Here is a 113,071-nt window from a genome sequence, read left to right on the forward strand (position 1 = left end):
TCGGTGAAGCCGTCCGTGGCGGAGTCGTCGATCGCGGCGACCACGCCCTCCGCCCGCGCGGTGCTGTAGAAGAACTGGACGCTCTTGCCCATGTCCTCGTAGTCCTCGCGCAGGGTGAGGTCCACGCGCTGCTCGCCGTCGTAGATCTTGGCCTGGGAGACCTGGTCATCTTCGAGGAGCTGGAGCCCGATGTTCGTGTCGACGCGCGAGCTGCCCGTCCCGAACAGGCTGGGCAGGACCAGCAGGAGCGCCACGACGGCCAGGACGATCCAGAAGATGGGCCCCTTGAAGATGTTCTTGAATTTCATTCGTCTCAGGGCGGCAAGCCCTGTCCCTCCTGCTGATGCAAGTAAAAATGTGCGGGCGCGCTGCCATGCAGGTGCCCCCTGAGCACCTCAACATATACACCGTCCGAGATTGACCACGCGCGGATCAGGCCAATAGTTCCCTCTTGGCGTATCGGCGGCACGCGGCGGGGCGGGGGTCCTACTCGTAGACGTGCGGCGCCAGGGTGCCGATGAAATCGAGGTTGCGGTACTTCTCCGCGAAGTCGAGGCCGTAGCCGACGACGAACTCGTTGGGGATGTCGTAGCCGACGTACTTGACGTCGATCTCGACCTTCGCGGCCTCGGGCTTCCGCAGGAGGGTGCAGATCTCGACCGAGGCGGGACCGCGGGACAGGAGGTTGGCCTTGAGCCAGGAGAGCGTCAGGCCGGAGTCGATGATGTCCTCCGCGATCAGGACGTGCTTGCCCATGAGGTCGGTCTCGAGGTCCTTGAGGATCCGCACGACGCCGGAGGACTGCGTGCCCGACCCGTAGGAGGACACGGCCATCCAGTCCATCGTGATGTGGGAGTTCAGGGCCCGCGCGAGGTCCGCCATCACCATCACCGCACCCTTGAGCACGCCCACGAGGAGGATGTCCCGGCCCTGGTAGTCGGCGTCGATCTGGGCCGCGAGCTCGTTGATCCGCTGCTGGATCTCCTCCCGGGTATAGAGGACGTGCTTGAGGTCTGCCTGGACGTCGTTCGAATCCACCGATTACTCCTGGATTGGCCGGCGGAACTGCTTCCCGCCGGGACCGTTGTTGCTGCCATTGTTCCGTAGAACAAGACTGCCATAGCTTGGTTCTCCCCGGAGAACCGATCGCCCCCGCACCTGGCGGTGCACGCTGACCTTCCCGCCCAGCTGCACCGGACCCGCGGAGCCCTTCCTGTCCAGCAGCGACTCGGCGGCGCGGAGGCGCTCGAAGCTCGGCTGGTACGCGCCGAGGTCGAGGGCCGCGAGCGCGAGGACGCGCTGCCGGAGCGCTGCGGGCAGCGCGCGCAGGCCCTCCTCCGGCAGGAGCACCGCACCGTCGTCGCCCCCGGTGCGCAGGGACGCGTACGCCTCGGCGCTCAGCTGCTCGAGGAGGTCGGCGTCCTGCCCGAGGATGCGCGCCGTCCGCGCCAGCGCCCGGGCGATACCCGGCCCCAGCTGGTCCTCGAGGAACGGCAGCACCTCGCCGCGGACGCGGGAGCGCGCGTAGGACGGGTCGAGGTTGGTGGGGTCGTGCCACGGGTCGAGGCCGTAGAAGTCGCAGATCACCTCGGTGTCGGCCCGGCGCAGCTCGAGGAACGGCCGGAGGTAGGATCCGCGGCGCTCCGGCATGCCGGCCAGGGACCGGGTGCCGGAACCGCGGGCGAGGCCCAGCAGCACCTGCTCCGCCTGGTCGTCGAGGGTGTGACCGAGCAGCACGGCGTCGGCCCCGAGCCGGGAGGCGGCGTCGTCGAGCGCGGCGTAGCGGGCACCGCGCGCGGCGGCCTCCGGGCCCATGCCGTCACGCTCCACGGTGACGCGACGCACCTCGACCGGGTCGAGTCCGAGGCCCCGGGCCGCGGCGGCGGCCTGCTCGGCCGTGCCGGCGCTCCCGGCCTGCAGTCCGTGGTCGACGACGACGGCGCCCACGCGGCACCGCCCGGTGTGCACGAAGTGCGCCGCGACGGCGGCGAGGGCCAGCGAGTCGGGGCCGCCGCTGCAGGCCACGAGGACGAGCGGCAGGTGCGCGGGCTCCGGCGGCGTCCCGTCCCCTGCCGGCCGGACGGGCTCCGCCAGGAGTCCCTGGAGGCTCGCGGCGAGCAGGTTGCGTGCGGTGCCGACCGCCGGGAGCAGGCGCGGGCGCCTAGCCATGACGGCGCAGGCTCATCCTGTCGATCCACTCGTCGGGCGCGTGGATCTCCCGCTCGGTGGGGAGGTGCGACGCCGCTTCCCATACCGCGTTGAAGCCGTCCATCCCGGTCTGGCTGACGACCCTCCGCACGAACTTCGAGCCGTCGCTGTACTGGCGCATCTTCGCGTCCAGCCCCATCAGCTGCCGGATGATCTTCTCGAGGGGGCCGCGGGACTTGCCGCGGGCGTTGAAGCGCCGGCGGATGGTCTTGACGGACGGGACGATGCTGCCGTCCACACCGTCCATGACGACGTTCGCGTGGCCCTCGAGCAGGCTCATGACGGCGGTGAGGTGGGACAGGAGCGCCTTGTCCTCCGGGGCCTGCAGGAGGGAGAGCACGCCCGCGGGCCGTGGCGGCACACCCTCGGTCGCTGCACCCCCATCGCTCGGCACGGCCTCGCCGCGGGAGCGCGCCTTGGCCGCGGCGATGTTCCTGACGGCGGCGCCGAGCCGTTCGGAGAGCGTGTCCGCCTGTTCCATCAGGCCCGAGGTCAGCTGCCCGATGTTGCCGGTCATGTGGTCCTTGAGCCAGGGCGCTGCCGCGAACTGCACCCGGTGCGTCTGCTCGTGGAGGCAGACCCAGAGCCGGAAGTCGGACGGGTCCACGTTCAGCTCCCGCTCCACCGAGATGATGTTCGGCGCCACGAGCATGAGCCGGCCGCCGAGCCCGGTGCGCGGGGGGACGAACGGATCGTACTGGCCGAGGACCTTGCTGGAGAGGAACGCGAGGATCGCTCCGAGCTGCGCCCCCGTGACGGTCCCGCCGAGGGTCAGCGATGCGGACTTCAGGACCTCGGGGCGGGTTGCGGCGAGGTGGTCCAGTGCGGGTTCCATGAGGGCGCGGAAGCTCTGGGAATTGGCCCGGGACCAGGAGGCGCGGTCCACGATCAGCAGTTCGGAGTCCCGCAGGTCGCGGGCGGCGTCGAGCCGCGAGATCGTGTGGACGTGGTTCACGGACGCGCCCGCGAGGTGGCGCATGTTCTCCACGGCACGGTTGATGTCGGCCGGGGTCATGGTGGGTCCGGCGGGGGTCAGGGACGCGGCCGTGGAGGCTGCGACATCCCAGTTGACCAGCTGCGGGCGGGGCGTGGCTGACTCGTTCCTGGACATGCGCCTATTCGATCACATCCCGCCGACCGCGGCTCCCAGGGACGGATCGGCGCCACGACCCGGCTCGGCCACCGCTAGCGGCAGCCACACCCGGCGAGGATCGCGGCCGCACGGTCGGCGGCCGTCCGTGCCTCGACCGTGGTGCCGTCGAGCCCGGCCGCGAGGAAGGAGAACACGAGGAGGCGCCCGTCGGCGGTGACCACGTGTCCCGTGAGCCCGGTGACCGCGTTCAGCGTCCCCGTCTTGGCGCGGACGGTGCCCGCTCCGGCGGCGGCCGGCCCGTCCTCCGCCGTGAACCGGGTGGAGAGGGTCCCGGTGAGGCCTGCGATGGGCAGTGATCCGGCGATGGCCGCGACGCCGGGCCGTTCCGACGTGGTGATCCCGCGCATCAGTGCGGCGAGCTGGCCGGGTGAGAGGGCGTTCCGGGTGGACAGGCCGGCTGCGTCCCCGACCAGCAGTCCCTCGCCGGGGACGCCGGTCCTCACGGCGGCGGCCGCGATGGCCTCCGTGGCCCCACCGGACGAGGCCGGGCGTCCGCTCTCGCGTGCGGCGATGCGGGCCAGGGCCTCCGCGAGGTAGTTGTCGGAGATCTCCAGCATGCGCCGGACCTGGTCCTGCAGGGGTGCCGAGTCGACGGCCGCGAGCGGTTCGGCGTCCTCGGGCGCCGCCCGGCGCTGCACGTCCGGGACCACGACGATCCCGCGGTCCGCGGCCGCCGCCACGAGGGCCGCGGAGAACACGCGGGCCGCGTCGAGGGCTGCGTCCTGCGAGCGCGGCCCTCCGCTGCGCCCCTCCTCGAGCCAGGCGGAATCGACGGCCAGGGAGTGGACCGGGGCGATCTCGCCGGCCGCCACGTCCCCCTCCGCCCAGGTGGGGTTGAGGGTCGCCCCGACGAACAGGGTGTCGTCGAGGTACACGGTGTAGGTCCCCGGACCGGGCAGGGCGGCGGCCGCCTCGGCGGCGAGGGTCCCGAGGCCGGCCCGCCCGACGACGGCGTCCGGATCCGACGTCCCGGAACCGAGGAGGACGTCACCGCCGCCGCGGAGATAGAGGGCCCCGGGCGTCGACTCCGCGGCGAGGACCGACGTCGTCAGGACCTGCCCCGGCTGCCCGAACGTCATGACGGCCACCGCGGTGAGGAGCTTGATGTTGGAGGCCGGCGCCTGGAGTCGCGCGGCGTCCCGGGCGTAGAGGACGCTCCCGTCCGTGGAGTCGAGGACGGTCCCGGCGAAGGTGCCCGTGCCCGGGATCCGGAGGGCCGCGTCGAGCTCCGGCCCCAGCACGGCCGGGTCGGGGGCCGGGGCCGACGGCGAGAGGGGGGTGACGACGTCGGGCACGGCCACGGCCGTCGGCGGGACCTGGGCCGCCGGCGTGACCGGCGGTGCCACCGGCGTCGGCGGGGCCACCGCGGCCAGCACGCCCGGCGTGAGGTGGGTGGCCACGGGCACTGCGATCGCTGCCATGGCCAGGACCAGGAGGAGGCCGGCCAGCAGGCGGAGCGGGCGCACGGGGTGTCCTTTCGCGCAGTGCCGGGAGGAGCACTGCAGGTACGGAGAATGCCCGGGTACCGGCGGACGACCGATATGTTAGGGCTGACGATCAAACAGTAGACCGCGGAGCCCCCTTTTCCCGAGGGCGCGGCCGCGGGCCGACACCACCGACCTACCCCAGGAGTTGCCATGAAGCTCGACGTCACCATCGAGATCCCGAAGGGCTCGCGCGTCAAGTACGAGATCGACCACGACACCCACCGGCTGCGCCTCGACCGCGTCCTGTTCACGGCCATGCAGTACCCCACGCACTACGGCTACTTCGAGAACACGCTCGGCGAGGACGGCGATCCGCTGGACGCGCTGGTCATGCTGCAGGACTTCGACCTCATCCCGGGCGTCCTCGTGGAATCGCGTCCCATCGGCGTCTTCAACATGGTCGACGACGGCGGCGGGGACGCCAAGGTGCTCTGCGTCCCCGTGGACCCGCGCTTCGACCACATCCAGGACCTGTCCGACGTCTCGGACTTCCTGCTCGACGAGATCAAGCACTTCTTCACGAAGTACAAGGACCTCGAGCCGGGCAAGTGGGTCGAGGCCGCGGACTGGGCCGGGCGCGAGGAGGCCGAGGCCGAGGTCGAAGCATCCCTGCAGCGCTTCAAGGATCTCGGCGACGTGAGCGCGGAGGACGAGCCGCAGGGCCGCTCGGTCGACGTCGAGGCGAAGAACGCCACGGAGACGCCCGAGGGACGCTAGCCGGGGAGCCGCACGGGAGCCCCTGCCGTCGTCCCATCGGGAGGACGGCCGGGGCTCCCGTATGTCCAGGGCCCGAACGCACGCGAAATCAACGCACTTGCGTTGATTCGCATCCTCGGGACTCCATACTGATGCAATGCACTACGTCCTGACGATCAACCAGCGAGACTCGCGTGAGGCCGGGGACCTCACCGCCGACCTGCTGAGGTCGCTGCGCCACGTGCCCGCCGCGGTGCCGTTCCAGCGGTCCGTCGGCGACGAGGTGCAGGGCGTGACGGACTCGGCGACGGCGGCCGTCGAGGCGGCGCTCCGCGCCCTCCGCCACCGGCGCTGGCACGTGGGCGTCGGCGTCGGCGGCCTCACGCCCCCCGTGCCCGAACGCCTCGTGGACGCGGAGGGCTACGGCCTCGTGTACGCCCGCCGCGCGGTGGACAGGGCCCGGAGGACCGGAGAACGGATTCCGCTCGCGGTCGAGGGGCCGGACGGCGACATCGCGGCCGAGGCGGAGGCCGTGCTGCGGCTGCTCGGCCAGATCGTCGCCACACGGACGGACGCCGAGTGGGCCGTCGTGGACCTCATGACGCCCGGGGCGCGGGGGCAGCAGAAGTACGTGGCGCAGGAACTCGGGATCACCACGCAGGCGGTCAGCCGGGCCGTCGTCCGGTCCCACTGGACGGAGGAGTGGGCCACGCGGCCCGCCGCGGCACGGCTGCTGGACCTCGCGCACGGTCCCGCGTCCCTCCCCGCCGCGGCCCTGGCCTACTGATCGGCGGGAGCGGCCGCTGGTCTCCGGGGGTCGGACGAGGGGGGTCAGACGAGGGAGCGGAGGACCTTCGCCGCGCCGTCGTCGTACACGCTGCCGGTGACCTCGGAGGCGACCGAGCGCACCTCGTCCGGCGCCTGCCCCATGGCGACGCCGCGCCCCGCCCACTGGAGCATCTCGATGTCGTTGCGGCCGTCGCCCACGGCGACCGTGTGCGCCCGGGAGGTGCCGAGGCGGTCCCTGAGGACCTCCAGGGCGCTGGCCTTCGTGACGCCCGCTGCGGCGATGTCGAGCCACGCGGTCCAGCCCACCGAGTAGGTGACGCCGTGCAGGCCGATGGCTGCGACGGCCTCGCCGAACTCCTCGGCCGAACTGTCGGTGCTGAAGACCACGACGCGCACGGCGCGGGACTCGAGCATCTCCTCGAATCCGACGCTCTCCGCTTCCGAGCCGAAGCTCGCATCCTGGAAGCTCTCGGTCGAGAGGAACCTGCCGCGGTCGTCCTCCAGGGCGTACTTGGCGGACGGCAGGCGGTCCCGCAGCGCACTGAGGGCCGGCCTGGGGTCGAAGGTCACGCGGTCGATGACCTCGAACCCCCCGGGGAGGGCCGCGTCGATCCTCAGCGTGACGCCCCCGTTGGAGCACACGGCATAGCCCCGCGTGATGCCGAGGAGCCCGATCACGGGCAGGGTGGCCCCGAGGGAGCGCCCCGTGGCGATGATGACGTCGTGCCCGGCTTCGATGATGGCCCGGGCGGCGTCGCGGACCTCGTCCGTCATGACACCCTCGTGGTCCACGAGGGTGCCGTCGACGTCGAGGGCGACCAGATGCTGTGTGCGGTTGTCCTGCCGGTCATCGATGCCGGCGTTGGTCAGAGTAGTCATACCCCTTAGTGAAGCAGACGCCCCCGAGACGCGGCTAGCGTGGCGCCAGTACGGGAAGGATCTCCAGTCCGTTCAGGTACGGACGCAGGGCGGCGGGAACCGTCACCGAGCCGTCCGGGTTCTGGTGGTGCTCGAGGATCGCGACGATCCAGCGCGTGGTGGCGAGGGTCCCGTTGAGGGTCGCGACGGCGCGCGTGCCCTTCTGCCCGTCCCCGTCCCGGCGTTCGCGGATGTTCAGCCGGCGGGACTGGAAGGTGGTGCAGTTCGACGTCGAGGTCAGCTCGCGGTAGTCGCCCTGCGTGGGGACCCACGCCTCGCAGTCGAACTTGCGGGCGGCGGACATGCCGAGGTCGCCGGCCGCGGTGTCGATGACGCGGTAGGGCAGCTCCACCTTCGCGAGCATCTCCTCTTCCCAGGCCAGCATGCGCTCGTGCTCCGCGGGGGCGTCCTCCACCGTGGTGTAGGTGAACATCTCCACCTTGTTGAACTGGTGCACGCGGATGATCCCGCGGGTGTCCTTGCCGTGCGAGCCCGCCTCACGGCGGTAGCAGGACGACCAGCCCGCATAGCGGAGGGGACCCGCGCCGAGGTCGAGGATCTCGTCGGAGTGGTATCCGGCGAGGGCGACCTCGGAGGTGCCCACCAGGTAGAGGTCGTCCGCCTCGAGCCGGTAGATCTCGGCGTCGTGGGCGATGTCGAAGCCGGTGCCCTGCATGGTCTCGGGGCGGACGAGGGTGGGGGTGATCATGGGCGTGAACCCGGCCTCCATCGCCTGGTCCAGCGCCATCCGCAGCAGGGCCAGCTCCAGGCGCGCCCCCACGCCCTTCAGGAAGTAGAAGCGCGATCCGGAGACCTTGGCGCCCCGCTCCATGTCGATCGCCCCGATCAGCTCGCCGATCTCGAGGTGGTCACGGGGCTCGAAACCCTCGGCCGTGAAGTCGCGGGGGGTCCCGACCTTCCTGACGACCGCGTAGTCGTCCTCGCCACCCTCCGGCACGCCCTCCTGCACGAGGTTGGGGAGCTTCCGCAGCAGGGTCTCCTGGTCCGCCTTGGCCTCCTCGGATGCCGCTGCAGCGGCCTTCACGGCACCGGCGAGCTCCTTGACCTCGACGAGCAGCGCCTGCTTCTCCTCGCCCCTGGCCTGGGCGACCCTCTTGCCGAAGGCGTTCTGCTCGGCGCGGAGCGTCTCGTAGGCCGTCACGGCCTCACGGCGGCGCGTGTCGGCGGCGAGGACGGCGTCGACCAGCGACTCGTCCGCCCGGCGGGCACGCTGTGATGCTCGGAACTGCTCGGGATTCAGGCGGAGGTCGTTGACGTCGATCACCCGCTAAGACTACCCAACCTCCGGTCCCCGCCCGGCCCGGCGGGACGGGCCGCTATTGTGGGTGATCATGCGCCGCAAACTGCTCGCCGGGACCGCTGCGGCGTCCGCCGCCGTCGCATCCATCCAGTCCTACTGGTCCGTGCGACGCCTCCAGCAGACCCGGACGCCCACGGCGTCCGTCCATGAACCCGTACCGGTGGGCAGCGGGCCACAGCGTGTGGCCCTCGTCCTGAATCCCACCAAGCTGCAGGCCCACGCCGCGCGGGCGCTCGTGGAACAGGCGTGCTCCGATGCCGGCTGGACCCCTCCGCTCATCCTCGAGACGACGATCGCGGACCCGGGCACGGGGCAGGCGGAGCAGGCCCTGGCGGCCGGGGCGGACCTCGTGATCGCCGCGGGCGGGGACGGGACGGTGCGCGCCGTCGCCCGGGCCCTCGCGCACCAGCCCGCGGCCCTCGGCCTGCTGCCGCTCGGGACCGGCAACCTGCTGGTGCGTAATCTCGGCCTGCCGTACAACGACGTCGCCGGGTGCCTCCGCCTCGCGCTGCACGGCTTCGAACGGCGGATCGACATGGGACGGATCACGCTCCGCAACGAGCACACGATGACGGTGTCGGAGTATCCCTTCCTCGTGATGGGCGGGATCGGCTTCGACGCGAGCGTCATGGCGGCCACCAAGGACGACCTCAAGGAGAAGTACGGCTGGCTCGCCTACAGCGAGGCCGGCATGCGGCACCTGCCCGGCAGACGGCGGCGCATCTCGATCAGCCTGGACGGCCAGCCCCCGCAGACCCGGAAGGTGCGCAGCCTCCTCGTGGCCAACTGCGGGAAGCTGCCGGCCGGCGTGGACTTCGTGCCCGACGCGCGGATCGACGACGGCTACCTCGACGTCGTGGTGCTCAGTCCGCGGAGCCTGCTCGGCTGGACCTTCATGGCCGCGAAGATCCTCCTCCGGCACCGCGGCGGCATCCCCGTCATCAGCTACTACCGCGCCCGTGAGGTCACCGTGTGGTCCGGGGAACCGATCGCCACGCAACTCGACGGCGACGCCTCGGGGACGGTCACGTCGATGACGGCCCGCGCGGATCCGGGTGCCCTGATGGTGCGGGTGCCGCCTCCGGTCCCCGGACCACCGGGGTCCGCTCCGGCCCTGTCGCTCCCGTCCTGGCGGCGACCGCCGCTCCCCGCAGGACAGGAGTCCCGCGGCCGCTCCTAGCGGTCGCGGTCGGTGTATCCGCCCTCGCCCTCGGGCGTATCGACGAGCGGCTTGTCCTTGTCGGTGTACTCGCCCTCCTCGGCCGGGTTCTCGGCGGAGGTGTACCCGCCCGACCCGCCTGCGGGTTCGGCACTGGTGTAGTGGCCCTCGTCCTCGACGGCGTCCCCGGCCGACCCGCCCTCGGCCTGCTCGTTGATCAGCGCCTGCTCCTCCGCGAAGCGGAGATCGTTGCCCTGGTCGCCGGCGTCGCCGTGCCAGTTGGGATCCGACGTCGAGCCGTCACCCTTGTTGGGGTTCACGATGTGTCCTTCGTGCGAGTTCTCGGTCATGATGCTGCCTTTCATCGGAGGATGCGCTCCTCGTTGGGCGCCCGCTGCCAGCGTACTGAGGAACGGGATGGTTGGAAATGCTCGGTGTCAGTCGCGCAGCAGTTCCTGCACGGCCTTCTCCGAGGCCGAGTAGGAGGTGATGGGGATGACCTCGCCGCTCATGAAACGATCGACGAGCCGCGGGTCCACGTAGGAGCTCCTGGCCACCGTGGGCGTGTTGCCGAGGTGGTCGGCGACGGCCCGCATGGTGGCACTGACCGCCTTCTGGCGGGCCGTGCGGGTCGTGGCAGCGAGATCCTCCCTGGCGAGGGCCATGGCGGCGACGACGGTGGCCTGCCACGTCCTGAAGTCCTTGGCGGTGAACGGCCCGCCCGTGACCTGCCGCAGGAACTCGTTGAGCTGGGAGCCGTCCACGTGGTGCCATACGCCGTCCTCGGTCCGGTGGGCGAGGACGGTGTCGGGGTCCTCGCGCTCCAGCATCGGACGCAGCGCCTCGGCGAGGTCCTCGTCCTCCAGGCGGGTGTCCCACTGCTGGCCGCTCTTGCCGGGGAAGTCGAACAGGATGACGTCCCCCTGGACGGTGCAGTGCTCCACCAGCAGCGTCGTGACGCCGAAGGACCCGTTGGCCTCCGCGTACTGGGCCGACCCGATCCTCAGGGCACCGGCGTCGACGATCCGGAGCGCGGCCGCGAAGGCGCGCTCCCTGGGCACCCCGTCGCTGCGCAGGTGCTGGGTGATGGCACGGCGGGCACTCGGCAGTTTCGCGCCGAAGTCCAGGGCGCGGTCGAACTTCTCGCGGTCCTTCTGCTCCCGCCACGCAGGGTGGTACATGTACTGCCGTCGGCCGGCGTCGTCCGTCCCGATGGCCTGGACGTGGCCGTTGGGGTAGGGCGCGATCCACACGTCCTTCCATGCCGGCGGGATCACCAGCTCCCTGATGCGCTGCACCTCGTCGGGGTCCCGGAGCGGCGCGCCGTCCGGCGCACTGTAGCTGAAGCCCTTGCCGTGCCGGCGGCGGGTGATACCGGGCCTGCGCGTATTGCTGCGCCGCAAACGAGCCATCGTGGAACCAGCCTTCGGTGGGAGGAGGACCTTCGATACTAAGCCTACTGTGTTTCAGCTCCTCCTCGCTCGGCGCCTTCCCGGCCCCGGACGATGTCCTCCAGCCAGGCGTCGGCAGCCCCGAAGGCGTCGTCGGAGGTGTGGCGCTCCACGGCCGGGGAGCGCCGGTCGGCGCGGGCATACGAGCCGAGGAACCGCAGGTCGGGGCTGATGCGGTGCAGGCCCTTGAGGGCGTCGGCCACCCGGGCGTCCTCGACGTGGCCGTCGGCGTCCACGCTGAAGAAGTAGTCGCCGAGGAACTGCCCCGTGGGCCGCGACTCGATACGGCTCAGATTCACGCCCCGGGCCGCGAACTGGTCGAGGATCTGCATGAGGGCGCCGGGATGGTCCTCCGGCAGCGGGATCACGAGGGTGGTCTTGTCGGCTCCCGTGCGCGGGGGCAGGGCGTCCGGCCTGCCCACCAGGATGAAGCGGGTGACGGCGTCGGTGACGTCCCCGATGTCCGTGGCGAGCACGGCGAGGCCGAGGCGTTCGGCGACGAGGGGCGAGCAGATCGCCGCGTCGTAGCCGTGATCGTCGCCGGCGAGCCCGAAGGCGGCCGCCGCGGTCGACGACGACGGGAAGTACTCGGCCTCCCGCACGTGCGCGTCGACCCAGTTCCTGCACTGCGCCCAGGCGTGCCCGTGCGTCGCGATGCGCCGGACCGCGTCCAGGGCGGTGCCCGGCCGGGCGGCGAGGACGAAGGTGATGGGCACGAGCTCCTCGCGCAGGATGCGCAGCGGCTCCCCCACCGCGATGGCGTCCAGGGTCGCGCTCACCCCGCCCTCGACCGAGTTCTCGATGGGCACCATCGCGGCGTCGACGGAACGCGCGCGGACGGCGTCGAGCGCCGCCCCCACCGTCACGGCAGGGACGCGTCGCGCGGCGTCGGCGCCCGGCACCTGGAGCAGGGCGGCCTCGGTGAAGGTCCCCTCGGGCCCCAGGTAGGCGTAGGAGGGACCGTCCGTCCGGGCGGGGCCGCTCACAGGACCGTGGGCTCGCCGCCCACCTCGGACACCATCGGCTTCCCGGCCTCGAGCCAGGCGCCCATGCCCCCACTCACGTTGACGGCCGTGTAGCCGTTCCCCTCCAGCCATTCGGCGGCGCGCTGCGACCTGCCCCCGCTGCGGCAGATCACGTGCAGGTCCTCGTCCGGATCCAGTTCCCCGAGCCGGGCGGGCAGCTCCCCGAGGGGGACGTGCAGCGCGCCGGCCACGTGCCCGGCCTCCCATTCGTACTGCTCGCGGACGTCGAGGATGCGCGCGTCGTCGGGTACTGCCGTCACCGGTACGTTCTGGATTTCGCTCATGCACCCACCTTTTCACGGGGCGGCGGGGCGTCGCCATTGCTACGGTCCGCCCCGCCCTGCGGCGGCTCCTATAGTGGTCCCTGATGAGCGAACTCCACGAACTCTCCGCACTCACCCTCCGGGATGCCCTGGCGCGTGGCGCCGCCGGCGCCCGGGAGGTCACCGAGCACTTCCTCCGCCGGATCGACGCCCTCGACCCCGAGCTCGGCTCGTTCGTCACGGTCACGCACGACGACGCCCTCCGCGCCGCCGACAACGCCGATCGCGTCCGCGCCTCGGGTGCGGCCCTCGGCCCCCTGCACGGCATGCCCCTCGCCCACAAGGACCTCACCGACGTCGCCGGCGTGCGGACCACGCTGGGTACGGCCGCCCTCGACCACGCCGTCGCCGGGCAGGACGCCCCGCTCGCCGCGGTGCTGCGCCGGGCCGGGGCCGTCAGCCTCGGCAAGACCCAGGTGCCCGAGTTCGGGCTGAGCTGCTACAGCGAGAACCGCATCGCCCCGCCGGCGCGCAACCCCCTCGACCGCCGGCTCAGCCCGGGCGGATCCTCCGGCGGCAGCGCAGCGGCGGTGGCGGCGCGGTTGATCCCGTTCGCGCCCGGGACCGACGGCGGCGGATCCATCCGCATCCCCGCGGCCGCCACCGGCCTGGTGGGCCTCAAGCCGAACCGGGGCCGGGTGCCGTCGGGATCCGGGCAGGCCGATCTCGGCCAGTTCGTCGTCGCCGGCCCCCTCGCCCACTCCGCGGTGGACGCCGGGCTGCTGCTCGACGCACTGGTGCAGGAACCGAACTACCGGCCCACGAGCGCGGCGTCCCGCTACCCGGGCTCCTTCACGGACGCGGCCCTGCGGGCCGAGGGGCGCTTCCGGATCGGCGTCAGCACGGCGTCGCCCTTCGCCGGGGCCATGGAGATCGGCCTCGACAGCGCCGCCACGGACGCGTTCACCGCCGGCATCGGGACGCTGCAGCGCGCCGGCCACGACCTCGTGGAGGCCGACCTCACCTACGACCCGCGCTACCACGACGCCTTCCAGCTCGTCTGGACGGCCGGACTGGCCACGGCCCCGATCCCCGACGACCGCGAGGACCGCCTGACGGACATCACGCGGGTGCTGCGGCGCCGGGCCCTCGGACGCAGCGCGGCCGACCTCGCGGGCGCCGTCGACGTGCTGCGGCTGTTCGAGCACGACACCATCGAGCAGTACTCCCGCTACGACATGATCCTCACACCGGCGCTCGCCATGACCCCGCGGCCGATCGGCTGGTACACCGACGCCGACGGCGACACCGACTACGTGCGGCAGTGCCAGTACTCGCCCTACACCTCGATGGTGAACGTCTGCGGCCTGCCCGCCGTCACCGTCCCGACCCTGCGCCTGCCCGACGGCCTGTCGATGAGCGTTCAGCTCATCGGCAGGCCCGGGGAGGAGGCGCAACTGCTCGCCGCGGCGGCACACATCGAGGCACATCGGCAGTAGTTCCGCGACTTTGCATCCCCCGGCGCCGCGCGGCACCATGGAAAGAATGAGTACCACGCTGCCCGCCGTCGACACCGGTGAGAAGACATTCCTCGGCCACCCCCGCATGCTGGCCAACCTCTTCAGCGTCGAACTGTGGGAGCGGTTCTCGTTCTACGGGATGCAGGCGCTGCTCCTCTACTACATGACGTACTCCCTGGCCGAGGGCGGCCTCGGGTTCGACCCGGGACTGGCGGCCGGACTCGTGGGTGCGTACGGCGGCGGTGTCTACCTCTCGACGATCCTCGGCGCGTGGCTCGCCGACCGCGTGTTCGGCTCGGAGCGGGTGCTGTTCTCCTCGGCGATCGTCATCATGTGCGGGCACGTCGCCCTCGCCCTGCTGCCCGGCGTGACGGGCCTCGCGGCCGGCCTCGTGCTGGTCGGTGTCGGCTCGGGCGGGCTCAAGGCGAATGCCTCCTCGCTCGTCGGCACGCTCTACCGGTCCGGTGACGATCGACGCGATGCCGGCTTCTCCATCTTCTACATGGGCATCAACATCGGCGCCCTCGTCGGCCCGCTGCTGACGAACCTGGCCTGGGACGCCTACGGCTTCCATGTGGGCTTCGGACTGGCCGCGGTCGGCATGGCCGCAGGGCTGATCCAGTACTCCCTCGCCCGCAGGAATCTCCCGGCGGCAGCGCACGAGGTCGAGAATCCCCTGCCCCGCACCGAGTACCGGCGCTGGATCGGCATCGCCGCCGCCGCCGTCGCGCTCCTCGTCGTGGTCCTGGCCACCGGGCTGCTCAACGCCGGCAATCTGGCCGACGTCATGGCGTACACGGCGATCGCCGCGACCATCGCCTACTTCGCGGTGATCCTCTCGAGCAGCAAGGTCTCCGGCGTCGAGCGGCGCCGGGTGTACTCCTTCATGCCGCTCTTCGTGGCCAGCGCCGCATTCTGGTCCCTGTTCCAGCAGCAGTTCACCGTGGTGGCGCTCTACTCCGAGAGCCGTCTGGACCGGAACCTGTTCGGGTGGGAGATGCCCCCCGGCATGGTGCAGTCCATCAACCCCGTGTTCATCATCATCTTCGCCGGGGTCTTCGCCACCCTGTGGACGCGGCTCGGCAGCCGCCAGCCGTCCTCGCCCGTGAAGTTCTCCCTCGGCCTCATCGTCATGGGTATCGCCTTCCTCGCCTTCATCCCCTTCGCCGGTGGCGGGCCCAACAGCACGCCGCTGATGGGCCTCGCCGCGATCCTGCTGCTGTTCACCTTCGCGGAGCTGTTCATCTCCCCCATCGGCCTGTCCGTGACCACCAAGCTGGCGCCCGAGGCGTTCCGCACCCAGATGCTCGCCCTGTTCTTCCTCTCCATCTCGCTCGGCACCACGGTGTCCGGCCTGCTCGCCGGCCTCTACTCCGAGGAGACGGAGGTGCCGTACTTCGCGTTCAGCGGTGTCACGGCGATCATCCTGGGCGCGGCACTGCTCGCGGGAGCCCCCGCGATCCGGAAGGCCATGAGCGGCGTCCGGTAGCTCCGGCCCCTACGGGACAGGACCCGCTCCGGCCGCCGGGGGGTCCTGTTGCGTGGATGCCCCCGATCCCACAGACTTCTACCCACCGGTAACATCCGTACCGGCAGGTGCAGGATCCCTGCAGGGAAGCGTTGAGAGATCAAAGGAGATCGCGTGTCGAACCTCGCCAACAACCTCGTGGCCACTGCGACGAGGAGCCCCGCGGCGGTGGCCATCAAGCTCGACGACGTCGAGGTCACCTTCGGCGCCCTCGAGGCGCTCAGCCAGAAGGTCGCCACGCTCCTCGCGGAGCACGGGGTGCAGCGCGGCGACCGCGTGGCCCTGATCATGCCGAATATTCCTCAGATGGCATTCGTCTACTACGGGGTCCTCCGGGCCGGCGCCGTCGTCGTCCCGCTGAACCCTCTCCTCAAGGGGCGCGAGGTCGCCTACCACCTCACCGACTCGGGCGCGAAGCTCGTGTTCGCCTGGGAGGGCATCATCGCCGAGGCGCAGGCCGGCGCCGAGGGCTCCGGTGCCGGGACGGGCGGGGACGTCTCCGTCGTGACGGTCGACGGCGGCGCCTTCATGCAGCGCATCTCCGCGGCCGAGCCGACCCCGGGCGTCGTCGAACTCGACGGCGAGGACACCGCCGTGGTGCTGTACACCTCCGGGACCACCGGGCGGCCCAAGGGCGCCACGCTCTCCCACGCCAACCTCTCCCGGAACACGGAGATCTCCCGCGACCTCATGGGCACGAAGGAGGGTGAGGTCCTCTTCGGGGGGCTCCCGTTCTTCCACATCTTCGGGCAGACCTGCGCGCTGAACGCCGCGGTGCTCACGGGCGCCACCGTGACCCTGCTCCCCCGCTTCGAGCCGGGCAAGGCGCTCGAGATCATCCAGCGGGACCGCGTGACGATCTTCGAGGGCGTCCCCACCATGTACGTCGCGATGCTGCGCCACCCGAGCGTCACCGGCACGGACCTCTCCTCCGTCCGCGTGGCCGTGTCCGGCGGGTCCGCGCTGCCGGTCGAGGTGCTGCACGAGTTCGAGCGTGTGTTCGAGGCGGACCTGCTGGAGGGCTACGGCCTGTCCGAGACCTCGCCGATCGTGAGCTTCAACCGCGTGGGACAACTCCGCAAGCCCGGTTCCATCGGCACCCCGGTGGACGGCGTCGAGGTGAGGATGCTCGACCCGCAGGGCACCGAGGTGCCCCAGGGCGAGGTGGGAGAACTCGCCGTGCGCGGCCACTGCGTGATGAAGGGCTACTGGGAGAACGCGGACGCCACCGAGGCCGCCATCCCCGACGGCTGGTTCCGCACGGGGGACCTCGCGCGCGTGGACGAGGACGGCCTCCTCTTCATCGTGGACCGCAAGAAGGACGTGATCCTCCGCGGGGGTTACAACGTGTACCCGCGGGAGGTCGAGGAAGTCCTGTACGAGCACCCCGCGGTGGCGGAAGCCGCGGTGATCGGCGTGCCGGACGACCTGCACGGGGAGGAGATCGTCGCGGTCGTCGGCGTCCGGGCCGAGCACGCACCCGCCGACGACGCCGCCCGTGAGGCCCTCGCGGCGGAGATCACCGCCTTCGCGAAGGAGCGCGTGGCCGCCTACAAGTACCCGCGCCGCGTAGTGCTCGTCGAGGCGCTGCCCAAGGGACCCACGGGCAAGATCCTCAAGCGCGAGATCACGGTCTAGACCCGGCCCGCGCTGAAGACGCCGTAGACCTGCGCGGCGGCATCCTCCATCAGGGCCCCGGCCCCCTCGATCAGTTCGTCGAGGGCCATCGGTCCGGTCGCGAGGGAGAATGCCGCCGCCAGCCCGGCGTCGTGCACCCGGGCGGCCGGGAGCTGGACGCGTCCGGCGATCACCACGACGGCGCACGCCGCGGGGGCGTTCGCCACGACGGCGTGGACCACCTTCCCGCCGAGCGACTGGGCGTCGAAGGAGCCCTCGCCGGTGAGCACGAGATCCGCGTCGGCGAGCGCGCCGGCGAGTCCGACGGCGTCGGCCACGAGGGCGGAGCCGGGCACGATCTCGGCGCCGAGGAACGGGACGAGGACGGCGGGGAGTCCACCGGCCGCGCCCGCCCCCGGCACCTCGAGCATGTCGACGCCCGTCGACCCGGCGACCACCCGCGCCAGGCGGGAGAGCCCTGCTTCGAGGACGACGACGTCGTCCGGCGAGGCGCCCTTCTGCGGCCCGAAGACCGTCGCAGCGCCGCGCGGTCCGCACAGGGGGTTGTCGACGTCGACGGCGATGCGCCAGCGGACGTCACGGGCCCGGGGGTGGAGCTGGGACACGTCGATGGTCGCGAGGGCGCCCAGCGCGCCGCCGCCCGGGGTGAGCGGGTCGCCGTCGGCATCGAGGAAGCGGGCCCCGAGGGCTGCCAGGAGGCCGGCACCGCCGTCGGTCGTCGCCGACCCGCCGATGCACAGCAGGATCTCGTCCGCGCCGTCGCCGAGGAGGCGGGCCGCGATCTCGCCCACGCCGTAGCTGGTGGCAGCGAGGGCGTCGAGGGGACGGTCGGCGACCAGGGGCAGGCCGTTGGCCTCCGCCGCCTCGAGGACCCCCCGGACCCGGGACCCGGGCGCGCCGTGGTCCTCGGAGATGCCGTAACGCGCGGTCCGCGCCCGGCCGGCGGCGTCGTGACAGGACGTGGTCCGCGCCTCGACGCGCCAGGCCGCGAGAAGGGCGTCCAGCGTCCCCTCACCACCGTCGGCAAGGGGTACCAGGACGACGTCGGGCGCGGGATGGCCCAGGCGGGCGGCGGCCGCCGTCACACCCGCGGACATGGCGAGGGCAGCCTCCGCTGCCGGAAGGCTCCCCTTGAGGGAGTCGGGTGCGAGGACGATCCTGAGCGGGCGGCGAGGCGCGGACGTGGTCACGCGTCCACCCTAACGGGCGCGCCCCGGACGGTCAGGCGCCGGTCAGGCGCCTGGTCTCGCCGCCGTTGTCCGCCTCGAAGCCGGGGGCCACCTCTTCCTCGATGCCGGGTCCGCCGTAGCCGCCGGCGTCCTGCTCCTCCGGTGTGCCGGCCTCGTCGGCGCCCTGCTCCTCGGGATCGGCGGTGGGGGTGTCGTCGGGATTCTCGCTCATGGTGCTGCCTTCCGTGATGCGTCTGCTCCCTGGCCGGGCGCTGATACTCAGCTTACTGATGATCGGTCCGCGGGCAACCCGCCATCGCGCCCGCGGAACTCCCGCGTAACCCGCGCTGCACTGGTGTAATCGGGGCCGTTCTTTGACATGCTGGGGCCATGGCTAACCGAGCGGGCACAGTGGCCCTCCCCAGCGACCTCATCGACGTGACCAAACTGCTCGACGCGTACTTCGACGTCGAGCCCGATCTCTCCGATCCCGCCCAGCGGGTGGCGTTCGGCACGTCCGGCCACCGTGGCTCGTCCCTGAAGTCCTCCTTCAACGAGGGGCACATCGCGGCGATCACGCAGGCGATCGTCGAGTACCGCGCCGGTCAGGGCATCACGGGCCCCCTGTTCATGGGCAAGGACACCCACGCCCTGTCCGAGCCGGCGCAGAACACCGCCCTGGAGGTCCTCGCGGCCAACCGGGTGACCGTCCTGGTCGACGCCCGCGGCGCCTACACCCCCACCCCGGCCGTGTCCCACGCGATCCTCGCCCACAACGCGTCGCGCACCGAGCAGGCCGACGGCATCGTCATCACGCCCTCGCACAACCCTCCGGGTGACGGCGGCTTCAAGTACAACCCTCCGCACGGCGGCCCCGCCGACTCCGATGCCACCAACTGGATCGCCGACCGCGCCAACGCCCTGCTCGAGGACGGCCTGCGCGGGGTGAAGCGCCTGCCGATCGCCCAGGCCCGCACGGCGGACGGGATCGGCAGCTACGACTTCCTGCAGCACTACGTGGACGACCTCCCGTCCGTGCTGAACCTCGACGCCATCCGCTCGGCCGACGTGCACATCGGTGCGGACCCCATGGGTGGCGCCTCCGTGGACTACTGGGGCGCGATCGGGGAGCGCCACAACCTGAACCTGACGGTCGTGAACCCGACCGTGGACCCGCAGTGGGCGTTCATGACGCTGGACTGGGACGAGAAGATCCGGATGGACTGCTCCTCCCCGTTCGCGATGGCCTCCCTGATCAAGCGGGCCACGGAGTTCGACATCGCCACCGGCAACGACGCCGACGCGGACCGCCACGGGATCGTCACACCCGACGGCGGCCTCATGAACCCGAACCACTACCTCGCCGTCGCCATCCAGTACCTGTACGCGAACCGGCCCGACTGGCGCGCGGACGCCGTGATCGGCAAGACCCTCGTCTCGTCGTCGATCATCGACCGCGTCGCGGCGGACCTCGGACGCGTGCTGCACGAGGTCCCCGTGGGCTTCAAGTGGTTCGTGCCCGGCCTGCTGAGCGGCGACCTGGCCTTCGGCGGTGAGGAGTCAGCCGGTGCGTCCTTCCTGCGCCTCGACGGCACGCCGTGGAGCACCGACAAGGACGGCCTCCTGCTGGCCCTGCTCGCCTCGGAGATCGCCGCGGTGACCGGCAGGACCCCGTCCCAGCACTATGCCGGGCTGACCGACCGCTTCGGCGCACCGGTCTACGCGCGGATCGACGCCGCGGCCACGCGCGAGCAGAAGGCGGCGCTCGGCAAGCTCTCGCCGTCGGACGTCACCGCGACGAGCCTCGCCGGCGAGGAGATCACGGCCCGCCTGACGGAGGCCCCCGGCAATGGCGCGTCCGTGGGCGGCCTGAAGGTGACCACCGAGAACGCGTGGTTCGCGGCACGGCCGTCGGGCACCGAGGACGTCTACAAGATCTACGCCGAGTCCTTCAGGGGCGAGGAGCACCTGAAGCAGGTGCAGGCCGAGGCGAAGGCCCTGGTGGACGGCGTGATCAGCTGACCCTGGTGCTACAGCAGCAGGCTCAGCAGTTTCCGCTTGATCGGCCCGAAGGGTGGGTACGCGAGCCGTAGCGTATCCACCCCGGTGGGCTTGGAGAAGACCGGCTGCAGATGGCTGAAGGTCCGGAAGGACTGCCGCCCGTGGTAGCTGCCCGTCCCGCTCGCGCCGACGCCACCGAACGGCAGGCCGGGGACCGCGACCTGGATGGTGCAGACGTTGTGGGCGATCCCCCCGGCCTGGACGCGCTCCCTGAACGCGCGCAGGTGCTCGTCGCGGTCGCTGAACAGGTAGGCGGCGAGCGGGTGCGGGCGGGCGCCGATGAAGCGGATCGCGGCGTCGAGGTCCTCGACCTCGAGGATCGGCAGCAGCGGCCCGAAGATCTCCTCCTGCATGAGGGCGGACGAGGGGTCGACGTCGCGCAGGATGGTCGGCTCGATGTACCGCTCGGCGCGCTCGTGCCGTCCGCCCGAGACCACGGTGCCGTCCGCCAGCAGGCCCACGAGGCGGTCGAAGTGGTGCTCATTGATGATCCGCCCGTAGTCGCGGGACGTCAGCGGGTCGCTCCCGTAGAAGTCCCGGACGGTGTCCGCCAGCGCTGCGGCCAGTTCCGGCGCGGCGTCCGGCGTCGTCAGGATGTAGTCGGGGGCCACGCACGTCTGCCCCGCGTTCATGAACTTGCCGAGTGCGATCCTTCGGGCCGCGGCGCGGAGGTCCCCGCCCACGACGACGGCGGGCGACTTCCCGCCCAGCTCCAGGGTCACCGGCGTCAGGTGTTCGGCCGCGGCCCTCATGACGATCCTGCCGACGCGCTCACCCCCGGTGTAGAAGATGTGGTCGAACGGCTGTCCGAGCAGCGCCGTGCTGGCCTCGACGCCGCCCTCGACGACCGTGACGGCCTCCGGGTCCAGGTACTCCGGCACGAGCCGGGCGAGCGTCCGGGACGTCGCGCCGGCAAGTTCGCTGGGCTTGAGCACGGCGGCGTTGCCTGCGGCGAGCGCCCCGACGAGGGGCGCCAGCACGAGCTGGGCCGGGTAGTTCCACGGCCCGATGATCAGCACGACGCCGAGCGGTCGGGCCTGCGTCCATGCCCGGGCCGGGAGCAGCCCGGCGGGCACGCCGACCTTCTCGGGCACCATCCATCGGTCCAGATGCTTCAGGGCGAAGTCGACCTCGGCTCGCACGGAGGCGACCTCGGCGAGGAACGCCTCCGTGCGGCTCTTGCCGAGGTCCTCCTCGAGGGCCGTCGTGAGGTCGTCCGCCCGCTCGGAGAGCAGCCGGCGCAGGGCGCTCAGCTGTCCACGGCGCCACGCCGCGGGGCGCGTGACGCCCGTGTCGAAGTATCGTCGCCGGTCCGCCAGCAGTCCCGCAGCGTCCGTCACGTGCGTGTCGGTGCTCATCGGGCGCCCTCCTGATCGGGGGCGGTGCTCGGGCGCCCGGTGAATCCGTCCATGGAGCTGTACACCCTGAAGACACGGCCCGCCACGACGTCCCAGACCGGCTGCGGCAGGATATTGCGGAGGATCCCGGCGAGCTGCACCGTCCAGGGCAGCTGGACGCGGGCCCGGCCGGCCAGCGTGGCGCGCCATGCCTTGTCGACGACGTACTCCGGCTCCATCAGGGGTGTCATGAGCGGGCCGCGGGCGCCGTCGAACATGCCGGTCCTGATGTAGCTCGGGATGAGCGTGGTGACGCCGATGGGGTGGCCCGTGGACACCAGTTCCAGGCGCAGCGAGTCGCTCCAGCCGATGACCGCCCACTTCGAGGCCGCGTAGACGCTCATGCGGGGCACGGCCAGCGTGCCGGAGGCGGAGGCGACGTTGAGGATCCGCGCGGGCGTGCCGCGTTCCATCATCGCGGGCAGGAACGCGCGCGTCACGTGCATGGGTCCGCCGGTGTTGATGCGCAGCGTGAGATCGATGTCGGCGTGGTGGTCGTGCTCCCAGAAGTACTTCCCGCGCACGATCCCGGCGTTGTTCACCAGGACGTCCGGCACGCCGACCTCGTCGAGGACGGCGCCCGCGGCCGCCTGGACGGACTCCACGGACGCCACGTCGACCACATAGCTGTGCACGGAGGCGGCGCTCGAGGCGAGGCCCGCGACCACGTCCTCGAGGGCGCGGCCGTCCACGTCCCACAGCACGACGGCGGCCGCACCCTCCCTCGCCGCGCGTTCGGCGTACAACCTGCCCATGCCCATGCCGGCACCCGTGACCAGGACGATGCGCCCCCGAACCGTGAATCCCATGCGTGCCTCTTCCTCCGGAACAAGCAACGTAACATCCCGGCCCCACGCTCCCGGTAAACTTTCCCGGAACCCCGACCCGCTTTGGAAGGCATACCCATGAGTGCACGAGGCATCGGCTGGACCCTCCACGGTGACGGGAAGAACGTCCGGCCGGGCGGATTCGTCGCTCCGGAGGAACGCCTGACCTGGCCCAGGACCATCGGCATCGGCGCCCAGCACGTCGTCGCGATGTTCGGCGCGACCTTCCTCGTCCCGCTCATCACCGGGTTCCCGCCGTCGACCACGCTGCTCTTCTCGGGGATCGGGACCATCCTGTTCCTGGTGATCACCGCCGGGCGGGTGCCGAGCTACCTGGGGTCGAGCTTCGCGTTCATCGCCCCGATCGCGGCGGCCCAGTCCCAGCACGGGGCAGCGGGCGCGCTCGGCGGCATCATCATGGCCGGTGCGGCCCTCGCGCTGATCGGCCTGATCGTCCACACGGCGGGTACCCGGTGGATCCAGGTGGCCATGCCGCCCGTCGTCACGGGTGCCATCGTGGCGCTGATCGGGCTCAACCTCGCGCCGACCGCGAAGGCGAGCTTCGAGCAGGCGCCCCTGACCGCACTGGTCACGGTGATCTCGATCCTGCTCGTCACGGTGCTGTTCAAGGGCATCCTCGGGCGCCTGTCGATCCTCGTCGGCGTGCTCGCCGGGTACGCCGTCGCAATGGTCCGCGGCGAGGTGGACTTCGCCGCGATCGGCAGCGCCGCGTGGATCGGCCTCCCGGAGTTCGCCGCCCCGGAATTCCACCTCTCCGTCGTCGGGCTCTTCATCCCCGTGGTCCTCGTGCTGGTCGCCGAGAACATCGGCCACGTGAAGTCGGTGGCCGCGATGACGGGGCGGGACCTCGACCCGTACACCGGACGGGCCCTCATGGCGGACGGCCTCGCGACCATGGTCGCCGGGTCCGGTGGCGGGTCGGGAACCACGACCTACGCCGAGAACATCGGCGTGATGGCGGCGTCCCGCGTCTACTCGACGGCCGCGTACTGGGTGGCCGGCATCGTCGCGATCCTCCTGAGCCTGTTCCCGAAGTTCGGCGCGCTCATCGCGACCGTCCCCGCCGGGGTGCTCGGCGGAGCCGGCGTGGTCCTCTACGGCATGATCGGCATCCTCGGCGTCCGTATCTGGGTCCAGAACCAGGTCAACTTTTCCAACCCCATCAACCTGTCGACGGCCGGGGTGGCCCTGGTCATCGGCATCGCGGACTTCACCTGGGTGATCGGTGACCTGACCTTCGCGGGGATCGCCCTGGGTACGGCCGCCGCGCTCATCATCTTCCACGGCATGACGGCGATCGCGCGGGCGCGCGGGAGCGAGCACGTCGCCGGGCCGGAAGAGCTCGAATCGAGCGACCACGGAACACGGCCCTCGAAGCTGGGCTGACCCGTGACCGGTGCGAAGATGGGATCCATGCGCCCCTCCACCGCCTCCGGCACCCGATGAACACTCCGCGCGAGGTGTGGGCCTCCCCCGCATGGCGGCAGCAGGCCGAACAGTGGATCGACCTGGTGCTGGAATCGTTCGGCGTGACCCGCACGGGTCCCACCGACCAGCCGCGCCTGCGCTTCTGGTCGACGCAGCTCACGGTCCCCACGGACCACGGCACGCTCTGGTTCAAGGAGAACAACCTGGGCCAGCTCGCGGAGGCCTCGATCCTGTCCCTGCTCGGCGAACTGGCGCCGGACCACGTGATGGCCCCGCTCGCGATCGAACCCTCCCGCGGATGGATGCTGGCGGCGGACCACGGCGCGACGCTCGACAGCCTCGGATCGGACGACGCCGCGGCATGGGTCCGCATCACCACCGACTTCGCGGACCTGCAGCGGATCGCCGCCCCGCACGGCGAGCGGCTCGCCGAGGCAGGCCTCGTCGCCATGAATCCCGAGGTGGCGGCGAACTTCGTCGAGAACCAGCTGCTCCTGCACACGGGGCTGCCGGCCGGGCACCCCATGTACCTGTCCGCGGAGGAGGCCGACGACGTCGTGCGCCGCCTGCCGGCCGTCCACCGCGCCGTCGACGCGCTGCGGGCCGTCCCGGTGCCGCTGTCCCTCGACCACAACGACCTGCACGCGCGGAACTGCTTCCTGCCCGGCACGAACGCCGAGCCGCTGCGGTTCTTCGACTTCGCGGACGCCTACTGGGCACACCCGTTCAGCGCCCTGCTCGTGCCCATCACGCAGATGCGGGAGCAGTGGAACACCACGCCGGAGGACCCGCGGATCCGGTCCGTCGTCACGGCCTACCTCGAACGCTGGACCGACCACGCGGCGCTGCCGGAGCTGCGGGCCGCCGTCGGACCCGCCCTGACGCTGGCGGGCATCCACCGGTACGGCTCATGGCTGCGCCTGCTGGTCCATGCCGACGACGACGCCATGCGCGCGTACGCCCCCGCCGCACTGCACTACCTGAAGACGCTGACGGACCCGGTCCTCGAGCTCTAGCCGTGCACCGGGCACTGCCGCCGTCCGTGCGCACGTACGGCGGGTGCCGAGCCGCGCCACCCACCACAGCTGCGCACCCGCGCGTCGACGACCGGGTCCCGCGGCATTCGACGCCGACCGGCTCAGTCCGGCGGGCGCCCCTGCGGCCAGACGGCCCTCTCGCCCATGCACTCGGCGAGGACGTCCGCGGCATCGGACACGATCCCGTGCACGCCGAGGTCCAGCAACCGGTCCATCCCGGCCCGCTCGTTGACCGTCCAGACGTGCACCTGCAGGCCTGCGTCCTCGCAGCGCCGGACGAAGCCCCGCGTCACGACCCGCACGCCGCGGTACGTCTCGGGGACCTGCAGCGCGTGGACCCGGGCCGCCCGGGCGACCGGTCCGGCCAGGCCCAGCGGCGCGGCGATCCTCAGGAGCGCGTTGACCGCCATCCCCGCCGACGACGCCGTCGGCCGGTCGAGCAGGCGCAGGACCGCCCGCCTCCGCCGGTCGGAGAAGGACGCGACGAGCACGCGGTCGTGGGCGGCGTGGCGGTTGATGAGGTCCGCGAAGGGCCGCACGCAGGTGTCGCTCTTCACGTCGACGTTGAGGCGCACCTCCGGCCAGCGCAGCAGGACGGCCTCGAGCGTCGGGATCCCCCCGCCCCCACCGACCGACAGCCGGCCCAGTTCCTGCGCGGTCCGCGCCGCGACCGGGCCGCGGTCCCCGGTGACGCGGTCGAGGACGTCGTCGTGGAAGACCATGACGACGCCGTCGCTCGAGGCATGGACGTCGATCTCGAGGTACCGGAAGCCCAGGGCGACGGCGCGTTCGAAGGCGTCCAGCGTGTTCTCCCCGCCGTCGGGGGCGAAGCCCCGGTGGGACAGCGCGATCGGCCGCGGCCGGGGAGGGGATCCCGCCGCGTTGTCGAGATAGGGGTAGCGGCCCGTATCAGGCCGTGCGGAGCGCCGCAAGCCGTTGCTCCAGGATCTGCGCCACGCCGTCCTCGTCGAACGCGGGGGCCACGAGGTTCGCGGCGGCGAGCGCGTCGGGGTGCCCGGAGGCCATCGCGTACCCGTGGCCCGCCCAGTCGAGCATCTGGACGTCGTTGGGCATGTCCCCGAAGGCGACGACGTCGGCGGCGTCGATCCCGCGTGCCGCCGCGTACTGCGCGAGGGTGACGGACTTGTTGATCTCCGGCAGGGCCATCTCGAGCAGGGCCATCGTGGGTGCGGAGTGGGTCGTGGAGACCAGGTGTGCGACGGCGGGCCGGACGACGGCCAGGAAGTGGTCGGGCGAGACGGCCCTCTCCCGTGCGAGGAACTTCACGATGTCCTCGCCGGGCAGGGACTCCTCGAAGGCCTGGGCCGTGAGGCCGCCGAGCAGTTCGGCCGTGGAGGCGTCCGCGAAACCCGACTCCACCTTGAATCCCGACACGGTCTCGGCCGCGAAGGTGGCCGCCGGGAAGAGCGTGCGGATGATGTCGCGGGCGGCGTAGATGTTCTCGGGTGCGAGGAGCTTCGCGTCGAGCACGCGCTCCGACTCGAGGTCGTACGTCAGGGCGCCGTTGGAGCAGATGACCGTCCCCGTATGCCCGAGCTGGTCACGGAGGGGCTGGAGCCAGCGTGGCGGACGGCCCGTGACGAAGACGACGTCCACCCCGGCCTCCACGCAGGCACGGAACGCACGGATGGTGCGCTCGCTCATCCTGCCGTCATGCCCGACGACGGTGCCGTCCATGTCGCTCGCCACGAGGCGCATCGTCCACTCCTTCAGGTTCGGGACCTCCACCCTACCGGCGCCGGCAGTCACCTGCAGGGGCTCGGCGGCGGGGCCGCTACTGCTCGTACGTGCCGGTCAGGCGGGCGCGGCCGAGGGTGTGGGAGAACAGGTTGAAACCGAGGTAGGCGGGGCTGGCGTCGGCGGAGATGTCCAGCGACTCGACATCCACGGCGTGGACCACCACGTGGTAGTGGTGCGGCCCATGCCCCTCGGGTGGCGCGGCGCCCACGAAACCGGGGAACCCGCCGTCGTTCCGCAACTGCACGGCACCCTCCGGCAGCAGGCCGGATCCCTCCGTTCCCGCGCCGGCGGGCAGCCACGTGGTGCTCACGGGCAGGTTCGCGACCGCCCAGTGCCAGAAGCCGCTCGCGGTCGGCGCGTCCGGGTCGTAGACCGTGACCGCGAAGCTCCGGGTGCCCTCGGGGAAGCCGCTCCAGGCGAGCTGCGGCGACTCGTCCTTGCCGCCCGCCCCCATCATCCCGGATGCCTGCGCGGCGTCGAGGGGAGCGCCGTCGGTGACGGTCTCGCTGGTGAGTTCGAACTCGGGGACCTGCGGAAGGTCTGCGTACGGATCGCGGGTCATCGCGTGCTCCTCTGGTCGTCGGTCGGGGTCCTCACGCGGCGTGGACCATCTCGTCCCGCGTGGGCGGGTTAGCTCCCGGGCGGGACACCGTGATGGCCGCGGCGCGGGCCGCGTACTGCAGCATCCCGGTCAGCTGCTCACGGGTGATTCGGAGCAGCTCGTCGCGGTAATGGGCGCCGTCGAGCCCGGAATCCACGAGCGAGCCCAGGAGGGCCGCCATGAACGAGTCCCCGGCGCCGACGGTGTCCACCACGGACGTGGGCGGCGCGGGGACGGACACCTCGCCCGCACGGCAGACGCCCCACGGGCCCTTCGAGCCGCGTGTCACGACGACGACGGCGGGACCGGCGTCCAGCCAGGCACGCGCCGACTCCTCGGGCGTGCGGTCGGGGTAGAGCCACTGGAGGTCCTCGTCGGAGGCCTTGACGACGTCGGCGAGCGCCACGAACTTCTCGGCCTGCTGCCGGGCGAACACCGCGTCGCGGATGATGGTCGGCCGGCAGTTGGGATCGTAGGTGACGGTCACCAGGGGATGGGCGCTCGTGACGAGGGCCAGGACGTCGTCCGCCCCCGGGGCGAGCATGGTCGCGATGGAGCCGGTGTGCAGCAGGGTGGACCCGTCGAGGAGCGTGTCCTTCTGCCGGGCCAGTCCCGGGAGGTCCCAGACCAGCTGGAAGTCGTAGGACGCACCCCCCGCGGGGTCCAGGCGCGCGGTCGCGACGCTCGTGGGAGCGGTGTCCGGCCGGACGGGGAAGGGTACCGCGTTGTCGCGGAGGTGCTGCTCGATCATCCGCCCGTAGTCGTCGTCGCCGTACCGGCCGACGAACTGGGCGGGGTGGCCGAGGCGCGCGAGGCCCACGGCCACGTTCATGGGACTGCCTCCCACGTGCGCGCGCATGGACGCGGTGTCGCTGACGACTTCGTCGATGAGGGTTTCCCCGATTACGGTGAGCACCCGTTCAACGTACCAGCCGCGGTCGCGGAGGGCCGGGGCTCTCCCGTCGTCCTACCTCGAGTGCCAGGGGAGGATCGACGGCCGCGGCGGTATCGGCCGGCCCCTGAAGCGCCGCACGCTGTAGACGATCAGGGCGAGCGCGATCATCGACGAGAGGATCAGGCTGATCCCCGTGCCCGTGCCGCCGAAGAGCCACCACTTGTCCGCGAGGAACCACCAGCCGGGCGTGGTGGGTTCCACGATCCAGACCACGCCGAGGGTCATGATCACGAACGAGCTCATGCAGCTCGCCGTGATCCGCGGAATCGTCTTCACCCCGAGGGCTGCGGCATGGAAGGCGTTCTCCTTCAGCGGCTTCAGGTACCGCCGTGCCCAGTGGTAGTGCCGTGAGAGGACGGCGAGGCCCGCGGCGAGCATCAGGAGCCCGGGGCCGGGCAGGACGAGGGCGGCGATCCCCACCACCACGAGGGTCCACCCGATCACCTCGGCGGCGGTACGGTGAACCCACCCCGGGAACCGCTCTTTCGCTGCCATGCTCACAGGATGCCACAGCCTCCCGAGTGCGCACGACGCCCGGCAGGGGGACCGGGGGCCCGGGCGGGGACCCCGAGGGCCGGAACAAATAGTCCGATACATGTGTTTGCATGGACAAGCCGGTGGATGGAAGGCCGGTCCGAACCCAGGAGGACAGCGTGACCGCACGAACCGAGGGTCTCCACCACGTCACCGCGATCGCGGGTGACCCGCAGAAGAACATCGACTTCTACATCAGGGGCCTGGGACTGCGCCTGGTCAAGAAGACGGTGAACTTCGACGATCCGGGGACGTACCACCTCTACTACGGCGACGAGGCCGGCCGCCCCGGCTCCCTCCTCACCTTCTTCCCGTGGCAGGGCATCCGCAGCGGCCGCGTGGGCAGCGGGCAGTCCACCACCACCGCGTTCTCCGTGCCGCAGGGCACCCTCGGCTGGTGGCAGGAACACTTCAAGGCGATCGGCGTCGAGTCGACCATCGCGCGCGCCTCGTCCGAGGAGGAGCGCCTGTCCCTCCGCGACCCCGACGGCCTGCAGATCGACCTCGTGGCCTCCTCCGTCTCCGACCCCCGCGACCCGTGGGACTCCGCCTCCGTCCCGGCCGAGTACGCCGTGCGGGGCCAGCACTCCTCGGTCCTCACGGTCCAGGACCCCGCCCGTACGCTCGAGACCTTCACGCGTGATCTCGGCATGACGGTCCTCGCCGAGAAGGACGGCCGCTACCGTCTCAGCACCCATGCCGGGGAGCCCGGTACCGTCGTCGACGTCGTCACGGACCCCCGCGGCGAGCGCGGTCTCGTGGCCGGGGGGACGGTGCACCACATCGCCTTCCGCGTCCCCGACCGGCAGACCCAGGAGGTGTGGCGCCAGGAACTCGCCGAGCGCGGGTACGCGGTGACGGCCATCCTCGATCGCCAGTACTTCACCTCGATCTATTTCCGCGAACCCGGCGGAACCCTGCTGGAGATCGCGACGGACACCCCCGGCTTCGACATCGACGAACCCCTGCTGGAACTGGGCCGCTCCCTCAAGCTTCCGCCGTGGCTCGAGCCGAACCGCGAGGCCATCTCCCACGCGGTCGCGACGATCGACCTGCCGGAGGAGAACAACCCCGCCGTCCAGGCCTTCTTCAGGAAGGCGGGCTCATGACCACCCCGCAGACGTGGCCGCACCTGTTCGAGGCAGGAGCAGCGGAGGCCCCCGTCCTGCTGCTCCTGCACGGCACCGGCGGCACCGAACAGGACCTCCTGCCGCTCGCCGCCCGCCTGGCGCCCGGGGCGGGCTATCTCGCGCCGCGGGGCCCGGTGCAGGAGCACGGCCTCAACCGGTGGTTCCGCCGGTTCGGCGAGGGCGTGTTCGACGTCGACGACGTCGTCCGCCGCGCGGGCGAGCTCGCCGCGTTCCTCGGCTGGGCGCGGGACCACTACGGCATCGCCGACCGCCCGCTCGTCGCCGTCGGGTTCTCGAACGGGGCGAACATCGCCCTCGCCGCCGTGCTGCTCCACCCGGACGCCGTCTCCTCCGCGGTCGCCTTCTCGGGGATGTACCCCCTCGACGGGCGCACCATCGACGCGGACCTGACCGGGACGCACGTCGCCCTGTTCAACGGGGCGTCCGACGCCATGGCCCCCATCGACAGCGTGACCCGCCTCGGCGCGATCCTGGAGAGCCGCGGCGCCGAAGTACAGCGGAACGTCCGCGAGGGCGGGCACGGAATCCACCCCACGGAGGTCGACGGCGCCGCCGCCTGGATCGCCTCCCGTACCCGGAAGGTCCCCCATGACTGAATCACCCACCACCGGGCTCGCAGCACGGGCCACCACCCTCTCCCGGCTCCACGCCGCCCCCGAGATCCTGCAGGTCGTCAACGTCTGGGACGTCATCAGCGCCAGGACCATCGCCGACATCCCCGGCACCACGGCCCTCGCCACGGCGAGCCACTCGATCGCCGCGTCGCTCGGGTACGAGGACGGCGAGAACATCCCCCTGGAGGAGATGATCGCGGCGGTCGGGCGGATCGCCGCGGCCACCACGCTCCCCGTGTCCGCCGACCTCGAATCCGGTTACGGGAATCCCGGGGACACCGTGCGCCGGGCGATCGGCGTGGGGATCGTCGGGGCGAACATCGAGGACCGGATGCGCCCGCTCGCCGATGCCGTCGCGCAGATGGAGGCAGCCGTGAAGGCCGGGCAGGCCGAGGGCATCGACTTCGTGCTGAACGCCCGCACGGACGCCTTCGTGAAGGCGGGCGACCGCGATCCGGCGGACGTCCTGGCCGAGGCCGTCGAGCGCGGCAAGGCGTTCCTCGCCGTCGGCGCGACCAACGTGTTCGTCCCCGGCCTGCTCGACGAGCACGCCGTGACCGCCCTCGTGGAAGCCTTCGGTCCGCAGCGGCTCAGCGTGATCAACGTGCCCGGCAGCCTGGCGCCCGCACGCCTGCAGGAACTCGGCGTCGCCCGGATCTCCTACGGCCCGTGGACGCAGCGCGTCGCCCTGACCGCGCTGGCGGACTCGGCGCGCGAGCTGCTCGCCGGCGGGGCCCTGCCCGAAGGGACGCTCGCCCTGAACTAGGGACCCGGCCCGGTCAGCCCGAGGCGGGCAGGCCGGCTGCCTCCTCGAGGCGGTCGAGGATCGCCTCCCACGCCGGCGACCCGGGCGTGATGACGGCGAAGTGGTCGCCCGGGACGCGGACGAGTTCCGCCGTCGCACCCGCCGCCGTGGCCGCGGCCACGTACGCCTCCGACTGGCTGGGCGGCACCGTGGTGTCCTCGGTGCCGTGCACCGCGTACACGGGGACCTCGAGGGGGAGCACGGTCATCGGGTCGGCGAGCGCATAGCGCTCCGGGTCCCCGGGCGCGCCGAGCAGGTTCTCCACGGCGTCGCCGCTCAGGCCGAGCGCCCGGGCCTCCGCGAGGTCCAGCACCCCGGCCTGGCTGACGACGGCGGTGAGCGGCACCACCGGCGTGCCGGCGCCCGGGGCACCCGATGGGAGCGCGAACCGCCCCGCCGCCCACACCGCGAGGTGGCCGCCCGCGGAGTGGCCGAGCGCCGTCGTCGAGCGCAGGTCCAGTCCGTGGTCGTCGGCCGCCACGGCGAGGTGGTCGATGCCCGCGGCGACGTCGTCGAACGTGGCGGGCCAGCCGCCCCCGTTGCCCGCGCGCCGGTACTCGAGGTTCCAGCACGCGTAGCCGCGCGGGGCGAGGTCCTGTGCGAGGGGTTCGCCGAGCTCCGCGCCGTAGGTGGAGCGCCAGTAGCCGCCGTGGATGATCACCACGACGCCGCGCACCGCGGTCTCCCCGCCGGGCAGGTAGAGATCCGCGAACTGGCTCGGATCGTCGCCGTAGCGGTAGCGCTGCGGCGCCGCGGAGCCGGACCCGGTTCCCTGGCGGATCCCGCAGGCGGCGAGGAGGGCAGCCCCGGCGGCGGCCGGCAGGGCCAGGACGGAGCGGCGTCCCGGCGGACGCACGGTCTTCTCGCGATGCACAGGGGAAGCGTAACGGTCGCCGGGGTTGGATACGATGAAGACTCTCCTCGGAAAGGCTGGATGCATGGGCGCGTGGGACGATCTCGACGAGCGGCTGCGCCCTGCCGTCGAGGCGCATACGCGGGAGTTCGCCCGGGTCCGGCCCGCCCTGGACCGCGTCACCGAGGCCATGCGGTCCAGCATCGCCGCCATCTTCGAGGGTGCGGACCTGAGGCCCCTGTTCGTCACGGCACGCACCAAGACCGTCGAGTCCTTCCGCGACAAGGCGTCCCGTACGCTGCCGGCCGTGGACCCTGCGGACCCGCCCGCCCTCGTCTTCCCGGACCCGATGCGGAACCTGACGGATCTGGTGGGGGTCCGCATCATCACCACGCTGCCCCACGAGGTGGACCTCGCGGCGAACCTCCTCAAGCGGCAACGCCAGGAGTTCGACTGCCGGGGTGACCGGGAGAAGGACATCGGGTCCATCGAGTCCGGCACGTACGGCTATTCGAGCCGCCACCTCATCATGCGCACCATCCACAACGACGTGGTGCGCGGCTTCCAGCAGGCCGTGGACCCGGAGACGAGAGCCGCGGGGAGCTATCTCTTCGAGGTGCAGGTGCGCACCGTGCTGGCGCACGCCTGGTCGGAGATCGAGCACGACATCCGCTTCAAGGCGTCCAACCCGAAGGCCTGGAGCCCCTACTTCGACCGCCAGTTCACGGGCACGGCGGCCATGCTGGAAACCGTGGAATCGGCCTTCGCCGAACTGCACGAGCGGTACGAGACCGTCACCGGGTTCTGGGACGAGGACGGCGAGGGCAGCGCCCCACTGACGCCCAACCGCATCCGCGACGTCTGGCAGACGCTCCTGCCCCACGTGGACCGGAAATCGGACGACAACTGGGGGTGGGCCGCCGAGCTCCTCGCAGCGCACGGGCGGAAGACCACGCTGGAACTCGTCGACCTGCTGCAGGCGGACACCATCACCACGGTCCGCAAGGCCCTCGACCACCGGTACTCCCCCGGCCCGGACCGGCTCCTCGACGACATGCTGCTGTGGCACTACGGCGAGCGACACATCGACCTGACGGCCGAGGCGCCGGATGCAGAGAGCACGTCCCGCCGGGACAGCCTGCAGCGCCGGCACCGCCAGATGGAGATCTACCGGGCGCAGCACCCCGGCACCTGACATCGCAGGCTCCGCACCTCACCGTCCCGGCGAGCGCGCTCCGGTCAGGGTGTGCCCGCCCGGTACTTCCCGGCTCGGCGCTCCAGCCGGTCATCGGCCGGCAGGCGCTTGACGCGTGCCAGTTCGTACTCGATGGCTGAGGCCATCCGCTCGCAGAACGCCCGTCCCTCCTCGGCGGCGTCGGGCCGCTCGTCCACCACGTGGTCCACGACGCCCCGGTCCACGAGCGCGGCGACCTTCACCCCCTGGGCCTCCGCCATCCCGGGCGCCCTGTCCACCGTGCGGTGGACGATCGCACTGGCCCCCTCGGGCGGGAGCGGCGAGAGCCAGGCGTGCTCGGCGGCGATGGTGCTGTCCGCGGGCAGCAGGGCGAGCGCGCCTCCCCCCGCCCCCTGGCCCAGCAGCACGGAGACCGACGGCGAGGCGAGCCCGATGAGGTCGTGCAGGGACCGGGCGATCTCCCCGGCGAGTCCGCCCTCCTCGGCCTCCCGGGACAGGTCCGCGCCGGCGGTGTCGATGACGGTCAGCAGCGGGAGGCCCAGTTCCTCGGCGAGCTTCATGCCGCGCCGCGCCTCCCGGAGCGACGCCGGGCCCATCACCGCGTCCTCGGGGCGCCGCGGCCGCTGGTGGCCGAGCACGATGCACGGTTGCTCCCCGAACCGGGCCAGGGCGAGCAGCAGCCCGGGGTCCTTCTCGCCCTGCCCGGTCCCGTTGAGCGGCAGGACATCGCGGGCTCCGGCGGCGAGCAGGCGCCGGAGGTCGGGGCGCCGCCGGTTGCGCGAGACGAGGATGGACGTCCAGGCGTCGCCGTCGCCGGGGGTGACGGCGGTGGTCGGGGGCGGCGGGGGCAGGCGGGCCGGGTCCGCGAGCAGCACGGAGAGTGCCGTGTCGACGATCGCCGCCAGCTGGCCGGGCGGGACGACGGCGTCGATGAGTCCCTTGTCGAACAGGTTCTCGGCCGTCTGGACACCGGACGGGAAGGCTTCCCCGTAGAGCGCCTCGTAGACGCGCGGCCCCAGGAAGCCGAGCAGCGCGCCGGGTTCGGCGACCGTGACGTGGCCGAGGGATCCCCAGGACGCCATGACGCCGCCGGTGGTGGGGTGCCGGAGATAGACGAGGTAGGGCAGCCCGGCCTGCCGGTGGGCCCGCACGGCGCCGGTGATGTCCACCATGGAGAGGAACGCGGGCGTGCCTTCCTGCATGCGGGTGCCGCCCGATGCCGGACCGGCCAGGAGGGGCAGCCCCTCCGCCGTCGCCCTGCGGACCGCGGCCGTGATCCGGTGCGCGGCCGCACGGCCGATCGAACCCGCGAGGAAGGTGAACTCCGAGACGATGACGGCCACCCGTCGGCCGTGGATGAGGCCCTCGCCGGTCAGTACCGACTCGTCCGCCCCGCTCTTCTCCCGTGCCCGCCGCAGCTCGTCCTCGTACGCTGCACTCGCACCGGCGTAGGGCGAGGGGACGGGACTGTCCCATGAGGTGAAGGACCCGGCGTCGAGGACGGCGTCGATGAGTTCGCGTGCGGTCAGGTGCCGGGCGCGGGCCTCACCGCTCACGAGCCGTCGCTGCCCGACGCGGCGAGCCATGCTCGGATCGCCGCGCCGTCGCCGTCGAGCAGCGGCGGCGCGCTGTGGCTGCGGGTGGTCGTCTCGGAGGCGCCGTCGAAGAAACGCAGGGGTGGGCCGGGCAGTGCGATGGTGCCGAGCACGGGGTGGTCGACGTCCAGGAGCAGGCCCTGGGCGTGCACCTGGTCCCAGGCGTACACCTCGTCGAGCGTCCGCACCTTGCCGGCGGGGATCCCCGCCTCGTTGAGCTTCGTGAGGAGCGGCTCGGACTCGTAGGCGGAGAACGCGTCCTCGACGGTCCGGATCAGCAGGTCCCGGTTCCGCACCCGGTCCGCGTTCGAGGCGAACTCGGGCCTGTCGGCGTCGAGCCCGAACGCCGCGGTGAAGGCGGCCCACAGCTTCTCGCTGCCCACACTGATCTGCACCTTGCCGCCCCGGCAGTTGAACAGTCCGTAGGGCGCGATCGAGGGATGGTGGTTGCCCTGCGCCTGCGGTACCTCGCCCGCCACGGTGGTCCGGGTGCCCTGGAACGCGTGGACGCCGATGATCGCGGCGAGCAGCGAGGTGCGTACCACCTGGCCCTTGCCCGTCCGTTCCCGCTCCAGCAGCGCGGCGACCGCCCCGTAGGCCCCGTACATCCCGGACAGGAGGTCGGCGATGGGGACGCCGACGCGCTGCGGGTTGTCGGGGTCCGGCCCGGTGACGGACATGAGGCCCGCCTCGCCCTGCACGATCTGGTCGTAGCCGCTGCGCTTCGCCTCGGGGCCGTCGTGCCCGAACCCGGTGATGGAGAGGATGACCAGCCCGGGGTTCAGCTCCAGCATCGCGTCCGTGGAGAAGCCGAGCCGGTCCAGGACCCCCGGCCTGAAGTTCTCGACGACGACGTCCGCACGGCGGAGCAGTTCGGTGAGGACCGCCCGTCCGTCCTCGCTCTTGAGGTCGAGGGCGATCGATTCCTTGTTCCTGTTGCAGGACAGGAAGTAGGTGGACTGGCGGTCCTCCTCCGGGCCGACGAAGGGCGGACCCCACCCGCGGGTGTCGTCCCCGGTGCCCGGGGTCTCCACCTTGATGACGCGCGCGCCGAGGTCGCCCAGCATCATCCCGGCGTGCGGTCCGGCGAGGGCCCTGCTGAGGTCGACGACGAGGCGGCCGGCGAGCGGTCCGCCGCGCTCCCCGCCGGCGGTCGGGTGCGGTGCGGTGGTCTCGGCGGTCATGGTTCCTCCGGTGGTCGTGCTGTCGGGCGGGGTGGTCGGGTGGGCCGGCTCAGAGCCAGCCGGGGACCACGAGGACGAGCCAGGCGATGAGCGGACCGGCGACGACGACGATCGCGCCGTAGCCGAGGATCTGCTTGTAGAAGCGGTCCTTGTCCGTGCCCTCCGGGGCGTTCGCGAGGACGAGGGCGCCGTTGGTGGAGAACGGCGAGACGTCCACGATCGTGGAGGACACGGCGAGCGCGCAGACCACGCCGACGGCGCCCACGGCCCCGGTCTCCAGGAACGGGATGGCCAGGGGGATCAGCGCCGCGAGGATGGCCGTCGAGGACGCGAACGCCGACACCACGGCACCGATGTAGCAGATCAGCAGCGCTGCGAGGAGCGGCATGCCGAGGCTGGCGACGCCGTCGGACACGTAGTCGATGGTGCCGGCGGCCTCGAGGACGCCCACGAAGGTGAGCATGCCGCAGATGAGCAGGACCGTGGACCAGGCGATCTTGTTGACGGCTCCGCTCTGCGCCTTGGGGGAGATCAGGGCGAGGACGACGGCGACCGTGATGGCGACGAAGCCGACGTCGACGCTGAACCCGAGGGCGACGACCGCGAGGGCGATCAGGCCGAGGATGGTGGCGCCCTGGGACACGCGGTCCTCGCGGGTCCTGGTGGCGACGACGCCGTCGCCCGCCGGGTCGCGCGGACCGTAGGTGCCGCTGCCGGTCCCCTTGTAGGCGACGTCGGCCCGGCGGACCCCGGGGCTCACGTTCAGGCGTGCCTCGGCGGCCTCCTCCACGAAGTGGGAGACGCGCGAGGACATGAGGGTGCGGCCGCCGAGGACCACGAAGAGCACGACGGCGATGAGCAGGTTGAAGATGAAGCTCGCCAGGAAGACGACGAGCGGGCTGTACTCGAACCCGGACTCCCCCACGATGTCGTTGACGATCACGCCGTAGACCGCGATCGGCGAGAAGCCGCCGGCCTGCGCGCCGTGGACCACCATCATGCCCATGAGCAGCGGGGAGATCTTGTGGCGGGCCGCGAAGCCGAGCGCCACGGGGGCCATGATGGCGACGGCGGCGGGGCCGAGCGCGCCGACGGCGGTGATGACCGCGGTGATCAGGAACATCACCCAGGGGATGAGTGCCACCCGGTTGCGCACGAGTTTCACGGCACCCTGCACGAGCAGGTCGATCGTCCCGTTGTTCTGGGCGATGGCGAAGAGATAGGTCACCCCGACCAGGGTGAGGAACAATCCGCCGGGGAATTCGGCGATGATGTCGTCGGTGTCCATGCCGAGGACGACGGCTCCCAGCAGGAAGGCGCCGACGAAGGCGAGCGCCCCCATGTTGATGGGCAGCAGGGTGGCTATCAGGAACATCGCCGCGAGGATGATGATCGATAGGAGTGGAGCGGACATCGTTATCCTCCAGCGGGCGATGGACAGGGGGCTGAGCTGTGACGTGTGTTACAGGCTCACTGGCCTAGCCTGTAGGAGAGTGGGTGTCCCTGTCAATCGACGAGCGATAGCATGAGCCCCACCACGACACGGGGGAGCCCAGGATGACCGACGACGCCAGCCCACCACCGCTCGGCCGCCTTGCGCGCCCGCGGCTCTACGAACAGCTCGTCGAGCAACTCCTCGGCTACATCGAGTCCGCGAAGCTCCGCCCCGGCGATCTCCTGCCCGCCGAACGTGATCTCGCCGAACGGCTCGGCGTCTCCCGGGCGACGCTGGCCCAGGCACTCGTGGCACTCGAGGTCCTCGGCGTGATCGACGTGCAGCACGGGACCGGAGCGGTGCTGCGTCACCGCGCCAGCGTGGCCAGCGTCATCAAGGGCCTGCGCGAGCATCGGAGCCGCCTCCCCGATATCGTCGAGGCCCGCAGCACGCTCGAGGTCAGGCTCGCCGCCCTCGCGGCGGAGCGCCGGACGGACGAGGACCTCGCGGCGATCGACCGGGCCCTCGAGGAGATGCGCGCGGAGATCGACGACGGCGGGCGCGGGGCTCGCGGCGACGAGCTCTTCCACCAGGCCGTCACGGCGGCCGCGCACTCCCCGGTGCTGGCACAGCTCATGGCCTTCATCGGCGAGATGGTGCTCGAGACCCGCCTCGAATCCCTGACCCAGCCCGGCCGGCCGGAGCAGTCCCTGGCATCGCACCGGAGCATCACCGAGGCCGTCCGGGCGCAGGACCCGGTCGCGGCGGCGGACGCCATGCAGCGCCACATCGAACTCGTCTCGGACGTCGCCCTGCTGGACTAGCCGTACCGGGCCGGGACGTACGGCGGCGGCCGGCCCTCGGGACGGGCCGCCGCCGTACGCGGCTCTGCGGCTCCGGGATCAGGCCTCGGACACCTGCGCCGCGAGGTTCGCCAGCGTCGAGTCCAGGGCCTCCTGCGAGACCTCGGGGAAGCTGAGCTGCTTGAGGATGGCCTTGTCCGTGACCGCCGACCAGTCGTAGGTCACGGAGACCTCGGTGGAGTCCGGGCCCGCGGGCTGCAGTTCCCACACCCACTCCCACCCCGGGGGCACTTCACCGGCGGGCGCCGTCTTCCAGGCCAGCAGCTTGTTCGGGTCGTAGCCCACCACGTGGTTGTCGGTCTGGTAGTCACCGCCCATCTTGTCCCACTTCTGGTTCATGGTGAACGTCTGCCCGACGCCCGTGATGCGGTCCGACTTGCTGTCCGACTGCACCATGCCCGAGCCGTCGAGGGCGGCGTGGTGCGCGGGGTTGGACAGCAGGTCGAAGATCGCACCGGCGGGTGCGTCGATGGTGCGGGTCGCGGTAATGCGGGACTCGGTCATACGGGGTTCTCCTTCTGGTCGTGGACGACGGGTTTTACTTCGCGTCGTCCGGCGAAGATTCGTCGAGCGTCCAGCCGGTGATGGTCTCGAGGTCCTTCCCGGCGTCACGCGTGTACTGCCAGGCGCGCTGCCGCTGGTCCTGGAGATCCTGCCGGAAGCGGGCCTGGGTGGCACCGAGGGCCGGCACGCGGTCGATCACGTCCATGGCCAGCTGGAACCGGTCGATCTGGTTGAGCATCGCCATGTCGAACGGCGTCGTCGTGGTGCCCTCCTCTTTATACCCGCGTACGTGCAGGTTCGCGTGGTTGGTCCGCCGGTAGGTCAGGCGGTGGATGAGCCAGGGGTAGCCGTGATACGCGAAGACCACGGGCTTCCCGGTCGTGAACAGCGTGTCGAAGTCGCGTGCGGACAATCCGTGGGGGTGCTCGGAACTGTCCTGCAGGCGCATGAGGTCCACGACGTTGACCACGCGGATCCTGAGCCCCGGGATCGCCGCCTTGAGCAGCCCGGCCGCGGCCACGACCTCGAGGGTCGGCACGTCACCGGCACAGCCGAGGACGACGTCGGGCTCCACGCCCGGCTCCTCGGATCCCGCGAAGTCCAGGATGCCGATGCCCCGCTTCACGTGCAGATGCGCGTCCTCCGGTTCGAACCAGGTGGGCGCGGGCTGCTTGCCGGTGACGATCACGTTGATGGTGTCGCGGGTCCGCAGGCAGTGCTCGGTGACCGCGAGCATCGTGTTCGCGTCCGGCGGCAGGTAGACCCGGATGATGTCCGCCTTCTTGTTGACCACGTGGTCGATGAAGCCCGGGTCCTGGTGGGAGAACCCGTTGTGGTCCTGCTGCCAGACGTGACTGGAGAGCATGTAGTTGAAGGAGGCGATGGGCTGGCGCCAGGACAGCGCGCGGTGCACCTTGAGCCACTTCGCGAACTGGTTGAACATCGAGTCGACGATGTGCACGAACGCCTCGTAGCAGTTGAACACGCCGTGCCGGCCGGTGAGGAGGTAGCCCTCCAGCCAGCCCTGGCACAGGTGCTCGCTGAGCACCTCCATCACGCGGCCGGAGCGGGCGAGGTGCTCGTCGACGTCCTCGATGCGCGGCTGCCACGCCTTGTCCGTCACCTCGTACACGGTCGACAGCCGGTTCGACGCGGTCTCGTCGGGCCCGAACAGGCGGAAGTTGTGCGGGTTCTGCTCGATGACGTCCCGGAGGTAGCCGCCGACGGTCATCATCGGGCTGGCCTTCCCGACGCCCGGCCGGAGGACCTCGACGGCGTGCTCGGCGTAGGAGGGCAGCACGAGGTCGCGGAGGAGCCAGCCGCCATTGGCGTAGGGCGTCGCACTCATGCGGAGGGGGCCCTCCGGGGCGAGCGCGGCGATCGCGGGCCGGAGTTCCCCGGTGTCCGTGAAGAGCGAGCCCGGATCGTAGGACCGCATCCACTCCTCGAGCTGGTGCAGGTGCTCCTCGTTCTCGTGGATCCCGGACAGCGGCACCTGGTGCGCGCGCCACGTGCCCTCCGAGGGCAGGCCGTCGACCACGGCCGGCCCGGTCCAGCCCTTCGGCGAGCGCAGCACGATCATGGGCCACCGGGGGGCGGGCGCCTCCGGGGGTGCCGGTGCGGTGCGGGCCGCCGCCTGGATGGCGTGGATGTCGTCGATGCAGGCGTCCAGGACGGCGGCGAAGTCCCGGTGCGCGGCCTCCGTGGCCGAGGGGTCGGACACCGTGACGAAGTGCGGGTCGTAGCCGTAGCCGTACATGAGCTGCCGCAGCTGCTCCTCGGGCATGCGGGAGAGCACGGTGGGATTGGCGATCTTGTAGCCGTTCAGGTGCAGGATCGGCAGGACCGCGCCGTCGACCGCCGGGTCCACGAAGCTGGTCGAGTGCCAGCTCGCGGCGAGCGGGCCGGTCTCGGCCTCGCCGTCGCCCACCACCGTGGCGGCGATGAGGTCGGGGTTGTCGAAGACGGCACCGTAGGCGTGGGCCAGCGCGTAGCCCAGCTCCCCGCCCTCGTGGATGGATCCCGGGGTCTCCGGCGCCGCATGGGACGGGATGCCGCCGGGGTAGCTGAACTGCCTGAAGAGGGCGTCGAGCCCCGACCCGTCCCTGCCGATGGTGCTGTACACCTCGGAGTACGTCCCCTCGAGCCAGGCGTTGGCCACGTTCGCGGGCCCGCCGTGGCCGGGACCCGTGACGAAGAGCATCTCCTGCCGTCGCTCCGAGATCACGCGGTTCAGGTGCGTGTAGACGAAGTTGAGCCCGGGCGTGGTGCCCCAGTGTCCGAGCAGCCGGGCCTTGACGTCCTCCGCGGCCAGCGGACGGGTCAGCAGGGCGTTGTCCCGCAGGTAGATCTGGCCCACCGAGATGTAGTTGGCCGCCCGCCACCAGGCGTCCAGTCCCCGGACATCGAGAGTGCTCATATCTGCCTCCTTGGGTGATGCGCTGTGGATTCGGGTCCGTTCAGAGTTCGACGACGACGTCGGACGGTGACTTGTCGGGACGCCAGCCGCGCCAGACGGGATGCCGGAGCCGCCCGGAGCCGGTCTGCTCGCTGTACTGGACCTCGCCCACCAGGGCCGGCCGGACCCAGTGGGCGTCGGATGCGTCGGCGCCCGGGACGTCGCCGAGCGGGGCGGTCTTGCGGGCCAGCTTCTTCAGGCGGGCGCCCACCTCCGCGAGATCGCGGTCCGTCAGCCCTGATCCCACACGGCCCACGTAGCGGAGGTCCACGCCGTCGGGCACGGCGACGAGCAGGGACCCCACCTTCGCCGCGCGGTTGCCCCGCCCGGGGCGCCAGCCGACGACGACGACCTCCTGCGTCTGCAGGTGCTTGATCTTCACCCACGACGCCGAACGCGCGCCGGGCTGGTAGTCGCTCGTGAGGCGTTTGGCCATGATGCCCTCCAGTCCCAGCTGCCGGCTCGCCTCAACCGCCTCCCGGAGCGTGGCGTCGAGTACCGGCGGGACCTGCACGTGCCCATCCTCGGCGTCGTCGACGGCTTTCCCGAGCAGTTCCCGGCGCTGGCGGTACTCGAGGCCCGTGAGGTCGTTGCCGTCGAGCTCCAGGAGGTCGAAGAGCATGAGGCGCACCGGCGTGATGGCCTGCGCGGCCTCGATCTCGGCGCGATAGGTCAGCTTCATGCGCGTCTGCAGGAGCCCGAAGTCGGGGCGGCCCCTGGCGTTCAACGCGACGATCTCGCCGTCGAGCACCGCACTGTCCGCGCTGAGGAGCCCGCCGAGGTCCCCGAGCTCCGGGTAGATGGGCGTGGTGTCCACCCCGTTGCGGCTGATCAGGCGGACCCCGCCGTCCCGGACGACGGCGATGCAGCGCACACCGTCCCACTTCATCTCGTACGCCCAGTCCTCCGGATCGGGGATGGCCTGCTCGGAGCCGAGGGTCGCCAGCATGGGCCGCACGGGGGTGGCATCCCCGGGCGGGGCAGGGGTGGCATCCATGCCGGCGTCCGTAGAGGTACCCGGGTCCTGCTCCGCGGCCGTGCCCGGGTCCTGCTGCGCCGTGGCGGGCTGCTCCTTCATCAGGTGGATCAGCCAGTTGCTCCTGGCGCCCGGCGCGCCGCCCGTGTTGATGAGCGCGTAGCGGCGGATCGCGGCGCCACCCCGCGCGAGGCCGCCGTCCGGCCTCCCGTGGAGCGTGCAGATGACTTCCTTGCCGTCCCTCCACTTCTCCAGCTCGTAGGTCCCCGCATCCCAGATGGTCACGTCTCCCGCACCGTATTCCCCCTTGGGAATGGTTCCTTCGAAGGAGCCGTAGTCGAGGGGGTGGTCCTCGGTCTGCACGGCCAGGTGATTCCTGTCCGGCGTCAGGGGAGGGCCCTTGGGGACGGCCCAGGAGACGAGTACGCCCTCGCGTTCCAGCCGGAAGTCGTAGTGCAGCCGCCGCGCGTGATGCTCCTGGATCACGAAGCTGTTGCCGCCCGCCGACCCCACGGCGTCGGGAATCGGTTCGGGTGTCTTCGACGCATCGCGCATCGACCGGTACGTCGAGAGCCGGTCCGAGGCGGCAGCTCCGCCGTCCTCCGCCGACGAGGGAGGGTGCGTCGCGGGAGCCAGGACATCCCCCAGTGCCTCGACCCGCTGCAGGACGTCGCGGTAGTCGAGGTGGCGGAGCCCCGCGGAGCCGATCTCCTCCCAGGTGCGCGGGGCGGCGACGGTCGGCTCGAGCCGCCCGCGCAGCGAGTAGGGGCTCACCGTCGTCTTGTTCGCGTTGTTCTGGCTCCAGTCCACGAGCACCTTGCCGGGGCGGAGGGCCTTTTTCATGTCGCTGACCGCGAGGTCCGGGTGGTCGGCCTCGAGGGCGCGCGCGAGTTCGTGGGCGACGGCGGACACCTGTCCGGAGGTCTGCCGGCCGTCGAGGGCGCAGTAGAGATGGATCCCCTTGGAGCCGCTGGTGACGGGGAACGGCTCGAGCCCCATGCCCTGCAGGATGGGCCGGGCGAGTTGGGCCACGGCGGCACAGTCCGCCAGTCCCGCGCCGTCGCCGGGGTCGAGGTCGAGGACGAGGCGGTCGGGGTTCGCCGGGGTGCCGTCCGCCGCGAAGCGCCACTGGGGCACGTGGAGCTCGAGTGCCGAGATCTGCCCCAGCCAGGTGAGCGTGGCGAGGTCGTCGACCATCGGATAGACGTTGGTGTGGTCCTTGTGCTTGATCGCGTTCCGCGGGACCCAGGCGGGGGCGTTCTCGTCGATGTTCTTCTGGAAGAACACCTGGCCCGGGTCCTCGGGCGTGCCGACCCCGTGCACCCAGCGCTTGCGCGTCACCGGGCGGTGCGCTGCATGGCGGATCAGGTGGGGCGCCACGGCCGCGTAGTAGGCGAGGACGTCGGCCTTGGTGGTGCCGGTGGCGGGATACAGCACCTTGTCCAGGCTGGAGAGGCGCAGCGTGCGCCCGTCGACGGTGACGGTCTGCTGCCCTGCGGAGCGGGGAGGGGCCATTCCCCCAGTCTTGACCGGATGCCCGCGGTATTCCAGTCCCAATCGGCGCTCCGGCCCCGGGGAGTCCCCGGAGGGTCCCCGCGGAGGCTCAGTCCCCGAACTGCCGGCGGTACCGGGCCACGTAGGTGTCCCAGACCGCGGGATCCTGCCCGAGGCTGCGCTTGTTCAGGAAGTCGTCGAGGCCCGCGATGGTGAGGTGCCACCCGGCCGCCATGGTCGCCGAATGGCGGGGGCTGCCGGGGGTCAGGAACAGCACCAGCTGCGTGCCGTTCTCCGCGGTCCGCGCGAGCTCCCAGCGGAGGGTGTCCCGCTCCCAGGTGTAGGCGAGCACCGACGGCCTCTCGGCCTCCAGTACCGTCCCGCGCAGGGGCTTCTGGTCGGCGAAGCGGAACAGGATCTCCTCGTCCTTGCGCGGCTCGAACTCCATCTCGCACGGGAACCAGTACTTCAACTTGTCGACCTCGGTGAGGTGCTTCCACAGCACGGTCGGCGGGAACGCGAACTGGAACTCCAGGCGCAGCACGGTCCCGCCGTCGTCGCTGGTGGTCTTGCTGACGATGGGCTCTACGGTCTCGGAAGTCACACCCCAAGTCTAGGGGTGGGCGGAGGGCATCCTCTGGCCCGGTAAGCCTGCTTGGTGTTCACTTGTGCCATGAGAGCCATCTGGAAGGGTGCCGTCGCGTTCGGCCTGGTCAACGTGCCGGTCAAGGTCTACAGCGCCACGGAGGATCACGACATCTCCCTGCACCAGGTGCACGACAAGGACGGCGGCCGCATCCGCTACCAGCGGCGCTGCGAGGTGTGCGGGGAGGTGGTCGACTTCAAGCACATCGACAAGGCGTTCGACGACGGCGAGCACACGGTGGTGCTGACGGACGAGGACCTCTCCGCCCTGCCGGTCGAGAGGAGCCGGGAGATCGAGGTGGTCGAGTTCGTCCCGAGCGACCAGATCGACCCCATCATGCTCGACCGCGCATACTTCCTGGAGCCCGACAGCACTTCGACCAAGGCCTACGTCCTGCTGCGACGCACGCTCGAGGAGACGGACCGCACGGCGATCGTGCAGTTCTCCCTCCGCCAGAAGAGCCGCCTCGCCGCCCTGCGCGTCCGGGGTGACGTCCTCATGCTCCAGACGCTCCTCTGGGACGACGAGGTGCGTGAGGCGTCCTTCCCGGCCCTCGAGGAGAAGGTGCGGATCTCGGCCAAGGAGAAGGAGATGTCGGCCGCCCTCGTGGACTCCTTCTCCACCGACTTCGATCCGGAGAACTTCACCGACGAGTACCAGGTGCAGCTGCGCACCCTGATCGACGCGAAGATCGAGAAGGGCGACACCCTCGACACCGAGGAGACATTCGGCGGAGCCAAGGACGAGGACGACGACGCCACCGTGCTGGACCTCATGGAGGCCCTGCGGCGCAGCGTCGAGAAGAACCGCGAGAAGAAGGCCGGGTCCGCGAAGGAGTCCGGCTCGTCCAGGAAGAAGGGTGCGTGATGGGTTTCTTCACCGACAGCCTCGGCCGCCAGACGGTCGCCCAGAAGCCGAACGCCCCGATCCTGGGGTGGGCGGTGCTCGGCGCGGCCTCCTTCCTGGCCCTCGACGAGGACAATCGCGAGCGCCTGCGCCGGGCCAGCGCCGTGTGCCTGGCCGTCTGGGCCGCCCTCGAGGTCGTCTCCGGGCGGAGCGGTTTCCGTCGCAGTGCAGGCGCACTGACCCTGTCCTGGCTCTGGCGGCGTGTGAACGCCTGACCTAGCGCTGCTCGAAGACGTCGGGGACGCCGTCGTTGTCCGCGTCGATCTTCTCCTGTTCCTCGATCTCGCGGTACCGCTTGTTCCGCCGGCGCAGCACCACGGCTGCGGCCAGCGCGGCGATCAGGGATCCGGCGAGGATGGCGACCTTCGCGTGGTCGTCCTCGGGCGTCCCCTGACCGAAGCCGAGTTCGCTGATGAGCAGCGACACCGTGAAGCCGACGCCCGCCAGCAGGGCGACGCCGACGATGTCCACCCAGGTGAGGTCGGGGTCCAGGCTCGCCTTGGTGGTCTTCGTGACGGCGAGGGTGGCCAGCAGGATGCCCACGGGCTTGCCGATGACGAGGGCCACCATGATGCCGACGGCGATGGGATCGGTGATGGCGCTCACGAGTCCCTCCAGGCCACCGATGGCCACTCCGGCGGAGAAGAAGGCGAAGACGGGGACGGCGAAGCCCGCGGACAGCGGGCGGATGCGGTGCTCGAGGGTGTCGGCCAGGCCGTCGGGCTGCACGTCGTGCGCCTTGGCCGGCCCGTCGGCCGGTTCGGTGTCGACGGGCTGCGCCGGGTCGTCGAGGTCGGACGCCTTCACGCCATGCGGGAGGACGGGGATGGCGAACCCGAGCAGGACGCCGGCGACGGTGGCGTGCACCCCGGATTCGTGGACCAGGGCCCACACCACGAACCCGAGCGGGAGCAGGATCAGCCAGGGGGCCCAGGCCCGGCGCTGGAAGAAGGTCGGGAAGCGCTGCGCGAGGAAGGCGTAGACCGCCAGCGGGACGATCGCGATCAGCAGTGGCGGGACGGAGATGTCCTCCGAGTAGAAGAACGCGATGATGCTGATCGCCAGGAGGTCGTCCACCACGGCGAGCGTCAGCAGGAAGATGCGCAGTGCGCTGGGGAGTGACGAGCCGACGACGGCGAGGACGGCCACCGCGAAGGCGATGTCGGTCGCGGTCGGGATCGCCCAGCCGCGCAATGCCTCGGGGCCGGCGCTCAGCGTGATCGCGACATATACCAGTGCGGGCACGACGACTCCGCCGATCGCCGCTGCGACGGGCACGACCGCGCGGTCGAACTTGCGCAGGTCACCGGCGACGAACTCGCGCTTCAGCTCCAGGCCCGCGAGGAAGAAGAAGATGGCGAGCAGGCCGTCCGCGGCCCAGGCCCCGATACTCAGCTCGAGGTGCCAGGGCTCGTAGCCGAACCTGAAGTCACGCACCGCGAAGTAGGTGTCCGCTGCGGCGGTGTTCGCGAGGACGAGCGCCAGGACGGTGGCGAGGAGGAGCAGGCCTCCACCGACGGTCTCCTTGCGCAGGATGCCGGAGATGCGCAGGTGTTCCGGGTAGCTGCTGCGGCTGAAGACGATGGCGCCGCGGGGTGGTCCGGGCGGACTGGACGGTGCGTGACTGGAGGTCATGGGTTCCTGGGATCGGGCTCGCTCGTATGAGCGCCGACCAGACTTCCCGGCTCACCAAGACCTCCAGCGTAGCGCGCGGGCGGAGCGGACCGTGAAAAAAGACGCCGCAGCAGGGGGCTTGCGCTGCCCGCTCAGACGAGGGAACTGAAGTGCTCGGCCTTGCCGGTCGGTCCCGCCACGATGATCTCGTCGTCGTCGTACAGGGTGGTCTGCGCTGTCGTGTAGTCCCATTCGCCGCCCTTGCGCTTGACGGCGACAACCGTGACGCCGTGTTTGGCGCGCAGGCCAGTGGTGCCGAGCTCGCGGTCCCAGTACTCCCGTGGCGGCCGGGTCTTGACCATGGCGAAGTTGTCCTCGAACTCGACGTAGTCGAGCATGGTGCCACGGACGAGGTGGGCGACGCGCTTGCCCATGTCGTGCTCGGGACGGATCACGCGCTCCACACCCAGCTGGGAGAGGATCTGGGCGTGCGGCTCGCTGACGGCCTTCGCCCAGATGGTGGGCCGATCGAAGCGTAGGAGGATCGATGTGGTCAGGATGCTCGCTTCCAGGTCGCTGCCGATGCCCACGACGACGCGGTCGAAGTCCGGCAGCGACAGCTGGCGCAGGGCCTCCTCCTTCGTGGTGTCGGCACGCACCACGTGCGTGAGCAGGCCGTTGTAGGACTGGACGGTGTCCTCGTCGTCGTCGATCCCGAGGACTTCGGTCCCGGCGTTCTCGAGTTCGAGGGCCAAGGCACCTCCGAACCGGCCGAGGCCGATGACGGCGACGGAATCCGCGGCAGCGATCGCATCGGCGGGCCTGGAGGAGAAGATGTGGTGCCTAGCCAATGAGGGGCCTTTCCTTCGGGTATTCGTAGTAGAGGGGTTTGGAGCGCAGCGCCAGCGCCGTGGCGAGGGTGACCGGGCCGAGGCGTCCGGCGAACATCACGAGGATCAGGACCACCTGGCCCGCGGACGGGATGCCGGCCGTGATGCCCGTGGAGAGGCCGACCGTCGCGAAGGCGGAGATCACCTCGAAGAGGATCCGGTCGAGGCCGAAGTCGGTGGTGAGCATGAGGAACATGGTCGCGGTGGTGACGAGCCCGACGGCGAGCAGGACGATCGAGATGGCCTGCCGCTGGGCGGAGCGGGGCAGGCGCTTGCCGAAGACGTTGACGGCGGTGCCTCCGCTGATCTCGGTGTAGAGGATGAAGAACAGAACCCCGAACGTGGTGATCTTCAGGCCACCGGCTGTTCCGGCGGGGCCGCCTCCGATGAACATCAGCACGTCCATGACCAGGAGGGTCACCGGATCGAGGTGCGCGAAGTCGACGCTGTTGAAACCGGCCGTCCGTGTCATCACGGACTGGAAGAATCCCGCGAGGATCCGCTCCCGCGGCCGCATCGCCCCGAGGGTGGCGGGGTTGGACCACTCGACGAGGGTGATGCAGACAGTACCCAGGACGAGCAGGGCCACCGTGCCGCTCAGGACGAGCTTGGTGGTCATGTGCCACTTCCGGGGGAACCGGAAGTGGCGGCGCAGCTCGAAGAGGACCGGGAAGCCCAGCCCGCCGATGATGACGGCGGCGCAGATCGGCAGGCAGATCCACGGGTCGCCCACGAATCCGATCAGGCTGTCGCTGAACAGCGCGAATCCGGCGTTGTTGAAGGCGGACACCGCGTGGAAGATCCCGAGCCACACCGCTTCCCCGAAGTCGTGGCCGTAGTGCAGCCGGAAGCGGGCGGCGAGCAGCACCGCCGTCACGGACTCCACGACCAGGGTGATCCGCAGGACGCCCAGGAGCACGGTGCGGACGTCGCCGAAACCCACGCTCTTGGTCTCCGCCGCCGTCGAGATGCGCGAGCGAAGGCCCATCCGGCGGGCCAGGAGGACACCCAGGAGGGAGGCGAAGGACATGATGCCGAAGCCGCCGACCTGGATGAGCCCCAGGATGATCACGTGGCCGGCACCGGTCCAGTAGACCGGCGTGTCGACGACGATCAGACCGGTGACACAGACGGCGGAGGTGGCCGTGAAGAGCGCCTCGAGGAACGTGGCGCTTCCTGCTCCCACCTTCGAGCTCGGGAGCATCAGCAGCACCGTACCGACGAGGATCGCCGCCCCGAAGCCCAGCACGATCACCTGGGCAGGATGGCGGGGACCGAGCCGTTCCAGCCGGACAGCGACGGTGTGTGCGGCCCGGTGCAGGCGGGCGGCCGTGGAACGGCGGAACTTCCGGACCGGTGCGGTGCGTGACGTGACGGGGATGCCCTCGACCTCCGGGGACGGTGCGACCGGTGCGGACGATCCGCACCGGTGGCTCATTCAACCCGACGACCGGTCGCGGATGTGGCGTCTTTACGCTTTTTTGATGCGCCCTGCGCCGTGAGGAGCCCTGCCTCCCGCAGCAGCTCGTTGGTCGAGCGTCAGGCCCGGACGAGGAGGTCCGGCAGGTCGGCGATCGTCGGCACCTCGTGGTCCGGGCGTGTCATGACGGCCGGGTAGGGTCCCCCGGAGCGGTTGAGCCAGACCGTGCGGAGACCAGCCCGCGCGGCCCCGTCAATGTCCCACGGGTGGACCGCGACGAGTACGACGTCGTCCGCCGCCCGCTGGATCGCCCGGAGGGCATAGGCATAGGACTCCGGGGCGGGCTTCCATCGCGGTGCGTCCTCGACGGACAGGACGGGGCCGACGTCGGCGCGGACGCCTCCCCGCTCGAGGAGCGCCTCCGCGGTCGCGGCAGCGCCGTTGGTGAGCGCTGCCAGCTCGAAGCCCCGGCCGGTCAGGGCCCGGAACCCCTCGACGACGTCCGGGTGGAGGGGCAGCCCCTGCAGGCTCGTCATCACGTGCGCGACCGCATCCTCGACGTCCCGGTTGAGCGGCTGCCCCGCGAGGACCGTGCGGAGGGCATCATCGGCGACCTCGCCGAAGGGCACGTTGTACCCGGCGGCCGTGAGGGCGAACCCGTCACGGAGCACCGAGGCGAACCACAGCGCGGCCAGCTGCGGGGGAGCGCCGACCTCCTCGAAGTGCTGGGACATCCGCCCCATGTCCGAGAGGGTCTCGTTGACGTCGAACAGCACGAGGGGCAGGGCCATTACTGGCGGTACCCCTCCACCTGGCTGACGGGACGGGTGCCGGCATCGGCCGGGTTCTCTCCGGCGTCGGCCTTCGCCCGGCGCTGGCGCAGCAGGTCCCAGCACTGGTCGAGATCCTCCTCGACGCGCTTGAGGCGGGTGGCGTGGTCCTGCTGCTCCGCTCCCGCGCCGGCGTCCTGGGGCTGCTCCCGGAGGTCGTGCTCTTCCTGGACGAGTGTCTGGATGCGCTGCAGGATGTCCTGGTTGTCCATGGTGCTGTCCCTTCGTGCGGTGGTGCCCGGCAGGCGCCCAAAACGCTCAGCAGGCTTTCCTTCAGGCTACTGAGGCAGCACAGCGATGACCAGCACGGTTATCGGCGGGAATCCGGGCGCGGCCACACCCGCACTGCCGTACCGGGGGAATTTGGCGCGGCGCCCGGATGGCCTAAGCTATGGGAGAACCAGTTGCCTGTGTAGCTCAGTCTGGTAGAGCATCCGCTTCACACGCGGAAGGCCCGGGGATCGAGGCCCCGCGCAGGCACGAGGATCGGCTGGAGACAGCACCACGGAGAAGGTCCGTACCGATACGTCGGAACGGACCTTCTCTGCGTCCCGGGGTTTTCGTCCTGAGCGAACACCACCTCTTAGCACTCGCCGGGTCCGAGTGCTAACATTTTTCGTAGTTGAGCGGAGGGCGCTCAACCCTGAAGAACCAACCACCTGCCGGTGGCATCAGCGAAGGAGTTGTTTCCCGTGGCCATGAAATTCGATCCTTTCCGCGAGCTGGACCGCGTGACCGGCGCCCTGTTGGAGGGCCGCCCCGGACTGCGCCTCATGCCGATGGACCTCTACCGGGAGAAGGACCACTACGTCCTCTCCGCGGACCTCCCGGGCATCGACCCGGGATCGGTCGACATCGACGTCGACGGCCAGCTCCTGACGATCCGCGCCGAACGCACGCTGCGCAGTGCCGAGGGCGTCAAGTGGCTGACCCGCGAGCGTGAGAGCGGTTCGTTCCTGCGCCAGCTCAACCTCGGCCAGGGCGTCGACACGGAGGGTATCGCCGCCCGCTACGAGAACGGCGTCCTCAGCGTGACGATCCCCGTCATCGAGCGCGCGAGGCCCCGCAAGATCGAGGTGGTCAGCGGGGAATCCGCCGAGCCGGTACGGTCCTCCGCCTCCGATCCGGCCCCCCAGGGCGCCGTCGACGCGTAGGACCGCCCACCCGAGTACCCCCGGACAACCGCCCGGGGGTACTCGGCGTCGATCCCCACGTTCCCCTTGCATGCTGCGCGGCCGGGTGCGAAGGATGGGGACATGGACTTCACACCGAGCAGAGCAATCGTCACGGGTTCCGATTCCGGCATCGGCCGCGCGACGGCCATCGCCCTCGCCGCGGCGGGCTGCGACGTCGGCGTCACCTGGCACTCCGACCGGGAGGGAGCCGAGGAGACCGCGCGGCTCGTACGGGAGAAGGGCGCGCGGGCCGCCGTCGCGCGACTCGACACCACGGACGCGCCGGCCTGCGGCGACGTCGTCGACCAGCTCGCTCACGAACTCGGCGGGCTCGACGTCTTCGTCAACAACGCCGGCGTCAACGGCGGCACCATGTTCATGGAGACGGACTGGGACACGTGGCGCGGCACCATGGGCGCGAACCTCGACGGTGCGTTCGTCTGTCTCCAGCGCGCGGCACGGCACATGATCGACGGCGGCCGCGGTGGACGCATCATCGCCGTCACCAGCGTGCACCAGGAGCAGCCCCGCGTGGGATCGGCGGCGTACGACGCCTCCAAGCACGGCCTCGGCGGTCTCATCCGGACCATCGCCCTCGAACTGGCGGACCGGGGCATCACCGCCAACGCCGTGCTGCCCGGCGAGATCAACACCCCCATGAACGACTCCGAGGAACAGGACCCCCACTCCATGGACCGTCCCGGCATCCCGCTCGGACGCCCCGGCGCGCCCGAGGAGATCGCGGACGTCGTCGCCTTCCTCGCCTCCGGTGCCTCCAGCTACGTCAACGGGGCATCGTTCGTGGTCGACGGCGGCATGCTCCTCATGGGACCCCAGGCGGGGTCGCACCTGACGAGCGGGGACTGGCGGACGCTGTGACCTCGCCGCGACGAAAGCGGCCTCAACCTTCAGCAGCCATTCACGCGCCGTTCAGGAAGCGTGGCTAGCGTTGGAGTCCCGGAACCTTCCGAAAGGCCCACCATGAACGCTCTCCCTGCAGCCCCCGATTCCGAGGTCCAGGACTGGTCGGGCTTCACGCGCGGCCAGCATGTCACCCTCCACCACGCCACGGGCCCCCAGCTCGGCGGTGTCCTGGACATGAGGACCGACGACGCCTCCGTGGTGTGGATCCTGCTGAACGACGGCGGCGGCCGGCGGCTCGTCCACCGGGCGGACGGCTACCGCCTCCGTCACGCCTGACCCGCCCCGCCCGCTGAGGGTCCGTCCACCTGCCGTCCACCTTGGGTTCACCGGACGGCCACCTGTAACGTGACCGGGGTGAGAATTCGTACCGCCCTGTCCCTGACGCTCGCCGTCGCCCTCGGCCTGACCGCCTGCGGATCCGACTATCCCCTCGGGCCGGAGCAGGAAGCGGCAGCCAGGAACGGCGACATGGGACTCCAGGGCGCAGTGACGGCCTCCGGGTCCTCCGCTCAGGGACCGGCCATGGATGCGTGGCGCACGGGGTTCTCCGCCGTGTACCCCCGAGCCCAGGTGCAGTACTCGCCAGATGGTTCCGGTGCGGGACGCGGTGCGCTGCTCGCAGGCGCCGTGGGCTTCGCCGGCTCGGATGCCTACCTCAGCGACGAGGAACTCACGGAGTCCACAGAGGCGTGCGGACCGGACGGCGCCTTCAACATCCCCGCCTACGTCTCGCCGATCAGCGTGGCGTTCAACCTGCCCGGGATCTCGGCACTGAACCTTGACGCCGCCACCGTCGCCCGGATCTTCCGCGGTGAGATCACCAGGTGGGACGATCCCTCGATCACCGCGCAGAACGACGTCGACCTCCCCGCGCTGTCCATCGCGGCAGTGAGCCGCTCCGACGACTCGGGCACCACCGAGAATTTCACCGACTACCTCCACGCCGTGGTCCCGGAGATCTGGACCGAGGAGGCCGACGGGACGTGGCCGGCGGGCCTCGCCAACGAGAACGCCAAGGGAAACGCAGGCGTGGTCAGCACCGTGGCCGCCACCGTCGGCGCCGTGACGTATGCCGATGACTCCGCCGTCGGCGGTCCCCTCGGACGGGTGGCACTGAAGGTCGGCGGAGACTACGTGGACGTGAGCTCCGAGGCCGCCGCGGCCGCCGTCGACCTCGCGGGCCGCGTGCCCGGACGCAAGGACCACGACATCGCCCTGGACCTCGACCGGAGGACCAGCGAACCCGGGGTCTACCCGCTGGTCCTGGTGTCCTACCACGTGTACTGCTCGCGGTACGAGAACGAGGCGACCGCCGACGTCGTGCGCGCATTCGGCACCTACGCCGTCAGCGAGGAAGGCCAGGTCGGAGCCGCAGAGGCCACGAGGAGTTCGCCCATCTCACCGGAACTGTCACGCCAGGCCACCGACGCGATCGCATCCATCGAGGTGGGAGACATCCCCTAGGACGCGGAAAGGCGGACCCCCGACGGGATCCGCCTCCTGCGGCACCGGGCCCGTCAGCCGACGCGCGGGCCGCCCGACTCGGGATCGTCCGCCGAGGTGTCGGGCCAAGTGCCGTTAGCCGGCTCCCCCTCGGACGTGACACCCGAGGGCGGTGCCGCGACGTCGCCGCGCCAGGCGCCGGTCTCGCCGCCGCTCTTCTCGATGAATGCCTTGAACCGCTTGAGGTCCCCCTTCACCTGTGAGGCATCGGCGTTGACGACGGCCCCGACCTTCTCGATGAACGTCTCCGGGTGCCAGTCGATCTGCACCATGAGCCGCGTGGTGTTCTCGTCCAGGCGGTGGAAGGTGACCACGCCGGCATGGGATTTCCCGTCGGTGCTCGTCCACGCCACACGCTCGTCGGGGTGCTGCTCGGTGATCTCGGCATCGAACTCGCGATGCACGCCCCCGATGCTGGTCACCCAGTGCGTGGAGGTGTCCGAGGTCTGCGTGACCGACTCCACGCCGCCCATGAACCGGGGGAAGCTCTCGAACTGCGTCCACTGGTTGTAGGCGGTGCTGACCGGTACTGATACGTCGATGGATTCCTGCACTGAAGCCAAAACGGTTCCTCCTTGGTCGGACTCCGGCGCCGTCCGAACCCCTTCGCAGGGCATGCGACACGACGAAACCGTAAGTCCCCTTAGCGTAGGCAGAGCGGCTGGAATTGGCCAACGCGCAGGGCTAGGGTGAAAGAAGTCCTTCCGGCAGGAATCAGCGCCTCCGGCGCCCGCCCGGGAGGAGAAAATCTCTCTAGCACTGGAGGATCCATGAAGGCATCACCCACTCTCACAGACAACATGCAGGCTGTTCTCGTCGACCTCATCGAACTGCACCTGCAGGGCAAGCAGGCCCACTGGAACGTGGTCGGCAAGAACTTCCGTGACCTTCACCTGCAGCTGGACGAGATCATCGAGGACGCCCGCGCATTCGCGGACGAGATGGCGGAGCGGATGCGCGCACTGCACGCCGTGCCCGACGGCCGCAGCGTGGCCGTGGCCGAAGGGACCAAGATCGATCCGTTCCCGGCCGGCCTCGTCTCGACCAAGGACACCGTGGGCCTCGTGGTCCGGATGCTGAACGCCACCGTCAAGACCATGCGGGACGTCCACGACCAGATCGACGAGGAGGACCCGACCACCGCGGACCTGCTGCACGGCTTCATCGCGAAGCTGGAGCAGTACGCGTGGATGGTGGACGCCGAGAACATGGAGCCCACGGCGGAGGTCGTCACCCCCGCCGGCACCGAGAAGGCCACCGTCTGACGATGTGACCTGATTCCCTGATGTTCGGGAGGGGGACGCGCATCGGCGCCTCCCCCTCCCGTGTGTCCGGGGACTTTCCGACTACCCCCTGATCGGCTTGCATCAGGTGGGCCTCGTCCTGCGCCGATGCTGCCTCTGCAGGGGTGTGGATCCGCCTGTTCCTCTCCGCTGTCGGTGAGCGCGTCGGCGGCTGGCGGTGCGCACCGCTCGGCGGTTGGGCAGCTCCGAGCCGCGGGTCGTGCAGCCTGACCTGGGCCCGAAACCCTCGGCGGGAAGCGAGTCCAGCCTGGCACCAGTCCCGGTCGCCGACGTGGATGCCACGTCGCACAAAGTACCGGCGACACTAGTGCCGCGACACTTCATGGTGAGACGACTTTTCAAGACAGTCACAGCCCCGGAATTCCGGGGGAGCTTCTAAGTGCTGGCTCCTCGCGTCCCGTGTCTCGTGAACCTGTAGTTTTTCGAGACAACCTCGGCGAGCAGCCGACCAGGATCGGCGTTTCACTTAGGGTGCCTTCCCGCCCATCTTCATCGTCCCGGGTAAACGTCCGCTCCCCGATCTCACGGCACTGGCCAGCCCTCTGGGTCCCAGCAGGAGCGATGAACGACTGGCTTGCGAACAGTCCGAGTAGTGGCCTTGCCCGATCTGTGATCGAGGGTAGGTTCCTGACTAGAGCCTTGTCCTCGACTGTACATAGATGATGCAGTGAAGCGATGCATCGGATCCTGTTGCGCGATGTAATCATCGACGCTCCGAACGAGGTGTTCGCAACGACTCGGAACTTCTGGTGGCTATCAGAGCTTGAGTGGAGACCACTTCCGCAGCCTGACTTGAGCCCACTACCCCCGCATGACGATTCGCCCGTGGACTAACTGCATGTCGGCCTACCCCTCTTTCGGTGGTGGGCTCCGGTTGGTGTTGTGCGGTTCCGCTCGGGCTATGTCTTGTAAGGACGTTCGGAGTTGTTTGATGCCGTCGCGAATGCGGGTCTCAGGTGTTAAGTTCCTGTTCGGCGCTCATGGCGAGTTCTCGCAATGTCTGTTCATCTTCGGGTGAGAAGTTTCGAGGGTTTTGGTCGATGATGCACAACGTCCCGACGGTCCATCCGCGGAGTCCTTGCAGAGGGTGGCCGGCGTAGAAGCGAATGTAGGGCTCGCCCAGGACTAGGGTGTTGGCTTTGAAGCGGGGATCGGTTCGGGCGTCATTGACGATGAGAGGTCCCGCGTTGCGGATCGTGGCGTTGCAGAACGAGATCTCCCGGGGCATGTTCTGAGACACGTTACCCACCCTGGATTTGAGGAACTGGCGGTGGTCATCGATCAGGGCGATGGTCGCTGTACTGACCCCGAAGCGATCCTTGGCCTGACGTGTGATCCGGTCCAATCGCTCCTCGACAGGTGTATCCAGCAGGTGGGTGCGTGTGACAGCATCTAGGCGTTCTGATTCCGCTTCTGCCGCCGACAGCAGAAACGCACCGGCGGCCCCGAGCATCCTCCGACCGTCATCGTCCGGCATGACCGCTTGGCTTCCGGTGCTGTTTGGGACCCGGATGGCTGAAGAAGCATCCATGAGGAGTTCGTTGGCTGCTGCGGCCAGCACATCACGGTCGAACACGGGAATATCGAAATGGCCGCCAAGGTAAGCATTTACCTCCAGCTGGGACAGGTTCCCGCCAAGGCCGAAGTAGCTGATCCAGAGTTTCCCGACGGGCAGGCCGGCTTCGATGAGCGCGGCGCGCGTAGGATCCTGGTAGGCGTGTTGATCCACAATGAACGTCCCGGTTGAATGAAGGCCGACCACGATGGTGTCGAAACCCCGAACCACCACGGATCAGCATGCTTGTTATTTCACGGTACTGCGTGCCGCTGGAACCCACGAGGAATCCAAGAGGACGTTACTTGGGTGCACTGACGTGCTGGGTCGTGCATGGGATGCGCTGCGGAGCCGCGGTTCTCCCGGTGTCATGGGATCAACGGTGAAAGGTGCTCAAGTCAGGCTGCGAAGGCGGTCTCCACCGAAGCTCCTCCGATCACCGACGGAGTCTTGCTGGCGCGCTCCGTTGTGGGGCGGGGTGGCGTAAATTGGCGCTCATGCAGGACAACACGTGTCCCGAGCAGGAACCTACGCATTCTGATGCCACCAACCCGCAGGCCCTGATGCTCGAGGACCAGAACATCGCGGACTTCCTCGACCATCTATCGGTGCTGGGGGAGCAGCTTTTCGCTAATGGGGGGTCAGTGCCGTGCGGGCTGATGTCTCGACGCGGCAACCGGCAACTGAGTGTCCAGAGCAGCTCCGGTACGGCCGCAGCCTTGAATGAGGTCCACCACGCCGACGGAGAAGGGCCCTCCTTCGTCGCGATGACCACCAACGAGATTGTCGTGGTCGACGACGCCCGGCACGATCCGCGATGGCCCCAGTATTTCCGTTCCTCGGCTGTCACCGGGTTCGCGTCAATGCTCAGCGTTCCGCTGGAGGTTGGGAACGAGGGAATCGCGGCGCTCAACTTTTACGCTCGACCGGCCGGATACTTCACGGTCGAGAGGCAGCGCATTGCTGCTGTGTTCGCCGCTCAGGCCGGCAAGGCCCTTGAGATGGCGATGCGGGTGGCCCGATATCAGGACGCGGCCTCTGACATGCGTACAGCGATGGAGGCGCGAACCAGTATCGACATGGCCGTCGGCATCATCATCGGCCAGAACAGATGCACTCAGGAGGAAGCGTTCGAGATCCTCCGACGAGCGTCGAACACCCGGAACGGAAAAATCCGCGATATCGCCCAGGGCCTGGTTGTGCACGCCACTGGATCCGCCCCGCGCACCTACTTCACCAACTGAGCCACACCTTCCCGCCAGCGGTGGTGGGCTCAAATCAGACTACGGAGCATGAACGGCCGACGATCCTCGAGCGGGACGTTTAACTAACGGGTAGGTTCCGATTCCACGGGAGCATTGATGCCGCCATGCATGGCGCTCATACTCAGATTCAAAGTGCATGCAACCGGCACCAACCGCTGGTCAACCCTAGGAGTGAGATGTCTGGTGCAACATTGGCGAAGTCCACAATGAAGTTCGGCGTGAGGTTCGGCATCGCGGCGGTGGTGCTGCTCGTCCTGGGGCCGATCATCAACGCGAACTTCGGCATTGGAGACAGTCTGAACTTCGCTCCGCTTCCCGCGGTATGGGAAGCCGCACCAGTCGCCGTGATGGTATCGCTGACCTATCTGGTTCTGCTGGTTGCTTGCGTGTTGCTCTCGGCGATACTCATCACGGCCTCGCTGGTCATTCGTCATAGTGAAGCAAGTGAAGAGACACGAGTGAACGACGGTTCGACCTCCGCCGCTCACTGAGCTAACAACTTCTCCTCAGGCCGGCACCTGCCCGATGGAGGATCCCTCAGCGGGACGGTTATTGCAACCGACTGCGATAGCGCTCAAGCGTTTCGACAATAGGGCCTATGACGACGGGAAACTTGTCAACTTCCGCTGCTTCTATGGCACGAGGGTTAGGCGTGGCAAGTTGCTTGACCAGAGCCGACTTCACGTCGGGCCGTTTCACGCCATCGGGAAGCCCAAACGTAAGGATGTCGAAGGCTCGCTCTTAGTAGTGCGGAACCGACGCCCGCACTCGTCCGTGATCCGGGTTCTCACTCATCAGGTGTGGGTGTGCCCGGAGCTCAGGGCCGCTGGTAGCCATCAGGGAAGTGTAATCAAACGACTCCGAGTGCAAGCATGGCGTCCGCGACTTTCACGAAACCGCTGATATTGGCGCCTGCCACATAGTCTCCCGGTAAGCCATACTCCTCCGCAGTTGCCGCGCACCTGTCATGGATGCCCACCATGATTTCAGTGAGGCGCTGCTCGGTATGCTCGAAGGTCCAGGAATCGCGGCTGGCGTTCTGCTGCATCTCCAGCGCCGAGGTTGCAACACCACCGGCGTTGGCAGCCTTCCCAGGACCGAACAAGACACCTGCCTGCTGAAAAGCTTCCACTGCTTGAGGGGTGCATGGCATATTCGCCCCTTCCGCAACCGCCAGCACCTCGGAGCGAATGAGCGATCCGGCGGCTGCTTCGTCGAGTTCGTTTTGCGTGGCACACGGCAGCGCGACGGTTGCTCCCACATCCCAGATAGAACCTCCCGCCACGAAGTGAGCACCGGAGCCTCGACGGCGCGCATACTCGGAAATCCGTTCGCGATCATTTTCCTTTACCTCGCGTAGCAGGTTTACGTCGATGCCCGCCTCGTCCACGACATACCCCGAGGAGTCCGAACAGGCCACGACTGTCGCACCGAAATGCTCTGCCTTCGCGATGGCGTGAACAGCGACATTGCCCGAACCCGAGACGATAACCCGCTGTCCCTCGAAGTCGAGTTCACGCGCCCGAAGCATCTCGCGGGCGAACAGGACCGCTCCGTACCCGGTCGCTTCCGGGCGGACCAGCGACCCTCCCCAGCTCATCCCTTTTCCGGTCAGCACACCGGATTCGTACCGGTTTGTGATTCGCTTGTACTGCCCGAACAGGTAACCGATCTCCCGTCCGCCGACTCCGATATCACCTGCCGGCACGTCTGTGTACTCGCCGATATGCCGGTACAACTCTGTCATGAAGGACTGGCAGAACCGCATGACCTCACCATCCGACTTACCCTTGGGATCGAAATCCGAGCCGCCCTTCCCACCGCCAATCGGCATCCCGGTGAGCGCGTTCTTGAAAACCTGCTCGAAACCAAGGAACTTCACGATCCCCAGATACACCGAAGGGTGGAACCGCAGTCCGCCCTTGAAGGGCCCCAGCGCGGAATTGAACTCCACCCGAAACCCTCGGTTGATCTGCACGGTCCCCGCATCATCGACCCAGGGAACCCGGAAGATGATCTGCCGCTCGGGTTCGCACAATCGCTCCAACACCGCCGCATCGACGAACTCAGGGTGTTTCCTCAACACCGGCCCCAACGAGTCGAACACCTCGATCACAGCCTGATGGAACTCTGTCTCACCAGGGTTACGCCGAAATACCTGATCGCGCACAACAGACAACGCCGAATCCATTACACCCACCGCTCTCGAGATTGGGATCCTCCGCGGGACGAAGTACAAGCACGTTCCTGGCACATCTGCAGCACTAGAGGCTGCAAACCAGCAGGCCGTGAGTGCACCGTACATCGTGGAGTCCGCTCCGGCATCCACTGAGTTTTCCCTCCCGATCCGGCGCGGGTGGATCACCCGCCGAACCGTACGATCTATGGAGGTTATGCGAGACGTTTTGCGGTGCAGCGACGCTCCTTCGTCGAAGTGGCGTCTGACAAGTAGCGGCATGTGCCCCTGGTGTGTGCGTTCATCCGCCTGTCACCTGCCACTGGTACCGTCGGCCGATGGACGCCATCCTGCCCGAACCACATATCACCACCACTGCGACTTCCGGTGTAAGGATCGAGGACCTCTCGGACCGAGTGGGCTTCGATGAAGACTTCCTGGGCTTACCCGTGCCGATCCCGTCCTTGAAGGACGTCGACACGGCCCTGCTGCCCTACACGCATTTCTCCATCCTGATGCGCCCGGATAAACGCCTCGCCGCGGTCACGGCGCTCGGCATCGACGGTGCGAAGCTCATGGACCTCGACCGGTCAGGCATCGACTGGCGACTGGATCCGCGGTTGCCGGAGGACCAGCAGACCGGGGAGCGGGTCTACGCGCACAACGACATCGACCGTGGGCACCTCGTCCGCCGGGCCTCCGCGGTTTGGGGGGAAACCCGCGCCAAGGCAGCCCAGGCGAATGAGGACACCTTCCACTACACGAACGCGGCTCCGCAGGCGGCGAAGTTCAACCAGGGCCTCGAGCTCTGGCTCGGGTTGGAGACGTACCTGCTGGAGAACGCCGCCGACCATGGCCGGCGCCTCATCATCTTCACCGGACCGATCTTCAGCGACGTCGACCCCGTCTACCGGGGCGTGGAGATCCCGCTGCGCTTCTTCAAGGTCGCGGTGTTCCTCGTGGGCGGGTCCTTGGCCGCGACGGGCTACGTGGTGGACCAGACCCCGCAGCTGAAGGACCTGCCGGACGTGCCACGGCCGGGAGCCGTGGACGACGGGGACGCTCCCCCGCTGGGCCCGTTCCGCACCTTCCAGGCACCCATCCGGGACATCGCCGCGCTGACCGGACTCGACCTCACACAACTGATCGCCCTCGACCGCATGCCCATCGCCGCAGCCCTTCCCACCGCCAGGGTCACCTCGACCTGGCGGGAACTCACCAGCCCCGAATGCCTCGACCTCGACTTCGACCTCAAGAACTAGGCACACCACTCAACCATCCATGCGATGCGTGGTGTCCGGACTCCCGCGCACTTCTGCCGGAGGCCAACCGAAACCGACTTCAATCCCATACGCCGTAGACCAAAATCGACCTGTGGCGTTGGGGTGTACTCGACGCCACATTGCAGATCGAACTGTACGAGGGATCCGGATCCGAGCGGTGGCCTGTTGCCCGCCACTCCAAGAACGTATCCAACGGGTTTCCATAGGCATCGTGGACTGGAGACTGCACGCAAGCGGATCTTCTTGGTGCCCCTCCCCGGAACCTCTTGGCTGCGCGCTGGCAGTCGTTCCTGCCAGAGGCACTACACTCCACACACAACTGATTTGGAGGACAGCGTGCAGGTCATTGGGATGCTCGGTGGGATGAGCTGGGCGTCGTCGGCTGAGTACTACCGGTTGGCGAACGAGCTCGTGCGTGACCAGCTGGGCGGTGTGCACTCAGCGCGCGTTCTGCTTGACTCTGTGGACTTCGCCGACGTCAAGGAACTCCAGGCTGCCGGCCGGTGGCACCAAGCCGGCGAGCTTCTGGCCTCTCGGGCCCGCGCACTCGAAGGGGCCGGCGCGGAACTGCTGGTGCTCTGCACGAACACCATGCACATCGTCATCGACAGCATCGAGGAGGCCGTCTCGATTCCTGTGCTGCACATCGGCGATACGACATCAGCGGCCATCCGTGAGCAGGGGCTTCACCGGGTTGGCCTGTTAGGCACATCCTTCACGATGGAACAGCCCTTCCTCCGCGACCGCCTCGCCTCTGCCGGCATCGACACCATCATCCCGAATGACGCTGACCGAGCGATCGTGCACGCCGTCATCTTCGAGGAGCTGGTGCGGGGCATCGTCGTGGACGCATCCAGGGCCGAGTACCGCCGGATCATGGAGGACCTCGTTGAGCAAGGAGCCGAAGGCATCATCCTCGGGTGCACAGAGATCGAGCTCCTGATCACCGCGGACGACAGCCCTGTGCCCGTCTTCCCCACCACACGAATCCATATAGAAGCGGCCGTCCACCAAGCACTCGGCACGAACCAGTACCCGCACCCGACGGCTTGAGCATCTCAAGAGGGCCCATACCAACCGCATCGGGTAACAGCAGGGACGCGCTGCCCTGCGCCGCGATCATCGAGACGTTGCGTGCCGACGTATCCCGCGCTCTACGCACGCTCGACGCCTTTCCCACCCCACGACCCGAGCCGCCTACCAAGTAGCAGCAGTTAACCTGCTGGCACACCAACTAGGCTGCGGTGACTGCGACGGCTACCTCCATGACGACCCCAACACCGACTATCGAATAAATAGAAGGTTGCGATTACCGTTCTTGTCCTGGAAACGCTGAACCGCAAACAAACACCGAGCGATCGCATAGCCACTGGACTGCTGACGGGGACCCTACCACCGTGCCACCCGGTACCGGCGCATCGCGAACTTCGATGCCCGGGAGTGGGTCGCTTTGCACGCAAGATGGGCGGCGTGATCGAGACCTGCAGGTCGTATAGTTCTTTGAAGCGAAGCGTTCGCACGTTTTCGTCTGCTTGGTTCTGAAGTGAGCCTACTTTCTTTGCACGCGCCGAAAGAACAGGTGATGATGTGACCCGTCTGACTCCCGCAGATCCGTTCCCTGAAGATCTCACCACGTTGGATCTGGAGCAGGTGGAGATCCTCAATAGCCGCGTGCACCGCGAGCTCGATCATGAATACATCCAGGACGGTGAACCCGCACTGGAGACGGAGATTCGCCTCGAGGAACTCAATGACGAACTCGACCACCGCGACGACACCGAAAACCGTCAAGCAGAATCAGAACCGAAGCGACACCTGATGACCGTCGTCGAACCGGCAGAGTTCCGGGACGCCATTTAGGGACAGAAACACGACCTCATCCTGGACGAGCTGCACGCTATTGCCTGCGACACCAGGCACAACCCGGAATCACACCACCTGCGCTGACAGCCCGCTGAGTGCGGAACCTTCCACCGAAAACTACGTTCGCACCTAAACCGTCCCAACGCTTCGGGCGGTTCAGGTGTCGCGCGATCTTCACCAGTGGGCGGGTATCTCAGCGTGATTCAGGACCATCGGCAGGGCTTGGTCTGGACGACCGTGCAGACGCTGGTGGCCGCAGCGGTGGGCGGGGGCCGCAGTCGCAGCTTGCAGTGAGTCGATGGTTTCCTCGTGAAACGGATGCTTCGGAGGGTCAGATGGTGAGTGTTCGGTTGAGTACGGCTTCTGCGGTGTCGTGCAGACTTGTGTTGTGGGATCGGGCGTGTGCGCGGAGCAGCTGGAAGGCTTCGTCGGTGGTGACGTTCGCGGTGTGGGCGATCACGCCCTTGGCCTGCTCGATGAGGATGCGGCTGTTGAGGGCGTACTGCAGCTGATCGTTGATGACAGCTGATTCGCGGAGGGTGCGCTCCTGCAGGATGCTGATCGTTGCCACGTCCGCCAGGGCTTGCCCGATCGCGATGTCCTCTTCGCTCAGCTCTCCGGTGTCGGCGCGGAAGAGGTTCATCGCGCCGATGGTCCTGCCGCGGACACGCATCGGGACGGCGTGCACGGATTGGAAGCCCTGGGCTGCGGCCGCGTTCTTGAACTGGGGCCAGCGGTCTCCGGTTCCGGCGATGTCCCGGATCGTGACGGGGACACCGGTGATATAGCACTCGACGCAGGGACCCGCCCCGGTGTCCTGCTGCAGGACTTCGATCAGATGGCTTTCCTCACTGGTGGAGGCCAGCACCTGCAGGACACCGTCGGGGCCGGCCAGCATCAGACCGGCGGCGGTCGCGTCGAGCAGGTCGACGCATTCCTCCACGAGGGTGTGCAGCAGGTCCAGGACGTCATAGTCATCGATGAGCGTGTCCGCGATCTTCAGGAATGCTGCACTGACCCGGCTTGCCCGGGTGATAGCTTCCATGGACCCAGTGTAGAGCCCACTATCACACTTCATCGGTCTGCAGAGGCGTAAAATCCAGCTGCCGCTCCAGCACCTCGGTGGAGGTTTCATGCACCGATTGCCCGTTCGCGAAAGCATGACCCCGCAGCAGCAACAAAGCATCCGCGGCCGTTCCACCGGTCTGGGCGAGCACCATGCCGGTTGCCTGATGGATTTCCCGCCGGGACGGGGACAGGCCGCCCCCGCGGGAATCCTGCTCGGATTCCGGGACGAGGATGCGCCGTAACAGGCTCCACGCAGCCCCATCCGCCAGGGCGCGGGCGGTCACCAGGTTGGCTTCACTCAGGAATCCCGGGGTCGTGCTGTAGAGCTCTGCGACGCCGATGTCCATGGCACCGACGATGAGCGGGAACACGAAGAGGGCTTCCGCGTCCGTGTCGAGGAGGGCTTTCCCGAAGACCGGCCACTTCTCGTGCTCCATCGATCGCACGTACGGGAGAAGAACGGGAAGGCGCGATCGGGCGGCTTCCCACCGGGGGCCTTCGCCGAGGTCGAACTGCAACTCATCCAGCCTCGCCGCGAGCTCATCAGTGGTACCGAGGGTGGTTTCCTGCTCGGACCCGCTGAACGCCGACAAAGCGGCACCCGTCACCGGCAGCGCGTCGATGAACGATGCGCAGAGGCTCGAGCACAGCTCATCCACACCGGATAACTTGCCCTCCCTCATCTGGACACCACCCGAAGACGAGGACCAGGAAAGTCGGACCGGTGCAGCATCTCCCTCACCCTTCCCGCAGCAGCACGCTCATTCGTTTCATGAGCTACGCGAGCTAGACCCTGTTCTGGATCCGCTAACGAACTGTCCCAAGTTTAGGCGCCCATCAGCACCATGACAGGGCTAATAAATGCGGCGCTTCTCGCCGGTCCTTCGTCCGCTTACACGAGAACACCACGCCAGGCCCGGGCCATCTGGCCCTACTCACCACCAGCCCAGGCAGTTCCCCACTCTTGACACCCTTCCTGAATGACAGCAGGCTTAGGGTATTGCCCCGGACCCCGGCACTATGCATCCATCGCCATGCTTACCAGGGGTCACCATGACGCAGACATTCCATCACCTCATCCGCAGCACCCCTCAGAGTGACTCCCGTGGTGATCGTGCTGGGCAGACGACACCCCCTCATCCTGCTAGGGCCCGTGGACTCAGCGATCGCCAGGCTGTCATCGCGGTCATGACCTCAAACGGGGTCACCTGCCAGGACATCGCCTTTGAACTGATGCTCCCGCTGCGCACAGTGCAAGGTCACCTGCATCAGGCGCTGCGGGTCCTTGGCCTCTCACACGTTGAGGACCTCACCTACGAGGTCATCGCAGCGCACTACGAGAGGACCCTTCTAGCTGCACGGTCCGATCAGCGAAGAACTTCCGAGGCTACTGAACCCACCGGGTTCACTGAATCCACTGGGCCTCCTGAGCCCGTCAGGGGCAACAACCCGTCGAACTCGTTGGTGGCCCTCGATGCCTCCCAGGCTCGCGATGAGGAACTCACCCACGTCGCCGCGCTCACCCGTGAACTGGCAGCCACACGCGCCCAACTGGAACAGGAACGCGACACCGTGCGTCAGCTCCACCAAGCCGTTGGCAGTCGCGACACCATCGGACAAGCCAAGGGTATCCTCATGGAAAGGCACAAAATCAGCGCCGACGCCGCTTTCGTGATGCTGCGAGATGAAAGCAGTCTCAGCCACCGCAAGCTCGTCAACGTCGCCCACGACCTGATCTACTCGGGCGAAGAGACCGCCTGCGAGAAGCAACGCGAAACCGCCTGACACGGTCACCCTGAAGGAATCCGGGACGGGAAGCGGACGTACCCCACGGGATTGCCCCCACAGGTCGAGTGGTGCGCGTGCCTTCATGTTCGACGGTCCTCACGCGCTCAGACGCCCTGGGGCGACACCGTCCGCGCTGACCGAACCCACTCCCAATCCCGCATGGATGACGGCGCCGAGATCGGCGGCGACTATCCTGCGGCGGAGTAACCAATGTTGGTGAGCTCCCACATCCCGTCCTCCTGAATACGTGCCGATGCCGTTCGGCCGCGCTTCGCGCCTGGTGAGAGTTTGGCTCTGGACAGCAATGCATTAATGTAAGCGCTGTAATTTTGGTGCTCTCACCCGTTCCGTCGCATGTTCCGCGGGTCTTGGCGCGCAACGACGAGCACCACGCCGGGTGCGACGCGGCTCCATCAAACGGTGACCCACTTCTGAAAGGCGTGCATGATGAGCGAGGAGTCCGGCATGGATAGGGGTATGCCGTCGTCGCACCACGGCAACAATGATCGGGAGCGTGATCTCGCTACAGAACTCGCTGAGCTCGCCCGATCGCTGCAGCAGAAACCGGACTCAGACGCGGTCCTCGCCGGGTTCGTCCACGCGGCCGTCGACCTGATCCCCGGGGTCGACGAAGGCTCCGTCAGTGTCGTCCTGGGACGCAAGAACGTGGGGTCCCGTGCCCCGTCCGGGGATCTTCCGGCGCGGATCGATGCGCTGCAGATGGAGACCGGGGAGGGCCCGTGCCTGGAAGCAGCGTATGAGCACCGCACGGTCCGGGTCCCTGACATGGCGCATGAGGAGCGGTGGCCGCTCTTCGCGCAGCGCGCCACCGAGGCCGGCGCGAAGGGGATGCTCTCCATCCAGTTGTGGGTCGAAGGAGATAACCTCGGCGCGCTGAACCTCTACTCGTACAAGGCCAACGCCTTCACCGACGAGTCGGAGAACATCGGCCTGCTGGTCGCCTCCCACGCGTCTGTGGCGTTCGCCGAGGCCGAGAAGAGCCGCCAACTCCATGCAGCGGTGGACTCCAGGGACGTGATCGGTCAGGCCAAGGGCATCCTCATGGAACGCCACAAGATCACCGGCGAGCAAGCGTTCATCGTGCTCTCCATGGCCAGCCAGCACACCAATACGAAACTTCGGGACGTGGCTGACCACCTCATCAACAGCGGCGAACTCCCGGGGAAGAACACAGCACGCTAGGGACCGCTGTATCAGTTTCTATCGCGATGAGCACGTCTTCCTTGAAGTGGATCAACTAGCTAGCGGCAGCCGAGTACACCGCATACTGAGAACACCCCGAAAGAGGTCCCCCGGATTCGTCCGCAGGCCTCCGCCGGACTACACCGACGGGCCTCGTGCCCGAGCGTGGGAGTCCCTCCGGCCGTCAAGCAGTCGGCCACCGGAGGAACACCAGCACGGCAGTCCCTCGTGAGGCCTCCACGAATGGGCGGCACCCGTAGATCAGCCGCGGAGTCAGTAGTCAGCCCGCAGTGAGACAGTCAAGGATTAGCTGTCTCTTGGGAGTTTCCTCCTGAGGTTGACTCGCACTGTGGCTACAGAGCACCTGCGGGGTCGATCATTCTTGACATTTTTCCGGTGAACGAGCACGCTGAAGTTCTCGCCCCGGACCCTGGCAGAGAACCGCTTTTGCCGTTCCTCCAGGAAGTCCCATGCCACACGCACTGCATCCCACCGATCTTGGCGCGCCTCGCCGATTACCGCACATGTTCTTCAACCGGGCCTTGCCGCTGCGAACGGTTCATGAACACCTTGACGCCGTGACGAGCACTGCGGTGGGTGCGACGCGGCTCCATCATGCGGCGATCCCACTGCTAGAAGGTGTTCTTGGTGAGTGAGGAGTCCGGGGTGGACAGGGGTATGCCGTCGTCGCATCACGGCGGCAGTGCGCGTGTACGTGATCTCGCCACGGAACTGGCCGAACTGGCCCGGTCGCTGCAGCAGGAACCGGATGCGAATGCGGTCCTCGCCGGCTTCGTCCACGCGGCCCTCGACCTGATCCCAGGGGTTGACGAAGGCTCGGTGAGCGTCGTCCTGGGACGGAAAAACATCGGATCCCGGGCCACGTCCGGGGATCTTCCGGCGCGCATCGATGCGCTGCAGATGGAGACCGGGGAGGGGCCGTGCCTGGAAGCCGCCTACGAGCACCGGACCGTGCGGGTCCCCGATATGGCGCACGAGGAGCGGTGGCCGCTGTTCGCGCGGCGGGCCGCCGAGGCCGGCGCCAAGGGGATGCTCTCGATCCAGCTGTGGGTCGAAGGCGACGATCTGGGGGCCCTGAACCTCTACTCGTACGAGGCCGATGCGTTCACGGACGAGTCCGAGAACGTGGGCCTGCTGGTCGCCTCCCACGCGTCGGTGGCGTTCGCCGAGGCCGAGAAGAGCCGGCAACTCCACGAGGCCATCGATTCCCGGGACGCCATCGGTCAGGCCAAGGGCATCCTCATGGAACGCCACAAGATCACCGGCGTCCAGGCGTTCATCGTGCTGTCCATAGCCAGCCAGCGCACCCACCTGAAACTCCGGGATGTCGCCGAGCAGCTCATCAGCAGCGGCGACCTCCCCAACAAAAACAGTTAGAGGCCCACCATGAACACCACTCCCCCACCCCCCTCCTCACCGTCCCTGTTTCCGCCTGAACTGTTGGCGATCTTCGGGCGCACCAACGGTCACCTCCTCACGGAACAGACCGCCCACAACGCCGTCGACGGCCTGGCCGAGATCGCCCGCGACATCATCCGTGCCGCCGAGGGCGCCGGCGTCAGCCTGATCAACACCGACGGCACCCGTATGAGCGTGGGCGCGACCGACCCGCGCGTGCTCGAAGCCGATGACCAGCAGTACGAGCTCGGCCAAGGACCCTGCATCAGCGCCTGGCTTGAGGGTGAGCCCGTGTACATCGCCGACACCCACACCGATCAGCGGTGGCAGAAATGGACGACCGCGGTAGCACCGCTCGGTATCCGCTCCTGCCTCAGCGTGCCCCTGCTGGACAAACCGACAGGACTCGGAGCGATGAAGGTCTACTCGAACACCGTCGACGCGTTCTCGGACCAGGACCAGCGGCTACTGGCCAACCTCGCCCGCTCCGCCGCGACCCTCCTCGACCACATCCAGGCCAACGACACCCCACAAAGGATCAGCAACGACGTCAAAACATCCCTGGCCGAACGGGACACCATCGGAGTCGCCCGCGGCATCCTGATGGAACGCCTTGATCTGGACCGGCAGGCAGCCATGAACCACCTGATCGACCTCGCCACCGACGCCAACACCACCATCGGCTTCATGGCCACCATCATCAGTGAACGTCACGACGACACCGAGCCCACCCCTGATCCGTGATGACCAAAAACACCCCCGAGGACCAACGACAACGCACACTGCACGCCATCCACAGCAGTGGACTCAACGTACAGAGCGTATGGGTCCGCTACTTCTCCTTCACCGGGGACGTCGACGAGCTCGAGATCGACGCCTACCTCAACGGGCTGATCACCCTCACCCCCATGGATCGGGACCTCGTCTCCCTTGCAGTCAACGAACTCATCGCCGAAACACTCCCACCGACCGCCCCCTACAGCAACGACCCCGACGAACCGGACGAACCCGACGAACCCGATACATTGGTCGCCCTGGATGTCCTCAACCACCAGGATGACCGGGACGACCTCAACGAGGCATCCTAGGCGTGATGTTCATCGCCCTCGGGCTCATGGCCACCATCCCCGTCGTCACCGCCCTGCACTAGCCAATGACGATATTCACACCAAAGATCGGCACTCACCTCAAACGAGTCCACTCATGATGTCTCGGACGGTACGAGGGCAGCGGCACGTGAAGCTGCCTGCGGGGGCGGTTGGGGCGGCAGGTGTTCCTAGGGATGTGGCTGGGTCGATTATCGGCGTCCTTCAACCGATGGTTTCACCCAAGAATGGGCAGGGCCTTGTGGATGCAGTCGATCGTGATGTCCGCCCCGGCCCTAACTTCTTTCACTTCGCCGTCGATCTGGTACGGCATGGGCTTCAGGGCTGAGAACCGGTACTGCTCGTAGCTCGGCTGATCGCCGAGACCTTTGGTCGAGGCTCGCAGGGCCGTGAGGAGGATCTTCCACTTGGCCATGTGAGGGAAGGTGATGACCTCGAACTTTCCATCGGCCGGGTGATCGTCGGCTTCGCTCAAGGTTGCGTACTTCGCCATCTGCGAGATATTAGCGAACACCAGGCTGTCGAACTTCCTTCGCTGGCCGTCGTTCTGCCGAATCTCGAACGGCTTGAACTTCGAGAAGGTCCGCACCACGGAGAACATCTCCTTGATCGCGCCCTTGCTGCCCTTCTCAAGGTCGATGGCCATGATCGGCGTCAGCCCGAATCCGATGTAGGAATGCGCATGCACCGGCCCCGTCTCCGACTTCGCCTCGCGCTCCGTGTCCTGATTGGCGTCCTGGCTGGTGTCCGGCTCGTCGATGCTGATCCGCAGCAGGTCAATCCGCCGGACCCGACCCTCGACGATCGCCTCCGCCAAGGGCTGGCGTCCCGTGACGCGGCTGTGGTCATTCGCGTTGCCCGCGGCCAAGACCGCACACACAGCATCATCGCTGCCGCTGGCCATCACTCCGTTGACGACCTCGTTGTACCCGCCGTCCCCACTGACCGACACAATCAACGCATTCCCGGATGACGCGGCCTCATGGGCCAGGTCCACCGCGTGACCGGCGTGCTCTGTGGGAGTCAACCGGACATCGGTCCCGGGCAGCTTGATCATCAACTCGTCATGCAGCTCCCCGGCGAGCTTCGGAGCGTCCCCGGTACTGTTCGGGTTGAAGATGATCGTGATCACGTCGAACCTACGTGGTGACTCCAGCGGTGCCTTCATGAATGCGCCCTTCCTGATCGTTCATGCCAGTAACAGTGCAATCCCAGTGTTCCTACCCCGATAATAAGTATCCTTTCTATTCTCGGGGAGAGTAGAGGGCCTTCGAGGGCCGCCGAATCATTCCGGATCGTTGCGTTCACCACGGAGCGCGGGCTCCGTTCGAGGGCCTCTGAACCTAATCGCGTTCGAGGGCGAAGAAGATGAAGCCGACAAAGGCAGTGCGGCCCTGAGCAAGCCCTGCCCGACCACCCTTGGCACCGCGTGTCGCTTCAATCCGCCCGGCTGGCAGCCAGTCCGAGATAGCGATAGACGGTAGCCCGGCTGGCCCCGATAATCTTCCCGATGTCCGCCGGGGCGAGCCCCTGGGCCTTCAACTCCAGTGCACGCCGGACCTTCGCGTGGTCCATGGTAATCTCACGCCGCCCGGCCTTTCGTCCGTGTTCGGCGGCCGCGGCCATACCCGCCCTGGTCCGCTCGGCGAGCTGGTCCCGCTCGAGCTGCGCGAACGCGGACATCACGGTCAGCATCGCCCGACCCATCGGACCGGTGGTGCTGATGCCCTCGGTGACGCTACGGAAATGCACGCCACGGTGTTCGAGGTCATCGATCAAAGCCAGCAGGTTGCGGGTGTTGCGCCCCAACCGATCCAGCTTCCACACCACCACCTCATCACCCTTCCGAAGATGATCGAAGAGCCTATCGAGCTCGGGCCGGCTGGCCATCGTCCCGCTCACGCCGTGGTCGGTGAAAATCCGATCGCAGCCGGCCGCTGTGAGCGCTGCATGCTGCAAATCAGCGTTCTGCTCCAGCGTGCTAACCCTCGCATACCCAACACTTCCCATCCCCACGCTCCCAGCGCTCATCAAAGGTCTGTTTGTCCCTTGTTGAGAATACCCTCACTGAGACACATTGCTGAGACGTAATGTGGCGACGGACTCCCGCGCCGATCCTGGAGTTCACCGACCCACCGTCGGACCCCGCTCTCCGTCCGGTCAAAGGATCCTTTGACTGGACGCGCGGCAGGACGCCGCTGGCGCGCATGGGCGCATCTGAAGTCGGCAGCAAATCCGTCGCGCTTACTGCAACCCGCCAGCGACGTTTTGCACGCGGCTTGTGCACCACCCTCGAGGCCGCCTACCTTGTGAGTTTTCGTCAGGATGGCGGGGTTTCTGTCGATAAAGCTGTCGGGGTCAGCAAGTGCTCCTGGCTCGACGTCCGCAGGAGGATCCGTCAGTGAAATACTCTGCCGGTTCGTAGACGGACCGTGCATTTGGTCACTGAATATCCCACCTAGCATGCATGAGGGTCGCCTCAGCAGCCGCGACACAGCGGCTGAATATTGGCAAGGAAACCGTGCGGAGCTGGTCGTGTTAGCGCAGTTCGGCAACAAAAATTTGCCCTCCGATTCAACAATCGGATGTTCTGTTATCCCACTCCCCGAGCACTATCCGCTTTGAACGAATGTCACTCGCTTCCGAAACCCAAGGTTCGCCCGCGGAGTAGATCGCCCGTAGTGCTTTCACCGCGACCTCTACTGCCTGTCCGGTGGCTTTCTCGCGATCTCTGTCCTTCACCTTCTGGCCATGGACGAGTTGACTCCGCACCGAGTATGTATCCCCAAGGGACTTCATCATTTTCGAACGAAGTTCAATGTTCTCTTCAAGAAGAATCGCGAGGGAAGAAGTTACTCGATTCACAGTCTCTAGCTTCGTTCCAACCAAGCTTTCCCAGCAGATAACAGCGTCGACCAAGCGATCGTCGGGGTCATATCTCTCGCTGACGGCCGAGACCAGCCGACGAGCCGCAACATCAAGGCTTGGATTGTGATTCGCGTCAAGGGCATTTGCCCAGTGCACGATTCCTCCAATGTCAGGCTCTCGGATCTCAATAACCTCTGTGGGAAGCCCCAACAGGTAGCCGCTTGACCCCCATCCTCCAAGAAACGGCATGATGCGGGTGGAGAATGTGAAGCTCGGAGCGCGCACACGACCGTCCTCGGAGGCTAACGCAAATGCCAATGGCAGCATGTGCCGGACCTTATGTTCATGGGCGTGCAGCTCATCCTGCAGCATTGATTCGCTTTGATCGCCGACACCCATCAATGGAGTCGTTTTGAGCGTCCCCACCAATACTGCAGTTGTGGGGTTGATTCGACCTCGTCTGCCTATTTGGGCGGCTCCCCCCGCAACCCCACGAATGACACCCCATGGCGTGGTAATTTGCAACCCGTTTGGAATAGATAGTCCGGCTAGGCCATGAACTAGCCGAAGCGTCACGGGCTCACCGCGGATTGCACGTTTTATCTCGGCGAGGTTCTCCACAACAAATGCGCAGAACTCATCTTCAGTGAGAGGGGTTTCGATTCTTGCTCGGCGAAGTGCTGGAATAATAAGGTCAAAGGGTAGCGTCTCGCGTTGAACAGTGGAGCCACCTCCTGGATACCGGAAGAAGGTTCCAGATTCAGTGCCCGCCAACCACATCCGTTCAAAATCGCTATCGGCGTTCAACGCGTCGAAAGCTGTCTGATACTGCGGCAAGCTCAGGATTGCCGAAGTTATTCCTAGACTGACCTTGAGTAGTGGCTCATCCTCTGCGTCGTCCAGGTCCCCATAAGTATGTGGCGGCTCTTGCATTGTCGCGTAGGCCATCCGTGCTAAGTCGCGAAGCGCAAGCTCAGACGCGCGGCTACTCATGGACGTTTCAGTATCCATATTTGACTCCCTGAAATCTCTGTCGCAACGCTCTAGATAGTGTTGTCAACTGCACCCTAGCTTGTTGTCTATTTGGTTGTTCCTGCGGCCTGATTTCCATGGCATCGCTGGGGCCAGCGTCTACGCGGTAGATCGATCGAATCCGCCGTCAGCGAGGGTTGGATAGCTTACCCCGGACTGGTGCTCACCAGCCGGCAGCCCATCGCCTCTACTAGTTCATGGGCCTTGAACTGAACCGACAAGTCCAAAAATTTAGTCACTATCCGGACGATTCATGCGAATGACTCCTAACTCAATTTATCGCAACCAGCGGTCGTGCCTTACATAGCAAAGCCTGAACGCTAGCAGCGTCCGTTGACGAGTCGTTTGTGCTACCCCTTCCCTGCAGGTAACCCTCAGAGGAGGAACGGGAGTGCAACTGAGCGACAGTTTGTCTCCTCACATTGGGCCAGCCTGACAGCGGCTGCTCTAACATCGCTATATGGCTACTAAGACGACATGGATGTCCGACGGTGATGAGTGGGTCTTTGAGGAGGGCAAATCCGCGAAGGTAACGCTGCGAGGCGAAAGTCGCCAGAGGTCTGCTGATTTCCGAGTACTAAGGGTGATCAATGCGGTAACGGTAGAGACCGACTTGAGGGGTTACTCGAGCTACGGCTGGGAAGGACCCGTAGTGGGGTGGGCGGGAAATGGCAAGCTTGAGGTCGAGAAGGCCGAGAGCGACGGAGACGCGCCCAGGTTCGGCGAGGAACCGACCAGGGGGTGATCAAGCGAAGCCTCAAACTGAGACGTTTCGTCCCTCAGGCGGTCGTTTTTACACGCCCACTCACCGACGTTGCAGATTTCTCACCACCAAGTCATTCACCCGTCTGCAGCGCCGCAGCGAGAGCGTTGTTACGATCAGCAAATGCCTCCGAAGAAGCCCGCCATCAGCAAGAAACACGGCCGCATCGTCCCAACACGTGGCCTCCGCAGCAAAGGGAACCCTGCCTTCCCGGAGGAAGTTGTCGTCAAACTACCGGGCAAACGGGATGCTGTGGTGGCAAAGCGCAATCCTTCAACAGGGCGCTACGAAGTAGTCGCTCCCAGCCCAAGGAAAAGTCGACCAGCGAAGCCGGCCGCGGCTCAGGAGGAGATACTTGCCCACTTGACCAGCATGCCCGGCTGGGAGGTAGGGCCAGCGCCTGAGGTGCAAGGGCTCCAGGTTGACGTGAACCGCCTTGCTCAATCTCAAAGAGCTACCAATTCGCCCGCATCCCCTAGTCCGGCACAGGCACCCCCGGCACCTAACTTCACTACCAACGACCTCTACACAGACTCGGACAACCCGGTTGAGGTGCAACCGCTGAAAGCCATAATCTTCACCGGCTCCGATGATCCAGTAGCAGTACTGCAGCTCGTTCAAGCGGCTCAAGACGTCATACGCGAACTTGGCTACTCCGACGTGACCATCGAATCGGTAGAAAGGGGTTCTGTTTGGACCTGGCTGAAGGCGCAGTGGGATGAAGGCGGTAGGGATCTTGCAGCCGAGAAGCTTGAGAAGGTAGCAACCCAAGCTGAGCACTACGCAGAGCTAGCAACAGTTCAGAAGCTTCAGGCTGAGGTCGACCAATTAAGGAGCGAGTCAGTCGAGCGACTTGTCAATTGTCTGACTCAGAACGACGCAGACGGTGCGATGGTGTTGGGTTCACTAGTGGTTCTCAAATACACAGACCAGTCCGGAAAGACGATAGTGATCGCAAAGACTCTCTCCCCAAAGGAGGTAGTCATCTGTGAGGAGCACTCTGGCCTCGCGGGTAGCCCCGCAACATTCCTGGCAGACTTGGCAATTCTCACGGCTCAGGCCCAATCCCCGAACCCAAAAGCGATCACACGGGCTGGATAACTTGTGGTCCGTTGTTGCGGACTGATCCGACCTCTTTCCCGACGGTCCGCAGGATGAGGTTGGGTTCGGGGATGGTGTCGATGAAGTGCTGCACCTGGTCCCGCTCGGTCATGGTCGGGTCCAGCTACTCCCCCTGCAGCTCGACCGGCATGGTGACGGGCATCCGCTCGTGGATATGCCCGAGCGCGTCATGTGCGGCCCGAGTGAAGATCGTCGCAGTCACCAGCCACTTGTCGTCGGCATCTTCGGGCTTGGTCGGGTCGGGCCAGAACTCGTATAGGCCGGCGAAGCCCAGCAGCTGATCCTCGTCCTGGTCGTGGAGGTAGTGCGGGGTCTTCGTCCCGTCCTCGTTCTTCTGCCACTCGTAGTATCCGTTCGCGGGGATCAGTGCTCGCCGCTTGGCGGCCGCGGTCCGGAACGACGGCTTCTCCGTCACCGTCTCACTGCGGGCATTGATCATCCTCGCCCTGGCCTTCGGGTCCTTCGCCCAGACGGGGACGAGCCCCCAGCGGGCGACCTCGAGGCAGCGCACCAGTGTCCCCTCGCGCACCTGCTCGGATACGAACGGGATTCCCTGCATCGGGGCCACGTTCCACGACGGCTTCAGCTCGTCCTCGAAGGACTCCTCGACGCTGAACGCGTCCCGGATAGCGGCCTTGTTCCCTGCAATCACAAAGCGTCCACACACAATCATGATTGTGCCCTAGCTCTCCGACTCGGGCAGGACGGTCGGAGTGGGCGGGTACGCCTCCTGTCCCCAGGTGCACGGTACAAGCTCCCCACGCTCCGCTGCTTGGCCCGCACACCTGGGGACAGCAGGAACCAAGGGCCCGCCTGCACACAACCACCACTTCACCGACACGGGATAGCTCGACTCGAGCGAGCGGTGGCCATGCACAGCCTCTGTTGAGATGTTCAGCAGTCTCAAACCCTCATCCAAGCGCTTCATCATTGAGACATGAAAGATGTCGCCCTCTGGGCCCTTCCGCTTCTCGGATACGCCGTAGCCCTTGGTGGCGAATTCTTGCGCAACGCGCTTCAAGCCCGACGTGAACGTGCAGCGCGACGAGACGATAGGCAGCTGCGCCTGGGAGAGAAGCGGGACGAGTCCGAGTTGGAAGCAATTAAGAACGTCTACGCATCGCTGGATCGGCTAGCAAGAGCCGCTGTCCAATTTCACCTACTCGACATGGCGGTAGCCAAGGAGGTCGGCTCGTATGCGTCACACCGACTCGACGAGGACAGCGTCGGCGAGGTTGATGAAGGTTTTCGCGTAGCAGCTGTTCAACTTTCGATGGACGCGGAACTGGTTCTTAACGATGACCTCAGAACACGATTGAAGGCGACCAGAGATGCCCTGCAAACCCCTTCTTCCATGTATCACAGCGAAGCATCCAAAGCGGACGCCGTGATGAACAGGGCAATCGCGATGGTACATGAGACTCAAGAAGCTCTTGGTGTTCGCCTTCGCCAGCTCTACTCCGTTCCGCCCGTTATCTGACGGGCGGCTGCAGAGGTTGCTCTTTGAGTTGCAGCGCCAGTTGTAGGTGCAATCTCGTACTGTCCGCAGAGTGGGCCAGAACAACCGGTACGCGGCCAACCACGACGAGTTTGAACCAACGAGAACTAACCGTGGCGCAAGGAATACCAGCCGGGCAAGGTGTGGTTGAGTCGCTGGAGTCGGTCGGATCGTAGCCGGCCCTTGCGCTGCCAGGTGCGTTGCCGGCCCAGCCACACGGCGAGGACCGTCTCGTCCGGGTGCCGAATACGGTCGTAAATCGGAAACCGACCCACCGCTGCCCGGAACTGCCGCACGTCCTCAAGGCGCCGATCCCACAGCACGTCGGCGTGACCCCTCCTAGTACCCACCCACTCCCCCAGCGTGTTCAGGGCTTCGGTCCTGTCGGGGGTGAGGGTGCCGGCGTCGTGGTTCCTGCGCTGGTTCTCCAACCACCGATACAGCACACGACTGTCCTGGCTGTCGTTCTGCGCCGGGATCCTCCCGTGCTCGCGCACATGCGCTGTGAGGCGGGCGTAGTGCTCCCACCACGCCTGCTTCCGGGTCCGCCGGCGGTGCTTCCTGTTCGCCGGCCACGCGGGCTGGTTATGGATCACCCAGCATGCGTCGAACCACGCCGGGTCCCGTTTGATTTGCTGGTCGACGGCGCGGATCACGCGCTTCACGGCAACCCGGCACCAGGCGGCGATCACCGGCGCCGGCACGCCGCGGGAGTACATGAGCAGCCACTCCTGCCGGCTCTCACACGGCTCCCACAGACTCTCGTCCTCGGACACGATCGGCTCACCCACGCATACGGGACCCGTCGTCACGTCGTCGCGGCGTTCCGACGGCGCATCCATTGCGTCAGCAGGGGCCTGGATGGAGGTCTGCATGCGTGTCAGGTCGCCCAGTCCGGGTTGTAGGCGGGGTGCGCTGCCCAGGGCAGGGCGAGCAGCTCGAGGATCTTGCCTCTGTAGTCCTGATCCCCGGCCGGCTCATACGCCCAGTCGATGCTCTGGACGTGTCCGACCAGGCGGCGCGTGACCTCACACTCGACCAGTAGCCGCTCCCCCACCTGCGCCGGCATCACCCCGACCCCGGCGAGGACCTCCAGATCGACACTGATACGCGCGAGGATGAACGCGGCCAGCTCATCCATCGCGTCCCCTTGGCCACTGGCTCCCGGTCCGCCCATCCCGTCGATCTGGCCCTTCTGGTCTGCGTGATCCGTTCGGCCTGTCTGGTCCGTACTGTGCGTGCGGTTCATGGTGTCGAGGGCGACCAGAGGACCCGCGGAGCGGGGGGTGCGGCGGCCCCCCCGCTGTGGACGGCAGTGAGCCCCTCACGGGCTCCACCCGACCCCATGGGGATGCCCCACACCCCCATGTGTCAGCAACCGGGCCGAGTCATCAGGTGCAGCTTTCCAAATAATCGAACCTGTGTTCTATTTTAAGGAGCCTGTCCAAAGGACGGCAAAACGGATCAGGAGAAGCAGACCATGGCGACCACGGCCACCCACCGCAGGAACACCACCCACCCACACACCCCCACACAGAACGGCAGGACAGGCAGCAGGACGGGCAGTGGGGCCAATGGTGGGGCCAACAGTGGAACCGATGGTGGGCTGGGTGCCGGTCTGGTGCTCGATGAGGCCGCGGCCGTCCGGTTCCTGCCCTCGGGACTCCCGCTGGCGCTGCGCTGGCGGGGTGGCCTCTGGCAGGTCATCGGATCTCCCGTCTCCGGGTTCAGCCCGGACAACCGACCAGGACCCGCCTCTACCCCTACTCCCCTGTACGAGGCTCGTGGCACGGCTGGCACCCGGTTCTGGCGGTTTCAGGCGCAGACCGGACCCGCGTCCCCGGTGCTGGAGTTCGAAATGAGCGCGGACCCGCGCTCGACGGACTGGCAGCTGCGCCGCGTCATCGGCGTCGACGGGTTCTGAACCGGCGGCAGGCAACGATCGGGGCGTGACGCGGTTGTGAGCGGCTCGAAAGGTACGGCAAGCATTACGCCAGGCTGATGGACGAGCGAATCGAGGAGTTCGTCATGCGACTGCGTATACGCGCACCGCGGCCGAGCTCGACGTAGAGAACTGCCGGCCCAGCGACTTCCCCGAGCCACGCCGAGTGCATGCGTGGGTCCGCTACCCCTCGAAGGCCATCCGTAAGCAGGCACACGCAACTGCGTACACGCGTACGGCGGTCAGGATCCAGCGGGAAGGCTGGATATGACCCTTGTGTGCCCACGTATGTCGCCCGTGCAGCCAGATCTCGAGAACCTTTTCCTCCGAGTGGCACTGCCTCGAATAGATCGGGAAGCGTGGAACTGCCGCACCCTCGGGCCCTCTGCTCGCCCTGCTAGTCGATGGCCTCGCTGACTTCGGCGAGGAGCGATTCCATGCATGCCTCGGCCGCCGCCGCGTCGCCGTCCCTGATGGCGAACGCCACCTGCTCGTGCGCCTGCAGCGCATGTTCCTTCGGATTGTGCGGCATGAGTCCCTGCTGCGTTCTGCCCGCGAGCACCTCGGCGATGACCTCGCGCAGGGCCAGGAACATCTCGTTGCCGCTCGCCTCGAGGACGAGCGTATGGAACTCGATGTCCACGTCCAGGAACTCCTCGAGCAGTCCGTCCTCGCCCAGCCGCCGCAGGTCCTCGCCGAGCGCCGCGATCCTCAGGCGCTGTGCCCCGGAGGCGTGCCGGGCCGCGAGCGCCGCCGCGACCGGTTCGACGGCGCGGCGCAGGTGCGTAAGGGAACGGAACTGGTTCGCCCGCCCCGGGCCGTGGAGCCGCCACCTGATCACGCGGGGATCGTAGACGTTCCACCGCTCGGGGCCCTGCACCACGAGCCCGATGCGGCGCTTGGGCACGATCAGGTTCATCGATTCCAGGACGCGCATGCAGTCCCGCACCACGGTGCGCGAGACCCCGAACTGCTGCTGCAGGCCTTCGATCGTCAGGCGCGCACCCTCGGGCAGCACGCCGTCCGCGATGTCCTGGCCCAGCGCGTCGATGATCCGCGTGGGGAACACCGCGGCTGCTCCCGGCGGTGATCCCGCGGGTACTGACTGCGACGTCATCGTCCTCCTCCAGGCGCCGGCGGCCACTTGACCGATTCCCTAACGATAGAGCGATCACGCACACCCGAAAAGGTACTACCTTTGATCTGAAAGGTGTTACCTTTACTCACATCGCGAACCGTTCCACAGCACCGACAAGGGAGTCAGCATGGATGCACAGCCACACCATGTGGTCGTCATGGGTATCTCCGGATCCGGCAAGACCACCATCGCCACCCGACTCACGGAACGGCTCGGGTGGGTGTTCGCCGAGGCGGACGACTTCCACCCCGCCGCGAACATCGCGAAGATGACCGCCGGCACCGCGCTCACCGACGAGGACCGCTGGCCCTGGCTGGAGGCCATGCGTGACTGGATGACCCTCCAGGCGCGGGCGGGCCGCAGCACCGTCGTCACCTGCTCGGCGCTGAAGCGTTCCTACCGGGACCTCCTCACCGGGGCAGAGGGCCGGGTGCGGTTCGTGCACCTGCTCGGCGACACCGATCTCATCCTCGAGCGCATGAAGACCCGCAGCGGCCACTTCATGCCGGAATCGCTCCTGCCCTCGCAGATCAGCACGCTCGAACCCCTGGAACCCGACGAGCTGGGCATCCGGATCCAGAACACCGGCACGCCTGACGACGTCACGACCGACGTCATCGACCGGCTCGACCTGCCCAGCAACTGACCCCCCACCCCCGATCCGCACTACTTTCAACGGAGAAAACATGCCCATCGAAGGATGGACCCAGAGCCTCACCGCCGGTCCGCTCCTCCTGATCGCCGCAGCCGCCATCCTCGCGCTGCTGTTCCTGATCATCAAGCTCCGCGTCCACGCGTTCGTCTCGCTGATCCTCGTCAGCCTCGCCACCGCTTTCGCCACCGGGATCCCCACGTCGCAGATCGTCCCCGTGATGGTCAGCAGTTTCGGATCGACGCTCGGCGCCGTGGCGCTGCTGGTGGGCCTCGGCGCGATGCTCGGCCGCCTGGTCGAGACCAGCGGCGGCGCGAAGGTACTCGCGGACTACCTCATCCGGGTCTTCGGCGAGAACCGGGCGCCCTTCGCGCTCGGCGTCGCCTCGCTGATCTTCGGCTTCCCCATCTTCTTCGACGCCGGCCTCGTGGTCATGCTGCCCATCGTCTTCTCCGTCGCCCGCCGCCTCGGCGGCGGCGTGCTGCGCTACGGCCTCCCCGCCGCGGGTGCCTTCTCCGTCATGCACATCTTCGTGCCCCCGCACCCGGGCCCGGTTGCCGCCTCCGAGTTCTTCGGCGCGAACGTCGGCCTCGTCATCATGGTCGGCCTCCTCGCCGCGATCCCCACCTGGTATGTGACCTCCTACCTGTACGGGCTCTGGGCCGGCAGGAAGTACGTCCTGCCCGTCCCCGAACTGCTCGGCACGGCCGACGAGCACGCCGAGGCGAACCCACCCAAGTTCGGCACCGTCGTCGGAATCCTGCTGCTGCCCCTCGCGCTGATCTTCCTCAACACTGGCCTGAACACCCTGGCCCGCTCGGGTGCCGTGGACGAGAGCGTGACCGAGCAGGGGTGGTTCCAGTTCCTGCGCATGCTCGGGGAGACCCCCGTTGCCCTGCTGATCACCCTCCTCGTGGCGTCCTATGTGCTCGGCCGCCGCCGCGGGATCGAGAAGACCGCACTGGAGAGCACGCTGGAATCGGCGCTCGGCCCGGTCTGCTCCGTCATCCTCATCACCGGCGCCGGCGGCATGTTCGGCGGCGTCCTCCGGGCGAGCGGCATCGGCGACGCACTCGCCGCGGTCCTCGGCGATCTCGGTATCCCCATCATCCTGGCCGGCTTCCTGATCGCCGCGATCCTGCGCATCGCCCAGGGCTCGGCGACCGTGGCACTGACCACCGCCGCCGGCCTCATCTCCCCCGCGATCCTGGCCGGTGACTACAACGGCCTGCAGCTGGCGGCCCTCGTGGTGGCCGTCGCCGGCGGTTCGGTGGTGGCGAGCCATGTCAACGACTCCGGGTTCTGGCTCGTGGGCCGCTTCTTCAACATGGACGTCAAGACCACTTTGAAGACGTGGACCGTCATGGAGACGACGATCGGCGTCATGGGCTTCGCCATCGCGACCGCCGTCTTCGCCCTCGCCTCCGCGGCCTGACAGCGCGGCAGCACCACGGAGAGGCCCGTCCCGCATCGTGCGGGGCGGGCCTCTCCGTGTCCCCGGTAGCAGGTCGCGGGCCAGGGGGCGGATTGGACCCGCGATCGCCTTCGGTGCGCACCTGCGGCGGGTCACTGCACCACACACCCGCCGCAACGGCGCACCGGGCAGGTCCTCACCGCGGGAAGGTCAGCGCCGTCTCCCGCGGGACCCGGGGGGACGCGCCGGCTTCCCCGGCTGCGCCTTCCCGCCCCCCTTCTGCTCCCTGGTGTTCCCGCCGGCCGCTGCCTTCTTCGCGGCGGCCTTCTGGGACGCGGTCTTCTTCGGGGCCTCACGCTGCGAAGGCTGCCGTGAACTCCGGGCCGTGCGTCCGCGCACGATGCCGATGAACTCCTCGACGTCGTCGGACTCGTCCTCCACACGCCAGGCGATCCCGATGGTCGTCACGGGAAGCCCCGGGACGGGGCGGTGGACGGCGTCCTTGCGGGCGTACAGGCGGGCGAGGGACATCGGCAGGACGACGACGCCGGCGCCGGTCGCGGCGACCTCCACGGCCGTCTTCGGCCCCCCGCACTCCTCGATGTCGAGCAGGGGCTCGCCCTCGAGTTCCCCGAGCGGCACGTCGTCGTAGAGGGACAGTTCGTTGTCGCGTGACATGACCGCGACGGGCTGTTCCTCGTAGAGGGGGATCAGATGAATCCCGGTACGCTCCACCGGCAGACGGACGAAGACGACGTCGTCGGATCCGTCCAGCAGCGCCGTCAGGGCGTCGTCGTGCTGGTGGAGTGCGAGGTTCACGTCGGGGTGCCGTTCACGCCAGCGGGCCACCCACTTCCCCGGCGTCACGCCCGGCACGAAGCCGACGGACAGGGTGCTGGGCGGGTCTGCGGGCATCTGATCACAGTAGCGCCTACCGGCGACGGCTAGGCGGACGGTTAAGCTGGGATCATGACTCCCGCGAAAACCCCCCAGACCCTGAAGCCCGCCACGGCGGCCAAGAAACTGGGAATCTACCTGCCCGCCGCCCCCCAGGACTTCCAGGAGACCGAGCTGACGCGCGCGGAGTTCAACGAACTGCAGCAGACCCCGCCGGAGTGGCTCGCAGAGCTGCGCCGCACCGGCCCGCACCCGCGTCCCGTCGTCGCGCAGAAGCTCGGCATCTCCAACGGCGGGCTGGCCCGGGGCGGCCTCACGGATCCCCTGACGAGCGAGCAGATCACCGCCCTGCTGCAGGACCCGCCCGCATGGCTGGTCGCGGAGCGGGCCACGCAGGCGGCCGTCCGCGCGGAGGCGGCACGGGTGAAGGAACGCGACGCCGCACGCAAGGCGTCCGACGCCTGAACACTGCACGGAACAGAGTCCCATCCGTCACACAGGACCCAGGTCGGGGCTGAGACGCGACGATTGACTTATTCGAACGCCTGTTCGAATATTGACGAGTGACGCCTCCAGCTGCCGGCTCTGCCCCCGACAGGGAGGAGCCCTCCCCCGACGCCGGGACGACGCGTCCGGGGGCGGCAGGCGGTCGGGGAATCCCGGACACCACCCTCGACCTCCAGGCCCGCATCAACAGCATGCAGGCCGGCACGCTGGACTCCCGACGCCTGCCCACGGTTCCGGCCCTGGCGCACATCCTGCCGGGCGGCGGCCTCCAGTCGGGGGGCTCCTACACCGTCCGCAACTCCACCACCCTGGCCATGGCCCTGCTCGCCGGCCCCTCCTCGACCGGCGCGTGGTGCAGCGTCATCGGGATGCCGGACTTCAGCGTGGAGGCGGCCCAGGGCTTCGGCATCAACCTCGACCGCCTCATCCTGGTCCCCGATCCCGGCTCCCAGTGGCTCACGGTCACCGCGGCCCTCGTGGACGTCGTCTCCATCATCCTGACCCGGGCCCCGGACCACCTGGCACCCACGGAATGGGCCCGGCTCAAGGCACGCCTCCGGCAGCGCGGAACGGCGCTCATCACCCTCGGCAACTGGAAGCAGAGCGACTCCACGCTCGGTGTGGCGGAGAGCGCCTGGGAGGGCCTCGGTTCGGGATCGGGCCACCTGAGGGCCCGGCGCCTGAAGATCACCGCGACCCAGCCCTCCGGACGGCTCCGCCACGCCTACGTGGGACTGGCGGACCTGCAGGACGCCTCTCCGGAGGCATCGGCGTCCACCGCCCTCGCACAGACCTCCTTCGGCCCGGCGTCCACCCTGTTCGAACCACGGCTGATGAAGTCCTCATGACGACTCCGCCGCCGGCAGCGTCCCCGCCGACCGAAGCAGCTGCGGGGACCGCGCCCGCCACCCGGACCATGATGCTCTGGTGCCCCGACTGGCCCATCACGGCGGCCCTGCGCGAGCACGCGTTGCCCGCCGACACGGCACTCGTCCTCGTGGACCGGGGGGAGGTCTTCGCGTGCTCACCCGCAGCACGGCAGGACGGCGTGAGGAGGGGGTTGCGCATCCGGGAGGCCCAGGCCCGCAGCACCGGACTCGTGTCACTCCCGTACGACCCGTCGCTGGACGAGCGCACGTTCGAACCGGTCACCGCGGCCGTGGAGACGATCATGCCCGGCGTCCAGGTCATCCGCCCCGGGCTGTGCGCCATCAGGATCAAGGGCCCCGCGCGCTACTACGGCGGCGAGCGCGGAGCCGCGGGCGTGGTCTTCCGGACCCTCGCGGCCATCGGCCTCACCGACCTGCGGATCGGCATCGCGGACGGCCCGTTCGCAGCCGAGCAGGCCGCCAGGGCCACCGACGAGCTGGAGGACGACGTCGAGCAGCTGGTCGTCATCCCGGAGGGCGGCTCGCCCTGGTTCCTCGGCAGCTACCCCCTGGAAGTCCTCGAACAGCCGAAGCTCACCGTGCTGCTCAAGCGTCTCGGCATCCGCTCCCTCGCCGACTTCGCGGCCCTCGATGCCTCCGACGTCCGCAACCGCTTCGGCGTCGAGGGCGCCCTCGCACACCGCCGGGCGAGCGGACTCGACCACCGGGACGTCGTCGCCCGGAGACCTCCGCCGCACCTCGACGCCACCGCAGATTTCGAGCCGTCCCTCGCGCGCATCGACCAGCTGGCCTTCGCGTTCCGCACCCGGGCCGGCGAGTTCGTCGACGAACTGCGGGAGGCCGGACTGGTGTGCACGGCGCTGCAGGTCCGTCTGCACACGGAGTCGGGAGAGGTGTCCGAGCGCCAGTGGCGGCATCCGCGCTGGTTCGACGCCGACGACGTCGTGGACCGCGTGCGCTGGCAGCTCCAGGGGACCAACGCCTCGGACCACGGCCTGACCTCCGGCATCACGCGGGTCCACCTCGTGCCCGAGATCGTCGAGGACCTCGCCGACCATGCGGACGGGCTGTGGGGCACGGGACCGGACGAGGGGATCCACCACGGACTGGCCCGCGTGCAGAGCATGCTGGGCCACGGCGCCGTGCTGACCGGGATCATCGCCGGGGGCCGGCTCCTCGCGGACCGCCGGGTCCTCATCCCGTGGGGGGACACGCCGGCGCAATCCCCGACAGCACGGGTCAGGGACCGCACGCAGCCCTGGCCCGGACGCCTACCCGGCCCGGCACCGGCCACGGTGTTCGCCGCCCCCCTGCCCGCCGTCGTCGTCGATGCCCGGGGCAACCCGGTCGACGTCGATCCCCGGGGCCTCCTGACCGCCGATCCCTCCTTCTTCAGCGCCGGCCCCCACGACGACCGGCGGCCCGTGCACTCCTGGGCCGGCCCGTGGCCGATCAACGAACGCTGGTGGGACCCGGAGGGGCGCGTGCTCAGCCGCTTCCAGCTGGTGGACCACTCGGGATCGGCCTGGCTGCTGCTGCTCGAGGACCACGCGTGGTGGGTCGAGGCGAGCTACGACTGATGGGCTGGAACAATCCCCCCATCCCGTGGTCGGACTTCGAACGGAATCTCTCGGGCACCCGGCCCGGCGCGCCGCCCGTCGGCGCCGACGGCGGCGACAGCCCCGCCTGGTCCCGCAAGCGGCAGCCCTACACCGTCCCGGCCGAGGTCCCTGTCCCCGAAGGACCCGTGGTGCCGTATGCGGAGCTGCATGCCCACTCCAATTTCAGTTTCCTCGACGGCGCCTCCAGCCCCGAGCACCTCGCCGAGGAAGCCCAGCGGCTCGGGCTCACCGGCATGGCCCTCACCGACCATGACGGGCTGTACGGTGCGGTGCGCTTCGCGGAGGCCGCCGAGAAGTACCCGGGGATCTCGACCATGTACGGCACCGAACTCTCGCTCGGCCTGTCCAGGCCGCAGAACGGGGAGGCCGATCCGGAAGGGCAGCACCTGCTGGTCCTCGCCCGTGGATCGGCCGGCTACCACCGCCTGGCCACGGCCATCACCGAGGCCCAGCTCGCCGCGGACGCCGAGAAGGGGAAGCCCCGCTACGACCTCGAACGCCTGGCGGGGCATGCCGCCGGTCAGTGGATGATCCTCACGGGGTGCCGGAAGGGTGCGGTCCGCTCCGCGCTCGTCGCCACGGGCCAATCCGCGGCCGAGGCCGAACTCCGGAGGCTCGTCGACCTGTTCGGCCGGGAGTCGGTCGTCGTCGAGCTCATCGACCAGGGCAACCCCCTGGACACGGCCCACAACGACGCCCTGAGCGCCGTCGCGGCCCGCGTGGGGCTGCCCACCGTGGCCACCAACAACGTGCACTACGCGACGCCGAAGCAGCACCGGCTCGCCTCCGCCCTGGCCGCGGTCAGGGCCCGCCGGAGCCTGGACCAGATGGACGGCTGGCTTCCCGCGGCCGGCGCCGCCCACCTGCGCAGCGGTGCGGAGATGGCGCGGCGGTTCCTGGACTATCCCGGGGCGGTGGAGCGCACGGTGGATATCGCCGCGGATCTCTCCTTCACCCTGCGCAGCGTCAGGCCCGGGCTGCCGGCCATCGACCTGCCCGAGGGACACACCCAGATGAGCTATCTCCGCGAGCTCGTCCGGCAGGGGGCGGACAAGCTCTACGGGGGCCGGACCGACGTCCACGACCGCATCGAACGTGAACTGGACGTCATCGAGAGCAAGAACTTCCCGGGCTACTTCCTGATCGTCCATGACCTCGTGCACTATGCGCGCCGGAACGGCATCCTGTGCCAGGGGCGGGGATCGGCCGCCAATTCGGCGGTGTGCTACCTGCTGGAGATCACCGCCGTCGATTCCATCAAGTACCGGCTTCCCTTCGAGCGCTTCCTCTCGAGCATGCGCGACGAGGAGCCCGACATCGACGTGGATTTCGATTCGGACCGCCGTGAGGAGGTCATCCAGTACGTCTACCGGAAGTACGGCCGCTTCAACGCTGCCCAGGTGGCCAATGTCATCACCTACCGTCCCAAGTTCGCCGTCCGGGACATGGCGAAGGCCCTCGGCCACAGTCCCGGCCAGCAGGACGCCTGGTCCCGGCAGATCGAGCGGTGGGGCGGGCTCGTCTCCAGCAGTGACCACGACATCCCCGAGTCCGTGGTCGGCCTGGCGCAGGACGTCCTGACGTTCCCCCGCCATATGGGGATCCACTCCGGCGGCATGGTGCTCACCGATCGCCCCGTGGGAGAGGTATGCCCGATCGAGCATGGAAGGATGGAGGGGCGGACGGTCCTGCAGTGGGACAAGGACGACTGCGCCTGGATGGGGCTGGTGAAGTTCGACCTGCTGGGCCTCGGCATCCTCGCCGCCATCCAGTACAACTTCGACCTCGTGGAACGGCATCTCGGGGAGAAGTGGGAACTGCACACCATCCCCAAGGAGGAGCAGGGCGTCTACGACATGCTGTGCTTCGCCGACTCGGTGGGTGTCTTCCAGGTGGAGAGCCGCGCCCAGATGGGCATGCTCCCCCGGCTGCAGCCCCGGCAGTTCTACGACCTCGTCATCGAGGTGGCCCTCGTACGGCCCGGACCGATCCAGGGCGGGGCCGTGCACCCCTACATCAAACGGAAGATGGGCGAGGAGGAGGTCCGGTACATCCACCCCGACCTCGAACCGGTCCTCGAGCGGACCCTCGGCGTCCCGCTCTTCCAGGAACAGCTCATGCAGATGGCGATGGTGGTGGGCGGCTGCTCGGGAGCGGACGCCGATCTCCTGCGCCGCGCCATGGGGTCCAAGCGGGGCGAGGAGCGGATCGACTCCCTCAAGGCCACGCTGTACGAGGGCATGGCCGCCAACGGGATCACCGGTGACGTCGCGGACACCATCTACGACAAGATCCACGCCTTCGCGAACTTCGGGTTCGCGGAGAGCCACTCGATCAGCTTCGCCCTGCTGGTCTACGTCAGCGCCTGGTTGCGCCTGCACTATCCCGGGGCGTTCCTCGCCGCGCTCCTGCGGGCACAGCCCATGGGGTTCTACTCACCGCAGACGCTGGTGGCCGACGCCCGGCGGCACGGAGCCGTGGTCCTGCGGCCCGACATCCTGCACTCCGGGGTGCACGCCGATCTCGAGCCGCTCGAGGGCTACGAGCCTGCCGACGATCCGGCGGAACGCACCACCGGCAGGGACTGCTGCACGGAGGACGAGCAGCCGCCGGTCGGTTACTTCGACCAGGGCACGCCGTTCGACTCCACACCCCACCGCCGCGACGGCAACTATGCCGTGCGGCTCGGGCTGGCCAGTGTCGAGTCCGTCGGGGTGGGACTCGCCGAGAGGATCGTCGCCGACCGGAATCGCAACGGGCCCTACGAGGACATGCCGGACCTCGCGCGCCGCACGGGGGCCAACGCGGGCCAGCTCGAGGCCCTCGCCGCCTCCGGCGCGTTCGACTCGATGGGTCTGAGCCGCCGCGAGGCACTCTGGAACGCCGGGCCGGCGTCCACCGAGCGCGAGGGCCAGATCAGGGGCACGGCCGTCTATATCCAGCCTCCCCTGATGCCCGAACTCTCGGACATCGACAAGGTGGGCTCCGACCTGTGGTCCACGGGCATCACCCCCGATGATCACCCCGTGCGCCACGCCCGGGCGAGGCTGAAGCGCCGCGGCGCCCTGACCGCGCAGGAGCTCAGGACGTCCGAGTCCGGCCGGCGGATCGAGGTGGCGGGAGTCGTGACACACCGGCAACGGCCGGCGACGGCGAGCGGGATCACCTTCATGAACCTGGAGGACGAGACAGGACTGGTGAACGTCATCTGCTCGGTGGGGGTGTGGCAGCGCTACCGCCGGGTCGCCCGGGAGGCCAGCAGCGTGATCGTCAGGGGCGTCCTCGAGCGGTCTGCGGAGGGGATCGTCAATGTCGTGGCGGACCGCATCGAGGTCCTGCAGCTCAGGGCGACCACGAAGTCCCGCGACTTCCGCTGACGGGTCGGGGAACGACGAAGGGCCCCCGCTGAGCGGAGGCCCTTCGTGTCCTGCAGTCGTCCTTGTGCGCGAGGGGGGATTTGAACCCCCACACCCTTTCGGATACTGGCACCTGAAGCCAGCGCGTCTGCCGTTCCGCCACTCGCGCAATTTCGAGATTCCAACATCTGCACCCGGCAGGTGTTGTGAACAGCAGAGACAAGCATAACGGAGCCCGGCGGCAATTACCTAAACCGCCCCCGGTCGGGCCCGGCGGAGGGCCGATACGGGCCGCGACTGCGGATGATCGTTAGGACAAAGTAATCCTCGGCGCGACGGCTTGGAGCCCATTACCAGAGGCTCCCAGTAGTATCGGAGGGAACCTGCCCGGCTGGACCTTGCCATGACCAGAACCGGGCCATGCCCCTCAGCACCCTGCTGACCGGGCCCTGAACACCTGTGCGACAGGGGAGGAGGCGGACGATGGGCATTCTCGACAACGTGGAGCGGGGACTCGAAAAGCTGGTCCGTGGAGCCTTCACCACGGGGGCACGCTCCCAGGTGCAGCCCCTCGAGATCGCCAGCGCCCTCCGCAAGGAACTGGACAACCGTTCCCTCGTCCTGGCGCAGGGCCGCACCCTCGCCCCCAACGTGTTCACCGCCCGGTTGTCCGACTCCGATTTCGACCTCGCGCAGCAGTGGGGCTCGGCCCTCGCCGAAGAACTCTGCGACGTCGTCATCGCCCATGTGAACAGTCAGCAGTACAGCCTCCAGGGGCCCGTCCGCGTCTCCTTCGAACACGATCCGGAACTCAGGGCCGGGGTCTTCGAGATCGATTCCTCCATCGAGAAGCAGAGCGCCGCGCGGCGCTCCCCGGGCCCGCTGGCTCCCACGGCTCCCCGCCGCCAGCCCACACGCTTCCAGCCGATCCTCGAGATGGACGGACAGCGCTATTCGATCAATTCCGGTTCCATCGTCCTCGGTCGTTCCTCGGAGGCGGATATCCTCGTCGACGACACCGGGGTCTCCCGGCGCCATCTGGAGATCCGGGCGCAGGGCGGCCGGATCTACGCCGTCGATCTGGGATCCACCAACGGCAGCTACGTCAACGGGCAGCGGGTGGTCGGCCAGGCGGAACTCACCGACGGTTCCACGATCACCATGGGACGCTCACGCATGACGTTCCACCTCGTCCCGACCCAGGACGGGACCAGCCACCGATGAGCGAGGCCGGAGAACTCACCGTCACCCTGTTCCGCTTCGGGTTCCTGATCCTGCTGTGGGTCCTCGTCCTCAGCACGGTCGGTGCCCTGCGCCGCGACCTCGCGGTGGGACGTCGCAACAGGGTGGGCGCACCCAGCGCGCGCGAGATCCGCAGGAATCCCGAGCTCGTGGAGGAGCCACCTCCCGCACGCGCAGCCGCCCGCCGGCTGGTCGTCACGGAGGGCCCTCTCACCGGCACCAGCCTCGACCTCGCAGCGAGCCCCATCCTCCTGGGCCGCGCCCAGGAGGCCACGCTGGTGCTCGAGGACGACTACGCCTCAGGCCGTCACGCCCGCCTCTTCCCGCAGGGCAGCCGTTGGTTCATCGAGGACCTCGGGTCCACCAACGGCACCTACCTGGCGGGAACCCAGCTGACGCGCGCACTGCCCGTCGAACCGAATGTCCCCATCAGGATCGGTAAGACGGTCATCGAATTGAGGCCATAGGCGTGCGGCTCGCCCTGAGGTTCGCTGCCCGCTCCGACGTGGGCATGGTGCGGGCGAAGAACGACGACTCCGCGTACGTGGGCCGCTATCTCGCCGTCGTCGCCGACGGCATGGGCGGTCACGCGGGTGGCAACGTCGCCTCGGCCTCCACCGTCCTGGACCTGGTCCACCTCGATCACGGCGCGCACGACGGCGACGCCGGGACCCACCTCGCCGACGAGATCCAGACCGCGAACTCGCTGCTGTCCGAACTCGTCGCCACCAATCCCCAGCTCGCCGGCATGGGGACCACGGTCACGGCGCTCCTGCTCGAGGGCAGCACGCTGCAGCTCGCCCATATCGGCGACTCACGCGCCTACCGCCTCAAGGACGGCGTCTTCGAGCAGATCACCACGGATCACACGTTCGTCCAGCGCCTCATCGAGGAAGGACGGCTCAGGCCCGAGGAAGCGGAGACCCACCCCCACAAGAACGTCCTCATGAGGGTCCTCGGCGACGTCGACGCGAGCCCGGAACTGGACCTCGCCCAGTTCGACGTCGAACCCGGCGAACGTTGGCTGCTCTGCTCGGACGGCCTGAACGCGGTCCTGCAGGACCGCGCGGTCGAGCGGGTGATGCGCGAGTCGAGGGGCGTCCGCGAATGCGTCGACACCCTCGTCGACCTGACCCTCGCGGGCGGCTCCCCGGACAACATCACCATCGCCGTCGTCGAGGTCATCGAAGCGGACGACGACGACGCATCTCCACCGGCCTTCATCCCCCCTGCCCGGCAGGCGGCCGGTGAACGCGACACGCCGGGCGAGCCCGATGCGGCCTCCCATGAGATCGACCGGAACGGCGACCTGCCCGGTGCGGCGATCCGCGCCGACGTCATCCGTCAGGACCTGCTCACGAGACCGCATGTGCTCGTGGGCTCCGCGGCCCTCGCGACCGAGACGGGCCAGATCCCGATCGTGACCCAGCGGTCCACCGAACGGCGCGCCGCGATGATGCTGACGCACAAGGCGGAGCCGGAGATCGCGGAGGACACGGAGGACGAGGCCTCGCCGAGGAAGAAGCGCTGGTTCCTCCCCGCCATCCTCGCCCTCATGGCCCTCATCCTCATCGCCGTCGTCGGTCTGGGCTACACGTGGACCCAGACGCGCTACTACGTGGCGGACTCCGAGAACCGCGTCGCGATCTACACCGGGGTTCCCCAGCGGATCGGGCCGATCAGCCTCAGCGAGCTGTACGAGATGACCGACATCCCCGTCTCCAACCTGCCCGAGTACCAGCGGTCCCAGCTCTCGAACACGCTCCCGGCGGCGAGCCTGGAGGAAGCAGAACGGATCGTCAAGGACCTGCGCAGTGAACTGCGGGCCGTCAGCTGCGATCCGGCGCCGTCCTCGACGGCCTCCGCATCACCGGGCCCGACCACCGGCACCGGCGGACCCGCGCCCTCGGGGACGGCCACTCCCCGCCCGTCCGGGTCCCCGTCGCCCCCGACCGCCGCTCCCTCTTCATCCGCGTCCGCGTCCGCATCCGCGTCCGCGTCGTCCTCGCCGGGTCCTGCCGCTGCGTCCGCATCACCGCAGGCGACGGAGTCCTCCCCCGCCGTGTCATCCCCAGCCGTCGAATGTGAAGGTGCAGCAGATGAGTGATGTCCTGACCGCGCCCCGGTCGCGGCGCAACGTCGAGCTGCTCCTGCTCCTCCTCGCGCTGGCCGTCGCCATCACCGCCAGCTACCTGGCGGGCGTCGATCGCGAGGAGGCGTTCAGTGAGTTCTTCTGGACCCAGGGGCTGACGCTCACCTTCATGAGCCTCTTCCTGCATATCGTCCTGCGCCTCCGGGCAAAGTATGCCGATCCGCTCATTCTCCCGATCGTGGTGGCACTCAACGGGATCGGCCTGGCCATGATCCACCGGCTGGACCTCTCGGCGATGCAGTCCAATCCGGACATCGATCCCGTCGCGTCGCAGCAGGTGATGTGGACGGCGGTCGCGATGGGTGCCGCCGCCGCCCTCCTGATCCTGCTGAGGGACCACCGGCTGCTGCGCCGGTTCACGTACATCTCGCTGATCGTCAGCGCCGTCCTTCTCCTGCTGCCACTCGCGCCGGCGCCGATCGGCCTGGAGATCAACGGGGCGAGGATCTGGATCTCCGTAGGATTCGGGACCTTCCAGCCGGGGGAGATCGCGAAGATCACCCTCGCCATATTCTTCGCCGGGTATCTCTCGACGAACCGCGACCTCATCCTGCTGGCGGGCAAGAAGATCGGTCCGCTCCAGCTCCCCCGCTTCAGGGACCTCGCGCCCATGGCGGCCGCCTGGCTCGTGAGCATCGGTGTCCTGATCTTCCAGCGGGACCTCGGGTCCTCGATCCTCTTCTTCGGCCTGTTCATGGTCATGATCTACGTCGCGACGAGCCGTGTCAGCTGGGTGCTCATCGGGCTCGCCATGATCGGCGTGGGCGTCTTCGTGGCCCTGGAACTGTTCAGCCACGTCGCGCTGCGGTTCGATTCGTGGATCAACGCCTTCGCCCCGGAGGTCTACGACCGCGCGCCGGGCGGCAGCCACCAGGTGGTGCAGGGCCTGTTCGGTCTGGCCAACGGCGGACTGGCCGGCACCGGTTTCGGGGCCGGGCGTCCCGATCTCGTCACGTACGCCAACAGCGACATGATCATCGCGGCGCTGGGAGAGGAGCTCGGGCTCATCGGCGTCGTCGCCATCGTGATGCTCTACGTGCTCCTGGTCTCCCGGGGGATCCGGGCGGCCCTCGGCACGAAGGACGGGTTCGGCAAGCTCCTCGCCTGCGGGCTCTCCTTCACGATCGCCCTCCAGTGCTTCGTGGTGATCGGCGGCATCACGCGCCTGATCCCCCTCACCGGACTCACCACGCCGTTCATGTCCGCCGGTGGCTCCTCCCTGCTGGCGAACTGGCTCATCGTGGCCCTGATCCTGCTCATCTCCGAGACCGCGCGCCGTCCTGTGCCGACGGCACCCATGAAGGACTCCTTCCCCGAAGCGCTCGGGGTCAGCGGCAAACCCGTGAAGAAGCGGACCGCGAAGGTGGCCACCCGATGAACCAGGCCATCCGCAGGGCATGGGTCGTGGCGATCAGCATGTTCGCCCTCGTCCTCGGCTCCCTCACCTACGTGCAGTTCTTCCAGGCGCAGGAGCTCAAGAACAACCCGTGGAACAGCCGCCAGCTGTACCAGGACTTCGGCCGGCAGCGTGGGGCGATCCTGGTCGACGGCCGTGCCATCGCCGAGTCCGTGCCCTCGAACGACCAGTTCAACTACCAGCGCGTGTACAACGAACCGGAGCTGTATGCGCACCTCACCGGGTACTACTCCCTGTCCCTCGGGTCGTCGCAGCTCGAGAAGACGGAGTCGGACATCCTCGCGGGCACCAGCAGTTCCCTGTTCTACGACCGCGTGGTCACCCTCTTCTCCGGCGTCGATCCGCAGGGCGCATCCGTCGAGCTCACGATCGACCCACAGATCCAGCAACTCGCCTCCGACCTCATCCCCGACGGTCAGCGCGGCTCGATCGTCGTGATGGAGCCCTCCACCGGCAACATCCTGGCGATGGTCTCGAAACCCTCCTACGATCCCAATCTCCTGTCGGGCCATGACACGGCGATCATCGAGCAGAACGCGGCGATGCTCTCCGAGCAGCCGGGACTCTCGATCTACTCGAACCCGGCCACCGAGTCCCTCGTCTCGCCGGGGTCCGTCTTCAAGCTCATCGACGCCGCCGCCGCCCTCGAGTCCGGGGAGTACGACGCCGAATCGCAGATCCCGAACCCTCCGGCACTGGAATTCCCCGGGATCGAGTACACCCTGCCGAACTTCGTCTCGGGCGGCTGCGCGAGCAGGACGACGGCGGACCTGGAGTTCGCGCTGGAACAGTCGTGCAACACGCCCTTCGCGCAGATCGCACTGGACCTCGGCGAGGAGGCCATCCAGGAGCAGGCCGCGAAATTCGGCTTCGGCGAGACGATGGACATCCCCACCGACGTCGTCGCGAGCATCTTCCCGTCGGACCTGACGGACCCCGAGCTGGCGCAGTCCGCCATCGGGCAGTTCGACACGCGGGTGACACCCCTCCAGATGGCGATGGTGTCCGCGGCTATCGCGAACGACGGCCAGCAGATGAAACCGCAGCTCGTGAAGTCGGTGCGGGCCGCGGATCTGGAGCTGATCGACTCGCCCCAGCCGGAGTCGTTGCGCCAGTCGGTCAGCGGGGACACCGCGGACCAGCTCACGGAATGGATGGTCAATGTGGTGGACAACGGCACGGCGACAGGCGCACAGGTTCCGGGTGTCCGGGTGGCCGGCAAGACGGGGACCGCGGAGGTCTCCGCGACCGGTGACAACGCATGGTTCACGGGCTTCGCTCCCGCGGACGATCCCCAGGTGGCCCTTTCGATCGTGATGGAGAACGTGGACATCCCCACTGGTCAGCAATTGACCTCACCCAGTGCCAAGAGACTCATAGAGGCGGTGTTGAACAGATGAGGCCCACATCAGGCATCACCCTGGGCGGCAGGTTCGAACTGACCGAGCGGATCGCCATCGGCGGGATGGGCGAGGTGTGGAAGGCCCGGGACCAGATCCTCGGCCGCGTCGTTGCGATCAAGATCCTCAAGGAGGAGTACTCCGGCGATCCCGCGTTCCTCAACCGCTTCCGGGCCGAGGCCCGCCACACGGCGCTGCTGAACCACGAGGGCATCGCGAACGTCTTCGACTACGGCGAGGAAGGCGGATCCGCGTACCTCGTGATGGAGCTCGTTCCCGGGCAGCCGCTCTCGGCCGTCATCGAGAAGGAACAGGTGCTCTCCCCGGACCGCACGCTCTCGATCGTCGGACAGACTGCCACGGCTCTCGCCGTCGCGCACCGGCAGGGCCTGGTGCACCGTGATGTGAAGCCGGGCAACATCCTCGTGATGCCGGACAGCCGCGTCAAGATCACCGACTTCGGTATCGCCCGGCTGGCTGATCAGGTACCGCTGACCGCGACGGGGCAGGTCATGGGGACGGCGCAGTACCTGGCGCCCGAGCAGGCGACCGGCCAGCCGGCAACGGGCTCCTCCGACATCTACGCACTCGGCGTGATCGGGTACGAACTGCTGGCCGGACGACGCCCGTTCTCCGGCGAGTCGCAGATCGCGATCGCCCTCGCGCAGGTCAACGACGCCCCGCCGCCGCTCCCGCAATCCATCCCGCGTCCCGTCCGGGCGCTCATCGGGTCCATGCTGGCCAAGGACCCTGCCGATCGACCCCGCGACGCCGAATCCCTCGCGCGCGCCGTCGATGCCATCCGCGCCGGTGACATCCGTGCGGCGGAGGCGGCCGTCCCGGGGCTGCTGTCCTTCGCGGCGGACTACGACAGCGCGACCGCGGCGATTCCCCGCCAGGACACGCAGGCGACCACGGCGGTACCGGCACCGACGACGTCGGCACTGCCCACGGTCGCCGCACCTGCCGCAGCCGGCGCGGCGGCCGGCCTCGCTGCCTCGCGCGGCTGGTCGGAGGACGATCTCGACGCGGTGCCCGCACCGCCGGACCGCGACGAGGACGAGAACCGCCGGAGCCCGTGGCTGATCCCGCTGATCGTGCTTCTCCTGCTGGCCCTCGGCGCCATCGCCTTCCTGGTCCTGCAGCCCCTGCTGGCAGGGGGCGAGGACCCCGCGCCGGTGGAGACGAGCACCTCCGCGGCGCCGGCGACGTCCCGCACGCCCTCGTCAACACCGTCGCCCACCTCGGCGTCACCGTCCCCGTCTCCGAGCACCACGGAGGCCGACCAGGTGGTCATCACCCCGAGCCAGTACCTGGGCCGGCCCGAGGCAGAGGTCTCGGCGGAACTGGGAGGCCTCGGGTTCCGCGTGGAAGCGCAGCGGGAGTCGTCCGCCGAGTACGCCGAGGGGTTGGTGATCGGCGTCGCCCCCGTCGGAGCACTGAGCCCGGGGGAGACCGTCACCCTCACCGTGTCGACCGGACCGGAGCAGGCCACGGTCCCGGCGGGACTTCAGGGACGGACCGTGGCGGAAGTCGAGGCCGCCCTCGTGGAACTCGGACTGCGGCCCGTGAATGCGGGCAGTGAGGAATCGACGCAGCCCGAGGGAACGGTCCTGCGGACGAACCCGGGGCCCGGCGCCGAGGTGCCGGTCGACAGCGAGGTGAGCTACGTCGTCTCGTCCGGCCCTCCGCCGACCCAGGCGCCTGCGCCGACCCCGCCACCGGCGGCTCCGACGACGCCGTCGGCGACGGCCGCGGCCCAGCAGCCGGTGACCCCGTCGCCCACACCGACACCGACAGCCAGTTCCGGTCCGTGACCCGCGACCCGAGACGGCGCCGGAAGGAGGCGACGTGACAACCACCGAGCGCATCCTGAACGGGCGCTACGAGGTCCGTGAGCTGATCGGCCGCGGCGGCATGGCCGATGTGTACAGGGGCGTCGACCTCCGCCTCGGCCGGTCGGTCGCCATCAAGGTGCTGCGCGAGGACCTCGCGAGGGATCCGCTCTTCCAGGCGAGGTTCAGGCGGGAGGCCCAGGCCGTGGCCGGGCTGAACAATCCGAGCATCGTGGCGGTGTACGACACGGGTGAGGAGGAGATCCCCGATCGGCCGCAGCACGAGGTGCGGGTCCCGTTCATCGTCATGGAGTACGTGGAGGGGCTCACCCTGCGCGATCACGTCAAGGCCGGCGACCTCACCCCGGAGAACGCCGTCACCTATGTGGCGGGCGTCCTCCGCGCGCTCGAGTACAGCCACCGGGCGGGCATCGTCCACCGTGACATCAAGCCCGCCAACGTGATGATCACGCCCGCCGGCGCCGTCAAGGTCATGGATTTCGGGATCGCCCGCGCCATCGCTGATTCACAGGCCACCATGACCCAGACGCAGGCCGTGCTGGGGACGGCGCAGTACCTCTCGCCCGAACAGGCGCGCGGTGAGACCGTCGATGCGCGGAGCGACCTGTACTCGACCGGCTGCCTGCTGTTCGAGCTGCTCACCGGACGACCACCGTTCATCGGCGACAGTCCCGTCTCCGTCGCCTACCAGCACGTGCGGGAGGCACCACCACTCGCGAGCAGCCTGAACCCCGAGGTGACCCCGGCGCTCGACTCCGTGCTCGCCAGGGCGCTCCAGAAGGACCGTGACCACCGGTTCCGGGACGCGGCCGCATTCCGGGGCGCACTGCTCGACGCCGGACGCGGCGTGGTCCTCGCTGCTGCTGCGACGGACGCAACGGAGATGATGGACGTCACGGCGTCGCGGACCTACCCTGCAACCCTGGGTGCGTCCGCATCCGGCGGACCGAGTACGCGCGCCATGGACAGGGTCCCGGGCGACCAGCCACCGGCGGCACTGGATCACCACCCGGACGAGGACCCCGACGACCGGCTCGATATCCTGCGGGACAGGGACGAGGCGGACGAGCGGAAGGATCGACGGCGCCGGGCCTCCCGAGCTGCCTGGAGCACCGTGTTCCTCGTGGCGGTGTTGCTCGTGCTGACAGCCGGCTTCTTCGTCATCACCTCCATGAACAACCGGCCCGTCGAGGACGTGGCGACGGTCAGTGTGCCCGAACTGATCGGTATGCCGGAGGGCGACGCCCGGGACGCCATCGTGGATGCGGGCCTTGTTCCGTCCTCGGACGAGGAGTTCAACGCCTCGGTCGACGCAGGGGACGTCGTCGCCTCCGACCCGGCGGCGGGGGCGTCGGTCGAGCCGGACTCCCGCGTGAACATCACGGTATCCCTCGGCCCCGCGAATGTGGTGCTGCCCGATTCCCTCCCCGGCCTCACGGAGTCCTCGGCACGCGATGCGCTCGAAGGCCTGCGCCTGAAGGGTGGCAACGTCACCGAGGAGACCAGTGCCACCGTCGCGCAGGGGCGTGTCATCACCACGAATCCACAGCCCGGACAGTCCGTGCCGGTCGGCAGCGCGGTGGACCTCGTACTCTCCAGCGGCAGGGTGACGGTTCCCCTGCTCACCGATCTCACGATCGCGCAGGCACAGGCCCTGCTCGAGGACCCGGCGGTACAGCTGCCCTTCAGCGTCCGTGAGGTCGAGAACAGCGTGGTACAGCCCGGTGTCATCACGGCACAGTCGGAGCCCGCACGGTCCCAGGTCCCGCAGGGCACGGAGATCGTCCTCACCGTCGCGAAAGCCCCGGCCGAACCCACCCCGGAACCCACGACGGAACCGACCCAGGAACCCACCCCGGTGCCCGCCGACCCGCCGACCGACCAGCCGCAGGGTCGGCCGACGGGAGAACAGTCGGAACCGCGGCCGACGGAGGACGGCGACTAGCGGGCGATCAGCGGGCTGAGTCCTGCCGACAGGGCGGCTGCACCCTCGAGGCCCAGGGATTCGAGCCAGTTGCCGAGCATTCGGTACCCGCCCTCGGTCAGGACCGATTCCGGATGGAACTGGACGCCGCACAGCGGCGCGCTGCGGTGTTCCAGGCCCATGATGATGCCACTGGCCGTGCGGGCCGTGACCGAGAGCTCGTCCGGGACGTCGTCACTGACGGCCGCGAGCGAGTGGTAACGCGTCGCCGTGACCGGTGAGGGGAGCCCTGCGAACACACTGGTGGCATCGTGTTCCACGAGGGAGGTCTTGCCGTGCATCAGCTCGGGCGCATGGGTGACCGTTCCGCCGTACGCCTCCGCGAGCGCCTGATGGCCGAGGCAGACCCCGAGCATGGGCTTGGCGTTCTCGCCGCACCAGCGGATGAGGTCGACGCACACTCCCGCATCGGCGGGTGTCCCCGGGCCGGGTGAGATCAGGACCCCATCGCGGGAGGCTGCCATCTCCTGCACTTCGGCGAGTGTGAGGTCGTCGTTGCGGACCACTGTCGTCTCCGCGCCGAGTTCCTGCAGATAGCCGACCAGCGTATAGACGAAGCTGTCGTAGTTGTCGACGACGAGGATTCGGGTGGTGTCGGCCATGAGCTAGGGGGAACCAATCGTTGAGTCTGTGAGCGGGGTGATCTGGGAGACCCAGGGGAACACGAAGAGCATCAGCATCGCGACGCCCACGAGGGCCAGGACCATGGAGAGGATGATGCGCAGCCATCGCGGTCCGGGGAGGGTCCGGAAGATCCATCCGTACATCGTGACTATCCCTGTCCTGCCGCGCGGGCTACCTGCTCAGTGATCTCGGGTGGGGGCCCGGCGTCCGAGGGACGCCAGGATTCCAGCACCGAGTAAGCAATAATACGCTCCTGCGCGCCGAACCTCGGATTGCAGCTCGTCAGGGTGAGGATCCGGTCCCCCGGCTCTGCTCCGGGCTCCGCTGGTACCGGCGCGATCACATCCACACGGTCCGGCAGCACGATCCCCGTGTTGCGGTAGACGTACGTGTAGTAGCCCTGGCGGGTCTGGACGTAGATCCTGTCACCCGGGACCAGCGTGTGGATCCGGTCAAGCACCTGCCCGTGTGTCTGGCGATGCCCGGCGAGGGCGAAGTTCCCCACGGCGCCCGGCGCGCCCGTCCCCGGATAGTGCCCCAGCCCGAGGTTGTCGAGCACGTCGGAACCGACCCCGGAGGTGACCGGTCGTGAGTAGTCCTCGCCGAAGCGGGGGATGTAGACGGCCCCGAACGTCCCGCTGAGGTCCGCCGCCGGAAGGACGGCGGGTTCGCCGAAATCCTCGGAGGCGGCCGCATCTCCGCCCTGCACCGGGGACAGGGGTGCCTCCTCGATGGACGGCACGTCCGAGAAGAACTCCTCGAGCGCCTGCTCCTGCCTGATCCCGGCGTCGATGTTGGTCCACCAGAGCTCCCACCCGACGAACAGGAGGAGGACCACACCCGCGGTGACCAGCAGCTCGCCGAGTACGTGGGCCGCCAACTGGAACGGGGTACGACGGCGGCGCTCCGGACGCTCCCTGGCCGCCGGGTTGCGCAACGCAGCATCGACGGCCGACCTGACCACTGCCGCTCCTGCCTCCGGTTGCACGGGTATCGGGCGGTTCTTGGCTAGAATCATGGGGATAACCGGGCCGCCCGACGTTGTTCTCCTTCAGGATAGCCTGCGGGTCCGGGCATGGAATGGCGGCCGGTACGACCACCGGCGCAGCTGACCGCAGCCGTGCCCTGCCGAGGAGAAACCGTGCCCGAGTCGAAGCCCCGTAAGAGAGCCAGGTCCGCCGCTCCCGCCGTGAAGTCCTCACAGCCGAAGCCGAACCCTGTCTGGTACAAGCCCGTCATGTTCGGTCTCATGATCATCGGCCTGCTCTGGATCATCACGTTCTACATCTCGGAAGCCCGCTTCCCGGTCGAGGCCTGGGGGTCGTGGAACATCCTCGCCGGATTCGGCATCGCGATCGTCGGGTTCCTCATGACGACGCGCTGGCGGTAGACGCACGTCGGCGATGGGCGGCGGAACGCCCTCCACGCTCTGTACACATGGTGTGTAGAAAGTTATCCACAGATGTGCACAGAAATGTTGATGATCCGGGGAAGGGCCCGAAAATCCGGTCCAAGGCTTATCCACAGCTGTGGAATTACATGTGTGTAAGTTATCCCCCGTGTGGATAAAGGGTGTGGACAACTAGGGGAGGGCCGGCGCGATGTGCGCCGACCCTCCCCGAATTCGTTCCCCTGGATGTGCGTCCCTAGAACGGGAGGAGGGAGACTCCCAGCAGGGTCAGCAGGAGCAGGAGCACGACGACGCCTCCCAGCCCCAGCCACTGGAGCCTTGCCTGGCGGGGACCGCGTGGGACGTACGCGATCACCGCGGCGCACGCAGCGCCGGCAACGAGCCCGCCCAGATGGGCCTGCCATGCGATCGATGGCACCAGGAATCCCAGCGCGGCGTTGATGGCGATCAGGACGACGATCTGCCGTACGTCGCCGCCCCGCTTCCGCTGGACGATGAAGAGCGCTCCGAACAGTCCGAACACCGCGCCGGAGGCGCCGACGACGCCCTGTCCGGGGTTCCCGGACAACAGCAGGACGCCGACAGATCCGCCCAGGGCGGAGATCAGGTACAGCGCGAGGAACCTCGCCCGTCCCAGCGCCGGCTCCAGGACCTTCCCCAGGATGTAGAGCGCGTACATGTTGAAGGCGATGTGGAGGAACGAGCCCGGTGAATGGAGGAACGCGGCCGTCAGCATGCGCCAGGGCTGGGCCGGCACGGCCCCCTCGACGCCGGCCGTGAAGAACGGCGCGTAGATGAAAGCGTTGGTCACCCCGGGCAGCACCAGCTGCAGCAGGAAGACCACCACGCAGATGCCGATCAGCGTGTAGGTCACGATGCTGGTGTCCCCGCGCACGACCCCACCGAAAGCATTGCGGTGGACCGGGGCGCCGGCGGCCTGCTCCCGTACGCACTCCACGCACTGGAAACCGACCGCCGCCGGCCTCTGGCACTCTGCGCACGCAGGCCGGTCGCACCTCTGGCATCTCACATAGCTGACGCGGTCAGGGTGGCGTGGACAGACCGGGGCCTGCCGGCTTCCGGCGTCGGGCGCGGGGACACCATAGGACATCTGGGTTAGAGCTGTTCCACGGTGATGCTCTTGATGACGACGTCCTCCAGGGGCTTGTCCCTCATGTCGGTGGCGATCGAGTTCAGCTTGTCGACCACCGCACGCGATCCCTCGTCGGTGACGTCGCCGAAGATGGTGTGCTTGCCCTGCAGCCATGTGGTGGGGACGGAGGTGATGAAGAACTGCGAGCCGTTGGTACCGCGCCCACCCTGGGTGCCGGCGTTCGCCATCGCCAGCTTGTAGGGCTCCTTGAAGGAGAGATCCGGGTTGATCTCGTCGTCGAACTTGTAGCCGGGGCCGCCTGTGCCCTGGCCCAGGGGATCCCCGCCCTGGATCATGAAGTCCCTGATGATGCGGTGGAAGATCGTCCCGTCGTAGAGGGGAGCAGTGCTCTCCTCGCCGGTCTGCGGGTGGGTCCAGGCGATCTCACCGGTCGCGAGGCCCACGAAGTTCTTGACCGTCTTCGGCGCGTGGTTGCCGAAGAGGTTCACCTCGATGTCGCCCTGGTTGGTGTGGATGGTCGCTTTTGCTGTCGGAATAGCAGTCATCAGGCCATTCTTCCACGCGGCATCTGACAATAAGCTGGAGCAGGGCCATTCCGCGCACAGTGAAACGGCACCGTCGCCGGGCACTGACCTACCGGCCGGATAGCACCGTCTGCCCATGCAACGTAGGCTGATCAAAACGAGTAACCACCCCCCTTGGAGGTTTTTGTGAAGAAGAACGTACGCGCTACCCACGAACTCGAAGAAGGCGTCGCACTCGGACTGGCAGCAGCTGCCGGACTGGCCGCCGCACGCGAATGGGCCACACCACGCGTCGACGCCGCGTACGAGTGGGCGAAGCCACGATGGGAGAAGGGCAGGGAGACCGCCGGACCCGCACTGCAGGTCACAGTCCGCAAGGCCACGGAGGGAATCTCCGGTGGTATCGCCGGTGGTATCGCTGTCGTCGCGCCGAAGATCCAGGACGGTATCGACAAGGTCGGTCCGCGCATCTCGCAGGTCATCGACGACACCACGCCGAAGATCCAGGGCACCCTCGACAAGGCGGCGCCGGCACTGAACTCGGCGAAGGTCAAGGTGGTCGACGATTACCTGCCGACGCTGTCCATCAGGTTGGGCGAGGCAGCGGACACCGCGTCCCGCTCGCTCGCCTCCGCACATGTGCCGCCCGCGGTCGAGAAGGCCGTCATTCGGATCACGGGTGACAAGAAGGCGGTCAAGAAGGCCCAAAAGCGACTGGTAGCTGCCACGCTGCAGGCCTCCAAGGACCTGAAGAAGAGCCAGCGACGCAGCAAGGGCAAGGGCTGGCTCATCGTCGGCATCGTTCTGAGCGCACTCGTGGCCGGTGTCGCCGTCTGGCGGGCATCGAAGCCCGTCGAGGACCCCTGGAAGACGCCGGCTCCGATCAAGGCAGCTCCTGCTCCGGCATCGAGCGCCAAGACCCAGGAGGCCAAGGACGTCGTCACGTCCGTCAAGGAAGCGGCTGATCGTGCCGCCGCCTCGGAAGGCACCACCAAGAGTACCCCCGTGAGCGGTGCCAAGGATGACAGCAAGAACACGGCGGCGGATGCGGCCCAGACCGTTGCCGACAAGGCGAAGGACGCCACGGAGGCAGCCAAGCACGCCAAGCCGTCGGACGGCGACTCGAAAGCCTGACAGCGCAGCACCACACGGAGGAAACCCCGGCCCATGGGCCGGGGTTTCCTCACTTAACGTCTATCACGAGCGCCGCATATAACCACCATGGACTATTACCGACCACCCAGTCCGGGCGGTGGCGCTGTCGCGGTCCCGGGGTCGACCGGGGAAAGGCGCGCCTTCCGCCGCTGCTGGCCGCGGATGACGACGGCGAGGCCGACGAGGATGAGGATCAGCCCACCGTAGGTCCCGAGCGGGAGCTGCTCGCCGAGGAACACCGCCGCAAGGATCGCAGCCCCCGGGATCTCGAGCAGGATGATCATGGAGACGACAAGCGGGCTCATGACCGCCAGGAGGTGGTTGAAGACGGAGTGTCCCATGATCTGCGCCAGCAGTGTCACGGCGAGGATGCCCGCCCAGGCAGCAGGGCTGAAGCCGACGATCGGCTGCCCGGTAGCGGCACACAGGACCACCAGGATCAGTGCACAGGCGCCGTAGCAGAGCGTGGTGTAGGTCCCCGTGGACAGGGTCCGCCGGGCGGCAGCTCCGGCCATCTGGTAGACCGCGGCCAGGGCTCCGCCGGCGAGGGCCAGCAGGTCGCCGAGGAGCGCCTCCCGCGACAGCGAGAGATCGAACCCGGTGATGATGACGACTCCCACGAAGGCGACTCCGAGGCCCGCGACCACGGCCGCCTGCGGTCGCGATCCCAGCAGGGCGTTGAAGAGTGCGATCCATGCGACCTGGAGGCATACCAGAGCCGTGGCAGCCGCAACGGACGTCAGTTTCAACGCGGTGATGAAGCATGCGAAGTGGAGGGCGAGCGCCACGGCGGCAATACCGAGCCGCCGGTACTCTGCACGCGTCAGGGCGGCGAACTCGGCCCTCTTGGACACGAGCGCGGGCCCTCCCATCAGGGCAGCCCCGAGCAGATTGCGCCAGAAAGCGATGGCCAGGACCGGCGCGGCGGTTGCCGCCATGATCGGTCCGGACGCCGATACCCCGATGACGCCGAGGATCGAGAGGAAGATAGTCACCCGGCAACTGTAGGGCACGGCACAGGCGGCCCATCATCCACTCCATGAACGCGAAAAGCCCCGGCCGGTGGCCGGGGCTTTCCTTCGGTGGAGGCACGGGGACTCGAACCCCGAACCCCCTGCTTGCAAAGCAGGTGCGCTACCAATTGCGCCATGCCCCCGAAAGGAACCTCGTCCGGTGAGTCCCGGACGCCGTTCCGTGAAGCTAGACTACTTCGTCCGTCGCACTGCTCCAGACGCTCTTGCTCTTCTCGGAATCCTTCCACCGCTTGTACACGAGGACACTTGCGGCAGCCGCTGCTGCGACGAGCAACTTCTTCACGACAGTCTCCTTGCAGTTCCCTGCGAGTGGTGGATCCGTGGGCGTACCAGGACTTGAACCTGGGACCTCTTCGTTATCAGCGAAGCGCTCTAACCGCCTGAGCTATACGCCCCGATACCTCTTCGGGCCGAGACACGACTTTACAGTAGTGTCTCGGCATTCTTCAAATCGCCCGGGGGCGCCGAAGGGGCCGGTCTCCTAGTCGTCGGTCAGCGTGACGCCGATACCGCCGACGAGGGTGGACGAGATGTTGTACAGCACGGCCGAGAGCATGGCCAGGGCGGTCAGGAGCACCACGTTCACGACGGCGATGATCGTCGCGAAGGAGAGGACCTGCGGCAGGGAGGCGAACTGGCGAAGGTCGAACCCGCCGCTCTCGGACCCTGCGATCTCGCGGAGCAGTTCGTTCACCCCGTCGAAGATGCCCGTCAGGTCGAGGACGGTCCAGATGACGAAGGACGCGACGACGGTGACGATCCCGAGCGCGACGGACAGCAGGAACGACATCTTCAGGACCGACCAGGGATCCACCTTGCTGACGAGCAGCCGCGCCTTGCGGGCCTTGGCCTTCGGCGCCGGCTTCACGAGACCGGGGCGCTGCCCCGGACGGGCGGCCTGCCCACCGGCCGCGGGCCGCTGCGGCGGCCGGGCAGGAGCATTCACGCGCGGCGCTGCCCCGGACGATCGCACTTGTCCGCTGGACGACCGCGGGTTGGTGTTGGCCGAGCTCACTCGTTACCTCCGTGTTCGGGCGACTCAGCGTCGGGCTCAGCCGTTTCCTCTGTCGACAACCGTACTTCATCGGCTGTGAACTCCGCAGGATCCTCCTGCGGGGTGATCGTACCGATCACGTCGACATCCGGGCTGGCTTCGGTCGGATCATCGATGAGGCCCTCCTCGACGGCGACGCTGCGCTCACTGTTCCGGGCGACGGCGATGATGCGGTCGGTCTTGTCGGGCTTCGCGAAGATGACGCCCATGGTGTCGCGACCCTTGGCGGGGACTCCCGCCACCGCCGAGCGCACCACTTTCCCGCCGCCCATGACCACGAGGACCTCGTCCTCCTCCTGGACCACGAGCGCTCCGACGAGGTCCCCGCGTTCCTCGGCCAGCTTCGCGACCTTGATGCCGAGCCCTCCGCGGCCCTGCACGCGGTAGTCGTCCACCTTGGTGCGCTTCGCGAAGCCGCCCTCGGTGACGATGAAGACGTAGGAGGCGTCCGTGACCACGTTGGCGGCCAACAGCTCGTCGTCCGGGCGGAACTTCATGCCGGTCACACCCGAGGTGGCGCGCCCCATGGGCCGCAGGGCGTCGTCGTCGGCCGTGAACCGCAGCGACTGGCCCTTGCGGGAGACGAGCATGATGTCGTCGTCGCCGGACACCAGCTGCGCGGAGACGAGCTCGTCGGTGTCGCGCAGGTTGATCGCGATCACGCCGGCGGTGCGGTTGGTGTCGTAGTCCTCGAGGCGGGTCTTCTTCACCAGGCCGCGCTTGGTCGCGAGGACCAGGTAGGGCGACTGCTGGTAGTCACGCAGGTCGAGGACCTGGGCGATCGTCTCGTCGGGCTGGAAGGCCAGGAGATTCGCCACGTGCTGGCCCTTGGCGTCCCGCGCGGCCTCGACGAGTTCGTACGCCTTCGCGCGGTAGACCCGACCCAGGTTGGTGAAGAACAGGAGCCAGTGGTGGGTGGTGGTGACGAAGAAGTGTTCGACGACGTCGTCGCCGCGCAGCTGCGCACCCCGGATGCCCTTGCCGCCACGCGCCTGCTGACGGTAGTTGTCACTGCGTGTGCGCTTGACGTATCCGCCGCGGGTGATGGTGACGACCATCTCCTCCTCGGGGATCAGGTCCTCCATGCTCATGTCGCCGTCGTAGCCCATGAGGATCTCGGTGCGGCGGTCGTCGCCGAACTTGGCGACGATCTCCGCGAGTTCGGTGCTGACGATGCCGCGCTGCACGTCCTCGGAGGCGAGGATCCGGTTGAACTCCGTGATCATCGACTCGAGTTCGGCATGGCGGTCCTGGATCTTCTGCCGCTCGAGGGCCGCGAGGCGCCGGAGCTGCATGTTCAGGATGGCCGTGGCCTGCAGCTCGTCGATGGAGAGCAGCTCCATCAGACCGTCCCGGGCCTGCTCCGTCGTGGACGAGGCGCGGATCAGCGCGATGACCTCGTCCAGGGCGTCGAGGGCCTTCAGCAGTCCGCGGAGGATGTGGGCCTCCTCCTCCGCCTTGCGCAGCCGGTACCGCGTGCGGCGCACGATGACCTCGAGCTGGTGGGTCACCCAGTGGCGGATGAACGCATCGAGGCTGAGCGTGCGGGGCACGTCGTCGACGATGGCCAGCATGTTGGCACTGAAGTTGTCCTGCAGCTGCGTGTGCTTGTACAGGTTGTTGAGAACCACCTTCGCGACGGCGTCGCGCTTCAGCACGATCACCAGGCGCTGGCCGGTGCGGCCGGACGTCTCGTCGCGGAGATCGGCGATGCCGCTGACCTTGCCGTCCTTGACGAGTTCCGCGATCTTGATCGCGAGGTTGTCAGGGTTGGCCTGGTAGGGCAGTTCCGTGACGACGAGACACGTGCGGTTCTGGATCTCCTCGACGTTGACGACGGCCCGCATCGTGACGGATCCGCGCCCCGTCCGGTAGGCGTCCTCGATCCCCTTGTGGCCGAGGATCTGGGCGCCGGTGGGGAAGTCGGGTCCCTTGATGCGCACGATCAGTGCCTCGAGGAGCTCCTCCTTCGTGGCGTCCGGGTTCTCGAGGTACCACTGGACCCCGTCGGCCACTTCGCGCAGGTTGTGCGGCGGGATGTTCGTGGCCATGCCGACGGCGATGCCGGAGGATCCGTTGACGAGCAGGTTCGGGAAGCGCGACGGGAGGATCGTCGGCTCCTGGTTCTTGCCGTCGTAGTTGTCCTGGAAGTCGACGGTCTCCTCGTCGATGTCCCGCACCATCTCCATGGCGAGCGGGGCCATCTTCGTCTCGGTGTATCGCGGGGCGGCGGCGCCGTCGTTGCCCGGTGATCCGAAGTTCCCCTGACCGAGCGCCAGCGGGTAGCGCATCGTCCAGTCCTGGATGAGGCGCACCAGGGCGTCGTAGATCGCCGAGTCGCCGTGCGGGTGGTACTGGCCCATGACTTCGCCGACCACGCGGGCGCACTTGTTGAACGACCGGTCGGGCCGGTAGCCGCCGTCGAACATCGCGTAGAGCACACGGCGGTGCACCGGCTTCAGTCCGTCGCGGACGTCGGGCAGCGCCCTGCCCACGATGACCGCCATCGCGTAGTCCAGGTAGGACCGCTGCATCTCCGTCTGCAGGTCGACCTGCTCGACGCGGTCCGTCAGGACCTCGCCCTCGATGGGCTCGTCGGGTCCGTTGCCGGTGATGTCGTCACTCATGAATCAGTTCCGTTCGTCAATTTTTGCCCCGCAGTACTGGCGAATCCGAGCAAGGGTGGCCCCTGCGTTCTGTACAGGCGCTCGACCGGACGTCGCCCTTTCCCTCGCAAGCTCGGGCAGGGACCCTGAGTCCGCTCTTACTTTCGTTGCGCCGGCAGAATGCCGGGGCTACCCGTCAGATGTCGAGGAACCGCACGTCCTTGGCGTTCTGCTGGATGAAGTTGCGGCGGGATTCGACGTCCTCGCCCATCAGGACGGAGAACACCTGGTCGGCCGCTGCGGCGTCGTCCATGGTCACCTGCAGCAGGGTGCGGTGGTCCGGATCCATGGTGGTGTCCCACAGTTCCGTGTAGTCCATCTCACCGAGGCCCTTGTAGCGCTGGATCCCGTTGTCCTTGGGCAGTCGCTGGTTGTTGGCCATACCCATCTTGATGACCTCGTCGCGCTCCCGGTCGCTGAACACGTAGTCGTGCTTCGCATTGGACCACTTGATCCGGTAGAGCGGCGGCTGCGCGAGATACACGAAGCCGTTCTCGATGAGCGGCCGCATGTAGCGGAACAGCAGGGTCAGCAGCAGCGTCGTGATGTGCTGGCCGTCCACGTCGGCATCGGCCATCAGCACGATCTTGTGATACCTGGCCTTGTCCACGTTGAAGTCCTCGCCGATCCCCGCGCCGAAGGCGGTGATCATGGCCTGGACCTCGCTGTTGCCGAGGGCGCGGTCGAGGCGGGCACGCTCCACGTTCAGGATCTTGCCGCGCAGCGGCAGGATGGCCTGGGTCTCGGGATTCCGTCCGCGGACCGCGGAGCCGCCGGCGGAGTCGCCCTCGACGATGTAGATCTCGGACCGCGCGGGGTCCTTCGACTGACAGTCCTTGAGCTTGCCGGGCATGCCCCCGGATTCGAGCAGGCCCTTGCGGCGGGTGGATTCCCTCGCCTTGCGGGCTGCGAGGCGCGCCTGCGATGCCTGGATCGACTTGCGGATGACGTCGCGGGCCGGCCCGGGGTTGCGCTCCAGCCAATCGCCGAGCTGATCGGTGACAACCCGCTGGACGAATCCCTTCGCCTCGGAGTTGCCGAGCTTGGTCTTCGTCTGGCCCTCGAACTGCGGCTCCGACAGCTTGACCGAGATGACGGCGGTCAGGCCCTCGCGGATGTCGTCACCCGTGAGGTTGTCGTCCTTCTCCTTGATGATGTTCTTCTCGCGTGCGTACTTGTTGATCAGGGTGGTCATGGCCGCACGGAAACCTTCCTCGTGCGTCCCGCCCTCGTGCGTGTTGATCGTGTTCGCGTAGGTGTGCACGCTCTCCGAATACGCCGACGTCCACTGCAGGGCCACTTCGACGGCCATCCTGCGGTCGGTGTCCTCGGTCTCGAAGGCGATGACGTCGGGGTGGATCACATCCACGCGCTTGGACGAGTTGAGGTGGCGGACGTAGTCGAGCAGCCCGTTCTCGTAGAGGTACACCACGGACCGATGCTTCGGCTCCCCGTCGGCGTCCTGCGCGCTCTGGACCTCCGTGACCTCGTCCGTTTCGACGGCATCCGCGCGCTCGTCCGTCAGCGTGATACGCAGTCCCTTGTTGAGGAACGCCATCTGCTGGAAGCGTGCGCGGAGTGTCTCGAAGTCGAACTCGGTGCTCTCGAAGATCGAATCGTCGGGGTAGAACGTCTGCGTGGTGCCCGTCTCGGACGTCTGCTCACCCTTCCGCAGCTCGCCGACGGGTTTGCCGCCGTCCGCGAAGGACTGCCGCCACACGTGGCCCTGGCGCCGCACCTCCGTCTCCACGCGCCGGGAGAGGGCGTTGACCACGGAGATACCGACGCCGTGCAGGCCACCGGATACGGCATAGCCGCCGCCGCCGAACTTGCCGCCGGCGTGGAGGATGGTCATGACCACTTCCACGGTCGGCCGGCCCTCGGTAGGGTGCATGTCCACGGGGATGCCGCGGCCGTTGTCGACCACCTTGACGCCGCCGTCGGACTGGAGCGAGATCTCGATGTGGTCGCAGTAGCCGGCCAGCGCCTCGTCGACCGAGTTGTCCACGACTTCGTAGACGAGGTGGTGCAGACCCCGGGGCCCTGTCGATCCGATGTACATGCCCGGGCGTTTCCGGACAGCTTCCAGGCCTTCGAGCACCGTGATCTCACTGGCGCCGTATGCGTGTTCGGTGGCCGCCTCCAGGATCGGGGACTCGCCGTCGCCTATCTTCACATCGCTTGCATTCAACTCGTTCTCGTGTGCCACAGGCGTAGACGGCTCCTCAGCTGGATCGACCAAAACAATCTCCCCTATTCTACCCTGCGGAGGGCCGACGTCCGGCGCGAACACCCCTTCACTGGCCAATAAACCCACATCAGACCGGACGGCAGTACCATCCGTGAGCCCGGATACGGCGGCCGGGACCCCGATTGCGCTACAGGCCGCTCAGCGGACGGCGTGACCGGGCTCCCGGATCACCCGTACGTGTCCCGCGGCCCGCGGCCCTTGACGGAGCGTCCGCCCTTGCGCCAGGTCGGAGCGGCGGGCCCGATGACCGACAGCCGTGTGACGACTCCCGGGCCGAGCTCGGCCTCGAACCGCTGGAGCACCTGCGGGGTGATGAGCCGCAGCTGCGTGGCCCAGGCCGTCGAATCACACCGGACCAGGACTGTGTCCGCGTCGAAGCTCTCCGGTACGCAGTGCGCTGCGATGTCGGTCCCGACGATCTCGCTCCAGCGCGACAGCACCGATCCGATCGCGACCGGCGACTTCCATCCCCGCTCGGCGAGCATCCGCGAGAAGACGTTGCCCACCCCCTCGGGATCCCTGCCGCCGTAGACCGGCTCGGGCGAGTACCGGCGGCGCGTCGTCTTCGCCGCGCGCTTCGATACCGCCTCCCGGGGCGTGCCCCTGGCCTGCGATGCGCTCCGCAGCCGGTTGAGGAGGGCCTGCGGGGCATCCTGCTCCGGGAACTCATCCTTCGGGGAGGGCGTGCGCGACGGCTCGTCGCCCTCCGCCGCGCGCCTGCCCGATCGATCGCCGGAACCCTGCGCATCCGTTCCGTCCGCGGGAGGAGTGTCCCCGGAAGCTCCGTCAGACATCTATTCCTCCCGAGGCATCTCTATCGGCGGCCGCGGGCTGGTCGGGAATCTCCAGTGGGACGCCGGCGGCTCCACCCGGGCCGCCGCTCGCGGCGACGGCGCCGGGCACCACCCGGAGCTGCCGTCCGTCGAGCGCCGTGGGGATGTCGTCACCCACGGCCGCGGTGACGAGGACCTGCTCGGCGGACCCCACGATGGCAGCGAGCCGGGTGCGCCGTTGCGCATCGAGTTCCGCGAAGACGTCGTCGAGGATGAGCACGGGGTCCCCTCCCGGCGTCCGGTCCTCCTCCAGCAGAAGGTAGTAGGACGCCAGTCGCAGCGCCAGGGCCATCGACCAGGTCTCACCGTGCGAGGCGTATCCCTTGACGGGCACCCCGCCGAGCAACAGCGCGAGCTCGTCGCGATGCGGGCCGACCAGGGAGATGCCGCGCTCGAGTTCCTTCCTGCGGTGTCGGAGGAGACCGGCGATGAACAGCTCGGTCAGTGCACCCTGGTCGAGGTCGCCCAGGGCGTCGTCCGCCTCACCGCGCCCCGGGTCCATGCCGTGGTCCTCCGTCAGGGGGTCGGACGACGGCGAGACGCTCGAGCTGTAGGTGATGTCCGCGCGCTTGGAACCGTCCGTCAGCTCCCGGTAGGCGCGCTGCACATGGGGACGGAGCTTGTCGACGAGGACCAGCCGG

Annotated in this window: 109 protein-coding genes and 4 tRNA genes (2 of these 113 running past the window's edge); 51 read left to right on the forward strand and 62 right to left on the reverse strand. The window is 68.3% G+C overall.

Annotated features, from left to right (window positions below; genetic code table 11):
* The 5 genes from ftsH to dacB all read right to left on the reverse strand — a co-directional run.
* Nucleotides 1-308, reverse strand: partial view of an ATP-dependent zinc metalloprotease FtsH gene (gene ftsH / locus AC4D2F_RS16025; RefSeq protein WP_104167463.1) — the 5' portion only. It extends 1,762 nt beyond the left edge of the window; the window shows 308 of its 2,070 coding nt (coding positions 1-308); the start codon lies at nt 306-308; its stop codon lies beyond the left edge, outside the window.
* Nucleotides 309-486: 178 nt separating this feature from the next.
* A complete protein-coding gene (gene hpt, locus AC4D2F_RS16030; RefSeq protein WP_104167465.1) occupies nt 487-1,038 on the reverse strand; it encodes a hypoxanthine phosphoribosyltransferase in 552 nt (183 codons plus the stop codon).
* Between the two features lie 3 nt (nt 1,039-1,041).
* Nucleotides 1,042-2,169: a tRNA lysidine(34) synthetase TilS gene (gene tilS, locus AC4D2F_RS16035; protein WP_490911487.1), complete on the reverse strand. Its 1,128-nt coding sequence runs from the start codon at nt 2,167-2,169 to the stop codon at nt 1,042-1,044.
* Complete coding sequence (locus AC4D2F_RS16040; protein WP_490911488.1) at nt 2,162-3,319, reverse strand: zinc-dependent metalloprotease; 1,158 nt, start codon at nt 3,317-3,319, stop codon at nt 2,162-2,164. The genes tilS and AC4D2F_RS16040 overlap by 8 nt, the downstream gene beginning before the upstream one ends.
* A gap of 74 nt (nt 3,320-3,393) precedes the next feature.
* Nucleotides 3,394-4,827 carry a D-alanyl-D-alanine carboxypeptidase/D-alanyl-D-alanine endopeptidase gene (gene dacB, locus AC4D2F_RS16045; protein WP_490911489.1) on the reverse strand — a complete coding sequence of 478 codons (1,434 nt, stop codon included), beginning with the start codon at nt 4,825-4,827 and terminating at the stop codon, nt 3,394-3,396.
* Nucleotides 4,828-4,998: 171 nt separating this feature from the next.
* Between dacB and AC4D2F_RS16050 the strand changes: the two genes are divergently transcribed.
* Nucleotides 4,999-5,565: an inorganic diphosphatase gene (locus AC4D2F_RS16050; protein WP_104167473.1), complete on the forward strand. Its 567-nt coding sequence runs from the start codon at nt 4,999-5,001 to the stop codon at nt 5,563-5,565.
* 136 nt (nt 5,566-5,701) lie between these two features.
* On the forward strand, nt 5,702-6,331 hold the full coding sequence (locus AC4D2F_RS16055; RefSeq protein WP_490911490.1) for a hypothetical protein: 630 nt from the start codon (nt 5,702-5,704) through the stop codon (nt 6,329-6,331).
* Nucleotides 6,332-6,375: 44 nt separating this feature from the next.
* Here AC4D2F_RS16055 and AC4D2F_RS16060 read toward each other — a convergent pair whose 3' ends face one another.
* A complete protein-coding gene (locus AC4D2F_RS16060; RefSeq protein WP_490911491.1) occupies nt 6,376-7,212 on the reverse strand; it encodes an HAD family hydrolase in 837 nt (278 codons plus the stop codon).
* 34 nt (nt 7,213-7,246) lie between these two features.
* Nucleotides 7,247-8,536, reverse strand: a complete 1,290-nt coding sequence (gene serS / locus AC4D2F_RS16065; RefSeq protein ID WP_490911492.1) for a serine--tRNA ligase — start codon at nt 8,534-8,536, stop codon at nt 7,247-7,249.
* Nucleotides 8,537-8,603: 67 nt separating this feature from the next.
* On the opposite strand from serS, the gene AC4D2F_RS16070 reads away from it, so the two are divergent.
* Nucleotides 8,604-9,752, forward strand: a complete 1,149-nt coding sequence (locus AC4D2F_RS16070; RefSeq protein ID WP_104168180.1) for a diacylglycerol/lipid kinase family protein — start codon at nt 8,604-8,606, stop codon at nt 9,750-9,752.
* Here the strand turns inward: AC4D2F_RS16070 and AC4D2F_RS16075 are convergent.
* From AC4D2F_RS16075 to AC4D2F_RS16090, 4 genes are all read right to left on the reverse strand, one after another.
* The gene (locus AC4D2F_RS16075; RefSeq protein ID WP_146067425.1) at nt 9,749-10,081 is read right to left on the reverse strand and encodes a hypothetical protein; all 333 of its coding nucleotides are present in this window, start codon (nt 10,079-10,081) and stop codon (nt 9,749-9,751) included. The genes AC4D2F_RS16070 and AC4D2F_RS16075 overlap by 4 nt on opposite strands.
* 87 nt (nt 10,082-10,168) lie before the next feature.
* On the reverse strand, nt 10,169-11,143 hold the full coding sequence (locus AC4D2F_RS16080; protein ID WP_490911494.1) for a DNA topoisomerase IB: 975 nt from the start codon (nt 11,141-11,143) through the stop codon (nt 10,169-10,171).
* Between the two features lie 44 nt (nt 11,144-11,187).
* Nucleotides 11,188-12,168, reverse strand: a complete 981-nt coding sequence (gene pheA / locus AC4D2F_RS16085; protein ID WP_258069836.1) for a prephenate dehydratase — start codon at nt 12,166-12,168, stop codon at nt 11,188-11,190.
* Complete coding sequence (locus tag AC4D2F_RS16090; RefSeq protein WP_490911496.1) at nt 12,165-12,491, reverse strand: rhodanese-like domain-containing protein; 327 nt, start codon at nt 12,489-12,491, stop codon at nt 12,165-12,167. Before AC4D2F_RS16090 ends, pheA begins: the two co-directional genes overlap by 4 nt.
* An 83-nt stretch (nt 12,492-12,574) precedes the next feature.
* Here AC4D2F_RS16090 and AC4D2F_RS16095 point away from each other — a divergent pair, with 83 nt between their 5' ends.
* The 3 genes from AC4D2F_RS16095 (at nt 12,575) to AC4D2F_RS16105 (ending at nt 17,156) form a co-directional block, all read left to right on the forward strand.
* Nucleotides 12,575-13,969: an amidase gene (locus tag AC4D2F_RS16095; protein ID WP_490911497.1), complete on the forward strand. Its 1,395-nt coding sequence runs from the start codon at nt 12,575-12,577 to the stop codon at nt 13,967-13,969.
* A gap of 46 nt (nt 13,970-14,015) precedes the next feature.
* Nucleotides 14,016-15,479: a peptide MFS transporter gene (locus AC4D2F_RS16100; protein WP_104167483.1), complete on the forward strand. Its 1,464-nt coding sequence runs from the start codon at nt 14,016-14,018 to the stop codon at nt 15,477-15,479.
* A 153-nt stretch (nt 15,480-15,632) separates the two neighbouring features.
* Nucleotides 15,633-17,156 carry a long-chain-fatty-acid--CoA ligase gene (locus AC4D2F_RS16105; RefSeq protein WP_490911499.1) on the forward strand — a complete coding sequence of 508 codons (1,524 nt, stop codon included), beginning with the start codon at nt 15,633-15,635 and terminating at the stop codon, nt 17,154-17,156.
* On the opposite strand, the gene AC4D2F_RS16110 is transcribed toward AC4D2F_RS16105, so the two are convergent.
* Entirely contained in the window at nt 17,153-18,346 is a 1,194-nt protein-coding gene (locus AC4D2F_RS16110) for a glycerate kinase (RefSeq protein ID WP_490911501.1), read from the reverse strand. The genes AC4D2F_RS16105 and AC4D2F_RS16110 overlap by 4 nt on opposite strands.
* A 31-nt stretch (nt 18,347-18,377) precedes the next feature.
* Entirely contained in the window at nt 18,378-18,557 is a 180-nt protein-coding gene (locus AC4D2F_RS16115; protein WP_490911502.1) for a hypothetical protein, read from the reverse strand.
* A 158-nt stretch (nt 18,558-18,715) separates the two neighbouring features.
* Here AC4D2F_RS16115 and pgm point away from each other — a divergent pair, with 158 nt between their 5' ends.
* Nucleotides 18,716-20,347, forward strand: coding sequence for a phosphoglucomutase (alpha-D-glucose-1,6-bisphosphate-dependent) (gene pgm / locus AC4D2F_RS16120; protein ID WP_490911503.1), 1,632 nt, complete (start codon nt 18,716-18,718; stop codon nt 20,345-20,347).
* Nucleotides 20,348-20,355: 8 nt separating this feature from the next.
* Here the strand turns inward: pgm and AC4D2F_RS16125 are convergent, their stop codons facing one another.
* On the reverse strand, nt 20,356-21,744 hold the full coding sequence (locus AC4D2F_RS16125; protein WP_490911504.1) for an aldehyde dehydrogenase family protein: 1,389 nt from the start codon (nt 21,742-21,744) through the stop codon (nt 20,356-20,358).
* A complete protein-coding gene (locus AC4D2F_RS16130) occupies nt 21,741-22,592 on the reverse strand; it encodes an SDR family NAD(P)-dependent oxidoreductase (RefSeq protein ID WP_490911505.1) in 852 nt (283 codons plus the stop codon). Before AC4D2F_RS16130 ends, AC4D2F_RS16125 begins: the two co-directional genes overlap by 4 nt.
* Nucleotides 22,593-22,688: 96 nt before the next feature.
* On the opposite strand from AC4D2F_RS16130, the gene AC4D2F_RS16135 reads away from it, so the two are divergent.
* Both AC4D2F_RS16135 and AC4D2F_RS16140 read left to right on the forward strand, forming a co-directional pair.
* Nucleotides 22,689-24,017, forward strand: a complete 1,329-nt coding sequence (locus AC4D2F_RS16135) for a uracil-xanthine permease family protein (RefSeq protein ID WP_104167489.1) — start codon at nt 22,689-22,691, stop codon at nt 24,015-24,017.
* 56 nt (nt 24,018-24,073) lie between these two features.
* Nucleotides 24,074-25,075, forward strand: coding sequence for a hypothetical protein (locus AC4D2F_RS16140; RefSeq protein ID WP_490911507.1), 1,002 nt, complete (start codon nt 24,074-24,076; stop codon nt 25,073-25,075).
* A 122-nt stretch (nt 25,076-25,197) separates the two neighbouring features.
* Here AC4D2F_RS16140 and AC4D2F_RS16145 read toward each other — a convergent pair whose 3' ends face one another.
* From AC4D2F_RS16145 to AC4D2F_RS16165, 5 genes are all read right to left on the reverse strand, one after another.
* On the reverse strand, nt 25,198-26,028 hold the full coding sequence (locus AC4D2F_RS16145; RefSeq protein WP_490911509.1) for a glycerophosphodiester phosphodiesterase family protein: 831 nt from the start codon (nt 26,026-26,028) through the stop codon (nt 25,198-25,200).
* The gene (locus AC4D2F_RS16150; RefSeq protein WP_490911511.1) at nt 26,006-26,815 is read right to left on the reverse strand and encodes an HAD family hydrolase; all 810 of its coding nucleotides are present in this window, start codon (nt 26,813-26,815) and stop codon (nt 26,006-26,008) included. The genes AC4D2F_RS16145 and AC4D2F_RS16150 overlap by 23 nt, the downstream gene beginning before the upstream one ends.
* Before the next feature lie 76 nt (nt 26,816-26,891).
* Complete coding sequence (locus AC4D2F_RS16155; protein ID WP_490911513.1) at nt 26,892-27,419, reverse strand: YbhB/YbcL family Raf kinase inhibitor-like protein; 528 nt, start codon at nt 27,417-27,419, stop codon at nt 26,892-26,894.
* Between the two features lie 31 nt (nt 27,420-27,450).
* Complete coding sequence (locus tag AC4D2F_RS16160; protein WP_490911514.1) at nt 27,451-28,374, reverse strand: carbohydrate kinase family protein; 924 nt, start codon at nt 28,372-28,374, stop codon at nt 27,451-27,453.
* 51 nt (nt 28,375-28,425) lie between these two features.
* Entirely contained in the window at nt 28,426-28,908 is a 483-nt protein-coding gene (locus AC4D2F_RS16165) for a PGPGW domain-containing protein (RefSeq protein ID WP_104167493.1), read from the reverse strand.
* Nucleotides 28,909-29,066: 158 nt separating this feature from the next.
* Between AC4D2F_RS16165 and AC4D2F_RS16170 the strand changes: the two genes are divergently transcribed.
* From AC4D2F_RS16170 to AC4D2F_RS16180, 3 genes are read left to right on the forward strand one after another with little or no spacing between them, the layout of a single operon-like run.
* Nucleotides 29,067-30,056 carry a ring-cleaving dioxygenase gene (locus AC4D2F_RS16170; RefSeq protein ID WP_490911515.1) on the forward strand — a complete coding sequence of 330 codons (990 nt, stop codon included), beginning with the start codon at nt 29,067-29,069 and terminating at the stop codon, nt 30,054-30,056.
* Entirely contained in the window at nt 30,053-30,694 is a 642-nt protein-coding gene (locus tag AC4D2F_RS16175) for an alpha/beta hydrolase (RefSeq protein ID WP_490911517.1), read from the forward strand. Before AC4D2F_RS16170 ends, AC4D2F_RS16175 begins: the two co-directional genes overlap by 4 nt.
* Nucleotides 30,687-31,478, forward strand: coding sequence for an isocitrate lyase/PEP mutase family protein (locus AC4D2F_RS16180; RefSeq protein ID WP_490911519.1), 792 nt, complete (start codon nt 30,687-30,689; stop codon nt 31,476-31,478). Before AC4D2F_RS16175 ends, AC4D2F_RS16180 begins: the two co-directional genes overlap by 8 nt.
* 13 nt (nt 31,479-31,491) lie before the next feature.
* On the opposite strand, the gene AC4D2F_RS16185 is transcribed toward AC4D2F_RS16180, so the two are convergent.
* Nucleotides 31,492-32,298, reverse strand: coding sequence for an alpha/beta hydrolase (locus tag AC4D2F_RS16185; RefSeq protein ID WP_490911616.1), 807 nt, complete (start codon nt 32,296-32,298; stop codon nt 31,492-31,494).
* Between the two features lie 157 nt (nt 32,299-32,455).
* Here AC4D2F_RS16185 and AC4D2F_RS16190 point away from each other — a divergent pair, with 157 nt between their 5' ends.
* Nucleotides 32,456-33,565 (forward strand): GTP pyrophosphokinase, encoded by a 1,110-nt coding sequence (locus AC4D2F_RS16190; RefSeq protein ID WP_490911520.1) that lies wholly within the window; start codon nt 32,456-32,458, stop codon nt 33,563-33,565.
* 44 nt (nt 33,566-33,609) lie between these two features.
* Here the strand turns inward: AC4D2F_RS16190 and AC4D2F_RS16195 are convergent, their stop codons facing one another.
* From AC4D2F_RS16195 to AC4D2F_RS16205, 3 genes are read right to left on the reverse strand one after another with little or no spacing between them, the layout of a single operon-like run.
* The gene (locus tag AC4D2F_RS16195; RefSeq protein ID WP_490911521.1) at nt 33,610-35,151 is read right to left on the reverse strand and encodes a carboxyl transferase domain-containing protein; all 1,542 of its coding nucleotides are present in this window, start codon (nt 35,149-35,151) and stop codon (nt 33,610-33,612) included.
* A complete protein-coding gene (locus AC4D2F_RS16200; RefSeq protein WP_490911522.1) occupies nt 35,118-36,344 on the reverse strand; it encodes a CaiB/BaiF CoA transferase family protein in 1,227 nt (408 codons plus the stop codon). The genes AC4D2F_RS16195 and AC4D2F_RS16200 overlap by 34 nt, the downstream gene beginning before the upstream one ends.
* Before the next feature lie 49 nt (nt 36,345-36,393).
* Entirely contained in the window at nt 36,394-37,758 is a 1,365-nt protein-coding gene (locus AC4D2F_RS16205) for an SLC13 family permease (RefSeq protein WP_490911523.1), read from the reverse strand.
* A gap of 143 nt (nt 37,759-37,901) precedes the next feature.
* Here AC4D2F_RS16205 and AC4D2F_RS16210 point away from each other — a divergent pair, with 143 nt between their 5' ends.
* Nucleotides 37,902-38,603: a FadR/GntR family transcriptional regulator gene (locus tag AC4D2F_RS16210; protein ID WP_104167501.1), complete on the forward strand. Its 702-nt coding sequence runs from the start codon at nt 37,902-37,904 to the stop codon at nt 38,601-38,603.
* A 78-nt stretch (nt 38,604-38,681) separates the two neighbouring features.
* Here the strand turns inward: AC4D2F_RS16210 and AC4D2F_RS16215 are convergent, their stop codons facing one another.
* The 4 genes from AC4D2F_RS16215 to AC4D2F_RS16230 all read right to left on the reverse strand — a co-directional run bounded on the left by AC4D2F_RS16215 (nt 38,682) and on the right by AC4D2F_RS16230 (nt 44,678).
* The gene (locus AC4D2F_RS16215; protein WP_104167502.1) at nt 38,682-39,146 is read right to left on the reverse strand and encodes an SRPBCC family protein; all 465 of its coding nucleotides are present in this window, start codon (nt 39,144-39,146) and stop codon (nt 38,682-38,684) included.
* Nucleotides 39,147-39,180: 34 nt separating this feature from the next.
* Complete coding sequence (locus AC4D2F_RS16220) at nt 39,181-41,565, reverse strand: phosphoketolase family protein (RefSeq protein ID WP_490911525.1); 2,385 nt, start codon at nt 41,563-41,565, stop codon at nt 39,181-39,183.
* A 40-nt stretch (nt 41,566-41,605) separates the two neighbouring features.
* Complete coding sequence (locus AC4D2F_RS16225) at nt 41,606-44,095, reverse strand: ATP-dependent DNA ligase (protein WP_490911526.1); 2,490 nt, start codon at nt 44,093-44,095, stop codon at nt 41,606-41,608.
* Nucleotides 44,096-44,183: 88 nt separating this feature from the next.
* Nucleotides 44,184-44,678 (reverse strand): SRPBCC domain-containing protein, encoded by a 495-nt coding sequence (locus AC4D2F_RS16230; RefSeq protein ID WP_490911527.1) that lies wholly within the window; start codon nt 44,676-44,678, stop codon nt 44,184-44,186.
* 69 nt (nt 44,679-44,747) lie between these two features.
* On the opposite strand from AC4D2F_RS16230, the gene ku reads away from it, so the two are divergent.
* The gene (ku, locus tag AC4D2F_RS16235) at nt 44,748-45,587 is read left to right on the forward strand and encodes a non-homologous end joining protein Ku (protein WP_104167506.1); all 840 of its coding nucleotides are present in this window, start codon (nt 44,748-44,750) and stop codon (nt 45,585-45,587) included.
* A complete protein-coding gene (locus AC4D2F_RS16240; RefSeq protein ID WP_104167507.1) occupies nt 45,587-45,841 on the forward strand; it encodes a hypothetical protein in 255 nt (84 codons plus the stop codon). Before ku ends, AC4D2F_RS16240 begins: the two co-directional genes overlap by 1 nt.
* Before the next feature lies 1 nt (nt 45,842).
* Here the strand turns inward: AC4D2F_RS16240 and nhaA are convergent, their stop codons facing one another.
* From nhaA to AC4D2F_RS16265, 5 genes are all read right to left on the reverse strand, one after another.
* Nucleotides 45,843-47,261, reverse strand: a complete 1,419-nt coding sequence (gene nhaA, locus AC4D2F_RS16245) for a Na+/H+ antiporter NhaA (protein ID WP_490911529.1) — start codon at nt 47,259-47,261, stop codon at nt 45,843-45,845.
* A 131-nt stretch (nt 47,262-47,392) separates the two neighbouring features.
* Complete coding sequence (locus AC4D2F_RS16250) at nt 47,393-48,091, reverse strand: potassium channel family protein (protein ID WP_490911531.1); 699 nt, start codon at nt 48,089-48,091, stop codon at nt 47,393-47,395.
* Nucleotides 48,084-49,568: a TrkH family potassium uptake protein gene (locus AC4D2F_RS16255; RefSeq protein WP_490911532.1), complete on the reverse strand. Its 1,485-nt coding sequence runs from the start codon at nt 49,566-49,568 to the stop codon at nt 48,084-48,086. Before AC4D2F_RS16255 ends, AC4D2F_RS16250 begins: the two co-directional genes overlap by 8 nt.
* 101 nt (nt 49,569-49,669) lie before the next feature.
* Nucleotides 49,670-50,341, reverse strand: coding sequence for a haloacid dehalogenase type II (locus AC4D2F_RS16260; protein ID WP_490911533.1), 672 nt, complete (start codon nt 50,339-50,341; stop codon nt 49,670-49,672).
* Nucleotides 50,341-50,592, reverse strand: a complete 252-nt coding sequence (locus AC4D2F_RS16265; protein WP_104167510.1) for a DUF2630 family protein — start codon at nt 50,590-50,592, stop codon at nt 50,341-50,343. Before AC4D2F_RS16265 ends, AC4D2F_RS16260 begins: the two co-directional genes overlap by 1 nt.
* A 194-nt stretch (nt 50,593-50,786) precedes the next feature.
* Between AC4D2F_RS16265 and AC4D2F_RS16270 the strand changes: the two genes are divergently transcribed.
* The 5 genes from AC4D2F_RS16270 (at nt 50,787) to pstS (ending at nt 53,943) form a co-directional block, all read left to right on the forward strand.
* Nucleotides 50,787-50,860 (forward strand) — tRNA-Val (locus AC4D2F_RS16270).
* Nucleotides 50,861-51,078: 218 nt separating this feature from the next.
* Nucleotides 51,079-51,534, forward strand: coding sequence for an Hsp20/alpha crystallin family protein (locus AC4D2F_RS16275; protein ID WP_490911617.1), 456 nt, complete (start codon nt 51,079-51,081; stop codon nt 51,532-51,534).
* Nucleotides 51,535-51,636: 102 nt separating this feature from the next.
* Nucleotides 51,637-52,434, forward strand: a complete 798-nt coding sequence (locus tag AC4D2F_RS16280) for an SDR family oxidoreductase (protein ID WP_490911535.1) — start codon at nt 51,637-51,639, stop codon at nt 52,432-52,434.
* 102 nt (nt 52,435-52,536) lie between these two features.
* Nucleotides 52,537-52,755: a hypothetical protein gene (locus AC4D2F_RS16285; RefSeq protein WP_490911537.1), complete on the forward strand. Its 219-nt coding sequence runs from the start codon at nt 52,537-52,539 to the stop codon at nt 52,753-52,755.
* A gap of 78 nt (nt 52,756-52,833) precedes the next feature.
* A complete protein-coding gene (pstS, locus tag AC4D2F_RS16290) occupies nt 52,834-53,943 on the forward strand; it encodes a phosphate ABC transporter substrate-binding protein PstS (RefSeq protein WP_490911538.1) in 1,110 nt (369 codons plus the stop codon).
* A gap of 53 nt (nt 53,944-53,996) precedes the next feature.
* Here the strand turns inward: pstS and AC4D2F_RS16295 are convergent, their stop codons facing one another.
* Nucleotides 53,997-54,536: an SRPBCC family protein gene (locus tag AC4D2F_RS16295; RefSeq protein WP_306738616.1), complete on the reverse strand. Its 540-nt coding sequence runs from the start codon at nt 54,534-54,536 to the stop codon at nt 53,997-53,999.
* 216 nt (nt 54,537-54,752) lie between these two features.
* Here AC4D2F_RS16295 and AC4D2F_RS16300 point away from each other — a divergent pair, with 216 nt between their 5' ends.
* Nucleotides 54,753-55,247 (forward strand): Dps family protein, encoded by a 495-nt coding sequence (locus AC4D2F_RS16300; RefSeq protein ID WP_104167514.1) that lies wholly within the window; start codon nt 54,753-54,755, stop codon nt 55,245-55,247.
* Nucleotides 55,248-56,238: 991 nt separating this feature from the next.
* Here the strand turns inward: AC4D2F_RS16300 and AC4D2F_RS16305 are convergent.
* On the reverse strand, nt 56,239-57,075 hold the full coding sequence (locus AC4D2F_RS16305) for a GAF domain-containing protein (RefSeq protein WP_490911540.1): 837 nt from the start codon (nt 57,073-57,075) through the stop codon (nt 56,239-56,241).
* Between the two features lie 263 nt (nt 57,076-57,338).
* Here AC4D2F_RS16305 and AC4D2F_RS16310 point away from each other — a divergent pair, with 263 nt between their 5' ends.
* Nucleotides 57,339-58,085: a GAF and ANTAR domain-containing protein gene (locus AC4D2F_RS16310; RefSeq protein ID WP_490911541.1), complete on the forward strand. Its 747-nt coding sequence runs from the start codon at nt 57,339-57,341 to the stop codon at nt 58,083-58,085.
* 197 nt (nt 58,086-58,282) lie between these two features.
* Nucleotides 58,283-58,597, forward strand: a complete 315-nt coding sequence (locus tag AC4D2F_RS16315; protein WP_490911543.1) for a hypothetical protein — start codon at nt 58,283-58,285, stop codon at nt 58,595-58,597.
* 359 nt (nt 58,598-58,956) lie between these two features.
* Here AC4D2F_RS16315 and gdhA read toward each other — a convergent pair whose 3' ends face one another.
* On the reverse strand, nt 58,957-60,297 hold the full coding sequence (gene gdhA / locus AC4D2F_RS16320; protein WP_490911545.1) for an NADP-specific glutamate dehydrogenase: 1,341 nt from the start codon (nt 60,295-60,297) through the stop codon (nt 58,957-58,959).
* A 323-nt stretch (nt 60,298-60,620) separates the two neighbouring features.
* On the opposite strand from gdhA, the gene AC4D2F_RS16325 reads away from it, so the two are divergent.
* From AC4D2F_RS16325 to AC4D2F_RS16335, 3 genes are all read left to right on the forward strand, one after another.
* Nucleotides 60,621-61,544 (forward strand): DNA/RNA non-specific endonuclease, encoded by a 924-nt coding sequence (locus AC4D2F_RS16325; protein WP_490911546.1) that lies wholly within the window; start codon nt 60,621-60,623, stop codon nt 61,542-61,544.
* Between the two features lie 345 nt (nt 61,545-61,889).
* Nucleotides 61,890-62,618 carry an aspartate/glutamate racemase family protein gene (locus AC4D2F_RS16330; protein WP_490911548.1) on the forward strand — a complete coding sequence of 243 codons (729 nt, stop codon included), beginning with the start codon at nt 61,890-61,892 and terminating at the stop codon, nt 62,616-62,618.
* Between the two features lie 534 nt (nt 62,619-63,152).
* A complete protein-coding gene (locus AC4D2F_RS16335; protein WP_490911550.1) occupies nt 63,153-63,425 on the forward strand; it encodes a hypothetical protein in 273 nt (90 codons plus the stop codon).
* Nucleotides 63,426-63,759: 334 nt separating this feature from the next.
* Here the strand turns inward: AC4D2F_RS16335 and AC4D2F_RS16340 are convergent, their stop codons facing one another.
* Together AC4D2F_RS16340 and AC4D2F_RS16345 are read right to left on the reverse strand one after the other, a co-directional pair.
* Nucleotides 63,760-64,473 (reverse strand): GAF and ANTAR domain-containing protein, encoded by a 714-nt coding sequence (locus AC4D2F_RS16340; protein ID WP_490911551.1) that lies wholly within the window; start codon nt 64,471-64,473, stop codon nt 63,760-63,762.
* A gap of 22 nt (nt 64,474-64,495) precedes the next feature.
* A complete protein-coding gene (locus AC4D2F_RS16345; protein WP_490911552.1) occupies nt 64,496-65,179 on the reverse strand; it encodes a GAF and ANTAR domain-containing protein in 684 nt (227 codons plus the stop codon).
* 370 nt (nt 65,180-65,549) lie between these two features.
* Between AC4D2F_RS16345 and AC4D2F_RS16350 the strand changes: the two genes are divergently transcribed.
* From AC4D2F_RS16350 to AC4D2F_RS16370, 5 genes are all read left to right on the forward strand, one after another.
* Nucleotides 65,550-66,281 (forward strand): ANTAR domain-containing protein, encoded by a 732-nt coding sequence (locus AC4D2F_RS16350; protein WP_490911554.1) that lies wholly within the window; start codon nt 65,550-65,552, stop codon nt 66,279-66,281.
* A 450-nt stretch (nt 66,282-66,731) separates the two neighbouring features.
* On the forward strand, nt 66,732-67,487 hold the full coding sequence (locus tag AC4D2F_RS16355; RefSeq protein ID WP_490911556.1) for a GAF and ANTAR domain-containing protein: 756 nt from the start codon (nt 66,732-66,734) through the stop codon (nt 67,485-67,487).
* A 648-nt stretch (nt 67,488-68,135) separates the two neighbouring features.
* Nucleotides 68,136-68,885 carry a GAF and ANTAR domain-containing protein gene (locus tag AC4D2F_RS16360; protein ID WP_490911559.1) on the forward strand — a complete coding sequence of 250 codons (750 nt, stop codon included), beginning with the start codon at nt 68,136-68,138 and terminating at the stop codon, nt 68,883-68,885.
* A 9-nt stretch (nt 68,886-68,894) separates the two neighbouring features.
* A complete protein-coding gene (locus AC4D2F_RS16365) occupies nt 68,895-69,650 on the forward strand; it encodes a GAF and ANTAR domain-containing protein (protein ID WP_490911560.1) in 756 nt (251 codons plus the stop codon).
* A complete protein-coding gene (locus AC4D2F_RS16370) occupies nt 69,650-69,994 on the forward strand; it encodes a hypothetical protein (RefSeq protein ID WP_490911561.1) in 345 nt (114 codons plus the stop codon). The genes AC4D2F_RS16365 and AC4D2F_RS16370 overlap by 1 nt, the downstream gene beginning before the upstream one ends.
* A gap of 235 nt (nt 69,995-70,229) precedes the next feature.
* Here AC4D2F_RS16370 and AC4D2F_RS16375 read toward each other — a convergent pair whose 3' ends face one another.
* The 3 genes from AC4D2F_RS16375 to AC4D2F_RS16385 form a co-directional block, all read right to left on the reverse strand.
* A complete protein-coding gene (locus tag AC4D2F_RS16375) occupies nt 70,230-71,168 on the reverse strand; it encodes a diacylglycerol/lipid kinase family protein (protein ID WP_490911618.1) in 939 nt (312 codons plus the stop codon).
* A 281-nt stretch (nt 71,169-71,449) separates the two neighbouring features.
* Nucleotides 71,450-72,043, reverse strand: coding sequence for a recombinase family protein (locus tag AC4D2F_RS16380; RefSeq protein ID WP_490911562.1), 594 nt, complete (start codon nt 72,041-72,043; stop codon nt 71,450-71,452).
* A 543-nt stretch (nt 72,044-72,586) separates the two neighbouring features.
* Nucleotides 72,587-73,891, reverse strand: coding sequence for a hypothetical protein (locus AC4D2F_RS16385; protein WP_490911563.1), 1,305 nt, complete (start codon nt 73,889-73,891; stop codon nt 72,587-72,589).
* Between the two features lie 481 nt (nt 73,892-74,372).
* Here AC4D2F_RS16385 and AC4D2F_RS16390 point away from each other — a divergent pair, with 481 nt between their 5' ends.
* Nucleotides 74,373-74,657, forward strand: a complete 285-nt coding sequence (locus AC4D2F_RS16390) for a hypothetical protein (RefSeq protein WP_490911564.1) — start codon at nt 74,373-74,375, stop codon at nt 74,655-74,657.
* Between the two features lie 141 nt (nt 74,658-74,798).
* Entirely contained in the window at nt 74,799-75,776 is a 978-nt protein-coding gene (locus AC4D2F_RS16395) for a hypothetical protein (RefSeq protein ID WP_490911565.1), read from the forward strand.
* On the opposite strand, the gene AC4D2F_RS16400 is transcribed toward AC4D2F_RS16395, so the two are convergent.
* Together AC4D2F_RS16400 and AC4D2F_RS16405 are read right to left on the reverse strand one after the other, a co-directional pair.
* Nucleotides 75,760-75,888: a hypothetical protein gene (locus AC4D2F_RS16400; RefSeq protein ID WP_490911566.1), complete on the reverse strand. Its 129-nt coding sequence runs from the start codon at nt 75,886-75,888 to the stop codon at nt 75,760-75,762. The two genes, AC4D2F_RS16395 and AC4D2F_RS16400, sit on opposite strands and share 17 nt — an antisense overlap.
* Before the next feature lie 12 nt (nt 75,889-75,900).
* The gene (locus AC4D2F_RS16405; protein WP_490911567.1) at nt 75,901-76,449 is read right to left on the reverse strand and encodes an SOS response-associated peptidase; all 549 of its coding nucleotides are present in this window, start codon (nt 76,447-76,449) and stop codon (nt 75,901-75,903) included.
* A gap of 285 nt (nt 76,450-76,734) precedes the next feature.
* Here AC4D2F_RS16405 and AC4D2F_RS16410 point away from each other — a divergent pair, with 285 nt between their 5' ends.
* Nucleotides 76,735-77,277, forward strand: a complete 543-nt coding sequence (locus AC4D2F_RS16410) for a hypothetical protein (protein WP_490911568.1) — start codon at nt 76,735-76,737, stop codon at nt 77,275-77,277.
* A gap of 125 nt (nt 77,278-77,402) precedes the next feature.
* On the opposite strand, the gene AC4D2F_RS16415 is transcribed toward AC4D2F_RS16410, so the two are convergent.
* Together AC4D2F_RS16415 and AC4D2F_RS16420 are read right to left on the reverse strand one after the other, a co-directional pair.
* A complete protein-coding gene (locus tag AC4D2F_RS16415; protein ID WP_490911569.1) occupies nt 77,403-78,170 on the reverse strand; it encodes a helicase associated domain-containing protein in 768 nt (255 codons plus the stop codon).
* A gap of 5 nt (nt 78,171-78,175) precedes the next feature.
* Nucleotides 78,176-78,436: a DUF6221 family protein gene (locus AC4D2F_RS16420; protein ID WP_490911570.1), complete on the reverse strand. Its 261-nt coding sequence runs from the start codon at nt 78,434-78,436 to the stop codon at nt 78,176-78,178.
* 339 nt (nt 78,437-78,775) lie between these two features.
* On the opposite strand from AC4D2F_RS16420, the gene AC4D2F_RS16425 reads away from it, so the two are divergent.
* The gene (locus AC4D2F_RS16425) at nt 78,776-79,219 is read left to right on the forward strand and encodes a hypothetical protein (protein ID WP_490911571.1); all 444 of its coding nucleotides are present in this window, start codon (nt 78,776-78,778) and stop codon (nt 79,217-79,219) included.
* Between the two features lie 415 nt (nt 79,220-79,634).
* Here the strand turns inward: AC4D2F_RS16425 and AC4D2F_RS16430 are convergent, their stop codons facing one another.
* Nucleotides 79,635-80,354: a FadR/GntR family transcriptional regulator gene (locus tag AC4D2F_RS16430; protein WP_490911572.1), complete on the reverse strand. Its 720-nt coding sequence runs from the start codon at nt 80,352-80,354 to the stop codon at nt 79,635-79,637.
* Nucleotides 80,355-80,502: 148 nt separating this feature from the next.
* On the opposite strand from AC4D2F_RS16430, the gene AC4D2F_RS16435 reads away from it, so the two are divergent.
* Both AC4D2F_RS16435 and AC4D2F_RS16440 read left to right on the forward strand, forming a co-directional pair.
* Nucleotides 80,503-81,021 carry a gluconokinase gene (locus tag AC4D2F_RS16435; protein WP_104167526.1) on the forward strand — a complete coding sequence of 173 codons (519 nt, stop codon included), beginning with the start codon at nt 80,503-80,505 and terminating at the stop codon, nt 81,019-81,021.
* Between the two features lie 40 nt (nt 81,022-81,061).
* On the forward strand, nt 81,062-82,462 hold the full coding sequence (locus tag AC4D2F_RS16440) for a GntP family permease (protein WP_104167527.1): 1,401 nt from the start codon (nt 81,062-81,064) through the stop codon (nt 82,460-82,462).
* Nucleotides 82,463-82,651: 189 nt separating this feature from the next.
* Here the strand turns inward: AC4D2F_RS16440 and AC4D2F_RS16445 are convergent, their stop codons facing one another.
* A complete protein-coding gene (locus AC4D2F_RS16445) occupies nt 82,652-83,356 on the reverse strand; it encodes a LysR family substrate-binding domain-containing protein (protein WP_490911573.1) in 705 nt (234 codons plus the stop codon).
* A 54-nt stretch (nt 83,357-83,410) separates the two neighbouring features.
* Here AC4D2F_RS16445 and AC4D2F_RS16450 point away from each other — a divergent pair, with 54 nt between their 5' ends.
* The 4 genes from AC4D2F_RS16450 (at nt 83,411) to AC4D2F_RS16465 (ending at nt 89,734) form a co-directional block, all read left to right on the forward strand.
* Nucleotides 83,411-83,803, forward strand: a complete 393-nt coding sequence (locus tag AC4D2F_RS16450) for a DUF5997 family protein (protein ID WP_104167530.1) — start codon at nt 83,411-83,413, stop codon at nt 83,801-83,803.
* Nucleotides 83,804-83,901: 98 nt separating this feature from the next.
* The gene (gene imuA' / locus AC4D2F_RS16455) at nt 83,902-84,693 is read left to right on the forward strand and encodes a DnaE2-dependent mutagenesis accessory factor ImuA' (RefSeq protein ID WP_490911574.1); all 792 of its coding nucleotides are present in this window, start codon (nt 83,902-83,904) and stop codon (nt 84,691-84,693) included.
* Nucleotides 84,690-86,315, forward strand: coding sequence for a DNA polymerase Y family protein (locus tag AC4D2F_RS16460; RefSeq protein ID WP_490911575.1), 1,626 nt, complete (start codon nt 84,690-84,692; stop codon nt 86,313-86,315). The genes imuA' and AC4D2F_RS16460 overlap by 4 nt, the downstream gene beginning before the upstream one ends.
* Complete coding sequence (locus AC4D2F_RS16465) at nt 86,315-89,734, forward strand: error-prone DNA polymerase (RefSeq protein ID WP_490911619.1); 3,420 nt, start codon at nt 86,315-86,317, stop codon at nt 89,732-89,734. The genes AC4D2F_RS16460 and AC4D2F_RS16465 overlap by 1 nt, the downstream gene beginning before the upstream one ends.
* 65 nt (nt 89,735-89,799) lie before the next feature.
* Here AC4D2F_RS16465 and AC4D2F_RS16470 read toward each other — a convergent pair.
* A tRNA-Leu gene (locus tag AC4D2F_RS16470) sits at nt 89,800-89,882 on the reverse strand.
* Nucleotides 89,883-90,196: 314 nt separating this feature from the next.
* Here AC4D2F_RS16470 and AC4D2F_RS16475 point away from each other — a divergent pair.
* The 7 genes from AC4D2F_RS16475 to pknB are packed head-to-tail and all read left to right on the forward strand — an operon-like array spanning nt 90,197 to nt 99,725.
* Nucleotides 90,197-90,937 carry an FHA domain-containing protein gene (locus AC4D2F_RS16475; protein ID WP_104167533.1) on the forward strand — a complete coding sequence of 247 codons (741 nt, stop codon included), beginning with the start codon at nt 90,197-90,199 and terminating at the stop codon, nt 90,935-90,937.
* The gene (locus AC4D2F_RS16480) at nt 90,934-91,422 is read left to right on the forward strand and encodes an FHA domain-containing protein FhaB/FipA (protein ID WP_490911576.1); all 489 of its coding nucleotides are present in this window, start codon (nt 90,934-90,936) and stop codon (nt 91,420-91,422) included. Before AC4D2F_RS16475 ends, AC4D2F_RS16480 begins: the two co-directional genes overlap by 4 nt.
* A 44-nt stretch (nt 91,423-91,466) precedes the next feature.
* A complete protein-coding gene (locus AC4D2F_RS16485) occupies nt 91,467-93,062 on the forward strand; it encodes a PP2C family protein-serine/threonine phosphatase (protein ID WP_490911620.1) in 1,596 nt (531 codons plus the stop codon).
* A complete protein-coding gene (locus tag AC4D2F_RS16490) occupies nt 93,055-94,485 on the forward strand; it encodes an FtsW/RodA/SpoVE family cell cycle protein (RefSeq protein ID WP_104168187.1) in 1,431 nt (476 codons plus the stop codon). The genes AC4D2F_RS16485 and AC4D2F_RS16490 overlap by 8 nt, the downstream gene beginning before the upstream one ends.
* Nucleotides 94,482-95,924, forward strand: coding sequence for a peptidoglycan D,D-transpeptidase FtsI family protein (locus AC4D2F_RS16495; protein ID WP_490911577.1), 1,443 nt, complete (start codon nt 94,482-94,484; stop codon nt 95,922-95,924). The genes AC4D2F_RS16490 and AC4D2F_RS16495 overlap by 4 nt, the downstream gene beginning before the upstream one ends.
* Nucleotides 95,921-97,741: a protein kinase domain-containing protein gene (locus AC4D2F_RS16500; RefSeq protein WP_490911578.1), complete on the forward strand. Its 1,821-nt coding sequence runs from the start codon at nt 95,921-95,923 to the stop codon at nt 97,739-97,741. Before AC4D2F_RS16495 ends, AC4D2F_RS16500 begins: the two co-directional genes overlap by 4 nt.
* 34 nt (nt 97,742-97,775) lie before the next feature.
* Nucleotides 97,776-99,725 carry a Stk1 family PASTA domain-containing Ser/Thr kinase gene (gene pknB / locus AC4D2F_RS16505; RefSeq protein ID WP_490911579.1) on the forward strand — a complete coding sequence of 650 codons (1,950 nt, stop codon included), beginning with the start codon at nt 97,776-97,778 and terminating at the stop codon, nt 99,723-99,725.
* On the opposite strand, the gene AC4D2F_RS16510 is transcribed toward pknB, so the two are convergent.
* From AC4D2F_RS16510 to AC4D2F_RS16520, 3 genes are read right to left on the reverse strand one after another with little or no spacing between them, the layout of a single operon-like run.
* Complete coding sequence (locus AC4D2F_RS16510; RefSeq protein WP_490911580.1) at nt 99,722-100,366, reverse strand: aminodeoxychorismate/anthranilate synthase component II; 645 nt, start codon at nt 100,364-100,366, stop codon at nt 99,722-99,724. The genes pknB and AC4D2F_RS16510 overlap by 4 nt on opposite strands.
* Nucleotides 100,367-100,369: 3 nt before the next feature.
* On the reverse strand, nt 100,370-100,531 hold the full coding sequence (locus AC4D2F_RS16515; RefSeq protein ID WP_490911581.1) for a hypothetical protein: 162 nt from the start codon (nt 100,529-100,531) through the stop codon (nt 100,370-100,372).
* 5 nt (nt 100,532-100,536) lie between these two features.
* Entirely contained in the window at nt 100,537-101,352 is an 816-nt protein-coding gene (locus tag AC4D2F_RS16520; protein ID WP_490911582.1) for a class E sortase, read from the reverse strand.
* Nucleotides 101,353-101,529: 177 nt separating this feature from the next.
* Here AC4D2F_RS16520 and AC4D2F_RS16525 point away from each other — a divergent pair, with 177 nt between their 5' ends.
* On the forward strand, nt 101,530-101,778 hold the full coding sequence (locus AC4D2F_RS16525; protein ID WP_104167539.1) for a cell division protein CrgA: 249 nt from the start codon (nt 101,530-101,532) through the stop codon (nt 101,776-101,778).
* 256 nt (nt 101,779-102,034) lie between these two features.
* Here AC4D2F_RS16525 and AC4D2F_RS16530 read toward each other — a convergent pair whose 3' ends face one another.
* Nucleotides 102,035-102,694, reverse strand: coding sequence for a rhomboid family intramembrane serine protease (locus AC4D2F_RS16530; protein WP_306738519.1), 660 nt, complete (start codon nt 102,692-102,694; stop codon nt 102,035-102,037).
* A 221-nt stretch (nt 102,695-102,915) separates the two neighbouring features.
* Entirely contained in the window at nt 102,916-103,458 is a 543-nt protein-coding gene (locus AC4D2F_RS16535; RefSeq protein ID WP_104167541.1) for a peptidylprolyl isomerase, read from the reverse strand.
* A 165-nt stretch (nt 103,459-103,623) separates the two neighbouring features.
* Here AC4D2F_RS16535 and AC4D2F_RS16540 point away from each other — a divergent pair, with 165 nt between their 5' ends.
* Nucleotides 103,624-104,571: a hypothetical protein gene (locus AC4D2F_RS16540; RefSeq protein ID WP_104167542.1), complete on the forward strand. Its 948-nt coding sequence runs from the start codon at nt 103,624-103,626 to the stop codon at nt 104,569-104,571.
* A gap of 95 nt (nt 104,572-104,666) precedes the next feature.
* On the opposite strand, the gene AC4D2F_RS16545 is transcribed toward AC4D2F_RS16540, so the two are convergent.
* The 9 genes from AC4D2F_RS16545 to recF form a co-directional block, all read right to left on the reverse strand.
* Entirely contained in the window at nt 104,667-105,587 is a 921-nt protein-coding gene (locus AC4D2F_RS16545; protein WP_104167543.1) for a DMT family transporter, read from the reverse strand.
* Nucleotides 105,588-105,675: 88 nt separating this feature from the next.
* Nucleotides 105,676-105,748, reverse strand: a tRNA-Ala gene (locus AC4D2F_RS16550).
* Nucleotides 105,749-105,792: 44 nt separating this feature from the next.
* Nucleotides 105,793-105,909 (reverse strand): DLW-39 family protein, encoded by a 117-nt coding sequence (locus tag AC4D2F_RS16555; protein ID WP_219815704.1) that lies wholly within the window; start codon nt 105,907-105,909, stop codon nt 105,793-105,795.
* Nucleotides 105,910-105,947: 38 nt separating this feature from the next.
* A tRNA-Ile gene (locus AC4D2F_RS16560) sits at nt 105,948-106,021 on the reverse strand.
* An 86-nt stretch (nt 106,022-106,107) separates the two neighbouring features.
* Nucleotides 106,108-106,641 (reverse strand): DUF3566 domain-containing protein, encoded by a 534-nt coding sequence (locus AC4D2F_RS16565; protein ID WP_104167544.1) that lies wholly within the window; start codon nt 106,639-106,641, stop codon nt 106,108-106,110.
* The gene (gene gyrA / locus AC4D2F_RS16570; RefSeq protein WP_104167545.1) at nt 106,638-109,307 is read right to left on the reverse strand and encodes a DNA gyrase subunit A; all 2,670 of its coding nucleotides are present in this window, start codon (nt 109,305-109,307) and stop codon (nt 106,638-106,640) included. Before gyrA ends, AC4D2F_RS16565 begins: the two co-directional genes overlap by 4 nt.
* A 175-nt stretch (nt 109,308-109,482) precedes the next feature.
* Nucleotides 109,483-111,522 carry a DNA topoisomerase (ATP-hydrolyzing) subunit B gene (gene gyrB / locus AC4D2F_RS16575; RefSeq protein WP_490911583.1) on the reverse strand — a complete coding sequence of 680 codons (2,040 nt, stop codon included), beginning with the start codon at nt 111,520-111,522 and terminating at the stop codon, nt 109,483-109,485.
* 242 nt (nt 111,523-111,764) lie between these two features.
* Nucleotides 111,765-112,391, reverse strand: a complete 627-nt coding sequence (locus AC4D2F_RS16580; RefSeq protein ID WP_490911584.1) for a DciA family protein — start codon at nt 112,389-112,391, stop codon at nt 111,765-111,767.
* Nucleotides 112,384-113,071, reverse strand: the 3' portion of a protein-coding gene (gene recF / locus AC4D2F_RS16585; protein WP_490911585.1) for a DNA replication/repair protein RecF. The gene runs 596 nt beyond the window's last position; 688 of the gene's 1,284 nt are visible here — the last part of the coding sequence; the start codon falls outside the window, past its right edge; the stop codon is at nt 112,384-112,386. Before recF ends, AC4D2F_RS16580 begins: the two co-directional genes overlap by 8 nt.

The sequence above is a fragment of the Arthrobacter sp. TJ-263 genome, from assembly GCF_058269155.1.

Coding starts and splice junctions, on each gene's coding strand:
- tilS (WP_490911487.1), bottom strand. CDS start 2,169: ATGGCTAGGCGCCCGCGCCTGCTCCCGGCGGTCGGCACCGCACGCAAC.
- AC4D2F_RS16040 (WP_490911488.1), bottom strand. CDS start 3,319: ATGTCCAGGAACGAGTCAGCCACGCCCCGCCCGCAGCTGGTCAACTGG.
- AC4D2F_RS16050 (WP_104167473.1), top strand. CDS start 4,999: ATGAAGCTCGACGTCACCATCGAGATCCCGAAGGGCTCGCGCGTCAAG.
- AC4D2F_RS16055 (WP_490911490.1), top strand. CDS start 5,702: ATGCACTACGTCCTGACGATCAACCAGCGAGACTCGCGTGAGGCCGGG.
- AC4D2F_RS16060 (WP_490911491.1), bottom strand. CDS start 7,212: ATGACTACTCTGACCAACGCCGGCATCGATGACCGGCAGGACAACCGC.
- AC4D2F_RS16070 (WP_104168180.1), top strand. CDS start 8,604: ATGCGCCGCAAACTGCTCGCCGGGACCGCTGCGGCGTCCGCCGCCGTC.
- AC4D2F_RS16075 (WP_146067425.1), bottom strand. CDS start 10,081: ATGACCGAGAACTCGCACGAAGGACACATCGTGAACCCCAACAAGGGT.
- AC4D2F_RS16080 (WP_490911494.1), bottom strand. CDS start 11,143: ATGGCTCGTTTGCGGCGCAGCAATACGCGCAGGCCCGGTATCACCCGC.
- AC4D2F_RS16090 (WP_490911496.1), bottom strand. CDS start 12,491: ATGAGCGAAATCCAGAACGTACCGGTGACGGCAGTACCCGACGACGCG.
- AC4D2F_RS16095 (WP_490911497.1), top strand. CDS start 12,575: ATGAGCGAACTCCACGAACTCTCCGCACTCACCCTCCGGGATGCCCTG.
- AC4D2F_RS16100 (WP_104167483.1), top strand. CDS start 14,016: ATGAGTACCACGCTGCCCGCCGTCGACACCGGTGAGAAGACATTCCTC.
- AC4D2F_RS16115 (WP_490911502.1), bottom strand. CDS start 18,557: ATGAGCGAGAATCCCGACGACACCCCCACCGCCGATCCCGAGGAGCAG.
- pgm (WP_490911503.1), top strand. CDS start 18,716: ATGGCTAACCGAGCGGGCACAGTGGCCCTCCCCAGCGACCTCATCGAC.
- AC4D2F_RS16125 (WP_490911504.1), bottom strand. CDS start 21,744: ATGAGCACCGACACGCACGTGACGGACGCTGCGGGACTGCTGGCGGAC.
- AC4D2F_RS16130 (WP_490911505.1), bottom strand. CDS start 22,592: ATGGGATTCACGGTTCGGGGGCGCATCGTCCTGGTCACGGGTGCCGGC.
- AC4D2F_RS16135 (WP_104167489.1), top strand. CDS start 22,689: ATGAGTGCACGAGGCATCGGCTGGACCCTCCACGGTGACGGGAAGAAC.
- AC4D2F_RS16140 (WP_490911507.1), top strand. CDS start 24,074: ATGAACACTCCGCGCGAGGTGTGGGCCTCCCCCGCATGGCGGCAGCAG.
- AC4D2F_RS16150 (WP_490911511.1), bottom strand. CDS start 26,815: ATGCGCCTCGTGGCGAGCGACATGGACGGCACCGTCGTCGGGCATGAC.
- AC4D2F_RS16155 (WP_490911513.1), bottom strand. CDS start 27,419: ATGACCCGCGATCCGTACGCAGACCTTCCGCAGGTCCCCGAGTTCGAA.
- AC4D2F_RS16165 (WP_104167493.1), bottom strand. CDS start 28,908: ATGGCAGCGAAAGAGCGGTTCCCGGGGTGGGTTCACCGTACCGCCGCC.
- AC4D2F_RS16175 (WP_490911517.1), top strand. CDS start 30,053: ATGACCACCCCGCAGACGTGGCCGCACCTGTTCGAGGCAGGAGCAGCG.
- AC4D2F_RS16180 (WP_490911519.1), top strand. CDS start 30,687: ATGACTGAATCACCCACCACCGGGCTCGCAGCACGGGCCACCACCCTC.
- AC4D2F_RS16190 (WP_490911520.1), top strand. CDS start 32,456: ATGGGCGCGTGGGACGATCTCGACGAGCGGCTGCGCCCTGCCGTCGAG.
- AC4D2F_RS16195 (WP_490911521.1), bottom strand. CDS start 35,151: ATGGCTCGCCGCGTCGGGCAGCGACGGCTCGTGAGCGGTGAGGCCCGC.
- AC4D2F_RS16200 (WP_490911522.1), bottom strand. CDS start 36,344: ATGACCGCCGAGACCACCGCACCGCACCCGACCGCCGGCGGGGAGCGC.
- AC4D2F_RS16205 (WP_490911523.1), bottom strand. CDS start 37,758: ATGTCCGCTCCACTCCTATCGATCATCATCCTCGCGGCGATGTTCCTG.
- AC4D2F_RS16210 (WP_104167501.1), top strand. CDS start 37,902: ATGACCGACGACGCCAGCCCACCACCGCTCGGCCGCCTTGCGCGCCCG.
- AC4D2F_RS16215 (WP_104167502.1), bottom strand. CDS start 39,146: ATGACCGAGTCCCGCATTACCGCGACCCGCACCATCGACGCACCCGCC.
- AC4D2F_RS16220 (WP_490911525.1), bottom strand. CDS start 41,565: ATGAGCACTCTCGATGTCCGGGGACTGGACGCCTGGTGGCGGGCGGCC.
- AC4D2F_RS16225 (WP_490911526.1), bottom strand. CDS start 44,095: ATGGCCCCTCCCCGCTCCGCAGGGCAGCAGACCGTCACCGTCGACGGG.
- ku (WP_104167506.1), top strand. CDS start 44,748: ATGAGAGCCATCTGGAAGGGTGCCGTCGCGTTCGGCCTGGTCAACGTG.
- AC4D2F_RS16240 (WP_104167507.1), top strand. CDS start 45,587: ATGGGTTTCTTCACCGACAGCCTCGGCCGCCAGACGGTCGCCCAGAAG.
- nhaA (WP_490911529.1), bottom strand. CDS start 47,261: ATGACCTCCAGTCACGCACCGTCCAGTCCGCCCGGACCACCCCGCGGC.
- AC4D2F_RS16255 (WP_490911532.1), bottom strand. CDS start 49,568: ATGAGCCACCGGTGCGGATCGTCCGCACCGGTCGCACCGTCCCCGGAG.
- AC4D2F_RS16260 (WP_490911533.1), bottom strand. CDS start 50,341: ATGGCCCTGCCCCTCGTGCTGTTCGACGTCAACGAGACCCTCTCGGAC.
- AC4D2F_RS16265 (WP_104167510.1), bottom strand. CDS start 50,592: ATGGACAACCAGGACATCCTGCAGCGCATCCAGACACTCGTCCAGGAA.
- AC4D2F_RS16275 (WP_490911617.1), top strand. CDS start 51,079: ATGAAATTCGATCCTTTCCGCGAGCTGGACCGCGTGACCGGCGCCCTG.
- AC4D2F_RS16280 (WP_490911535.1), top strand. CDS start 51,637: ATGGACTTCACACCGAGCAGAGCAATCGTCACGGGTTCCGATTCCGGC.
- AC4D2F_RS16285 (WP_490911537.1), top strand. CDS start 52,537: ATGAACGCTCTCCCTGCAGCCCCCGATTCCGAGGTCCAGGACTGGTCG.
- AC4D2F_RS16300 (WP_104167514.1), top strand. CDS start 54,753: ATGAAGGCATCACCCACTCTCACAGACAACATGCAGGCTGTTCTCGTC.
- AC4D2F_RS16310 (WP_490911541.1), top strand. CDS start 57,339: ATGCAGGACAACACGTGTCCCGAGCAGGAACCTACGCATTCTGATGCC.
- AC4D2F_RS16315 (WP_490911543.1), top strand. CDS start 58,283: ATGTCTGGTGCAACATTGGCGAAGTCCACAATGAAGTTCGGCGTGAGG.
- gdhA (WP_490911545.1), bottom strand. CDS start 60,297: ATGGATTCGGCGTTGTCTGTTGTGCGCGATCAGGTATTTCGGCGTAAC.
- AC4D2F_RS16325 (WP_490911546.1), top strand. CDS start 60,621: ATGGACGCCATCCTGCCCGAACCACATATCACCACCACTGCGACTTCC.
- AC4D2F_RS16340 (WP_490911551.1), bottom strand. CDS start 64,473: ATGGAAGCTATCACCCGGGCAAGCCGGGTCAGTGCAGCATTCCTGAAG.
- AC4D2F_RS16345 (WP_490911552.1), bottom strand. CDS start 65,179: ATGAGGGAGGGCAAGTTATCCGGTGTGGATGAGCTGTGCTCGAGCCTC.
- AC4D2F_RS16350 (WP_490911554.1), top strand. CDS start 65,550: ATGACGCAGACATTCCATCACCTCATCCGCAGCACCCCTCAGAGTGAC.
- AC4D2F_RS16355 (WP_490911556.1), top strand. CDS start 66,732: ATGAGCGAGGAGTCCGGCATGGATAGGGGTATGCCGTCGTCGCACCAC.
- AC4D2F_RS16365 (WP_490911560.1), top strand. CDS start 68,895: ATGAACACCACTCCCCCACCCCCCTCCTCACCGTCCCTGTTTCCGCCT.
- AC4D2F_RS16370 (WP_490911561.1), top strand. CDS start 69,650: ATGACCAAAAACACCCCCGAGGACCAACGACAACGCACACTGCACGCC.
- AC4D2F_RS16380 (WP_490911562.1), bottom strand. CDS start 72,043: ATGAGCGCTGGGAGCGTGGGGATGGGAAGTGTTGGGTATGCGAGGGTT.
- AC4D2F_RS16385 (WP_490911563.1), bottom strand. CDS start 73,891: ATGGATACTGAAACGTCCATGAGTAGCCGCGCGTCTGAGCTTGCGCTT.
- AC4D2F_RS16390 (WP_490911564.1), top strand. CDS start 74,373: ATGGCTACTAAGACGACATGGATGTCCGACGGTGATGAGTGGGTCTTT.
- AC4D2F_RS16395 (WP_490911565.1), top strand. CDS start 74,799: ATGCCTCCGAAGAAGCCCGCCATCAGCAAGAAACACGGCCGCATCGTC.
- AC4D2F_RS16400 (WP_490911566.1), bottom strand. CDS start 75,888: ATGACCGAGCGGGACCAGGTGCAGCACTTCATCGACACCATCCCCGAA.
- AC4D2F_RS16410 (WP_490911568.1), top strand. CDS start 76,735: ATGAAAGATGTCGCCCTCTGGGCCCTTCCGCTTCTCGGATACGCCGTA.
- AC4D2F_RS16415 (WP_490911569.1), bottom strand. CDS start 78,170: ATGCAGACCTCCATCCAGGCCCCTGCTGACGCAATGGATGCGCCGTCG.
- AC4D2F_RS16420 (WP_490911570.1), bottom strand. CDS start 78,436: ATGGATGAGCTGGCCGCGTTCATCCTCGCGCGTATCAGTGTCGATCTG.
- AC4D2F_RS16425 (WP_490911571.1), top strand. CDS start 78,776: ATGGCGACCACGGCCACCCACCGCAGGAACACCACCCACCCACACACC.
- AC4D2F_RS16430 (WP_490911572.1), bottom strand. CDS start 80,354: ATGACGTCGCAGTCAGTACCCGCGGGATCACCGCCGGGAGCAGCCGCG.
- AC4D2F_RS16435 (WP_104167526.1), top strand. CDS start 80,503: ATGGATGCACAGCCACACCATGTGGTCGTCATGGGTATCTCCGGATCC.
- AC4D2F_RS16440 (WP_104167527.1), top strand. CDS start 81,062: ATGCCCATCGAAGGATGGACCCAGAGCCTCACCGCCGGTCCGCTCCTC.
- AC4D2F_RS16445 (WP_490911573.1), bottom strand. CDS start 83,356: ATGCCCGCAGACCCGCCCAGCACCCTGTCCGTCGGCTTCGTGCCGGGC.
- AC4D2F_RS16450 (WP_104167530.1), top strand. CDS start 83,411: ATGACTCCCGCGAAAACCCCCCAGACCCTGAAGCCCGCCACGGCGGCC.
- AC4D2F_RS16460 (WP_490911575.1), top strand. CDS start 84,690: ATGACGACTCCGCCGCCGGCAGCGTCCCCGCCGACCGAAGCAGCTGCG.
- AC4D2F_RS16465 (WP_490911619.1), top strand. CDS start 86,315: ATGGGCTGGAACAATCCCCCCATCCCGTGGTCGGACTTCGAACGGAAT.
- AC4D2F_RS16475 (WP_104167533.1), top strand. CDS start 90,197: ATGGGCATTCTCGACAACGTGGAGCGGGGACTCGAAAAGCTGGTCCGT.
- AC4D2F_RS16480 (WP_490911576.1), top strand. CDS start 90,934: ATGAGCGAGGCCGGAGAACTCACCGTCACCCTGTTCCGCTTCGGGTTC.
- AC4D2F_RS16485 (WP_490911620.1), top strand. CDS start 91,467: ATGGTGCGGGCGAAGAACGACGACTCCGCGTACGTGGGCCGCTATCTC.
- AC4D2F_RS16490 (WP_104168187.1), top strand. CDS start 93,055: ATGAGTGATGTCCTGACCGCGCCCCGGTCGCGGCGCAACGTCGAGCTG.
- AC4D2F_RS16495 (WP_490911577.1), top strand. CDS start 94,482: ATGAACCAGGCCATCCGCAGGGCATGGGTCGTGGCGATCAGCATGTTC.
- AC4D2F_RS16500 (WP_490911578.1), top strand. CDS start 95,921: ATGAGGCCCACATCAGGCATCACCCTGGGCGGCAGGTTCGAACTGACC.
- AC4D2F_RS16510 (WP_490911580.1), bottom strand. CDS start 100,366: ATGGCCGACACCACCCGAATCCTCGTCGTCGACAACTACGACAGCTTC.
- AC4D2F_RS16515 (WP_490911581.1), bottom strand. CDS start 100,531: ATGTACGGATGGATCTTCCGGACCCTCCCCGGACCGCGATGGCTGCGC.
- AC4D2F_RS16535 (WP_104167541.1), bottom strand. CDS start 103,458: ATGACTGCTATTCCGACAGCAAAAGCGACCATCCACACCAACCAGGGC.
- gyrA (WP_104167545.1), bottom strand. CDS start 109,307: ATGAGTGACGACATCACCGGCAACGGACCCGACGAGCCCATCGAGGGC.
- AC4D2F_RS16580 (WP_490911584.1), bottom strand. CDS start 112,391: ATGTCTGACGGAGCTTCCGGGGACACTCCTCCCGCGGACGGAACGGAT.